Annotated in this window: 100 protein-coding genes, 1 tRNA gene and 3 pseudogenes; 56 read left to right on the top strand and 48 right to left on the bottom strand. The window is 70.8% G+C overall.

Annotation, left to right across the window (positions count from 1 at the left end):
* Positions 1–48: 48 nt before the first annotated feature.
* From IFY26_RS14840 to IFY26_RS14850, 4 genes and pseudogenes are all read left to right on the top strand, one after another.
* Positions 49–1,175: pseudogene (locus IFY26_RS14840) on the top strand (IS256 family transposase); the annotation flags it as partial.
* Between the two features lie 98 nt (positions 1,176–1,273).
* Positions 1,274–1,552: an NAD(P)-binding protein gene (locus tag IFY26_RS18405; RefSeq protein ID WP_416046583.1), complete on the top strand. Its 279-nt coding sequence runs from the start codon at positions 1,274–1,276 to the stop codon at positions 1,550–1,552.
* 407 nt (positions 1,553–1,959) lie between these two features.
* On the top strand, positions 1,960–2,676 hold the full coding sequence (locus IFY26_RS14845) for a hypothetical protein (RefSeq protein ID WP_232549787.1): 717 nt from the start codon (positions 1,960–1,962) through the stop codon (positions 2,674–2,676).
* Between the two features lie 29 nt (positions 2,677–2,705).
* Entirely contained in the window at positions 2,706–3,788 is a 1,083-nt protein-coding gene (locus IFY26_RS14850) for a nucleoside 2-deoxyribosyltransferase (protein WP_232549788.1), read from the top strand.
* A gap of 412 nt (positions 3,789–4,200) precedes the next feature.
* Here the strand turns inward: IFY26_RS14850 and IFY26_RS17990 are convergent, their stop codons facing one another.
* Positions 4,201–4,422: a transposase gene (locus IFY26_RS17990; protein WP_332836205.1), complete on the bottom strand. Its 222-nt coding sequence runs from the start codon at positions 4,420–4,422 to the stop codon at positions 4,201–4,203.
* Between the two features lie 82 nt (positions 4,423–4,504).
* Positions 4,505–4,798: pseudogene (locus IFY26_RS18410) on the bottom strand (transposase); the annotation flags it as partial.
* Positions 4,799–4,994: 196 nt separating this feature from the next.
* On the opposite strand from IFY26_RS18410, the pseudogene IFY26_RS14865 reads away from it, so the two are divergent.
* Positions 4,995–6,303: pseudogene (locus IFY26_RS14865) on the top strand (ISL3 family transposase).
* 258 nt (positions 6,304–6,561) lie between these two features.
* On the opposite strand, the gene IFY26_RS14870 reads toward IFY26_RS14865, so the two are convergent.
* The 3 genes from IFY26_RS14870 to IFY26_RS14880 form a co-directional block, all read right to left on the bottom strand.
* Positions 6,562–7,833 carry an ATP-binding protein gene (locus tag IFY26_RS14870; RefSeq protein WP_232549790.1) on the bottom strand — a complete coding sequence of 424 codons (1,272 nt, stop codon included), beginning with the start codon at positions 7,831–7,833 and terminating at the stop codon, positions 6,562–6,564.
* Positions 7,834–8,838: 1,005 nt separating this feature from the next.
* The gene (locus tag IFY26_RS14875) at positions 8,839–9,549 is read right to left on the bottom strand and encodes a hypothetical protein (protein ID WP_232549791.1); all 711 of its coding nucleotides are present in this window, start codon (positions 9,547–9,549) and stop codon (positions 8,839–8,841) included.
* On the bottom strand, positions 9,528–10,085 hold the full coding sequence (locus tag IFY26_RS14880; protein ID WP_232549792.1) for a hypothetical protein: 558 nt from the start codon (positions 10,083–10,085) through the stop codon (positions 9,528–9,530). The genes IFY26_RS14875 and IFY26_RS14880 overlap by 22 nt, the downstream gene beginning before the upstream one ends.
* Before the next feature lie 309 nt (positions 10,086–10,394).
* Between IFY26_RS14880 and IFY26_RS14885 the strand changes: the two genes are divergently transcribed.
* Positions 10,395–11,468 carry an S-layer homology domain-containing protein gene (locus tag IFY26_RS14885; protein WP_232549793.1) on the top strand — a complete coding sequence of 358 codons (1,074 nt, stop codon included), beginning with the start codon at positions 10,395–10,397 and terminating at the stop codon, positions 11,466–11,468.
* 352 nt (positions 11,469–11,820) lie between these two features.
* Here the strand turns inward: IFY26_RS14885 and IFY26_RS14890 are convergent, their stop codons facing one another.
* Together IFY26_RS14890 and IFY26_RS14895 are read right to left on the bottom strand one after the other, a co-directional pair.
* Positions 11,821–12,222: a type II toxin-antitoxin system VapC family toxin gene (locus IFY26_RS14890; RefSeq protein ID WP_232549794.1), complete on the bottom strand. Its 402-nt coding sequence runs from the start codon at positions 12,220–12,222 to the stop codon at positions 11,821–11,823.
* Positions 12,219–12,467 (bottom strand): type II toxin-antitoxin system Phd/YefM family antitoxin, encoded by a 249-nt coding sequence (locus IFY26_RS14895; RefSeq protein ID WP_232549795.1) that lies wholly within the window; start codon positions 12,465–12,467, stop codon positions 12,219–12,221. Before IFY26_RS14895 ends, IFY26_RS14890 begins: the two co-directional genes overlap by 4 nt.
* 90 nt (positions 12,468–12,557) lie before the next feature.
* On the opposite strand from IFY26_RS14895, the gene IFY26_RS14900 reads away from it, so the two are divergent.
* Positions 12,558–13,064, top strand: coding sequence for a P-loop nucleotide/nucleoside kinase family protein (locus IFY26_RS14900; RefSeq protein ID WP_232549796.1), 507 nt, complete (start codon positions 12,558–12,560; stop codon positions 13,062–13,064).
* Between the two features lie 236 nt (positions 13,065–13,300).
* Here the strand turns inward: IFY26_RS14900 and IFY26_RS14905 are convergent, their stop codons facing one another.
* Entirely contained in the window at positions 13,301–14,005 is a 705-nt protein-coding gene (locus tag IFY26_RS14905) for a hypothetical protein (protein WP_232549797.1), read from the bottom strand.
* Between the two features lie 214 nt (positions 14,006–14,219).
* Here IFY26_RS14905 and IFY26_RS14910 point away from each other — a divergent pair, with 214 nt between their 5' ends.
* The 5 genes from IFY26_RS14910 to IFY26_RS14930 all read left to right on the top strand — a co-directional run bounded on the left by IFY26_RS14910 (position 14,220) and on the right by IFY26_RS14930 (position 19,928).
* Positions 14,220–15,473 (top strand): branched-chain amino acid ABC transporter substrate-binding protein, encoded by a 1,254-nt coding sequence (locus tag IFY26_RS14910; protein WP_232549798.1) that lies wholly within the window; start codon positions 14,220–14,222, stop codon positions 15,471–15,473.
* 76 nt (positions 15,474–15,549) lie between these two features.
* On the top strand, positions 15,550–16,509 hold the full coding sequence (locus tag IFY26_RS14915) for a branched-chain amino acid ABC transporter permease (RefSeq protein WP_232549799.1): 960 nt from the start codon (positions 15,550–15,552) through the stop codon (positions 16,507–16,509).
* Positions 16,506–18,269 (top strand): branched-chain amino acid ABC transporter permease, encoded by a 1,764-nt coding sequence (locus tag IFY26_RS14920; RefSeq protein ID WP_232549800.1) that lies wholly within the window; start codon positions 16,506–16,508, stop codon positions 18,267–18,269. The genes IFY26_RS14915 and IFY26_RS14920 overlap by 4 nt, the downstream gene beginning before the upstream one ends.
* Entirely contained in the window at positions 18,266–19,225 is a 960-nt protein-coding gene (locus IFY26_RS14925) for an ABC transporter ATP-binding protein (RefSeq protein ID WP_232549801.1), read from the top strand. The genes IFY26_RS14920 and IFY26_RS14925 overlap by 4 nt, the downstream gene beginning before the upstream one ends.
* Positions 19,218–19,928, top strand: a complete 711-nt coding sequence (locus tag IFY26_RS14930; protein WP_232549802.1) for an ABC transporter ATP-binding protein — start codon at positions 19,218–19,220, stop codon at positions 19,926–19,928. The genes IFY26_RS14925 and IFY26_RS14930 overlap by 8 nt, the downstream gene beginning before the upstream one ends.
* A 149-nt stretch (positions 19,929–20,077) precedes the next feature.
* Here the strand turns inward: IFY26_RS14930 and codA are convergent, their stop codons facing one another.
* The 4 genes from codA to IFY26_RS14950 all read right to left on the bottom strand — a co-directional run bounded on the left by codA (position 20,078) and on the right by IFY26_RS14950 (position 23,611).
* Positions 20,078–21,313, bottom strand: coding sequence for a cytosine deaminase (gene codA, locus IFY26_RS14935; RefSeq protein ID WP_232549803.1), 1,236 nt, complete (start codon positions 21,311–21,313; stop codon positions 20,078–20,080).
* A 4-nt stretch (positions 21,314–21,317) separates the two neighbouring features.
* Positions 21,318–22,613: a cytosine permease gene (codB, locus tag IFY26_RS14940; protein ID WP_232549804.1), complete on the bottom strand. Its 1,296-nt coding sequence runs from the start codon at positions 22,611–22,613 to the stop codon at positions 21,318–21,320.
* A gap of 93 nt (positions 22,614–22,706) precedes the next feature.
* Positions 22,707–22,844: a hypothetical protein gene (locus IFY26_RS14945; RefSeq protein ID WP_232549805.1), complete on the bottom strand. Its 138-nt coding sequence runs from the start codon at positions 22,842–22,844 to the stop codon at positions 22,707–22,709.
* Positions 22,845–22,969: 125 nt separating this feature from the next.
* Positions 22,970–23,611, bottom strand: coding sequence for a TetR/AcrR family transcriptional regulator (locus tag IFY26_RS14950; RefSeq protein ID WP_232549806.1), 642 nt, complete (start codon positions 23,609–23,611; stop codon positions 22,970–22,972).
* Between the two features lie 91 nt (positions 23,612–23,702).
* Between IFY26_RS14950 and IFY26_RS14955 the strand changes: the two genes are divergently transcribed.
* Complete coding sequence (locus tag IFY26_RS14955) at positions 23,703–24,560, top strand: SDR family NAD(P)-dependent oxidoreductase (protein WP_232549807.1); 858 nt, start codon at positions 23,703–23,705, stop codon at positions 24,558–24,560.
* Positions 24,561–24,642: 82 nt separating this feature from the next.
* Positions 24,643–25,677 carry an aldo/keto reductase gene (locus IFY26_RS14960; RefSeq protein ID WP_232549808.1) on the top strand — a complete coding sequence of 345 codons (1,035 nt, stop codon included), beginning with the start codon at positions 24,643–24,645 and terminating at the stop codon, positions 25,675–25,677.
* A 112-nt stretch (positions 25,678–25,789) separates the two neighbouring features.
* Here the strand turns inward: IFY26_RS14960 and IFY26_RS14965 are convergent, their stop codons facing one another.
* The gene (locus IFY26_RS14965; protein WP_232549809.1) at positions 25,790–26,683 is read right to left on the bottom strand and encodes an SDR family oxidoreductase; all 894 of its coding nucleotides are present in this window, start codon (positions 26,681–26,683) and stop codon (positions 25,790–25,792) included.
* A 185-nt stretch (positions 26,684–26,868) separates the two neighbouring features.
* Between IFY26_RS14965 and IFY26_RS14970 the strand changes: the two genes are divergently transcribed.
* Complete coding sequence (locus IFY26_RS14970) at positions 26,869–28,146, top strand: mechanosensitive ion channel family protein (protein ID WP_232549810.1); 1,278 nt, start codon at positions 26,869–26,871, stop codon at positions 28,144–28,146.
* Between the two features lie 31 nt (positions 28,147–28,177).
* On the opposite strand, the gene IFY26_RS14975 is transcribed toward IFY26_RS14970, so the two are convergent.
* From IFY26_RS14975 to IFY26_RS14985, 3 genes are read right to left on the bottom strand one after another with little or no spacing between them, the layout of a single operon-like run.
* Positions 28,178–30,553 carry a heavy metal translocating P-type ATPase gene (locus IFY26_RS14975; protein WP_269779606.1) on the bottom strand — a complete coding sequence of 792 codons (2,376 nt, stop codon included), beginning with the start codon at positions 30,551–30,553 and terminating at the stop codon, positions 28,178–28,180.
* A gap of 48 nt (positions 30,554–30,601) precedes the next feature.
* Positions 30,602–31,432, bottom strand: a complete 831-nt coding sequence (locus IFY26_RS14980) for a Cof-type HAD-IIB family hydrolase (RefSeq protein WP_332836202.1) — start codon at positions 31,430–31,432, stop codon at positions 30,602–30,604.
* Between the two features lie 11 nt (positions 31,433–31,443).
* On the bottom strand, positions 31,444–32,325 hold the full coding sequence (locus IFY26_RS14985; RefSeq protein WP_232549811.1) for an OmpA family protein: 882 nt from the start codon (positions 32,323–32,325) through the stop codon (positions 31,444–31,446).
* 205 nt (positions 32,326–32,530) lie between these two features.
* Here IFY26_RS14985 and IFY26_RS14990 point away from each other — a divergent pair, with 205 nt between their 5' ends.
* Genes IFY26_RS14990 through IFY26_RS15010 form a run of 5 tightly spaced genes read left to right on the top strand, consistent with a single transcriptional unit; the run spans position 32,531 to position 38,484 of the window.
* Positions 32,531–33,487, top strand: a complete 957-nt coding sequence (locus tag IFY26_RS14990) for a pyridoxal-phosphate dependent enzyme (RefSeq protein ID WP_232549812.1) — start codon at positions 32,531–32,533, stop codon at positions 33,485–33,487.
* On the top strand, positions 33,484–34,950 hold the full coding sequence (locus IFY26_RS14995; RefSeq protein WP_232549813.1) for an FAD/NAD(P)-binding protein: 1,467 nt from the start codon (positions 33,484–33,486) through the stop codon (positions 34,948–34,950). Before IFY26_RS14990 ends, IFY26_RS14995 begins: the two co-directional genes overlap by 4 nt.
* The gene (locus IFY26_RS15000) at positions 34,943–36,319 is read left to right on the top strand and encodes a type III PLP-dependent enzyme domain-containing protein (protein ID WP_232549814.1); all 1,377 of its coding nucleotides are present in this window, start codon (positions 34,943–34,945) and stop codon (positions 36,317–36,319) included. The genes IFY26_RS14995 and IFY26_RS15000 overlap by 8 nt, the downstream gene beginning before the upstream one ends.
* Positions 36,312–37,067, top strand: coding sequence for a CPBP family intramembrane glutamic endopeptidase (locus tag IFY26_RS15005; protein ID WP_232549815.1), 756 nt, complete (start codon positions 36,312–36,314; stop codon positions 37,065–37,067). Before IFY26_RS15000 ends, IFY26_RS15005 begins: the two co-directional genes overlap by 8 nt.
* Positions 37,068–37,071: 4 nt before the next feature.
* Positions 37,072–38,484, top strand: coding sequence for a tryptophan-rich sensory protein (locus tag IFY26_RS15010; protein ID WP_232549816.1), 1,413 nt, complete (start codon positions 37,072–37,074; stop codon positions 38,482–38,484).
* Between the two features lie 18 nt (positions 38,485–38,502).
* Here the strand turns inward: IFY26_RS15010 and IFY26_RS15015 are convergent, their stop codons facing one another.
* Positions 38,503–41,427 carry a glycoside hydrolase family 2 TIM barrel-domain containing protein gene (locus IFY26_RS15015; RefSeq protein ID WP_232549817.1) on the bottom strand — a complete coding sequence of 975 codons (2,925 nt, stop codon included), beginning with the start codon at positions 41,425–41,427 and terminating at the stop codon, positions 38,503–38,505.
* A gap of 71 nt (positions 41,428–41,498) precedes the next feature.
* Here IFY26_RS15015 and IFY26_RS15020 point away from each other — a divergent pair, with 71 nt between their 5' ends.
* Complete coding sequence (locus IFY26_RS15020; protein ID WP_232549818.1) at positions 41,499–42,503, top strand: glycosyltransferase; 1,005 nt, start codon at positions 41,499–41,501, stop codon at positions 42,501–42,503.
* Between the two features lie 40 nt (positions 42,504–42,543).
* Here the strand turns inward: IFY26_RS15020 and IFY26_RS15025 are convergent, their stop codons facing one another.
* The 3 genes from IFY26_RS15025 to IFY26_RS15035 form a co-directional block, all read right to left on the bottom strand.
* On the bottom strand, positions 42,544–43,188 hold the full coding sequence (locus IFY26_RS15025; RefSeq protein ID WP_232549819.1) for a hypothetical protein: 645 nt from the start codon (positions 43,186–43,188) through the stop codon (positions 42,544–42,546).
* A complete protein-coding gene (locus tag IFY26_RS15030; RefSeq protein ID WP_232549820.1) occupies positions 43,185–44,942 on the bottom strand; it encodes a PHP domain-containing protein in 1,758 nt (585 codons plus the stop codon). The genes IFY26_RS15025 and IFY26_RS15030 overlap by 4 nt, the downstream gene beginning before the upstream one ends.
* A gap of 411 nt (positions 44,943–45,353) precedes the next feature.
* Complete coding sequence (locus IFY26_RS15035; RefSeq protein WP_232549821.1) at positions 45,354–45,941, bottom strand: DUF1349 domain-containing protein; 588 nt, start codon at positions 45,939–45,941, stop codon at positions 45,354–45,356.
* Between the two features lie 47 nt (positions 45,942–45,988).
* On the opposite strand from IFY26_RS15035, the gene IFY26_RS15040 reads away from it, so the two are divergent.
* Positions 45,989–46,837, top strand: a complete 849-nt coding sequence (locus IFY26_RS15040) for a DNA-formamidopyrimidine glycosylase family protein (RefSeq protein ID WP_232549822.1) — start codon at positions 45,989–45,991, stop codon at positions 46,835–46,837.
* On the opposite strand, the gene IFY26_RS15045 is transcribed toward IFY26_RS15040, so the two are convergent.
* The 5 genes from IFY26_RS15045 to IFY26_RS15065 are packed head-to-tail and all read right to left on the bottom strand — an operon-like array spanning position 46,819 to position 52,368.
* Entirely contained in the window at positions 46,819–48,186 is a 1,368-nt protein-coding gene (locus tag IFY26_RS15045) for an FAD-dependent oxidoreductase (protein WP_232549823.1), read from the bottom strand. The genes IFY26_RS15040 and IFY26_RS15045 overlap by 19 nt on opposite strands.
* Positions 48,187–48,244: 58 nt before the next feature.
* Complete coding sequence (locus IFY26_RS15050; protein WP_232549824.1) at positions 48,245–48,958, bottom strand: maleylpyruvate isomerase family mycothiol-dependent enzyme; 714 nt, start codon at positions 48,956–48,958, stop codon at positions 48,245–48,247.
* Positions 48,955–49,782: a fumarylacetoacetate hydrolase family protein gene (locus IFY26_RS15055; protein WP_232549825.1), complete on the bottom strand. Its 828-nt coding sequence runs from the start codon at positions 49,780–49,782 to the stop codon at positions 48,955–48,957. The genes IFY26_RS15050 and IFY26_RS15055 overlap by 4 nt, the downstream gene beginning before the upstream one ends.
* Entirely contained in the window at positions 49,782–50,918 is a 1,137-nt protein-coding gene (locus IFY26_RS15060) for a cupin domain-containing protein (RefSeq protein ID WP_232549826.1), read from the bottom strand. Before IFY26_RS15060 ends, IFY26_RS15055 begins: the two co-directional genes overlap by 1 nt.
* A 58-nt stretch (positions 50,919–50,976) precedes the next feature.
* Positions 50,977–52,368: an MFS transporter gene (locus IFY26_RS15065; RefSeq protein WP_232549827.1), complete on the bottom strand. Its 1,392-nt coding sequence runs from the start codon at positions 52,366–52,368 to the stop codon at positions 50,977–50,979.
* A gap of 87 nt (positions 52,369–52,455) precedes the next feature.
* On the opposite strand from IFY26_RS15065, the gene IFY26_RS15070 reads away from it, so the two are divergent.
* The gene (locus tag IFY26_RS15070) at positions 52,456–53,232 is read left to right on the top strand and encodes an IclR family transcriptional regulator (protein WP_232549828.1); all 777 of its coding nucleotides are present in this window, start codon (positions 52,456–52,458) and stop codon (positions 53,230–53,232) included.
* Between the two features lie 51 nt (positions 53,233–53,283).
* On the opposite strand, the gene IFY26_RS15075 is transcribed toward IFY26_RS15070, so the two are convergent.
* Genes IFY26_RS15075 through IFY26_RS15085 form a run of 3 tightly spaced genes read right to left on the bottom strand, consistent with a single transcriptional unit; the run spans position 53,284 to position 55,763 of the window.
* Positions 53,284–54,207 (bottom strand): sucrase ferredoxin, encoded by a 924-nt coding sequence (locus tag IFY26_RS15075; protein ID WP_332836203.1) that lies wholly within the window; start codon positions 54,205–54,207, stop codon positions 53,284–53,286.
* Positions 54,204–55,334: a JmjC domain-containing protein gene (locus IFY26_RS15080; protein ID WP_232549829.1), complete on the bottom strand. Its 1,131-nt coding sequence runs from the start codon at positions 55,332–55,334 to the stop codon at positions 54,204–54,206. The genes IFY26_RS15075 and IFY26_RS15080 overlap by 4 nt, the downstream gene beginning before the upstream one ends.
* Before the next feature lie 3 nt (positions 55,335–55,337).
* Positions 55,338–55,763 carry a hypothetical protein gene (locus tag IFY26_RS15085; RefSeq protein WP_232549830.1) on the bottom strand — a complete coding sequence of 142 codons (426 nt, stop codon included), beginning with the start codon at positions 55,761–55,763 and terminating at the stop codon, positions 55,338–55,340.
* Positions 55,764–55,896: 133 nt separating this feature from the next.
* Here IFY26_RS15085 and IFY26_RS15090 point away from each other — a divergent pair, with 133 nt between their 5' ends.
* The gene (locus tag IFY26_RS15090; protein WP_232549831.1) at positions 55,897–56,571 is read left to right on the top strand and encodes a cupin domain-containing protein; all 675 of its coding nucleotides are present in this window, start codon (positions 55,897–55,899) and stop codon (positions 56,569–56,571) included.
* A 44-nt stretch (positions 56,572–56,615) separates the two neighbouring features.
* Complete coding sequence (locus tag IFY26_RS15095; RefSeq protein ID WP_232549832.1) at positions 56,616–56,978, top strand: DUF6547 family protein; 363 nt, start codon at positions 56,616–56,618, stop codon at positions 56,976–56,978.
* A 19-nt stretch (positions 56,979–56,997) separates the two neighbouring features.
* Here the strand turns inward: IFY26_RS15095 and rarD are convergent, their stop codons facing one another.
* Positions 56,998–57,945 (bottom strand): EamA family transporter RarD, encoded by a 948-nt coding sequence (rarD, locus tag IFY26_RS15100; protein ID WP_232549833.1) that lies wholly within the window; start codon positions 57,943–57,945, stop codon positions 56,998–57,000.
* 72 nt (positions 57,946–58,017) lie between these two features.
* Between rarD and dcd the strand changes: the two genes are divergently transcribed.
* The gene (gene dcd, locus IFY26_RS15105; protein WP_232549834.1) at positions 58,018–58,596 is read left to right on the top strand and encodes a dCTP deaminase; all 579 of its coding nucleotides are present in this window, start codon (positions 58,018–58,020) and stop codon (positions 58,594–58,596) included.
* Positions 58,597–58,614: 18 nt separating this feature from the next.
* On the opposite strand, the gene IFY26_RS15110 is transcribed toward dcd, so the two are convergent.
* Positions 58,615–59,508, bottom strand: coding sequence for an aminoglycoside phosphotransferase family protein (locus IFY26_RS15110; RefSeq protein WP_232549835.1), 894 nt, complete (start codon positions 59,506–59,508; stop codon positions 58,615–58,617).
* Between the two features lie 135 nt (positions 59,509–59,643).
* Between IFY26_RS15110 and IFY26_RS15115 the strand changes: the two genes are divergently transcribed.
* From IFY26_RS15115 to IFY26_RS15155, 9 genes are all read left to right on the top strand, one after another.
* Positions 59,644–60,273 (top strand): beta/alpha barrel domain-containing protein, encoded by a 630-nt coding sequence (locus IFY26_RS15115; RefSeq protein ID WP_232549836.1) that lies wholly within the window; start codon positions 59,644–59,646, stop codon positions 60,271–60,273.
* An 81-nt stretch (positions 60,274–60,354) separates the two neighbouring features.
* Complete coding sequence (locus IFY26_RS15120; RefSeq protein ID WP_232549837.1) at positions 60,355–61,500, top strand: SH3 domain-containing protein; 1,146 nt, start codon at positions 60,355–60,357, stop codon at positions 61,498–61,500.
* A gap of 93 nt (positions 61,501–61,593) precedes the next feature.
* Complete coding sequence (gene pgi, locus IFY26_RS15125) at positions 61,594–63,246, top strand: glucose-6-phosphate isomerase (RefSeq protein ID WP_232549883.1); 1,653 nt, start codon at positions 61,594–61,596, stop codon at positions 63,244–63,246.
* The gene (locus IFY26_RS15130) at positions 63,243–64,139 is read left to right on the top strand and encodes a class I SAM-dependent methyltransferase (protein ID WP_232549838.1); all 897 of its coding nucleotides are present in this window, start codon (positions 63,243–63,245) and stop codon (positions 64,137–64,139) included. The genes pgi and IFY26_RS15130 overlap by 4 nt, the downstream gene beginning before the upstream one ends.
* Entirely contained in the window at positions 64,136–64,804 is a 669-nt protein-coding gene (locus IFY26_RS15135) for a SanA/YdcF family protein (RefSeq protein WP_232549839.1), read from the top strand. The genes IFY26_RS15130 and IFY26_RS15135 overlap by 4 nt, the downstream gene beginning before the upstream one ends.
* 213 nt (positions 64,805–65,017) lie before the next feature.
* The gene (argS, locus tag IFY26_RS15140) at positions 65,018–66,652 is read left to right on the top strand and encodes an arginine--tRNA ligase (protein ID WP_232549840.1); all 1,635 of its coding nucleotides are present in this window, start codon (positions 65,018–65,020) and stop codon (positions 66,650–66,652) included.
* Positions 66,653–66,894: 242 nt separating this feature from the next.
* The gene (locus tag IFY26_RS15145; RefSeq protein WP_232549841.1) at positions 66,895–68,052 is read left to right on the top strand and encodes a Gfo/Idh/MocA family protein; all 1,158 of its coding nucleotides are present in this window, start codon (positions 66,895–66,897) and stop codon (positions 68,050–68,052) included.
* Positions 68,052–68,879, top strand: coding sequence for a sugar phosphate isomerase/epimerase family protein (locus IFY26_RS15150; protein ID WP_232549842.1), 828 nt, complete (start codon positions 68,052–68,054; stop codon positions 68,877–68,879). Before IFY26_RS15145 ends, IFY26_RS15150 begins: the two co-directional genes overlap by 1 nt.
* Positions 68,880–68,908: 29 nt before the next feature.
* Positions 68,909–69,916: a hydroxyacid dehydrogenase gene (locus IFY26_RS15155; RefSeq protein WP_232549843.1), complete on the top strand. Its 1,008-nt coding sequence runs from the start codon at positions 68,909–68,911 to the stop codon at positions 69,914–69,916.
* 18 nt (positions 69,917–69,934) lie between these two features.
* Here IFY26_RS15155 and ppgK read toward each other — a convergent pair whose 3' ends face one another.
* The 4 genes from ppgK to IFY26_RS15175 all read right to left on the bottom strand — a co-directional run bounded on the left by ppgK (position 69,935) and on the right by IFY26_RS15175 (position 73,680).
* Entirely contained in the window at positions 69,935–70,714 is a 780-nt protein-coding gene (gene ppgK, locus IFY26_RS15160) for a polyphosphate--glucose phosphotransferase (RefSeq protein WP_232549884.1), read from the bottom strand.
* Between the two features lie 16 nt (positions 70,715–70,730).
* Positions 70,731–72,359 (bottom strand): PH domain-containing protein, encoded by a 1,629-nt coding sequence (locus IFY26_RS15165; RefSeq protein ID WP_232549844.1) that lies wholly within the window; start codon positions 72,357–72,359, stop codon positions 70,731–70,733.
* Positions 72,356–72,970, bottom strand: a complete 615-nt coding sequence (locus IFY26_RS15170) for a PH domain-containing protein (protein WP_232549845.1) — start codon at positions 72,968–72,970, stop codon at positions 72,356–72,358. Before IFY26_RS15170 ends, IFY26_RS15165 begins: the two co-directional genes overlap by 4 nt.
* Positions 72,971–73,053: 83 nt before the next feature.
* A complete protein-coding gene (locus IFY26_RS15175) occupies positions 73,054–73,680 on the bottom strand; it encodes a DUF1707 SHOCT-like domain-containing protein (protein ID WP_232549846.1) in 627 nt (208 codons plus the stop codon).
* Positions 73,681–73,890: 210 nt separating this feature from the next.
* Here IFY26_RS15175 and IFY26_RS15180 point away from each other — a divergent pair.
* From IFY26_RS15180 to IFY26_RS15210, 7 genes are all read left to right on the top strand, one after another.
* A tRNA-Gly gene (locus IFY26_RS15180) sits at positions 73,891–73,961 on the top strand.
* Positions 73,962–74,301: 340 nt separating this feature from the next.
* Positions 74,302–75,327: a LacI family DNA-binding transcriptional regulator gene (locus IFY26_RS15185; protein ID WP_232549847.1), complete on the top strand. Its 1,026-nt coding sequence runs from the start codon at positions 74,302–74,304 to the stop codon at positions 75,325–75,327.
* Positions 75,328–75,437: 110 nt separating this feature from the next.
* A complete protein-coding gene (locus tag IFY26_RS15190) occupies positions 75,438–76,766 on the top strand; it encodes an ABC transporter substrate-binding protein (RefSeq protein ID WP_232549848.1) in 1,329 nt (442 codons plus the stop codon).
* Between the two features lie 152 nt (positions 76,767–76,918).
* Positions 76,919–77,797, top strand: a complete 879-nt coding sequence (locus tag IFY26_RS15195) for a carbohydrate ABC transporter permease (protein ID WP_232549849.1) — start codon at positions 76,919–76,921, stop codon at positions 77,795–77,797.
* Positions 77,794–78,681: a carbohydrate ABC transporter permease gene (locus IFY26_RS18280; protein ID WP_232549850.1), complete on the top strand. Its 888-nt coding sequence runs from the start codon at positions 77,794–77,796 to the stop codon at positions 78,679–78,681. Before IFY26_RS15195 ends, IFY26_RS18280 begins: the two co-directional genes overlap by 4 nt.
* A gap of 60 nt (positions 78,682–78,741) precedes the next feature.
* Entirely contained in the window at positions 78,742–79,800 is a 1,059-nt protein-coding gene (locus tag IFY26_RS15205; RefSeq protein ID WP_232549851.1) for a glycoside hydrolase family 130 protein, read from the top strand.
* A gap of 58 nt (positions 79,801–79,858) precedes the next feature.
* The gene (locus IFY26_RS15210) at positions 79,859–81,913 is read left to right on the top strand and encodes a hypothetical protein (protein ID WP_232549852.1); all 2,055 of its coding nucleotides are present in this window, start codon (positions 79,859–79,861) and stop codon (positions 81,911–81,913) included.
* Positions 81,914–82,147: 234 nt separating this feature from the next.
* Here IFY26_RS15210 and IFY26_RS15215 read toward each other — a convergent pair whose 3' ends face one another.
* The 4 genes from IFY26_RS15215 to IFY26_RS15230 all read right to left on the bottom strand — a co-directional run bounded on the left by IFY26_RS15215 (position 82,148) and on the right by IFY26_RS15230 (position 85,781).
* On the bottom strand, positions 82,148–82,681 hold the full coding sequence (locus IFY26_RS15215) for a type II toxin-antitoxin system PemK/MazF family toxin (RefSeq protein WP_232549853.1): 534 nt from the start codon (positions 82,679–82,681) through the stop codon (positions 82,148–82,150).
* Entirely contained in the window at positions 82,678–83,280 is a 603-nt protein-coding gene (locus IFY26_RS15220) for a hypothetical protein (RefSeq protein ID WP_232549854.1), read from the bottom strand. Before IFY26_RS15220 ends, IFY26_RS15215 begins: the two co-directional genes overlap by 4 nt.
* A 55-nt stretch (positions 83,281–83,335) precedes the next feature.
* Entirely contained in the window at positions 83,336–83,935 is a 600-nt protein-coding gene (locus IFY26_RS15225; RefSeq protein ID WP_232549855.1) for a TetR/AcrR family transcriptional regulator, read from the bottom strand.
* A 337-nt stretch (positions 83,936–84,272) separates the two neighbouring features.
* Positions 84,273–85,781, bottom strand: a complete 1,509-nt coding sequence (locus tag IFY26_RS15230) for an acetyl-CoA hydrolase/transferase family protein (protein ID WP_232549856.1) — start codon at positions 85,779–85,781, stop codon at positions 84,273–84,275.
* A gap of 194 nt (positions 85,782–85,975) precedes the next feature.
* On the opposite strand from IFY26_RS15230, the gene lepB reads away from it, so the two are divergent.
* Positions 85,976–86,641, top strand: a complete 666-nt coding sequence (gene lepB, locus IFY26_RS15235; RefSeq protein ID WP_232549857.1) for a signal peptidase I — start codon at positions 85,976–85,978, stop codon at positions 86,639–86,641.
* Between the two features lie 40 nt (positions 86,642–86,681).
* Here lepB and IFY26_RS15240 read toward each other — a convergent pair whose 3' ends face one another.
* From IFY26_RS15240 to rfbB, 4 genes are all read right to left on the bottom strand, one after another.
* Entirely contained in the window at positions 86,682–87,533 is an 852-nt protein-coding gene (locus IFY26_RS15240; protein ID WP_232549858.1) for a D-hexose-6-phosphate mutarotase, read from the bottom strand.
* Between the two features lie 110 nt (positions 87,534–87,643).
* Positions 87,644–88,831 (bottom strand): DUF1015 family protein, encoded by a 1,188-nt coding sequence (locus IFY26_RS15245; protein WP_232549859.1) that lies wholly within the window; start codon positions 88,829–88,831, stop codon positions 87,644–87,646.
* Positions 88,832–88,875: 44 nt separating this feature from the next.
* Positions 88,876–90,261, bottom strand: a complete 1,386-nt coding sequence (locus tag IFY26_RS15250) for a sugar nucleotide-binding protein (protein ID WP_232549860.1) — start codon at positions 90,259–90,261, stop codon at positions 88,876–88,878.
* A gap of 38 nt (positions 90,262–90,299) precedes the next feature.
* Entirely contained in the window at positions 90,300–91,298 is a 999-nt protein-coding gene (gene rfbB, locus IFY26_RS15255) for a dTDP-glucose 4,6-dehydratase (protein ID WP_232549861.1), read from the bottom strand.
* A gap of 123 nt (positions 91,299–91,421) precedes the next feature.
* On the opposite strand from rfbB, the gene rfbA reads away from it, so the two are divergent.
* Genes rfbA through IFY26_RS15270 form a run of 3 tightly spaced genes read left to right on the top strand, consistent with a single transcriptional unit; the run spans position 91,422 to position 93,108 of the window.
* Positions 91,422–92,294 (top strand): glucose-1-phosphate thymidylyltransferase RfbA, encoded by an 873-nt coding sequence (gene rfbA, locus IFY26_RS15260; protein WP_232549862.1) that lies wholly within the window; start codon positions 91,422–91,424, stop codon positions 92,292–92,294.
* Between the two features lie 8 nt (positions 92,295–92,302).
* Entirely contained in the window at positions 92,303–92,734 is a 432-nt protein-coding gene (locus IFY26_RS15265; protein ID WP_232549863.1) for a guanyl-specific ribonuclease, read from the top strand.
* A complete protein-coding gene (locus IFY26_RS15270) occupies positions 92,731–93,108 on the top strand; it encodes a barstar family protein (protein ID WP_232549864.1) in 378 nt (125 codons plus the stop codon). Before IFY26_RS15265 ends, IFY26_RS15270 begins: the two co-directional genes overlap by 4 nt.
* Before the next feature lie 43 nt (positions 93,109–93,151).
* On the opposite strand, the gene msrA is transcribed toward IFY26_RS15270, so the two are convergent.
* Entirely contained in the window at positions 93,152–93,817 is a 666-nt protein-coding gene (msrA, locus tag IFY26_RS15275) for a peptide-methionine (S)-S-oxide reductase MsrA (protein WP_232549865.1), read from the bottom strand.
* 159 nt (positions 93,818–93,976) lie between these two features.
* Between msrA and IFY26_RS15280 the strand changes: the two genes are divergently transcribed.
* Together IFY26_RS15280 and IFY26_RS15285 are read left to right on the top strand one after the other, a co-directional pair.
* On the top strand, positions 93,977–94,393 hold the full coding sequence (locus IFY26_RS15280) for a helix-turn-helix domain-containing protein (RefSeq protein WP_232549866.1): 417 nt from the start codon (positions 93,977–93,979) through the stop codon (positions 94,391–94,393).
* Between the two features lie 2 nt (positions 94,394–94,395).
* The gene (locus tag IFY26_RS15285) at positions 94,396–94,983 is read left to right on the top strand and encodes a hypothetical protein (protein WP_232549867.1); all 588 of its coding nucleotides are present in this window, start codon (positions 94,396–94,398) and stop codon (positions 94,981–94,983) included.
* 160 nt (positions 94,984–95,143) lie between these two features.
* On the opposite strand, the gene IFY26_RS15290 is transcribed toward IFY26_RS15285, so the two are convergent.
* Positions 95,144–95,503: a hypothetical protein gene (locus IFY26_RS15290; RefSeq protein WP_232549868.1), complete on the bottom strand. Its 360-nt coding sequence runs from the start codon at positions 95,501–95,503 to the stop codon at positions 95,144–95,146.
* 137 nt (positions 95,504–95,640) lie between these two features.
* On the opposite strand from IFY26_RS15290, the gene IFY26_RS15295 reads away from it, so the two are divergent.
* Positions 95,641–96,765 carry a DUF3048 domain-containing protein gene (locus tag IFY26_RS15295; RefSeq protein ID WP_232549869.1) on the top strand — a complete coding sequence of 375 codons (1,125 nt, stop codon included), beginning with the start codon at positions 95,641–95,643 and terminating at the stop codon, positions 96,763–96,765.
* A 34-nt stretch (positions 96,766–96,799) separates the two neighbouring features.
* On the opposite strand, the gene IFY26_RS15300 is transcribed toward IFY26_RS15295, so the two are convergent.
* Positions 96,800–98,575, bottom strand: a complete 1,776-nt coding sequence (locus IFY26_RS15300) for an alpha-amylase family glycosyl hydrolase (protein ID WP_232549870.1) — start codon at positions 98,573–98,575, stop codon at positions 96,800–96,802.
* Between the two features lie 283 nt (positions 98,576–98,858).
* Between IFY26_RS15300 and IFY26_RS15305 the strand changes: the two genes are divergently transcribed.
* The 5 genes from IFY26_RS15305 (at position 98,859) to IFY26_RS15325 (ending at position 104,143) form a co-directional block, all read left to right on the top strand.
* Positions 98,859–99,875 (top strand): L-idonate 5-dehydrogenase, encoded by a 1,017-nt coding sequence (locus tag IFY26_RS15305; RefSeq protein WP_232549871.1) that lies wholly within the window; start codon positions 98,859–98,861, stop codon positions 99,873–99,875.
* 2 nt (positions 99,876–99,877) lie between these two features.
* Positions 99,878–101,089, top strand: coding sequence for a D-mannonate dehydratase ManD (gene manD, locus IFY26_RS15310; protein WP_332836204.1), 1,212 nt, complete (start codon positions 99,878–99,880; stop codon positions 101,087–101,089).
* Positions 101,090–101,203: 114 nt separating this feature from the next.
* Entirely contained in the window at positions 101,204–101,674 is a 471-nt protein-coding gene (locus IFY26_RS15315) for a hypothetical protein (RefSeq protein ID WP_232549872.1), read from the top strand.
* Complete coding sequence (locus IFY26_RS15320) at positions 101,671–101,985, top strand: transcriptional regulator (RefSeq protein ID WP_232549873.1); 315 nt, start codon at positions 101,671–101,673, stop codon at positions 101,983–101,985. Before IFY26_RS15315 ends, IFY26_RS15320 begins: the two co-directional genes overlap by 4 nt.
* A 91-nt stretch (positions 101,986–102,076) precedes the next feature.
* Positions 102,077–104,143, top strand: a complete 2,067-nt coding sequence (locus IFY26_RS15325; protein WP_232549874.1) for an ArnT family glycosyltransferase — start codon at positions 102,077–102,079, stop codon at positions 104,141–104,143.
* An 18-nt stretch (positions 104,144–104,161) separates the two neighbouring features.
* Here the strand turns inward: IFY26_RS15325 and IFY26_RS15330 are convergent, their stop codons facing one another.
* Both IFY26_RS15330 and IFY26_RS15335 read right to left on the bottom strand, forming a co-directional pair.
* Entirely contained in the window at positions 104,162–105,361 is a 1,200-nt protein-coding gene (locus tag IFY26_RS15330; protein WP_232549875.1) for a cytochrome P450, read from the bottom strand.
* A gap of 101 nt (positions 105,362–105,462) precedes the next feature.
* Entirely contained in the window at positions 105,463–106,716 is a 1,254-nt protein-coding gene (locus IFY26_RS15335; RefSeq protein WP_232549876.1) for a YihY/virulence factor BrkB family protein, read from the bottom strand.
* A gap of 193 nt (positions 106,717–106,909) precedes the next feature.
* Between IFY26_RS15335 and IFY26_RS15340 the strand changes: the two genes are divergently transcribed.
* Positions 106,910–108,079 carry a hypothetical protein gene (locus IFY26_RS15340; RefSeq protein WP_232549877.1) on the top strand — a complete coding sequence of 390 codons (1,170 nt, stop codon included), beginning with the start codon at positions 106,910–106,912 and terminating at the stop codon, positions 108,077–108,079.
* Between the two features lie 132 nt (positions 108,080–108,211).
* Positions 108,212–109,525: an AI-2E family transporter gene (locus IFY26_RS15345; RefSeq protein WP_232549878.1), complete on the top strand. Its 1,314-nt coding sequence runs from the start codon at positions 108,212–108,214 to the stop codon at positions 109,523–109,525.
* A 3-nt stretch (positions 109,526–109,528) separates the two neighbouring features.
* On the opposite strand, the gene IFY26_RS15350 is transcribed toward IFY26_RS15345, so the two are convergent.
* The gene (locus IFY26_RS15350) at positions 109,529–110,020 is read right to left on the bottom strand and encodes a metallophosphoesterase family protein (RefSeq protein WP_232549879.1); all 492 of its coding nucleotides are present in this window, start codon (positions 110,018–110,020) and stop codon (positions 109,529–109,531) included.
* Positions 110,021–110,065: the final 45 nt, after the last annotated feature.

Here is a 110,065-nt window from a genome sequence, read left to right on the forward strand (position 1 = left end):
GTGGGCACGCGGACAGATTGTTCAGCAGGCTCCTAGGTCGAGGCGCACGCTGGCGAGGTTGATGAGAATGGTCACCGGCTGGTGGTACGCAACGGCTTCCACGACCCGCGGGAGGTCGCGACCTCGGCGAGGGCGGTGCCCCGCGGGTCAACGACAATCGCATCGACGAGGCGACCGGGGAGCGGAGGCGGTTCTCCTCGGCGATCCTGCCCGCGTGGGCGAGAAAGTCGCCGGGGGTGGCGCAGGTGCTGCCGCGTCTCCACCTGCACGGCCTGTCCAGCGGGGACTTCGTGCCCGCGTTGGAGCAGTTCCTCGGCTCGACCGCGGGCCTGTCCGCGGCGACGGTCACCCGGCTCACGACCCAGTGGCGCGACGACGCGACGGCGTTCGGCCAGCGGTCTGTGGCCGATTCGGACTACGTGTACCTGTGGGTCGACGGGATCCACCTGAAGGTCCGGCTCGAGCAGGACAAGGTGTGCCTACTGGCGATGATCGGGGTCCGCGTCGATGGGACCAAGGAGCTCGTGGCCCTGGCCGACGGGTTCCGCGAGAGCAGCGAGTCCTGGGCCGATCTGCTGCGCGACTGCAAGCGTCGTGGCATGCGCGCGCCAGTCCTCGCGGTCGGCGACGGCGCGCTGGGGTTCTGGAAGCCGCTGCGCGAGGTGTTCCCCGACACTCGGGAGCAGCGCTGTTGGTGGCACAAGCTCGGAAACGTGCTCGCGGCGCTGCCGAAGTCGGCGCATCCGGGCGCGAAGGCCGCGCTGGCCGAGATCTTCAACGCCGAGGACAAGGACCACGCCCTCGTCGCCGCGAAGGCGTTCGCCGACGACTACGGTGCGAAGTGGCCCAAGGCCGTCGCGAAGGTCGTCGACGACCTCGACGTGCTCCTCGCGTTCTACGACTACCCCGCCGAGCACTGGATCCATTTGCGCACGACGAACCCCATCGAAAGCACGTTCGCCACCGTGCGGCTTCGGCAGCGCGTCACCAAGGGCCCCGGCTCGCGCGCCGCGGGAATCGCGATGGCGTTCAAGTTGATCGAGTCCGCCCAAGCACGCTGGCGCGCGGTGAACGCACCCCACCTCGTCGCCCCGGTCCGCGCCGGAGCCGAGTTCAAGAACGGCAAGCTCCTCGAACGACCGGACGAATCAGGAGATGACGTTCACGCCGCCTGACCGGCCGATCCGCAGGCTTGACTATTACTCCACACGGCGGCGCCGGAGCTTGTACAGTCCTGTCAGGACGGCCGGCTCAATCGACAAGGGTGCCCTCTATGTCTGTTCGTGCGGTGATCGTGGGCTCTGGTCCCGCGGGGCTGTTCTGCGCTCACACCCTCTCGCGTGCTGGATTTGAAGGAGAGATTGTTGTGCTTGAGGCGGGGCACGCCCTTGAGCAACGGTTCATCCCGGGATCCGACTGGTCGTTCGACCCGCGCAGTGTCTTGGAGGGCGAGGCGGCGCCGGCTTCTTGGCAGACTGCAAGCTGTGCCTCTCTCCGACGGCCGGCACCCAGTTCTCGAGTGAGGTCCTGGATGATTACGGCCGAGCACTGACAGATGTGGATATCAGCATTTGGCAACGTCTTCTTGACATCGGTCATGAGATTCGCAGGGCAAGCCCTAACCCCCTCCAAATCCGCGCCGCCCATTCAGCCCTTGAACGCTCGGGTCTTACGTGCGAGACGTATCCGGTGCGCCCACTCGGCAGTGACATGGCGTCGCGATTTCTACGATCTTTGACGCAGGATCTGAGTCGGAATGGGGTCGATTTTCGGTACGATCATCAAGCTCTGCGGGTGCACCAATTCCCGGATGGATTTCGGATTAGTGCTATGCACAACGGCACTCCCGCAGAGGAGTTTGCCACGCACCTGTTCTTGGCAGTTGGCTGGGCGGGCAGCTCTCGCCTCCAGAGCTTGATGCCAGGCATAGCGACACAACCCAACGACCTTGATATAGGAATGCGAATCGAGTTCCCGCATTTCGGTGGCTCGCAGATGCGCGAAGCTGGGGATAATCCGAAGATCAAGTTTTCGGACGGCACGTCGTACGCAAAGACTCACTGTCTAGTCCACAAAGGCCGTGTCTTCTACTACTACCTGGATGAGCACTGCCTTGTTGATGCGCATGCCGTGCGCGACTTTCCTACACGGGCTAGTTCGGTAAATATGCTATATCGGATTCCTGCAGGGCATGTGCGGGACCCTTTGGTCGTGTTTGGGGCGATTTCTACGATTGCGCGCGAGTTTGGTGAGGGTTTGCCGTTGAGTCAGCCTCTGGAAGCGCTCATGGGGAGACGCTTGAAGGCTGTGGACGGATCCTACGCGCCGACCCTCCCTCCACCTGAGTCGCGCGAGGTCGACCTCACCTACGTGTTCCCCGAGCGTATCGTCAGCGCGATCCGCGAGCTGGTAACGAGGCTGGCGGACTTCGCGCCCTCGATCCTCAGCCGGGAGGCGATGGTTTACGCGCCGGCTGTGCAGTGGGTGATGCCACGCCTGAAGCTGGATCGTCACTTCGCGGTCCCTCGCGCGCAGAGAGCCTGGTGCATCGGGGATGCCACGGGTACGACGGCAGGGGTGCTTCCGGCGGCGGTTTCGGGCATCGTTGCTGCGAGGGACGCGCTGACACAAATGAAGGGCGGAGAGATCCAAGACCGGATTTGGGGAGAGTTATGAGTGCCTTTTCTGTCACTGGTGAGCGGCCGATGCTATACATCGCAGGCGGATTAACCAAGGCTTCTGATGAGAATCTGGAGATCTATGGAGATATCCGTGAGGGCTGCAATGCCGCGGGCTACGACAGTTACCTCCCCCATGAAGAAACTGGTTCACGCAAAGATAATCTGGATCCACGCAGAGTCTACGGCGCAAACATTGGCGCGATAGATCGAAGCGTTGGGGTGGTTGCCGATGTGAATGTTGCCTCCCACGGTGTCGGGATGGAGATCCAGCACGCGTTCGACCGAGGGATTCCTGTCATAGCGTTGGCGCATGCACAGAGCGATGTATCTAGAATGCTACTGGGCCATCCTGGTCTTGTAGACGGGGTAGTGCGGTACGCGCGCAGGTCCCAGGTATCTTCACTGGTGAGCACTGCACTTAACTCCCGTCTGCGTGCAATAGGAACTCCCAGAGGGCGCCTTATCTCCGTTGAAGGCCCTGATTTTGTGGGGAAGTCGACTTTACTGAATGCGCTTGTTGGCGGTTTGGAAGAGGACTTCCCGAACCGGGTCTCGGTTGTCACAGATCCGCCTTGGAAGCTACCTCCGTGGGGAGAACTGAATACACTCCTCCGTTCGGCTAACGAACTGAGTCCGGAGGCGGAAGCGCTTCTCTTTGGTACCGCGCGAGTCGACAGTTACCTACGTTCTATCCGGCCTGCGCTCGAGATGGGGCACGTGGTAATTTGCGACAGGTTCATCGATTCTTGGTTCGCTTATCAGTCAGTGCGCTTTTCAGAGCAAGGCCGGGAGAATGCTCTTGAATTCCTCATGTCACAGCAGAGACATCTTGAGCACGAGGGAGTGATAGCGCCGCCGGGCCTAACGCTTGTGCTTATGGCGTCGACCGATGAACTCCTTAGACGAGGCGAGTCGCGCGCCACAAAGGACAAGTATGAGGCGGGCTCCTTCCAAACGCGTGTCATCGATGCGTACGAGACGTTGGTCGAGCGGCAACCGTTCCGGATGGTGCGAATCGAGACAACGGGCAGGAGCCCCGGAGAGGTGCATCACCTGGCGCTGCAGATGGCGAGAGCCTACCTTGCCGAAGCGATCGGGGAGGCCTGAGCCGGCGCGCTTGATCCACTAGAGCTAGATCCGGCAGCTGCCGCCTTCAGCGCAGCGCCCGGAGATGGGCAACTTGGTTGTTTGACCTCAGGCTCGGCCTGGCCAAGGCTCGGGCTCAGGTGTCCTGGGTGGTCGCTCATCTCGGCTGCCGCCTGGTCGGGTTGGCTCTGATTGGCCCTGCACAGCCTCGGACGCGCCTAGGCCGTGAGAGACTCAAGGGGGGCTCCGGCGCTCGGAGTAGAGTTGCCCTCCCTGCTCGAACCGGTTGTAGAGCTTGAGGAGGAAGCGTGGATGCCAGCGTCATCGGGATGGACCCACACAAGCGGTCAATGGCCATCGAGGTCCTCAATCCAGCGGAACGGGTTGTGGCCAACACCGTTTCGCGACCGACGCGGCGTGGATTACCGGCTCTTCATACCTGCGGTGGGGGCACGGTGAGTCCGCCGCCGATGAGGAGCATGCGTAGCCGGTAGTTCGCTCGGTTCCGGAACCCTCTGGCGATGCGGCGGTGGAGCTCGATGAGCCCGTTGATGCTCTCGGTGCCGCCGTTGGAGGCGCGGCCGGTGTCGAAGTAGGCCAAGTACGCGTCCTTCCACTGCTTCAGCGTCCGGCCGAGGCGGGCGATTTCGGGGATGGGGCAGGACGGGAAAACCGTTGACTACCTGTTCGGCAAGCTCACGTCCTCGGGTGGTGTCGGGGTCGGCGTAGGCGGCCCGAACGCGTTGGGCACATTGCCAGGCGACGTGGACGGCGTCGTGACGCTCGTCGGCGGCGATCGCCGCGGCGAGGCAGGCCTGCTGCTTGTCGGTGAGTCGCTCAGCCACACAGCGCAGTACGTCCCGGATCCCGTACAAGGGATCACCGAAACGGCCACGATGGCCGAGGGGCTCCTGCTGCACGCGACGGCGCACCTCATCGACCGCATGCCCAGCCAAGGCAACCACATGGAACGCGTCGAGGACAGCAGTGGCGTCGACGAGCAAGTCAGCCGATCGCGTTCTTGTAGCCACGGAACGGATCCAGGGTGGCGACCTCGACCCTCTGCCTGAAGGTCTTGCCGCCCTGGTCCAGCCACGTCTTAAACAGGCTCATCACAGTTGAGGGTGTAGAGCTGGGGTGAGCTGACGGGCGCGTCGGTCCGTGGATGAGGGGTCGAGGCCTCCCGATGATGGAAGTTCTCACACCACCCATCCGGAAGACCCCGACGTGCCCCACGCTACCTTCGTCCGCCCTGACCTGACTACGTTTGCTCGCCTCGACGAGCTCCGCTTGGAGGTGGTCGGTCAGTACGTCGAGTCGAAGCGGGCGGTCCTGTCGTGTCGGGTCATCGATGATGACCAGTGGTGCCGTCGGTGTGGCTGTCAGGGTGTTCCCCGGGGGACGGTGGTCCGACGGCTGGCGCACGAGCCGTTCGGCTGGCGGCCCACCGTGTTGCTGGTCACCGTGCGCCGCTACCGCTGCGCCGAGTGCGGGCACGTGTGGCGCCAAGACCTGACCAAAGCCGCCGAACCGCGGGCCAAGCTGTCCCGACGTGGTCTGCGGTGGGCGCTGGAGGGGATCGTGGTGCAGCACCTCACGATCGCCCGGGTCGCCGAGGGCCTGGGTGTGTCGTGGAACACCGCCAACGACGCCGTGTTGGCCGAAGGCAAGCGCGCCCTGATCGATGATCCCCACAGGTTCGATGGCGTCGCCGTGCTCGGTGTCGATGAGCATGTGTGGCGGCACACCCGCAAAGGCGACAAGTACGTGACCGTCATCATCGACCTCACCCCGGTCAGGGACAACACCGGCCCCGCACGGCTGTTGGACATGGTCGAGGGCCGCTCCAAACAGGCGTTCAAGACGTGGCTCGCCGCCCGCCCCAAGAACTGGCGTGACAAGGTGGAGGGTCGTCGCGATGGACGGCTTCACCGGCTTCAAAACCGCCACCACCGAAGAACTCCCCGACGCCACCCCCGTACTGGACCCGTTCCACGTCGTCCGGTTGGCCGGTGAGACCCTCGACCAATGCCGAAGACGGGTCCAGCAGACCCTGCACGGCCACCGTGGCCGCGCTGGTGATCCGCTCTACCGCGCCCGGCGGATGTTGCACAACGGCGCCGGGCTACTCACCGCCAGGCAGAAGACGCGGCTGGAGGCGTTGTTCACCGGCGACGACCACGTCGAGGTCGAAGCCGCCTGGGCCGTCTACCAACAGATGATCGCCGCCTACCGAGAACCCGACAAGCCCAAGGGCAAGGCGCTCATGAAGGCCGTCATCACCGCCATCGGCAGCGGCGTCCCCGCCGCCCTCCACGAGGTCATCACCCTCGGCCGAACGATGACCAAGCGGGCCGCCGACATCCTCCCCTACTTCGACCGTCCCGGCACCTCGAACGGCCCCACCGAGGCCCTGAATGGCCGCCTCGAACACCTCCGCGGCAGCGCCCTCGGCTTCCGCAACCTCACCAACTACATCGCCAGATCACTCCTGGAGACCGGCGGCTTCAGACCCCAACTACACCCTCGATTGTGAAGAGCCGGATTGGTCGTTCACTCTTCGCAACGAACTGGGCATCGTCTTCCTGGTCACCAAGCACGCGTGGAAGCACCTGATCGAGCGTGCGGCGGGCGCCCTCCTGGAGGGCTTGGGATCGGTGGGCCTCACCCGAGCCGAGATCTCTCAGTGGTGTAGTGGCATTCCGGCGCGCGAGGTATCTCGGCTCCGGCTGGCCGCTCGGAACGCTCCGACCGGGGAGTTCAGTGGCGCGCCATAGCAGCGCCGTCGGGTGGTTCAGGGGCCAAGGAGTGCGAGGGGGACGACGGCGATGCCGTCCGGGCGGCGGTAGGCGTGGGTGCCGGTGTAGATGATCATGCGGTCGACGAGGCGGTCGCCGAGTTGTTCGCTGAGCCAGTTCAGGTGTTCGACGTCGGCGGGTCTGATGGTGTCGGTGAGTTTGACCTCGATCGCGAGGGTGGAGCGGTCGGCCGTCTCGACGATGAGGTCGACTTCGTGGTCGGTGTTCTTGGTGCGCAGGTGCCCGACGCGGGCGTCAGCCGCTTCGGCGTAGACCCGTACCGATTGGGCGGCCAGCGACTCGAACAGTGCTCCCAGCCAGGTGCCGGTGGCAGCGTGGACGCGGTTACCCTGTCCGCGCAGAAGTCCGGCCTTGCCGACGCCGACAAGGCGGGCGGCCAGGGCCGGGTCGACCAAGTGGTGCTTGGGAGAATGGGTGAGCCGCTTGAGAGGGGAGAACGCCGGCGTCCAGGCCTCGATGGGGTCGAGCAGGTAGATCCGTTGGAGGTGTTGGCGGTAGATGTCGGCAGTCTGCCGAGCCGGCTTGTCGCCCTCGCCTGGTGTTGCGGCCGCCAAGATCGTGGCGAAGGTGGCGTCAGTTGCGGTCGCGGCGGCATAGGCGGCCAACCACGCCCGCAGGGCTGCCGGACGCCGCACGCTCACCCCGCTGTCGGGCAACTCGCGGTCCACGATGCGGGTGAGGTAGCTGTCGAGTTGGACCTGGCGGGCCCGTTCGGGCAGGTCGCGGATCCCGGGGAACCCGGACCGGAGGATCTCGTCGGTGTAGGTGGGCAGGTCGATGGGGGAGATGCCGGTGATGGCAGGCTGGGTCCCGTCGAGCATGCCTCGCAGGGACACGGACGGTTCGGCCAGGGCTCGTTCGCTGAACGCCAGCGGCCTCATGGTCAGGCTCACGATGCGCCCTGCCCCCGAGTGGATCCGCACCCCTGGTGCCACGTCGGCCGAACCGGCCAGCAGAAAGCGGCCTCCGGTGGGGTCGTCGTCGACCGCGCGTCGTACCCGGTCCCACACGTCGGGTTCGAGTTGCCACTCATCGATGAGGACCGGGCCGGGGACGTCCGTGACCAGGTCCAGGTGGCTGGACAGCGCTGTTCGCTCGTTGGGGTTGTTCAGCGACATCACGGTGGCGACCCGTTGCGTGGCGGTGGCGGTCTTGCCCACCCCCTTGGCTCCTTCGAGGGCGATGGCGGCGAGGTGCGGGAAGAGATCGTCAAGGGTCTCGTCCACGATCCTGCGCCGATAGTCCACCCGATGGACTCTAACAGTTGGACGTACTGCTACCTAACAACTGGACGCTTACGTAACTAACATTTGGACGCAGCTCGCAAGCTTCCCGTGCCCCCTTCCATGACCGTCAGTACCGTCGTCGTGTTGGCCAGTCGATACGCCGCTGCTCGTCGAAGGCTGGGACGCTTGGCAGCCGTCGGCTTACGCTGGAGCGCAGCCCTGGACGCGGATTCACCCGGATCCAAAGCTCAGGCCATCCCCACGCCCTCCCCACAACAATGGTGCCGCCATGCCGATCGACGATCAAAAGTCCTTGTCAGGAGAGTGCGTGCGGGCGCGAGGGAGCTTCAACTCCTCTCTCGCGCACCGAGAGACATGTCTCCCCGAGTGCGGTCCTTAACCTTGACGTCTCCGTCGTCCAGTAGACCGCAATGTGGCCGGTGGCCGATGGCGGTCGGACTCGTCGTCCTGGGTGGGGCGTGTTTCGCAGGCCCGACCCGGGAGCGCCGGTGGCAGACAGTGCCTCCAGCGGATTGGCGCCGAGCGGGCCCCCTCGGACGTGTTGGGACATGCCGCTGTGAGGTGCTCCCGGCGCGAACCAGTCGTCCTCGGGATGGGCGTATGGTCCGTGCGCGTAGTCGCTTTGACGATGACCCCAGCGGCTCCCGAGCGGGCTATCAGGACGATCGGTATCGCTACCGCGCTGGATGGCGACACGCTGGTCACTGCGGACCCCGTTCGCCTGCGCCTGCTCGGCATCTACGCCCCCGAACTGGGTCACGACGGCAGCCCGGACGTTTGCGGTGCTGCGAGCGCCCACGAGCGGCTCAGCGAACTCGTCGGTACACACCGCATGGTCGTGAACTCCTCGGGACAAGGCCGGTTCGGGCGAACCTCGGAAACAGTCGAGGTCGCTGGATCGGATACGGCGTTGGCCCAGCTGCAGCTCTTCGCCGAGGAGTCCCCGTTCCTCGTGGTCGTGCTCGCGAAGGCCTGGTCCCGCCGGCAACGCCCCCGCGCTCACTCTCAGCCCTCGGGCCCCCGCAGGAACACCTGCGCGCTGCCACCCAGCTCGACGTCGACCCGGGTGCAGGACGCCGCGGAGTCAACGCGCGTGAAGGTCGGCCAGTGGTGGTCGTCCCCCAAGATCTGTGTGACGGCCCGTTCGGCCTCGGGCAGCGTGAGACATTGCTCGGCCACCTGCGTCCGCAGAGCAGCACTCAGGACCGTCGGCGCCACGTCGGATTCGGGCATGAAGTTCTCTGCGACGATCACTTCCTGATCCGCAGCAACCATGGCCACTGAGCACGGGCTGGCGGGGCGTGCGTCATCGCGCTCCGTGATCGTCCAGCGGTGGAGGCCCAATCGGGACAACTCCTCCTGGACGAACCCCGTCATCTCGTCCGCAGAGAAGCAACGGCTGAGGCCGCCGTCGACGTAGTCGTCGAGCGACTGCCCCAGCTCCGCAACCCTGTCCTCGCCCTCCGTGATCGCTGGCACGAGCGTGGCGTCGGCGGGTCTCCCGACGGAGGGGCCAACGACAAGCCGGCCATCGATGAGCCGCACGGCCACCGGGTCCGCAATCGGCCCCTTGCCCGTGAGCTCGGCGTAGCTCCTGCAGTCGGCGACTGGGTCGTCGCTCATCGACGCGCCGCCGTACCGGCGCTCATCGTTCCAGAGCGTCCCGGTCGTGGCCTCCCAACTCGTCACGCAGTTCAGCCCGTCATGGGCGCCCACATACCACTCGTTGTACAGGTGGTAGCCCGCGTACGCGGTGCCGCCGCCCAACGCGAGCGCATCTCACCCAGGCTCAAGGCGAAGATCGCAGTGAGCTCGAACTGCAGGCGCTCGTCAGCGTTCGGGATCATCCGCGTCGCCTGCCTGGCGCCTGTCTTGGCCAACTCCAGGGCGGCCTTCTTGGCGGCGGTCTTGGCGGCGGAAACGGCGACCGCCTTCGCACCGGCTTTGGCAGCCCCTCCTCCGGGGATGAACGAGATGCCCAACTCGGCGGCGATGCCACCGACCATCACCGCCGTCCCAGCGGCGCTGATCGCCGTTACGTAATGACGCTCGAGCATCGCGAAAATGTCGGCTGGGGACGCATCCGGGTGGCGCCGGCGCATCCGGCGGACATACTCGCGTGCCACCCCTCGGCGGCCCCTAACCGCCTCGACGATATCCCGCTCAGCCTCGTCGGCCGCCAACTCGGCGGCGACCGTCACCTGCTCGAGAGAGTCGCCCACCTCAGCGAGCTCAGGGTCAACGTGCGTCATTGTTCCTGCCCTTCCATGTCCGGCGTGGGCCTACTCTATGGCGACGATCATGTTGAAATCGAGTTCCTTCGTCTCGGGGACGACACGGGCCGACCATGGATCGTCGACGTTGTGGCCTAAGCGCTGTGCTCTACGGTCGACCTTGTCCCTTTCGGCACAGGAGGGACCGGGGCGTCCTGATCGGAAGTGTCTCTGACGCGAACGCCTGCGACCCCATGCTGTCGAGACTGATGAAATCCCTTGACAGCGCGGATTCGCGGGTGTTTTCTGTGCGTCGGGACGCTCGTCCCCGTCACAGAAAGCATGCCCATGAAGCGCTTCCGCGCCTATGGCGTGGCGTTGGCCACCGTCGGCCTCCTCGCCTCAGCCTCGGCTGTCCCCGCCGCCCACGCGGCACCGTCCTCGGCGCTCCACCCCACCTCTGCCGCCCAACCGTCCGTCACCCATGCGGCCGAGTTGGCCCAACCGACGGAGGTCGCCACCGCCACACCTTTGGAACTCTCGATTGTTCGAGGGTGTTTCGAGCGTGACGCCTCCCTGACGGGGCTCTGGGTCACGTACACCAACCCCACCGCGCAATCGCAGGTCGCGCTGTTTGCCGTGTCCGATGCGAACGCCTCCCTGACCGCCACTGACACGATGAGTGTCGCCGTCGAGCCCTTCGGGGAACAGACGGTGAGCTACGAAGCCGAGGGCGGGGCGTCCTACCGCTTCTGGGAACTCTCCACCCCGGGTGAGGAATGGAATGCGCTGGGCAGCCTGCCCGACTGCGGCAACGGCGACCCGTTCACCGATTCGGACTACTTCGCCCATCAGTTCGGCGAGGAGATCAACTGGATGTATTTCAGCGGTACCTCCACCGGGTGGGCCGAGCCGGACGGCTCGCGCACCTATCGGGGCCTGAACTCGATGAACCGCGACGCGATGGCGGCGTTCCTCTACCGGCTCGCCGGGAGGCCCGCGTTCACGCCGCGGGGGCAGACCTTCACCGACGTGTCGCCGCAGACCGCTTTCTACACCGAGATCGAGTGGTTGGCGTCCACCGGCATCACGACCGGCTGGCGCGAGGCCAACGGCACGGCCACCTACCGCCCGCTGTCCCCGGTGAATCGCGATGCGATGGCGGCGTTCTTGTACCGGTTCTCGCTCCTGCAGGGTTTCCCGTCCTTCTCCGCCGATCCCAACAGCTACTGGTTCGTCGATGTTCCCCCGGGTACGGAGCACTACGACGCGATCGAGTGGATGTATGAGTTCGGCCTTTCGACCGGCTACCAGATCGGCGGCGACCTTCAGTACCGGCCCACGCAGCCGGTCAAGCGTGACGCTTTGGCCGCGTTCCTGTTCCGCTACACCGATCAGATGGGCCTTGGCCCCAACGCCTGAGGTGACGCGCCAGACGCGCTGGGTCGGACGGGCATCCGTCCGGCCCAGCCGTCGTCAAGGCCGAGCCAGGGCAACCCAGGGGCGCGAAAGGGCGCGGCTGGGCTGATGCCGGCGTAGATGATCGGGAGGGCGTCGGCGTGGCTCGTGGGATTCGCGGTCGCCGCCGGCTGGGGCTGGATGTTGGCTGCCGGGGTGGGTGAAGGGTCTGCGCCGTGATCCCCGACCGGACTATCCTTCGGACCATTCACTCAACCGCTGGGTCACGAGGGTGAGGTGGGCGTCGAGATCTTTGGAGGGGCGGTGCGATCACTGGTGCCGGGCGCAGCGAGCGCTCGTCGACGTCCCTCTTAAGTCACACGGCCACGATCTCGATGAGCTCGTCCAGGCCGGCAAGGTCGCCCGCGTTGCGGGTGTAGAGGCGCGCCCCGTGCGCATGTGCCGTGGCGGCAATGAGCAAGTCCATGACGCGTCCCCGCGGTTGGCGGCCCACGTCGACCACGGCCGCCGCAAGGCGGCCGTAGCTCACGGCGACTGCGGCGTCAACGGGGAGTGGGTCGAAGTGCGTCTGGAGTCCGCTGAGCCGGCGCAGCCTCTCAGCCCGAACTGCCGCGGTCTTGGCCACGAGAACGCCGAACTGGAGTTCGGCCACGGTGATGGCACTGATCGCGATTTCACCCGGAAGGGGAGTGAGGCCACCCCCGATGACGACGCTGGTGTCGAGGATCGCCCTGACCGGCGGGCTGGTGGGGCTCACGAGCCTGCCCAGGGGTCACGCACCTCGCTGTCGAGCAGCTGTCGGTCCTGCTCCCAGTCGGGGTCCGCAGGGCCGCTGAAGAGCTCGGCCACATCGCGCCAGGACCGCCAGGGCGTCGCGCGGGTCGGGACGAGGCGCGCGCTTGGTCGCCCGGAGACGGTGATGGTGATCTCCTCGCCAGCCTCCACCTGGCGCACCAGTTCAGATGCCTCCTGGCGCAACTCTCGCAGCCCGACGCTCTTCATGCCGCGAGGGTAGCACTTGTGCTACTCCGCGACGTGCCGAGTCCAGGGAGTCCCCGCGCCAGCCGTGCCCCGATGGGGGAGTCTGGACGCATGCGCGGTTTCGTACTGGTGGGTGGTTGGCCGGCCTCGGGCAAGACGACGTTGGGCCGTGATCTGGCGGACGCCCTGGAGTTCGACTTCCTCTCCAAGGACGAGGTCAAGGAGGCGCTCATGGATGAGCTCGGGGCGTCCGCCACGGTCGAGGAGTCTCGGCGCCTCGGGCGGGCGGCGGTGGCCGCCGTGCTTCGTGCGGCTCGCGGCTGTCGGGCGGCGGTCATCGACAGCACGTGGTTCCCCTACACCGCGCCCATGGTCGACGCGCTGCCGGGCCCGTTCGTCGAGATCCGCTGCGAGGTGCCCGTGTCCGTGGCGCGGGCCCGCTACCGGCAGCGGGTGCGCGATCTGCGTCACCTGGACGCCCAGCGCACCGAGGCCGAGCTGTGGGGGGAGCCCGTGGCTCCGCTGGCCGTCGGCCCGCTCGTCAGCGTCGACACGTCGGTGCCCGTGGACATGCCAGGTCTGGCCGAACAGGTCCGGGGGCACCTCACCCGCGGGTGAGATTCCGGTGGGCGCGGGACGCCAGGTTCGGCGCGGCTCCGCGGTCAACAACCCGTCGCACCTACGCTCATCGACCTCGAGGTAGTCGCGGCCCCAGTCGGCTCGTTGCTCGTTGATGCGTTGCTCCTCGGCCTCCTCGCGCGACAGCGGCTCGCGGCGTCCGCGGAGGGCGTCTCACCAGTGCGAGAGCCGACTCTGCTCGCCCATCGTTTCCCCTTCGTCACAACGAACGGCACTCAGGCCGCGCGCTCTTCCCTCCGCAGACGCCACCAGAACCAGACCGCGACCACGGCCGCCAGCAGGGAGAACCCGACGCCCAGATACCCCGCTCCCGGGGGGACGTCCCAGTTGGCCTGGCTCACCATCGCCGCCAGCGCCATCACGACGATCGCGTGCACCATTCCGATCTGGGTGGTCGCCGCGAGCAGGACGACGATGCCCGCGCCCGTCTCATCGGGCAGGCCGGTGGGAGCCATGCACAGCGCGATCACGCCGGCCAGCACGGACGCCTCCAGGGCGAGCCCGAGGATGATCGTGGCGGCCGATCCCGCGGGGAGCAGGCCGGTCGCGTCCGCGACCACGAACGCGATGGCCACCACGCCGGGCAGCGCGGCGACGATCCGTCCCACCCCCTCGACCGGTAGCGCCGGCACGAGCACCAGCCACGCGAGGGCCAACACGATGGCCGCGGGCGCCCCGAAGGCGATCACCTCGTCCAGGCCACGGCCGGGGGAGGGCAGCGGAAAGATCATGGGGACGTCCATGGCCTCCAGGCAGCCGTCGGAGAAGGAGCGCCCGAAGCGGTAGCCCTGCAGCACGCTGCCGCTCAGCATGCTCCCGGCGCACGGACGCCAGAAGATCGCCAACGCGGCCGTCTGCAGGGCAGCACCGACCATCAGGAGGGCCGCGGAGACCAGCCACAGTGCCGAGCGCGTACGCATGGCGGCATGGTAGTCCCCCCATGACCAAGCCCCGCGCTGACCCGGACGCGCGGCGTCCCCACCGGACGGGCTTGATAACGAGCGGGTCACGGATCGGTCACCGCGCCATTTCTGTGGCGGAATGCGCTGGACATTCGGTGCGCCGGCCCTAGATTGTGGCCAACCCTTTCTCCGGGCAGGGGACTGGCCTTTGACCACAGCAGGAGGACCCACCGTGACCATCCACCGTCGCGCGGTACTGGCCGGCTTCGCCGGCGTTGCCGCGACCATCACGCTCAGCGGCTGCGGTTCGCGCACCGCCACCACCACCACGACCGGCGAGAGCACCGCCGGCAGCGGCAGCACCGGAGCCGCGTCCGGCAACGTCGCCAAGATCGGCTTCATCGCACCCCTCTCGGGCGGCCTGTCCGCCATGGGCACGGGCATGCGCAACTCGGTCGACCTCGCGATCAAGCAGGCCAACGAGTCCGGCGCCATCCCCGGCTGGACCCTCGAGCTCGTCGCCGAGGACGACCAGGGCCAGCCCGACCCGGGCCGCAACGCCGCCACGAAGCTCGCTGGCGACAGCGACATCGTCGGCGTCGTCGGCCCGCTCAACAGCTCCGTGGGCCAGGCGATCCAGCCGGTGCTGGACGCCGCCACCATCGCCCTGGTCTCCCCGGCCAACACCAACCCGACGCTCACCAAGGGCGCCGACCTGGCCAACCCGCAGCGGGCCTACGCGAGCTACTTCCGCACCTGCACCACGGACGCCGTCCAGGGGCCCTTCGCCGCGCAGTACCTGCTCGACAACGGCTTCACGCAGGTCGCCACCGTCCACGACAAGAAGGCCTACGGCCAGGGCCTCGTGGAGGCGTTCACCACGGCCTTCACCGAGGGCGGCGGCACCGTCGTCGCGGCCGAGACCATCAACCCCGACGACAAGGACTACTCGGCCGTCATCACCAAGGTCGCGGCGTCCTCGCCGGCGGCGCTGTACTACGGCGGTGAGTACCCGAACGCCGGCCCGCTGAGCCAGCAGATGAAGGCGTCCGGCCTCAACGTGCCCCTCATGGGCGGCGACGGACTCTACGACGCGGCCTACATCGAGCTCGCCGGATCCACCTCGGACGGCGACCTCGCCACCTCGGTCGGCGCACCCACCGACTCGCTGCCGTCGGCACAGGCGTTCGTGGACGCCTACGACGCGGGCGGGTACGCCGAGGGCTACTCTGCCTACGGCATGTACGCCTACGACGCCGCCAACGCGATCATCGAGGCCCTCAAGGTCAGCCTCGCGGACGCCGACGCCGCCGAGGGTGCCCGCGAGGCCACCGTCGAGGCCCTCAACGACGTCGACTTCGAGGGGGCGTCGGGCCGGGTCGCGTTCGACGAGTTCGGCGACTCGGTCTCCCGCGTGCTCACCGTCTACAAGGTCACCGGCGGGGAGTGGGTCGCCGACACGACCCAGGACTTCCAGGGCAGCTGACCGGATCGCAGACCACAGCGCGGTGGGGAGTTCCGGCGGGCGTGCCGGAACTCCTCACCTCGTGCGAAGGAGACCGATGGACCTTTTCCTCCAGCAGTTGGTGAACGGGCTGAGCCTGGGAGCGCTGTACGCGCTCATCGCCGTCGGCTACACCGTCGTGTACGGCATCGTCCAACTCATCAACTTCGCCCACGGGGAGATCTTCATGGTGGGCGCGTTCGGGGCGTACACCACGTGGATGCTCATGGGTGCCCCCGCCAGCCTGAGCGTCGGGATCGCCCTGGGCGTCGTGCTGCCGGCCATGCTGCTGGGCGGCATCGTGACGTCGGTGACCGTGGCGCTGCTCATGGAGCGGCTGGCGTACCGTCCGCTGCGCAGCGCGCCGCGCCTCGCGCCGCTGATCTCGGCGATTGGCATCTCGATCGCGCTGCAGGAGGCCGTCCGCCTCTTCTACGGCCGCATCCCGGGTTTTCCGGACAGCCGTCGGGCCATCCCGTTCCCGGTCATCGAGGGCATCACCGGCCGCACGGTGCAGTTCGGCGGCCTCACGATCCAGTACTCCGCACTGTTCACCCTGGGCGCGCTGGCGGTCTGCACGGTGCTGCTGTGGTGGTTCGTCAACAAGACCCGCATGGGCCGGGCGATGCAGGCCACGAGCCAGGACGCCGACACCAGCCGCCTCATGGGCATCAACGTCGACCGGGCCATCGCGACGGCCTTCGCGGTGGGCGCGGCGCTGGCGGCAGTCGCCGGGCTGGCGCACGGGCTGCGCTACAACAACATCGACCCGCTGATGGGCTTCCTCTCCGGGTTGAAGGCGTTCACCGCCGCCGTGCTCGGCGGCATCGGCAACATCAACGGCGCCGTGGTCGGCGGCCTGACGCTCGGGGTCGTCGAGGCCATGGCCACGACCTTCATCCCCGGCCAGTTCGGCAGCTCGGCCTGGAAGGACGTGTGGGCGTTCGTCCTGCTCATCCTCGTGCTCGTGTTCCGGCCACAAGGCCTCCTCGGTGCGAAGGTGGTGGATCGCGCATGAACCGGCCCGCGTTTCTCGCCTCCTTCGAGCGGTTTGCCGCTCCTGGACGCCTCGTCGCGCTGGTCGGCACGGCGCTGCTGCTCGCGGCCCCGATGCTGCCCTGGGCCTACCGCCCCGCGCTCGACGACATGACCTTCTGGTTCGCCCCCTCGCCCCTGCAGTGGTGCGGCCTGGCGCTCACCGTCGTGCTGCTGGCCTGCCTGGTGCTCGGGTGGGTCGTCCGCCCCCAGGGACGCCGCAGCCTCGGCCGCCGGCTCAACTTCAACCGCGGCGCCCGCGCCGCCGCGATCGCGCTGCTGGCGTTCGTCGCGGTCGTGTTGGTGGCCAGCGCGCTGGAGCTGGCCGGGCTGGTCGCGCTCGAACCGGGCGGTTGGCTCGCCCTGGCCGGCGCCATGCTGGCGGCCAGCGGCGTCCTGACCCTGCCGCGCGGGGAAGAGCCCACGCTGCGCACCCTGCGCTCGCCCGCCTGGTTGCAGATCCTCGGCATCGTGCTCGCGCTGGCCTTCGTGCTGTTCGTCGCCGCCTACGGCCTCGACCTGGACGACCCCGGCGCCTTCTTCAGCTTCGGCGTCTGGGCCGGCGTGGTCGTCTGGGTGGCAGCCCAGGTGGGTCTGCTGGGCTGGCTCTCCACCGCGGCCGGGCAGAACCGGTCGGTGCTCGTGCTGAGCGCGTTCGTCGTGGCCTTCGTCTTCCCGTTCACCCAGAACGGCTCGGACGCCAACATGTCGATCGCGGCCGGCGTCCTGATCTTCGCCGCCACCGCCATGGGCCTCAACATCGTGGTGGGGCTCGCCGGCCTGCTCGACTTGGGCTACATCGCGTTCCTGGGAGCGGGCGCCTTCACCGCGGCGGTGCTCAGCGAGTCGGCGTTCGCCACCATCGGCTGGAGCCCGCCGTTCCCCATCGTCGTGCTGATCTCGGGGTGCGTCTCGGCGCTGCTGGGCCTGCTCATCGGCTCGCCCACGCTGCGCGTCTCCGGCGACTACCTGGCCATCGTGACCCTCGCGTTCGGTGAGATCTTCCGCATCTCGATGAACAACCTCGACGGCACGGACGGCCCCAACCTGACGCGCGGCTCCAACGGCATCCCGGCGATCCCGAACCTCGACTTCTTCGGCTTCGACTTCGGCTCCCCGCACGACATCTTCGGCATCACCATCGGCCGCTTCGCCAACTACTACTGGCTGCTGCTGCTCGTGATGGGCCTGATCATCCTGGTGTTCACCAACCTCAACCGGAGCCGCATCGGACGCGGCTGGGTCGCCATCCGCGAGGACGAGCGGGCCGCCGAGGCGATGGGCGTCAACACGTTCGGCCTGAAGCTGCTGGCCTTCGCCGGCGGCGCGTTCCTGGCCGGCGTCGCGGGCTCCGTGAAGGCCCACGTCGACGTCTCCGTCACGCCCGACCAGTACATCTTCCTTGAGTCGGCGTTCCTCGTCGCCGGCATCGTGCTCGGCGGCATGGGCACGGTGGGCGGCGTCCTCGTCGGCGCCACCGTGCTGAAACTGCTGCCGGAGAAGCTGCGCTTCTTCGAGGACTACCGCCTGCTGACCTTCGGGCTGCTGCTCGTGGTCATGATGCGATTCCGGCCCGAGGGGCTCATGCCGGACGAGCGGCGTCAGCTCGAGTTCCACGATGACGACGAGGAGCTCGCCGACGAGGTGGCCGACGACGTGGCTGCGCACCGTGTGGGTTCGGTCGTCGAGGGCACGTCGGCCGAGCCTGGATCCGGCGCCACCGCGAAGGGAGACCACCGATGACGGCCCACGCCCACGGAGCCTCTGCCCACCCCGCCGCCGGACGCGAGACCGGGGCGCCGGCGTCCGGCTTGCTGCAGGCGCGGGACGTGACCATGCAATTCGGCGGGCTGACCGCCGTGAACCAGGTGTCGCTCGACATCCACCGCGGCGAGATCCTCGGCCTGATCGGGCCCAACGGCGCGGGCAAGACCACGTTCTTCAACTGCCTTACCGGCATGTACCCGCCCACCTCGGGCAGCGTGCTGCTCGACGGGCAGGTGCTGCCGCCCAAGCCGCGCAAGGTGGCGGCGGCGGGGGTGTCGCGGACGTTCCAGAACATCCGGCTGTTCCACAACATGACGGCCCTGGAGAACGTGATGGTGGCGCGGTACTGCCGCACCCGGACGAACGCGCTCGACGCGATCTTCCGGCTGCCCCGTCACCGGCGGGAGGAGGTGGAGACCCGCGAGGTGTCCCAGCGGTGGCTGGAGTTCGTGGGGCTCGGCCACACCACCGACCTGCTGAGCCGCAACCTGCCCTACGGCGACCAGCGGCGCCTCGAGATCGCTCGGGCGCTCGCCCTCGAACCCAAGCTGCTGCTGCTCGACGAACCCACGGCGGGCATGAACCCGCAGGAGACGCGCGAGGCGGAGGAGCTGATCCAGCGCATCCGGGGGCTCGACATCGCCGTGCTCGTCATCGAGCACGACATGCGGTTCATCTTCAGCCTCTGCGACCGGGTCGTCTGCCTCGTGCGCGGTGAGGTGCTGGTGGAGGGGACGCCCGCGGAGGTGCAGCACGACCCCCGCGTGATCGAGGCCTACATCGGCGGCTCCGTCGACCTCCCGAACGCGGCGCCGGCGCCCGAGGCGTCCCTGGCGCACCTGCAGCCGAGCAACCCCGTGCTCGAGATGCCGCCGAACGCGGCCAACCCGATCCTCGGCGCCCGGCGCCGGCGAGGAGACCACGATGCTTGAGGTGAAGGACCTGGTGGTGGCCTACGGCCGCGTCCAGGCGGTGAAGGGCATCTCCTTCACGGTCGAGCAGGGGCAGATCGTCTCCCTGCTGGGCACGAACGGGGCGGGCAAGACGACGACGCTGCGCACCATCTCGGGGCTGTTGAAGCCGGTCTCCGGCGAGATCTGGTTCGAGGGCGAGCGGCTGGACGGCGTACCGGCCCACCAGATCGTCACGCGCGGCATCGCGCACTCGCCCGAGGGGCGCCGGCTGTTCCCGCGCATGAGCGTGGAGGACAACCTGCTGCTCGGGGCCTTCACGCGCCGGGACGCCGCGGGGGTCCGCCAGGATCTCGACCGGGTGTACGGGCTGTTCACGGTGCTGGGTGAGCGGCGCAACCAGGCGGCGGGCCTGTTCTCCGGGGGCGAGCAGCAGATGCTGGCCATCGGACGGGCCATGATGAGCCGGCCGCGGTTGCTGATGCTCGACGAACCGTCGATGGGCCTCTCGCCGATCATGACGCAGACGATCATGCGGACCATCGCCGACCTGCAGGCCGAGGGCACCACGATCCTGCTGGTGGAGCAGAACGCGCAGGCCGCGCTGCAGCTCTCCGACCGCGGCTACGTGCTGGAGGTGGGGGCGATCACGTTCTCCGACACCGGCGCCGCGCTCCTCGAGGACGACCGCGTCAAGCGGACCTATCTCGGAGTCGACCTCTGAGGTCGTGACCACCGGTCCGCAGCGGGCGTGGCGGGTTCCGACGAAAAGCTGACAGTGAGTGCGTGCTCATTCGCGCGCTGAGCGTGCCGAGGCGTGCGTCACAGAATCGAGTGTCGCCTTTATCGTCGCACCGGCCCGGCCAGGGAGCTCTAGAAGAGCGCCTCGCGCACCGCGGGCTCGGAGCGGGCGATGAGGCGTCCGTCGCGGTAGGACCGCAGCACGGGGGCGTTCCAGTTGAGCGCGTCGAACCAGCTCGGGGCGTCCAGCACGACGAAGCGGGCGGGGCGCCCCACCTCGATGCCGTAGTCATCGCCCAGGTTCAGCGTCCGTGCCGCGTTGTGGGTGACGAAGCGGTGGGAGTCGCACAGCTCGCCGTAGCCCATCTGCTGGGTGACGTACATGCCGTGGAACACCACGTCGCGCAGGTTGCCGGTGCCGAGCGGATTCCAGGGGTCCTGGATGTCGTCGGTGCCGAAGCTGACGTTGATGCCTGCCGCGGTGAGCTCCTTCACCCGCGTCACGCCGCGCCGCTTCGGGTAGGTGTCGATGCGCCCCTGCAGGTGGGTGTTGACCAGGGGGTTCGCCACGAAGTTGATGCCACTCAGCCGCAGCAGGCGCAGCAACCGCGTGAAGTAGGCGTTGTTGTAGCTGTGCATCGCCGTGGTGTGGGACGCCGTGACGCGGCTCCCCAGGCCCAGCTCGTAGGCGCGGGTCGCGAGGGTCTCCAGGCCGCGCGACGCCTCGTCGTCGATCTCGTCGCAGTGCACGTCCATGAGCAGGCCGCGCTCGTGGGCGAGATCGCAGGCGAAGTTGAGCGACTCCACCGCGTACTCCCGGGTGAACTCGAAATGGGGGATAGCACCGATGGCGTCCGCACCGAGATCGGCAGCCTTCTCCATGAGGGCCCGGCCGTCCGGGAACGAACAGATCCCCTCCTGCGGGAACGCCACGATCTGCAGCGTCACGAAGTCGGCCAGCTCCTCGCGCAGTTCGAGCAGGGCGCGCAGGGCGGTGAGGTCGGGGTCGGTGACGTCCACGTGCGTCCGGATGTACTGGACGCCGAACGTCGCCTGCTGCCGCACCACCCGGTTCACCCGGGCCTTGACGTCCGCGACGGTCAGCAGCTCCTTGCGCTCGGCCCACCGCTCGATGCCCTCGAACAGCGTCCCGGACTGGTTCCAGGCCGGCTCGCCCGCGGTGAGCACGCTGTCGAGGTGGATGTGGCTCTCCACGAACGGGGGCAGCGCGAGGCGCCCCTCGGCGTCCCAGGACTCCTCACCCTCGGACGCCGCCAGCCCGGGATCGATGGCCGCGAAGACGCCGTCGGTGACGCGGAGGTCGACGCGGCCCTCGCGCCCGGGCAGGGTGACGTTGCGGATCAGCATGGGCTCAGTTGATCACGTCGGCGTCCGCGCCGTGGCCGGAGGTGAGGGGCGCCACCTCGCGCGCGCCGCGTCCGAGCACCAGCTCGCCGATGAGGTAGCAGGCGATGGCGACGGCCATCGCGTTGATCGACGCGATGCCAACGGGCACGAACCAGCCGACCAGCCCGCCCGCGACCACGCCGACGACCGCGCCGAGGTTGACCGGGCGGGTCGGACGCACCTCGGAGAGGTACTCGGCCTTGTGGCGGAAGTAGTCAACGATGAGGATGGCGCCGATGGGCGGCAGGGCGGCGTTCAGGAACGACAGCCAGCCGACGAAGTTGTCGTAGAGCCACAGCGCGCCGAGCGTGCCAAGAATGCCGGCGACCAGCACCAGCGGGCGCTTGCGGACCTTCGTGATGTTCGCGAAGCCGAGGCCGGAGGTGTAGAGGGCGTTGTTGTTGGTGGTCCAGATGTTGGCACCGAGCACGAGCAGGGCGGGAATCGCGAGGCCCTGGGCGATCATCACGTAGAAGATGTCCTGCTGCCCGGTGAAGGCGCCGCCCACGGCGCCGAACGCGAACATCAGGGTGTTGCCGAGCAGGAACGCGATCACCGTCGTGACCACCGCGCTGCGGGCGCTGCCGGCGAAGCGGGTGAAGTTCGGCGTGGCCGTGCCGCCGGAGATGAACGAGCCGATCACCATGCCCACCGCCGTCAGCAGCGGCAGGCCGGTGGACGCGGCGAAGATGGCCTCGAGCCCGCCGCCTTCGGCGGTGGCGGTCACCATGGAGTAGGTGCCCAGGATCGCGATGAGCGGCACGGAGACGAAGCTCACGATCTCGATGGCCTTGATGCCGAAGTAGGCCGAAGCCGTCATGAGCGCGCCGGCGACCACCACGATGATCCAGGGGTTGACACCGAGCAGCTCGGCGGCGGGCAGCGCGAACATGGCCACGCCGACGCCGAACCACCCCATCTGGGTGAGCGCGATCAGCGCCGACGGCAGGAACGACCCGTGCGTGCCGAACGCGTGGTGGGCCATGAGGTCCATGCCCAGGCCGGTGCGGGCGCCGATGTGGGCGAGGAAGCCGGTGTAGACGGCCAGGATTGCCCCGCCGATCAGCACGGCCGCGACGAACCCGGCGAGGTCGAGCCCGTTGCCCAGCGTCGCGCCGACGCTCATGGACGCGGAGAAGAACGTGAACCCCAACATCACGAATCCCACCGCCCAGAAGCTGCGGCGGGCCCGCACCGGGACGGGTTCGAGGGAGTAGTCGCTGTCGGTCTCGCGGATCTCGGTGGTGGTTTCGGACGCCATGGGCTCGCCTCTCAGGGTGGTGCGGTCGGCGAGCAGGTTATCCCGTGGGCTGTTGCGGCGGTGTTTCGCGTCCACCCGAGCGGTGCGGACGGGTCAGCTGCGCAGGTACTTGATCGCCGCCGCCGCGACCAGCACGAGCACCGCGAGGTGCAGCACTCCGAAGACCAGGGCGATCAGAGGAAACGCGACTTCCATTCCGTTGGGCGTGAGCGGGCCGAGGGGGTCACCCATCAGAGGGACGTTTCGCTGGTGCGCGGCAGCCAAGCAGCCGACGGACAAATCGCGATGGGGGTGGGCGACATGGGTGGCACCTCTCTGGAGGGCGTTCGGTTTGAAGGCGTTCGGGTGGCGTCAGTCTAGGACTGCTGGCCCGCGCCGTCGAGGGGTTCGTCCCCGCGCCAAGCGGCGATGGTGCGCGTGACGAACGTGCGGGTCGCGGTGACCACGTCGGTGCTCGGATCGAGCAACCACTGCAGCCCGATGCCGTCCAGCACGGCCGTCACGAGACGGACCTCCGTCGTGATCTCAGCCGGGGTGAGGGGCCGAATGTCCCCGGCGTCGACCGCCTGGGTGAGGTGGGACGCCAGGGTGGCGAGATTGCCGGTGTAGCGGGCCTGGACGAACGCGTGCGCGGGGTGGTCGGCGCTGGACGCCTCGGCGGCGATCGTGGTGAACAGCTCCAGCAGGCCGCGGTGGTGCACGTGCCCGGCCATCACGTCGGGGAGGCGGCGGAAGTAGTCGAGCCCCACCACGTCGGCCAGATTCCCCGCAACGGTCTGGCGATCCCATTCGGCCAGGACGGCCGTGAGCAGGCCCTCCTTGCTGCCGAAGTGCTGCAGCAGCGTGGCGTGGGACACGCCCACGCGCTCGGCGATCGTGCGCACCGACCCGCCCGCAAAGCCCGCCTCCCCGAACACGTCGATCGCGGCGGCCACGATCTGCTCACGGCGGCGGATGCCGGCGCGGTAGGGGCCTCGGGGCTTGCGGGTGCCAGTCACGCCGCTCATTGTCCCCCCTCCGGTTCTGGACGAAAACCTACCATCTGGTTATAGTATTGCTGTAGACGCAGCCGAGACAGGGGAGATCATCGTGAGCACCGATTCGCAGGTGTGGTTCATCACCGGCGCAGGGCGGGGGATGGGGTTGCACTTCGTCCGGGCGGCGCTGGCAGCCGGGCATCGCGTCGTCGCCACCGGACGCGAGCCCGACGCCGTCCGCCGTGCCCTGGCCGAACAGGAGCAGGCCGAGGACGATCTGCTGGTGACCCGGCTCGATGTCACCGAGCCGGCTGAGGCGAGCGCGGCCGTCGAGGAGGCGGTGGCGCGGTTCGGCCGCATCGACGTGCTGGTCAACAACGCCGCGACCTTCCACGGTGGATACTTCGAGGAGCTGACGCCCGAGGAGATCGCCGACCAGCTCGCCACCACCCTGGTAGGCCCGATGAACGTCACCCGCGCCGTGCTGCCGGTGATGCGCCGGCAGCGGTCCGGGCACGTCTTGTCCATCTCCTCGGGGGCAGGGCTGGCCGGCTTCGAGTTCAACTCGGCCTACTCCGCCGCCAAGTTCGGGCTCGAGGGGTGGATGGAGGCGCTGCAGCCGGAGGTGGAACCGTTCGGCATCCACACCACCATCGTGAATCCCGGCTTCTTCCGCACTGAGCTCCTCACCCCCGACTCGGCCACCTTCGCCGCCCCCTCCATCGCGGACTACGCGGAGCGCCACGCCCAGCAGGTGCAGCAGTACCAGGACATGAACGGCCACCAGGAAGGCGACCCCGCCAAGCTGGCCCAGGCGCTGCTCACCCTCGCCGCCCTGCCGGAGCCGCCGCGTAGGTTCATCGCGCTCGCGGCGATCCTCGCGGTGGCCGAGCAGAAGGCCGCCACGCTCCGCGCCCAGGCCGAGGCCCACCGGGAGCTCTCCAGCTCCCTCGCGTTCGAGGACGCCTGACGCGCCGACCGCGTCCCCCTTCGGCCTCCGACCACCGACCAAGCCCCCCGTACCAAGCCCTCCCCGCAACCAAGGAGTCCTGATGCAGTACCGAATCCTCGGCACCACCGGCGTGCGGGTGTCGACCATCTGCCTCGGCACCGCGACCTTCGGCGTCGCTCCCACGGCCCAGGACGCCGACCGGGTCGTCGGCGCCGCGTCCGATCTGGGCATCAACTTTGTCGACACCGCCGATGTGTACGGCCACATGCCGGTGTTCGACCGCCCCGGCGCCCCGGCCGCGGCCGACCGCGAGCCGGCCGAGACCATCCTGGGACGCGCCCTGCGCGGCCGCCGCGACGACTGGGTGGTGGCCACCAAGTCGAACGGGATCGTCGGCCACGGCGTCAACGACCGCGGCCTGTCGCGCCGCCACATCATCCGCCAGGTCGAGGAGAGCCTCCGCCGGCTCGGCACCGACTACATCGACCTGTACTACGCCCACGACCCCGACCCGGACACACCCCTCGAGCAGACGCTCGCCGCCTACGACGACCTCATCCGGCAGGGCAAGATCCGCAGCGTCGGCTTGTCCAACCATCCGGCGTGGCAGGTCGTCCAGGCCCTGTGGATTGCCGATGACCGCCGGCTGAACGCCCCCGTCGCGGCCCAGGTGAAGTACAGCCTGGTCGATCGGACCGCCGAGCAGGAACTGGGCCCGGCGTGCGACCGCTTCGGCATCTCGATCGTCCCTTATGCCCCCCTGCACGGCGGGCTGCTCGCCGACCTGGCGGTGCTCGACCGGCCCGTCTCGGGCGACCAGCGCTTCCAGGGCGCCGGCTTCCCCGAGGCGGAGGTCGCGCTGGCCCGCGAGGTCGACCGGCTGAGCCGGGAGTGGGGCTTGGAGCCGTTCCAGACCTCGTTGGCCTGGCTGCTCTCCCGCCCCGCGGTGACGTCCGCGATCGTCGGCGCCGAGTCCGTCGACGAGCTCCGCGCCAACGCGTCCGCCGCCGACATCCGGCTCGAACCCGAACAGCTCGACGCCCTGACCGATCTCGCGCTGCAGCGCCCGCCCTTCGAGCACCGGGCCGGGGACGGCCCCGCGCGTCCGGCCGGCGAGGCGGACGCCGGCGCCTGAGCTGCCCCGGGCACGCGCACGGGCCGGACGCGAAGGCGTCCGGCCCGTGGTGGGGTGTGCGGGGGTGGGTGGGTCGCACCCTCTGGGTGGGTGGGTCTTGGCGGGGTGAGCCTTACGGCGTGGGGGAGCCGCCGTTGACGTTCAGGGTCTCGCCGAGGACGTAGCTCGACTCCTGCGACGCGAGGAACACGTACGCCGGCGCGAGCTCGGCGGGCTGGCCACCGCGTCCGATCGGGGTCGACTGGCCGAACTCGACCAGCTTCTCCATCGGCTGCCCGTAGGTGGGCTGCAGCGGCGTCCAGATCGGGCCCGGGGCGACCGCGTTGACGCGGATGCCCTTGGCGGCGAGCTGCTGGGCGAGGCCCTTGGTGAAGTTGTTGATCGCGCTCTTCGTGGTGGCGTAGTCGAGCAGGTTCGGCGACGGGTTGTACGCCTGGATCGACGTGGTGTTGATGATCGCCGACCCGGCCGGCAGGTGCTCCACCGCGGCCTTCGTGATCCAGAACATCGCGTAGATGTTCGTCTTCATCGTGTGGTCGAACTGCTCGTCGGTGATGTCGGCGATGTCGTCGACCGACACCTGCTTGCCGCCGTTGTTGACGAGGATGTCGAGCCCGCCGAACTCCTTGACGGTCTTCTCGACGATGTCCACGCAGTACTCGCGGTCCTTGAGGTCGCCGGGCAGGGCGAGCGCCTTGCGGCCGGCCTTCTCGATGAGCGCGATGATCTTCTCGGCGTCCGGCTCCTCCTCGGGGAGGTAGCTGATGGCCACGTCGGCGCCCTCACGGGCGAACGCGATCGCGGTGGCCGCGCCGATGCCGGAGTCGCCACCGGTGATGAGGGCCTTGCGGCCCTCGAGGCGTCCGGTGCCGCGGTAGCTGTCCGCGCCCAGGTCGGCGAGGGGCTTGAGGTCGCGGTCGAGGCCCGGCTCGGGCTGCGTCTGCTCCGGCGGGGAGATCTTCTCGTACTGCGTCACGGGATTCTGGAAGCTGTACTGGTCTGCCATACCCCCCACGCTACTCGTCGGGGCGCCGCCGGAACTCCCCCCAAAGGGCACATCTGCGACGCCCTCGACCGGCACCGTGCGGAGGCTGCGTGGGGGCCGTCCCGGCTGGTGCGCGGGGAGCGAGGTGCAGCCGCGGGGTGGTCGGCGGGGCGACTCCACCGCGGGGCCGGGTTAGTCTCGATCGGGTGGAGAACGAAACCGGCGAGGTGGTCATCGATGTGCTCAGCGTGCTGCTGTACGCGACGGCCGGGTTGGCGCTCGGGCTGCTGCTGTCCTTCCTCCTCACCCTCGCGGTGGCGCTGCTGCGCCGGCGGCGTCCGGGCCTGACCCACGTCTCGCTGCGGCTGCGCGTGCCGCAGCGGGTGTTCTTCGCGGTGCTCGGCGTGGGCGTGGGGCTGCTGGTCGGCACCAGCGCGCAGGTGCTGGGCGAGCAGTGGGACGACTACGCGACCCTGCAGCACGGGGTGTTGATCGCGGTGATCCTGGCGGGGGCGCAGCTCGCCGCCGGCCTGCTCCGCGCCGTGGAGGACTCGGTGAACGCCCGTCGGGCCCGCACGGGCGCCCACGGCGACGCCCTGCGCGTCCGCACCCAGCTGCAGATGGTGCGCCGGGTCGGTGTCGCCCTGGTGTGGCTGGTTGCGATCGCATCGGTGCTGCTGACGTTCGACGCCTTCCGCGCCATCGGGGCGTCGGTGTTCGCGTCCGCCGGCATCCTCTCGATCGTGGCCGGCCTGGCCGCCCAGTCGTCGCTGAGCAACATCTTCGCGGGCCTGCAGATCGCCTTCTCGGACGCCCTCCGCGTGGGCGACACCGTGGTGATGGAGGGGGAGACCTCGCGGGTGGAGGAGATCACGCTCACCTACGTGGTGCTCCGCGTGTGGGACGGGCGCCGCCTCGTCGTGCCGTCCACCCTGTTCACCGCGCAGTCGTTCGAGAACTGGACGAAGACCGACCCGGCGCAGCTCGGCGCCGTGATGTTCGATCTCGACTGGCTCGTGCCCGTGGAGGCATTCCGCTCCGAGGCGCTGCGACTCGTGGAGGGCAACCCGCTGTGGGACGGTCAGACCGCCGGCGTGCAGGTGACCGACAGCCAGAACGGGCACGTCGAGCTGCGGTTGCTCGTGTCGGCCCGCAACTCCGACGACCTGTGGAACCTGCGCTGCCAGCTGCGCGAGGATCTCGTACTCTGGCTGCAGACCGATGCCTCCTACGCCCTGCCGCGCACCCGCCTGGAGCCCGAGCCCACCTCGGCACCGCCCAAGCCCGTCCGCGACCAACTGGTCGAGGAGACCCGCGAAGCCCTGCGCGCCGAGCGGGCCGCGCTGATCGCGGCCGCACCGCCCGCCGAGCCGGAGCCCACGCCCGAGCCGGAGCACGCCCACGGCCTGGGGTGGCCGTCCCTGCGCTGGTTCCGCCGCCGCGACCGTCGCGCGGAGGCCGACCCGGCGGAGCCGGACGCCTGAGCCTCGCCACTGAGCCCGGTCGGCGCAGGCGTCAGGTCAGCGACTGCGCCCGCAGCCGCAGGGCGTTGCCGATCACGGAGACCGACGACAGCGCCATCGCCGCGGCCGCCAGGATCGGTGAGAGCAGCAGCCCGGTGAACGGGTAGAGCACGCCCGCGGCGATGGGGATGCCGGCCGCGTTGTAGACGAACGCGAACACCAGGTTCTGCCGGATGTTGCGCATCGTCATGGCGGAGAGGGCGCGGGCCGTCACGATGCCGGTCAGGTCGCCGCGCAGCAGCGTCACGCCGGCCGACTCGATCGCCACGTCGGTGCCGGACGACATCGCCAGGCCGACGTCGGCCGCGGCCAGGGCCGGGGCGTCGTTGACGCCGTCGCCCGCCATCGCCACCACGCGACCCTCCCCGCGCAGCCGCTCGACGACCGCGGCCTTCTGGTCGGGCATCACCTCGGCCTCGACCTCGTCGATCCCCAGGCCGGATGCCACGGCCCGCGCGGTCGTCGCGTTGTCGCCGGTCAGCATGACGACACGGATGCCGTCCTCCCGCAGCGCGGCGAGCGCGGCGGGGGTGGATTCCTTGACCCGGTCGGCGATCACGAGCAGGCCCGCGAGGGAGCCGTCCACGGCGGCGTACACCACCGTGGCGCCCTCGCCGCGGAGCCGGTCGGCGTCCGCGTCCAGGGCCGCGGTGTCGACGCCGTCGGAGCGCAGGTGGGTGCTGGTGCCCAGCCGGACGCCGCGGCCGTCGACCGTGCCGGTGACGCCGCGGCCGGCGGGGGCGTCGAAGTCCGCCACACCGGGCAGCTCCAGGCCTCGCTCGGAGGCCGCCTCGACGACCGCGCGGGCCAGCGGGTGCTCCGAGGCGTTCTCGACGGCGGCGGCCAGCCGCAGCAGCTCATCCTCGGTGAGGCCCGCACCGGGCGCCACGACGACCTGCGTCAGCGCGGGGCGTCCCTCGGTGAGGGTGCCGGTCTTGTCGACCACGAGGGTGTCGACCTTCTCCATGCGCTCGAGCGCCTCGGCGTTCTTGATGAGGACGCCCTCGCGCGCGCCGCGTCCGACGCCGACCATGATCGACATGGGGGTCGCCAGCCCGAGCGCGCAGGGGCACGCGATGATGAGGACGCTGACCGCGACCACGAGGGCGTGGGCCAGCCGGGGGTCGGGCCCGACGAGCGCCCAGACGACGAACGCCAGCACCGCGACCCCGAGGACGACGGGGACGAACACGCCGGAGACCTTGTCGGCCATCCGCTGGATCGGGGCGCGGGAGCGCTGCGCGTCGGCGACCATGGCGACGATGCGGGCGAGCATGGTGTCGCGGCCGATCTTCTCGGCGGTCACGAGCAGCGAGCCGGTCTGGTTGAGCGTGCCGCCGATGACGGTGTCGCCCACCTCCTTTGTGACCGGCATCGACTCGCCCGTCACCATCGACTCGTCCAGCGTCGAGCGGCCCTCGACCACCGAGCCGTCCACCGGCACCTGCTCGCCCGGGCGGACGCGGAGCCGGTCGCCGAGACGCACCTCGTCCAGCGGCACCTCGGCCTCGCCGTCGTCGGTGACGCGGCGGGCCGTCTGCGGGGTCAGGTCGAGCAGCGCCCGGATCGCACCGGAGGTCGCCTCACGGGCGCGCAGCTCCAGCACCTGGCCGAGCAGCACGAGGGTGGTGATGACCGCGGCGGCCTCGAAGTAGACCGCCACCGTGCCGTGCTGGTCGCGGAAGGCGTCCGGGAAGATGCCGGGCGCCAGCGTCGCCACCGTGCTGTACAGCCAGGCCACGCCGGTGCCCATGGCGACCAGCGTGAACATGTTGAGGCTGCGGGCGCGCACCGACGCGACGCCGCGCACGAAGAAGGGCCAGCCGGCCCACAGCACCACCGGGGTGGCGAGCGCGAACTGCACCCACACCGAGACGCGCGCATCCACCGCCGCCGCGATGGCCGGCACCAGGTGCGAGCCCATCTCCAGGGCGAAGACGGGCAAGGAGAGCGCCAGGGCGATCCAGAACCGGCGGGTCATGTCGGCCAGCTCGGGGCTCGGGCCGGAATCCGCCGTCACCGTGACCGGCTCCAGCGCCATGCCGCACAGCGGGCAGGAGCCCGGGTGGTCCTGGCGGACCTCCGGGTGCATGGGGCACGTCCACTCATCGGCGTCGACGGCGGACGCCTCGGCCTGCACGGCAGGGTCGGCGTGGCTGGCATGGCCGGCGGGACCGCCGGCGTGGGCGTCCGGATCGGCCAGGAACGTCTCCTTGCACCCGGCCGAGCAGAAGTGGTGGGTGACGCCGTCGTGGACGGCGTGGTGGTCGGTGGCGCGGGGGTCCACCGTCATGCCGCACACCGGGTCGAGGACGGCCTCGGGGTCGCGCTGGTCGGCGCCGGAGTGGGTGTGCTGGTGTTCGGACATGCATCCATGGTACCCCAGGGGGGTATCACGACAAGCGCTGGCCGCCCGTCAGAGGCCGAGCAGGTGCTCCAGCACGCGGAGGACGCCGTGGTCGGCGTTCGAGGACGCCCCGTACCGCGCGCGCTCGCGGATGGCCGGGTGGGCGTTGGCGGTCGCGAACGACCAGTCGGCCTCGTCCAGCATCTCGGCGTCGTTGAAGAAGTCGCCGAACGCGACGGTCTGCGCGCGGGTCACGCCGAGGTCGGCCTGCAGGGCGCGCACGGCCGCACCCTTGTTGATGCCTGCGGCCATGATGTCGATCCAGTTGCGGCCCGACACGACCACCTGGTGGTCGGCGGCGAACTCGGCGAAGCGCGCCACGGAGACCTCGGCGTCGTCGAAGTCGTAGACGGCCATCTTGATGATCTCGTCGTCGACGGCCAGCTGGTCGGCCACGAGCTGCATGGTCACGTAGTAGGGGGAGCACGCGGTGAGGAAGGCGTCGTCGGTGCGTTCGAGGTAGGCCGCGCGCTTGCCGCAGACCACGACCCCGAGGTCGAGCCCGTCGGCCCGGGCCGCGCGAGTGGCCGCCACGACGGACTGCCACAGGCTGGGCGGCAGGACGGCCGACGACACCTCGGCGCCGTCGCGCACCACGTACGTGCCGTTCTCGGCGATCAGCGACATGCCGTCGAGCGCGCGCTCGAACAGTGTCTCCAGGGTCGCGCGCTGGCGTCCGGACGCCGGCGCGAACACGATGCCGCGCTCACGCATCACGTCCAGCAGCGGCCAGAACTCGTCGGGCAGGTGGCCGGCGTCGTCCAGCAACGTCCCGTCCATGTCGCTGACGACGAGCCGCAGATCGGCGTCCCGAGGCAGGTGGTGGTGCGGCACGGCCACGTCAGGCCCCGTCACTGCACGGCCACGTCGACGCGCCGGTTGAGGGCATCGTCGTCGCTGACCGGGGCGTTGGCTGCGTTGCCCTGCACGAGCAGGGACTGGCTCGGCACCCCGGCCGCCTCGAGGGCGGCGGCGACCACGTTGGCCCGCTCCAGGGCGAGCGCCTCGTTGCCGGATTCCGAGCCGCGGGCGTCCGTCTGGCCGACGACGGTGAGGGTCGTGTCGGGGCACTGCGCCACGAGCTCGGCGATCTCGGCGACGGCGGTCTGCGACGCGTCGGTGAGGTCGGTCGAGCCTGTCTCGAACACCAGGGCGGGTGGCTGGGACGCCTCCCGCACCTTGGCGCCGACCACGGTGCACAGCTCGACGATGGCGATGGTGTCGGTGACCTCGGCGTCGGGGAAGGCGGTGGTCACGGCGTCCACCGCGGCCTGTCGCTCGGCCTCGTCGGTGACGGTGCCGGCCACGACGGCGTCCCCCGCGTTCACGTTGAGGCTCACGGCCTCCACGCCGACGAGCTCGGACGCCAGCGCCGTGAGCGCGTCGGCGTCCGGCAGCCACGCGCCGTCGACCACGGTGAGCTGGTCGTCCACCGGCACCCCGGCGCCCAGGCCCGCCGAGACGGCGGCGACGGCGGCCGCGCGGGCGGCGTCGTCGGTGGCGGCGCCGGCCAGGGTGAACGTGCCGTCGGCGACCGTCAGGGAGAACTGGGCGACCGGCGCCGCTGCGGGGGTCGGGGCAACGGTCGCGGTGGCCGTGGCGGAGGGCGTCGGGGCCGGCGCGGTGCAGGCCGCCAGCGGCGCCAGGGTGAGCAGGCAGGCCAGCGCGGCGGCGGCCCGGCGGCGGTGCGCGACGGCGTCCGGGCGGCGGGGAAGGGTGTGCGGAATGGTCACCCCCCGACGATAACGCCGCGGGGTGGGGCGGCGGCGTCCCCGCCCGGCGTCCGGGCCGGGCGGGCGCGGGCTCGTGGGCCGCTGACTAGGGGTGGCGCGGCCCGGGGCCAACAACGAGCAACCGGGGCCACCGGCCACCCTTCCGGGGGTGGGTTGCGGTGGGCCGGCGGGCTAGGATGTGCCCCATGAGCGGCCGAGGCGGACGATGACGACCGTGCCCACCGGCACGCGCGCGAGAATCGGCAACACCCCGTTGGCCCGTCTCGACCGCCTGCCCACTCCGCGCGGCGTGCGCGCCTGGGGAAAGCTCGAGTGGTTCAACCCCGGCGGCAGCGCGAAGGACCGCTCCGCCCAGGCCATGGTGGACGCCGCGCTGGCGTCCGGCCGGATCGGCCCGGGCTCGGTGCTCGTGGAATCCAGCTCCGGCAACTTCGGTGTCGCCCTGGCCCGGCTCTGCGTGCGGCACGGCATGACCCTGCACGTCGTGGTCGACCCGCGCTCCAACCGCACGACGGTCGCCACGATGCGCGCCCTGGGGGCGACCGTCCACGAGCTGACCGAGCCCGACCCCGACACCGGCGACTGGCTCACTGCGCGCATCGCGAAGGTCGCCGAGCTGCGCGAGCGGTGGCCCGACGCGTACTCCCTCGACCAGTACTCCAACCGGGCCGCCCTCCGCGCCCACGCCGACGGCACGATGGCCGAAATCGTGCGCGACCTCGGCCGCGCCCCCGACGTGGTGGTCGTCGCCACGTCCACCACCGGCACGATCGGCGGCTGCCTGACCCACGTGCGCGAGCAGGGGCTCGACACCGCGGTGGTGGCGGTCGACGCCGAGGGCAGCGTGCTGTTCGGCGGACGCCGCGGGCAGCGGCTGCTCTCGGGGTTCGGCGCGGGGATCGTGCCCGGCCTGGCCGAGGGCGTGGTGCCCGACGACGTCGTCCGCGTCTCGGACGCCGCGGCGGTCGCCGGCTGCCGCCTGCTGGCGCGCACCGAGGGCATGCTCGTGGGCGCCTCGGCCGGCGCGGTCGTCCACGCGATGACGACGCTGGCGGTGGGGGACGCCGACGTGGTCGGCATCTTCCACGACGCCGGTCTCGCCTACCTCGACACGGTCTACGACGACGCCTGGGTGGCCGAGCACGTGGGCGCGTTGCCGTGAGCGGTGCCGGCGGCGGAGGGCGTGGCAGCGGCGTCCGGCGGGTCGCCGTGCTCGGTGCCGGCCCGCGCGCGTTGTGGGCGGCCGAGTGCCTGGCGGACGCCGCCGCCGACATCACCCTCGACGTCTTCGACCCCCGCCCGCCGGGGGTCGGCTCGGCCTATGCGGTGGACCAGCCGCGGCACCTGCGGCTCAACGTCACCTCCGCGATCGTCCGGACGGGCCTGGGTGCGTTCGACGACTGGCGGCGAGCCCGCGGCGAGGGTGCCGAGCTCGACCCCTTTCCGCCGCGCGCCCTGGTGGGTGCCTTCCTGGCCCACGCCTGGGCCGCGGTCGCCGAGCGCCTCGACGTCCGCCACCACGCGGTCGCGGCCACCGCGCCGCGTCCCGAGGAGGGCCGTTGGCGCGTCGGCGGGCCGGACGCCGCCGGTGAGCTGTACGACGAGGTGTTGCTCGCGACCGGCCACGAGTCCGCCTGGCCCGGCGCCTGGCACCACGCCCGCCCCGACGCGGTGCCCGCGTTCCCCGTCAACGGGCTCACGCCCGAGCGCGTCCCGGCCGGACGCCCCGTGGCCGTGCGCGGCACCGCGCTGACCTTCATCGACGCCGCGCTCAGCCTCACCGAGGGTCGCGGCGGGCGGTTCACCGACGCCGGCTACGAGACCGGCGGTGCCGAGCCCACCATCGTGCCGTTCAGCCGGCACGGCCGCTTCATGGAGCCCAAGCCGGAACCGGACGGACCCCTGGCTGCCCTGGACCTCGCGGAGCCCCGCGCGGCGGGCGCCGGCGCGATCGCCAGCACCCCCGGCAGCGCCCGGTGTGTCGCCGAGGCGGTGCGCGTCACGGCCCAGGCGTACCTGCGGCAGGCCGGCGGCAGCGGTGACGTGGCCGCCGTGCTGGCCGGCACCGACGGCAGCGCCGATCCGGTCGCCGACCTGCGCCGCTCGCTGGCCGTGGTGCGCGGCGAGGAGCGTCCGCACGCGCCGTGGGCGGTGGGGCAGGCGTTCCGGGACCTGTACCCGGCGATCATCGCCTCGCTGTCCTTCGAGCGCTGCCCGGCGGGGGAGTGGGCCACCTTCGCCGCGCTCGCCGCCACCCTCGAGCGCGTCGCGTTCGGGCCACCGCCGGTGAACGCCGCCAAGGTGCTGGCGCTGGTGGACGCCGGCGTCCTCGCCCCGCCGTCGCGCACCGAGCCCGCCGCCGAGGCCCGGGTGGACGCCGTGATCGCGCCCCCCGGCGTGGTGCCCGGCAGCCTGACCGCCGCCCTCGTCGGCCGCGGCATCGGACGCCTCGCCTCCGGCCGCCGGGGGTTGCGCGTCGGGCCAGACGGCGGCGTCCCCGGTTGGCCGGGGTTGGCCGCGGTGGGCCGCAGCACCGAAGACGTGGTGATCGGCAACGACACCCTGTCCCGTACCCTTCATGACGTGGTGCCCCGTTGGGCCGAGAAGGTGAGCCGCGATGCCTGAGACCGTGACGTTGCAGGGGCAGCCCCCGCTGACCCCCCGTTGGGAACCGTGGATGCGTGCCCTGCTCGCCGACCCCGAGCGCGTGGCCGCGATCGTCGCCGAGCACGGCTCGCCGGTCAACGTGCTGAACCCCGAGCCGCTGACCCGCAACGCTGCGGAGCTGACGTCGCTGGGCCCGGTGCGCGACCTGGAGATCCAGCTGTTCTTCGCCCGCAAGGCCAACAAGGCGCTCTGCTTCGTCGACGCCGCAGCCCGCGCCGGGTTGGGCGTCGACGTGGCCAGCGAGGCCGAACTGGCCCAGGTGCTGGACGCCGGCGTCCGGCCCGAGCGGATCATCGTGTCGGCGGCCATCAAGAACCGTGCCCTGCTCTCCCTTGCCCTGACCCACGGCGTGACGGTGTCGCTCGACCACCTCGGCGAACTCGCCGAGCTCACCGCGCTGGCCGCAGCCACCTCGGCCGGGGGGCGCGGCGTCCGCCCGCCCGTCGCGTTGCGGCTCGCGCTGCCGCCCAGCTCCGGCGTCGCCCCCACCCGATTCGGAGAACTGGCCGACCGGTGGCTGGGCGCCGATCTCGACGGCGTGGACGTGACCGGCGTCCACTTCCACCTCAACGGCTACAGCGCGGCCGAGCGCGTCACCGGCATCGTCGCGGCGTGCGACCTCGTGGACGCCCTGCGCGACCGCGGCCACCGCCCGTGGTTCGTGGACGCGGGCGGCGGCGTCCCCATGAGTTACCTGGATGACGCGCAGGAGTGGGAGACGTTCTGGGAGGCCCAGCGCGCGGCCGTCGCCGGCGAGGCGGAGCCGCTGACCTGGAACGGTCACCCGCTCACCACCGTCTACCCCTACCACCAGCAGCCCACGCGGCGGGCCTGGTTGACCGCGGTGCTCGACGCGCCCGCCCGGCGTGGTGAGGGATCGGTGGCCCAGGCGCTCGCGGGCCGGCGGCTGAGCCTGCACCTCGAGCCGGGCCGCGCGCTGCTGGACGGCTGCGGTCTGACCCTGGCGCGGGTGGCGTTCACCAAACAGCGCAGCGACGGCGTCGGCCTCATCGGCGTCGAGATGAACCGGACGCAGTGCCGCACCACCTCCGACGACTTCCTCGTGGATCCCGAGCTGGTCACCTGGTCGGGCGCCGACGCGCCCTTCACCGGCTTCCTCGTCGGGGCCTATTGCATCGAGAACGAGCTGATCCTGCAGCGGCGGCTCACCGCGCCGGGCATCGCGCCGGGCGACATCGTCGCGCTGCCGAACACCGCCGGGTACTTCATGCACATCCTCGAATCCGGCTCCCACCAGTGGCCGCTGGCGCGCAACGTGGTCTGGCAGGACGCCGGGCCCCTCCGGCAGGACCGCATCAATGGCTGACCCCCAACGCGACGGCCTGCTGGGCCCGGGCGGACTCGTCGGTGAGGTGCGCGCGTTCGTGGACGCCGCACTGCTGCACCCGGTCGAGCGCGACCACACCGAAACCACCGCGCAGCTCCGACGCCGCCGCATCGTCGTCACCGTCACGGCCATCGCCGGGGCGCTCGCGCTCGGCGCGGCGCTGGCGATCCGCCCCGGTGATCCGCTGTTCTACCCGGCGACGCTGGGCATCGCGGCGATCTGGGCGGTCGGGGCGTTCGCGTCCGGACGCCTCCACCTCGGCCGGGCGCACACCCGCTCCGGGGGGCAGAGCCGTGCGGTGCTGCAGGGCTTTCTCCTCGGCGCGGCCCTGCTCGGCATCTTCGTGCTGGGGGCGTTCGTCGTCAGCCGCATCCCGGTGCTCCGCGGGCCGGTGGAGGGGCTGCTCGACCACGCGCGCTTCGGCTCGCTGTGGATCGTCGCGCTCGTGACGGCGATCAACGGCATCGCCGAGGAACTCTTCTTCCGCGGCGCGACCTATGCCGCCCTGGACCGGCGGTGGAACCTCGCCGGATCGACGGTGCTCTACGCGGCGTCCACCCTGTTCTCCGGGGTGCCGCTGCTCACGTTCGCGGCCGCCTGCCTCGGCCTGCTCACCGGCGCGCAGCGCCGCGTGACAGGCGGGGTGTTGGGGCCGATCGTCAGCCACCTCACCTGGTCGCTGGGCATGCTGTTCGCCCTGCCCCTGGTGTTCTCGACAGGAGTCTGAACCCATGACCGAACCCACCACGACCGAATCCCGCCTCGCGCTCGTCACGGGCGCCTCCGGCTCGATCGGCGCCCTCCTCGTGCCGAAGCTGTTGGACGCCGGCTTCCGCGTCCGCGTGCTGGCCCGTACGCCCGGCAAGCTGAACGACGACTGGCGTGACCGCGTCGAGGTCGTCCAGGGCGACGCCTCCGAGGCCGAGGACGTCCGCCGCGCCGTCGAGGGGGTCGACGTCGCCTACTACCTGCTGCACTCGATGGACTCCGACGGCAACTTCGCCGAGCGCGATCGCTTGCTGGCCCACACCTTCGCCGACGCCGCGGCGGCGGCCGAGGTGGGACGCCTCGTGTACCTCAGCGGGCTGCACCCGGACGGGGTGGAGCTGTCCGATCACCTCGCCTCCCGGGTGGAGGTCGGCGAGATCCTGCTCGCCTCGGGGGTGCCGACCGCGGTGTTGCAGGCCGGCGTCGTGCTCGGTGACGGTTCGGCGTCCTTCGACATGCTGCGCCACCTCACCGAGCGGCTGCCCGCGGCGTTCGGGCCGCGCTGGCTGAACAACCACATCCGCCCGATCGCCGTCGACGACGCGCTGTTCTACCTGCTGCGCGCCGCGGACCTGCCGGCCGAGGAGTCCCGCCCCATCGACATCGGCATGGACGAGGTGTTGACGTACTCCGACATGATGCGTCGCTACGCCCGGGTCGTGCGGCTGCACCGGCGCCGGATCGGCACCGTGCCGGTGCTGACGCCGGAACTCGCGTCGTACTGGGTCGGTTTCATCTCACCCGTGGACGCCGCCATCGCGCGTCCGCTGGTGGGCAGCCTCACCCACGACGCGGTGGGCGACATCGCGGACGCCCGCCGCCTGCTCGGCGAGCCGGAGGGTGGGCTGACCGGCTACGACGCCGCGATCCGCCGCGCAACCCGCGATCTCGACCCCCACCGCTGGGGCCGGACGGCGGGCCGGGTCGTGCTGGGCGTGGCCGCCACCGCGGTGGTCGGCTCGGTGCTGAGCAATCCGGACAGCCGGTGGTTCCGCCGGCTCGACAAGCCGGACTGGCAGCCGCCGAACGTGGCGTTCCCGCTGGTGTGGAGCGCGCTGTACGGGCTGATCGCCGTGGCGGGCACGGCCACCGTGGCCGACCTGGCCGAGGACGACGAGCACGAGGCATCCGAGGCGTTCGGGTGGGCGCTCGCGGGGAACCTGGTGCTGAACGCCGCCTGGAGCGGGCTGTTCTTCCGCGCCCACAACCTGCCGCTGGCCACTGCGGGCGCGGCGGCGCTCGCCGCGTCGTCGGCCGACCTCACGCGCCGGGCCGCCCCCGCGGGTTGGGGCAAGGCGGCCGCGCTGGGTGCCTACACCGCCTGGTGCGGGTTCGCCACGGCGCTGTCGGCGTCGCTGGCGCGCCGCAACCGCTGAGCGGGGGCCGGGCGCCGCTCAGCCGACGCGCAACGCGAACGACGCGGACGCCGGCCGCGGCCAGAGCGCGAACCGGGGCCGGACGTCGGGCCCGCACGAGCGGGACCCCAGGCCGTGCTGGGCGAGATCCAGCACCAGGTGCGTGGCCTGCGGCGGCGGCAGCTCGTGCGGGTGCGCCGCGGCGGCCAGCTCGGCCGCGCTGTGGAGGCCGACGGTGAACCCGACGCGGTGACCCGCAACCGGCGTGGTCGTGACCGTGAGCGGGGGCACGCCCTCGCCCGTCAGCGTCAGCTCGCGCAGGCCGGCCCGGTGCCCGGATTCCTGCGGCACCGCGTAGGGCACCGTCAGCTCGGCGACGTCCGCCTCGAACCGACCCACGCGCGCCGCGGCGTCGCTGTCGGGGTAGTTCTCGTGCGGTCCGGTGCCGAACCAGGCGGCACGGCCGTGGCCCAGCGGCAGCTCGAAGGCCAGGCCGATGCGGGGCCACGTGCGATCCCACCCCGTGGAGGGCGTGACGTCCACCGCGCAGGTCAGTGCGCCGTCGGTCCAGGCCCAGCGCTGCTCCACCACGACGTGCTGGGCGATGCCGGCCGGAGCCACGAGCGTGCGCACGAGGAGGCCGTCAGCGTCGGCGTCGGCGGCCAGGACGCGGTGCTGCAGCCGGTCGAGCCCCGCCTCGCGCCAGCGCGCGGCCGAAGAGGGGCCGGGGGCGCCGAGCCCGCCGGTCTCCTCCGGTGCGCCCAGCTCGTAGGAGCCGAAGCCGCTGAGCAGATCGTTCTCGGTGGGTGCCCGCCACAGCGTCAGCTGGCCGCCGGTCAGGGCGAGCCCGCCGAGGGAGGTCAGGCGTCCGGATTCATCGAACGTCGCCTCGCCCAGGGTGTAGCCCGACGCCGTCGCCACCCCCGGCTCGGCGGAGGTGGCGCCGGGCGCGGGTGCTGTGGCCTCGCGGAGCTGGCGCTGCGCGGAGGTCACCACGTGGCCGGCGTCGGCCCACGGGGCGGCGGCGGCCAGCTCGGCGCGCACGGTGAGCCAGTGCTCGCCGGGGGCGTCCAGGGAGAGGTCGGGCAGCGCGGCGGACGCCTCCGCCCCCGCAAGCACCGGCGGCACGTTGAGGGTGCCGGACGCGACGACGTGACCGTCCACCTCGTGGTCCCAAGCGAACGTGAGGTCCGCGGTGTCGCCGTCGTGGCGACGGTTCTCGACGGTCACGGCGCCGGTGCCGACGTTCACCTTGATGGGCGTGACAACGGCGGCGAACTCCGCGAGCGCGGGGGAGGGCGTCCCGTCGGCGAGCAGCAGGCCGTCGCACACGAAGCTGCCGTCGTGGAACTCCTCGCCAAAGTCGCCACCGTAACCGTGGAACGGCGTCCCGTCCGCGGTGTGGGTGAGCAGGCCGTGATCGCGCCACTCCCACACGAAACCGCCGTGGATCGCCGGGTGGGCGTCGAACACCTCCTCGTACTCGGCCACGCCGCCGGCACCGTTGCCCATGGCGTGCACGTACTCGCACAGCATGATCGGACGCCCCGCGCGCGCCACCGTCAGGCGGCGCAGCTCCTCCAGGGGCGCGTACATGCGGGAGACCACGTCGGGCACGAGGTCGTCGTGGTCGCCCTCGTAGTGGATCGGACGCGACGGGTCGCGGCGCCGCAGCCAGGCCGCCATCGCCGCCAAGTTGCCGCCCACGCCGGCCTCGTTGCCGAGCGACCACGCGATGATGCAGGCGTGGTTCTTGTCGCGCTCGAGCATGCGCTCGGCGCGGTCGAGGTACACGTCGCGCCAGGCGGGGTCGTCCGACGGGTTGCCCTGCCAGCCGGCGGCGACGAAGCCGTGGGTCTCGATGTCGCACTCGTCGATCACCCAGAACCCCAGCTCGTCGGCCAGGGCGAGCAGCGTGGGGTGCGGCGGGTAGTGGCTGGTGCGGATCGCGTTGACGTTGTACCGCTTCATCAGCTCGAGTTGGCGGCGCAGCTCGGCGGGGTCGACGACGCGGCCGTTCACGGGGTCGAAGTCGTGCCGGTTCACCCCGCGCAGCCGGACGCGGCGGCCGTTGACCAGCCAGGCATCGCCGTCGATCTGGACGCGACGGAACCCGACGCGCAGCTCGATCGACTCCACCTCGTTGGCGACGGTGACCGTGTACAGCCGCGGCACGTCGGCGCTCCAAGGCTCGACCTCGCCCACGGCGATCGTGCCTGGCGCGTCGGCGTCCACCGTGGCGTCCAGGCCGAGCTCGGGGCAGGTGATCCGCACCGGGCCGGTGGCGCGCAGTTCGGGGGTCAGCGTGCCGCGTCCGGTGGCGGGGTCGACATCGGCGCGGAGCCACACGTCGTCGATGCCGCCGGCGGGCCGGTGCAGCAGCGTCACCTCGCGGAAGATGCCGGGCAGCCACCACTGGTCCTGGTCCTCCACGTAGGTCATCGCCGACCACTGGTGCACGCGCACGTGGAGGGTGTTCTCACCGGGGCGGACGGCGTCGGTCACGTCGAGCTCCTGCCGCAGCCGGCTGCCGCGCACGACGCCGACCTCGACGTCGTTCAGCGTTACGACCCCGATCGACTCGATGCCGTCGAACCGCAGCACCACGCGGCCGTCGTCCAACCAGGCCGCGGGCAGGTCGAAGGTGCGCCAGTGGTCGCCGGTGGGGTTGGCGTCCGGCACGTGTGGCGGGTCGAGCGGGAAGGGGTAGAGCACGTTGTTGTACGCCGGACGCCCGTAGCTCCCCTCTCCGCGCAGCACCCAGTGGGAGGGGACGTCGATGGTGTCCCAGCCTGCGTCGTACACCCCGGGGTTGGACGCCAGCGCCGCCGCCTGGGCGGGCGTGGCCGAGTGGCGGAACCGCCAGGCCCCGCCCAGGTCGATGCGCTCAGCCGTGCTGCTCAGCTCCGAGCGGGGGGCGACGCGCATCCCCGAGCCGGGGGAGATCTCTTCGATGTGCTTCATGGCACCTCCTGGGTTCGACCCTACCGAGCCGGGGCGGTGCCCGTGGCGGCCGACCCCCTAGTCTGGAGGCCATGGCTGATCGTCCCCGTGACCGCAAACCGATCGCGAGCACCATGGTCAGCGAGGCACCCCGGTGGAACCAGGTGGTGCACTCCGACGGCCTCGTCGAGGGCAAGGGTGGGCTGGCGGATCTGGCGTCCCTGTGGCGCGGAACCCGCGGGTACGACACCGTCATCCTGTTGGGGTCCGTGCCCCTGGCCAAGCGCTACCGCGATCTCGTGCTGGCCGCGTTGCTGCGCTGGCGGCGTCCCCGGCCGCGCGTAATCCTCACCGACTGCACCTGGGCCGAGGGCAGCGCGACGCTCGCGCGCCGGTGGCCGTTGCTCGCGCCGCTGCTGCCCGCGCTGCACCGGTCGCTCGTGCGCGCGCTGGACGGCCCGCACGTGACCTACGCGGTGCTGAGCCGTGCCGAGGCGCAGGAGTTTCCCCGCCGCTGGCGCGTCGACCCGGAGCGGGTGGTGTTCACCCCCTTCCCCAGCACCGTGGATCCGGACACCCCACGGCGGTACGGCGATCACGCGTTCGCCGGCGGCAACTCCCAGCGCCGCCACGACCTGCTGGAGGAGGCGTTGGGCGATGCCCCCTTCACCACCGTGGTCGCCTCCCGGTGGGAGCCGCGTCGGCCCAGCCCGAGCCTGCGCTGCGGGCCCGTCCCCCACGAGGAGTTCGTCCGCCTCCTGGCGGAGGCGCGCGTCGTCGTGGTGCCCCTCGACGATGCGGACGGACGCTCCGCCGGCCAGCAGACCTACCTCAACGCGATGCTGCTCGAGAAGCCCGTGGTGGTCACCGACAGCATCGGGGTGCGCGACTACATCGAGGACGGAGTGACCGGCGTGGTCGTCGACGCCGACCCCGACGCGCTGCGGGCCGCCGTGGCCGACGCGATGGATCCGGCCCGCGCCGAGCACTACCGGGCCCTCGGCCAGCGGGCCCGCGAGGCCGTGCTTGCCCGCTTCACCCGCGAGCACTACTTCGACGAGCACCTCTTGGGTCTGGCCGGGTTCCCGACGGAGTAGTGGCCCGGGCCGGGGAGTGACGCCCGCGGCGTCCTGGGGTTCACTTGTCCTGGCAGCAGCGCTTCGGAGCCGGATCCTCGAACGGCACCAGCGTGCCCCCGATCGCGGGCTGGACGGCCAGCACCCAGCGGCCACCCTGCAGATACGGCCGGACATGGTTGCGCGTCTGCAACGGCGTCTCGGGGGTGAACGCCCCGCCGAGCGAACTGACCGCGTCGATGGCGGAGGCGTCGGTGACCTGCGCGACCGGAACGACACCCCTCAGGGCGTCCACCCCGGGGTAGACCACCGCGCGCCCCGCGGTGCCGGACGCCCGCGCCTCGAGCGCCAGCGCGGCCCCGTGGAAGCCGGCGGACGCCCCCGCGCTCGCCCCGCCCACGACGACCGCGGCGGGGCCGGGGAGTGCGTGGTCGTGCGCGTGGGCCGGGCCCGAGGCGTCCGGAGCGAACGCCGCCGCGACGAGGGCGGCCAGGTCGGCGTCCGAGGGGGCCGCGTCCGAGGAGGCGACGTCCGGAAGATCGAGGGTGTAGGCGATGTGGGCGCCGTCACCGTCGGTGACGACGTGGGTGACCACCCAGACGGGCGCGAGCCCGCGCTCGGCGAGCCGCCCGCAGGCGGCCCGGAGCGCGGGCTCGGCGTCGAGGGCGTCGCTGACGCCCTGGTCGACTCCGACGCGACGTGTCACCGGCGAGGCAGCACGAAGATCGCGTTGGTGTAGAACCACAGGTCCTGCCACGGGTTGGCGTCACCGACGACGTCGATGGCCGGGCCGGTGGCGTCCACCGAGCTGCCGTAGAAGCCGGCCTGGGTGCGCTTGCCGTCCGAACCGCGCAGGCGCACGTAGAAGCCCGTGTCGCCGACCTCGCCGAGGTCGTAGGTGAGCTCGATGACGTCGGTGCGGCCCGTCACGTCCCAGGTCTGGACGACCTTGGTCTCGGGGGTGTGGAGCGTGTCGGCGTCCGACACCGGCCCGGTGACCCGGCCCTGGATGACGTCGACCTTGGCCAGCTTCGGCACGAACGTGGCCCAGTTGGGGAACTGCGCCGGCACGATGCGGACGACGAGCTGCGCGCGCTGGCCACGCCTGGCCGTGAGCACACCGCCGAGGTGGGCCTCCTGGTTGTTGAGGCGCACCCGCACGTCGAGCGACTCCAGCAGCCGGCCGTGGTCGACCCACACGCAGTGGTTGCGCAGCCCGGTCATGACGTTGGCGTAGCTGGCCTTGTTCGCGCCCACCACGGTGCGGCTGTAGAAGCCCGGCCAGTAGTCGCCCGCGCTGGTGTTCGGCGAGCCGGAGTACTCCGGCGCGTTGTAGAAGCCCTTGGCGTTGAAATCGCTCCCGGCGCCGCGCTGGGCGGTGTCGAGGTAGTTGCTGTGGCTGTCGGAATTCGCCGAGATGCCCCAGTGCTTGCCCTCGGCGAGCATCGAATCCCACAACCCACCGACGGTGGCGGTGTAGAAGTCGAAGCCACCCCACGTGCGGTAGGACTCCAGCGGGTAGCCGGCGAACGAGTTCGCGCCCGGCGCGTTGCCGTAGTAACCGCGGGCCGAGCCCGGGCCCAGCTGCGTGGTGGAGATGCCGGCCGCCTGGTGACCCGGCGCACCCTCCCAGCCGACCGCGATGCTCGGGTCGGTGTCCCGCCAGCCGCGCACCTCGTGGGGGGAGTCGATGCCGTTGCGGGCGGGGTGGTTGGCCAGGAAGAGGGCGTCGTCGATCTGCTTGCGCTTGACCGAGTCGGACAGGAACATGATGCCGTCGCGCGCCAGCGCCTCGTTCGCGGGCGTGTTGCCCGTGGCGGAGCGGACGCGGCCGTCGAAACCCTCCTCGAACCGCCGCATCACCGAGACCTCGTGCTGGCCCGGGTGGACGATCACGGTGCCGTGCTCGGCGGCGGGAATGTTCCACTCGAGGCCCTGGAAGATGAAGGCATTCGGGTGGCGCTTGCGGGAGGCCTGGATCTCGGGGTTGACGTTCTCGACGCCGATGCGGACGTGCTGCTCGCTGCCGTGGTCGGTGATGACCATCCAGTCCAGGCCGTAGGCGACGCCGTGCTGCACCTGGTCCTCCACCAGGTACATGCCGTCGGAGGAGTAGCGGGTGTGGATGTGGTGGTCGCCGGCGAGCCAGACCTTGGGGGCCTTGTTGTTGGTGCCGCGCCCGCTGCTGTCCGCCTCCTCGGCGGCGGCCGTGGCGACCCCGCTCGCGGTGACCAGGGACGCCGTCGCAGCACCCGCGCCCAGGACGCCGGCCGCGCGCAGGAATCCGCGGCGACCGAGCTGGTGGGGGCTCAGCTCCTTGTCGGGAATCCCGAGGTCGACGACGACCGCCTCCGACTCGCTGATCTCCTCGTGGTGATGGTGGTGGCCGTGACCGCTGTGGTCGTGGTCGTGGTGGTGCCCGTGCTCGTGCGTGTGACCGTGGTCGTGATCGTGGCCCATGACTCCTCGTTTCGCTCGGTGCGTGATCGGATCACCCGTGACGCTAGAAGTCGTCCACGAACTCCAGCGACGCGGTGGCCTACGAAACAGTGAAGGGTGAGTGAACGGACGGGGGTGGGCAACCTCCGGCGCGTCCGGCGTCCCGAGGGCTGGGCGCACGGAGTCCGTGTTCGTCAGAATCTCTGATGAATTGTCACGTGGCGCGCTCGGGCATCACGTGGCGCACCCCGGAGTCACGTGGCGCACCCCGGAGTCACGTGGCGCACCCCGGAGTCACGTGGCGCAGTGGAGCTCACCTCGAGGCCCTTGCACGGGCCGCCAGGTGAGCTGCGCTGCGCCACGTGGAGTTCACCTGCGCCAGGTGAAGCCGAACTGCGCCACGTGGGTACGTTGGAGCCGGTTGAGCGGGGTCTAGTGCAGGGACGCGTCCGCGGCACCGCGTGACCAGCCGGTGAACCGCACGGTGAGGCCCGCCCGGGTCGGGGCGGCGCAGAACGGCCCGGCCCGCCAGGCCAGCGCCGGGTCGATGGGGGCGACGCGCACCAGGCGCCAGTCCTCGTCGGTGCAGCGTGCGCGCACGGTCACGGCGTCCCCCGACCGGCTCACCCGCACAGTGATCTCCCGACCCTGCCAGCCGTCGACCCGGCCGACCGACCAGTCCGAGACGCCGGCCGTCACCACGGCGCCCACACCCAGGTGGCCGTCGGCGAACTCGACGCCGGCCTTCACCCAGTGCTCCGCGTCGGCCCGCAGCAGGACGCCGGCCTGGTCGAACTGCTCGCTGGCACCCCACGCGAACGACACCTCCATCGCCGCCCCGTCGGGGAGGTCGGCGAGCAGCCCCGGCGCGTCGTCATGGATGAAGCCGTAGGACGTGACGCGCCACAGGTCGCTGCCCTCGGCCGGCTCGACGACCAGGGCGTCGCCGTCGGCGTCCGCCCGGACGGGCGCAGTGGTCCAGGTACCGGCGCTCCAGGGCAGCTTCTCCACGTGCTCCATGGGCCCAGCCTGCCACGGGCGGCTAGCCTGTGCGCCGAGGAGGCCCGATGCCCGAGGGTGATGCGGTGTGGCGCACGGCCCGGCGGCTGCACGACGCGCTGGCCGGGGATGCCCTGGTGCTCAGCGACGTGCGCTGGCCCAGCCTGGCGACCGCCGACCTGGGCGGCTGGACGACCGTCGAGGTCATCCCGCGCGGCAAGCACATCCTGCATCGCCTCCGCTCCCCGCAGGGGGCGACGTGGACGCTGCACTCCCACCTCCGCATGGACGGAACGTGGCGCGTCGCCCCCGCCCGCGCCAAGCGCCCCACCGGCCACCGCGTCCGGGTGCTGCTCGGCACCACCAGGGTCACCGCCGCCGGCTCCAGCCTCGGCATGCTCGACCTCGTGCCCACGGGAGAGGAACGCCGCCTCGTCGGCCATCTCGGGCCCGACCTGCTCGGCCCCGACTGGGACGCCGCGCGCGCCGTCGCCAACCTCCGCGCCGACGGTGGGCCGCTCGGCCCCGCGCTGCTCGACCAGCGCCACCTGGCCGGCATCGGCACCCTGTGGGCCGCGGAGTCGCTCTTCGCCGAGCGCCGCCACCCGCTCACCCCGGTGGCCGAGCTCACCGACGCCGACCTGCTCGCGCTCGTCGAGCGCGCCCGCGTGCTGATGGAGCGCAGCCTCGTCACCGGCCGGGGCTCGGAGCAGAACGGTCCGCGCGCCCCCGTCGGCGGGGAGCGCTACCGGCCCAGCCCCGACCGGCAGGGGGCCGGAGAGACGTTCCACGCCTTCGCCCGCGTCGGGCGTCCCTGCCACCGGTGCGGCACGCCGATCGCCCAGCTGGACGCCGGCCCGCGCGCCCAGGAGCGCGGGTTCTCGTTCTGCCCGGTCTGTCAGCCGGCGACCGGTTGAGCCGTGCGGCCGGAGGCGAGGGGGATCGGGACGAACATCTCCGGTTCCTCCTCCGGCACCAGCGCGGTCGGCCCCCACACCCAGTCGGTGAAGGCCCAGTCGTGCGGATCGATCGTGTCGAGCACCGCGTTGCGCTGCAGGCGCTCCTCATTGTGCAGGTGCCAGAGCTCTCCCCAGACCCGGCCGGTCTGCAGGATCCGGCGGCAGTGCTCCGGCCGCACCGCGTCGTAGGCGGTCAGCACGGCGTCCCAGTCCACGGCACCGGACGCGTCCCGCTGGCGCCGCACGTGCTGGCCGAGCACCCAGCCGTCCTCGATCGCCATGATCGCACCCTGGGCCATGTACTGCAGCGGCGGGTGGGCGGCGTCGCCGAGCAGCGCGATGCGGCCGGTGACCCACGTCATGATGGGGTTGCGGTCGAACATGCGCCACCACCGGTCGCGCCACATGAGCGGCAACCCCTTCTGCACCGCCGCGCAGGTGCCCGTGAAGGCGGCGTCCAGCTCGTCGGGCGTGCCCCAGTCCTCCTCACCGGCCAGCGCCTTGGGCGACTCGAAGACGGCCACCTGGTTGAACATCTCCCCGGCACGCAGGCCGTACTGCACGAAGTGGCAGCCGGGCCCGATGTAGACCTGCACGGCCTGCTCGTCGATCCCGTTGTCGCGCGCCTGATCGATGGGCACCGCGCCGCGATAGGCGACGTAGGCGGAGTTCACCGGCTCATCGTCGACCAGCAGCTTGCGTGCGATCGAGTGCAACCCGTCCGCGGCGATCACCACGTCGGCCTCGTCACTCGAGCCGTCGTCGAACGTGACGCGCGCGCCGACCGCCGTCGTGGCGTAGTCGACGCAGCGGACGCCGCCGTGCAGCTCCACGCCGAGCGCCTGGGCCGCGCGCAGGAAGACGCCGTGCAGGTCGGAGCGGTGGATCACCATGTAGGGGTACCCGTAGCGTTCCTCGACTTTCCGCAGGTCGAGTGTCAGCAGCGCCCGGGCGTCGAGGGCGTCGCGCATCACCATCCGCTCGGGCAGGACGCCGAGGCGCTTGGCCTCCTCCAACAACCCCATCTGGTCGAGGATGCGGGTGCAGTTCGACGCGATCTGCATGCCCGCACCGACCTCTCCGAAGGCGCGCTGGCGCTCGTACACCTTGACGCGCAGCCCGGCCTGGGTGAGGTTCACCGCGGTGGAGAGCCCGCCGATGCCGCCGCCGATGATGATGACGTCGGCGCGCTGGCCGGAGGTGAACTCGGCGACCTCGGTGCCCTCCCGCCGGGCGGTCTCGTCCCCGGCGGGCGGCGCACCGGCCGGAGGGGTGGCGGCCGTGCGGGAGTTGGCTTCGTTGCTCATGGACTCCTCCTGTGTTCGTTCGTGGATGACGCGTGCGTGTCGGGTGGTTCGGGTCGGCTCACAGCCAGGGCCCCAGCTCGGGGACGCCGCCGCCGTCGGTGGTGAGGCCGGCGTGGTCACGGCCGGCGAGGTACGCCGCGATCTGCGCCAGCGGCCCGCGCACGGTGACCGGATCGCCGTCCCCGGCCAGTTCCCACCGCTGGTCGGCATCGGTAGGCGCCACGTGCAGCGCAGGGCCCGAGCCGCCGCGCTTGGCGACGATGTCGTCCACGAGCGCGCCCAGGAAGTCGGCCGGCAGGTCGGCGAACGTCACGTCGCCGCCCAGGTCGACGGCGTGCACCATGACCTCCCGCGCGCGCAGCCACGGCGTCTCGGACGCCGGCAGCGTCCGCCCCCGCGCGGTGCGCACCTCGGCGCTCCACGTGGCGTCGTCGAAGGCGTCCCAGTCGGACGCCAGCGCCGCGGCGGAGGCGTCCAGCCACGCCACCAGGTCGGCGGCGGAGCGCTGCGCACCCGCCTCGATGTCGGCGTTGCGCTGCTCCGGTGAGGTGTACATCGGCGTCTCGACGCCGGTGCGGGCCCACGTGGCGAGGTTGCGCAGCGCCTCGGCATTGGCGGCCACGTGGGCCACGAGGTGTTTGCGGCTCCACCCCTGCAGCGCACTGGGCTCGGCGAGGGTGGCGTCGTCGGGGGCGAGTGAGCGCAGGGCACGCCGGACGAGGTCCGTGCCCTGCGCCGCCCAGCGGCGGCCGTCGGCCGGGGTGCGGTTCATCCCGCCACCACCTCGTTGGAGACCGAGCCGATGCCCTCGATCGTGCAGGTCACCGTCTGCCCGGCAGCGAGGTAGACGGGCGGTTTGCGGGCGTGGCCGACCCCGCCGGGGGTGCCCGAGGCGATGAGATCGCCCGGGTTGAGCCGGATCATCGTCGACACGTACTCCACCAGCGCCACCGGGTCGAACACCAGGTCGCCCGTGGTGTCGGACTGCATGGTCTGGCCGTCCACCTCCGTGGAGATCGCGAGGGCCGGGCGGACGCCGCCCACCTCGTCCGGCGTCACCAGCACGGGGCCGACCGGGGTGGTGGAGTCGAAGTTCTTGCCCTGGGTCCACTCACGGGTGCGGAACTGCCAGTCGCGGCACGTGATGTCGTTCATCACGGTGAACCCCGCGATCGCCGCCTCCGCCTCCGCGCCGGACGCCCGACGCACCGGCTTGCCGATGACGACGACCAGCTCGGCCTCCCAGTCGAACTCCTGCGTCTCCTCGGGCCGCACGATCGGGTCGTGGGCGCCGATGAGGGTGTCGGCGAATTTCGGGAACAGCGTCGGGTGCTCCGGCAGGGGGCGTCCCATCTCGGTGATGTGGGTGGCGTAGTTCAGCCCCACGCACACCACCTTGGAGGGGTGGCCGATGAGGGTGGCGTACTCGGCGTCGGACGCCGAGCCGATCACCGCGGACGCCGCTGCGGCGGCGTCCGCCCAGTCGTCTCGGGCGAGGAAGTCGCCCAGGTCGGCTGCGCCGAGGTCGATCAGGTGGTCGGCGTCCACGCGGACCGCGCGGGTGCCGTCGGGCGTGCGTATCGTGGCGAGCTTCATCAGTTCTTCTCCACCTCGACGCGGGCCAGGTCCAACTTCTCGAAGATGGGGCAATCGGAGAATCGGAACAGGTCGAGGTGGCCCGAGTCGGAGCCGTCCTGGCCGGCGTCCGCCTGCGCGGAGAACGGCACCCAGCTCGGCACGACGAACATGTCACCGCGCTCGACGTTCCAGTGGGAGTCGCCGATGGTGACCGAGCCGGCCCCGTCGAACACCTGGAACACCGATGAGCCGGTCTCCTTCAGCGGTGCCGTCTCGCTCCCGGCCGCGATCCGGTGGAACTCGGTGCGGATCGTCGGCAGCACGTCCAGCCCCGTGTTCGGGTTGGTGTAGCGGACGGCGGCGTGGCCCGGCTCGACCGTCACCGCGTGGCCGGCTTTCTCGAGCTGGAGTTGGTCACGCAAGGCGGCGTCGGTGAATTCCCACCGGTAGGCCAGCAGCGGCGACTTGGGGGTCGGGCCGACGAAGCTGAGCGGGGTGAGGCCGGGGCGTCCCCACAGCATCTCGGCGCGGGAGACGTCCGGGGTCTCGAGGGCGTCCAGCTCCTCGGGGCCGAACTCGAAGAAGGTCGACTCGATCTCGTACTGGAACGGGATGTCGAGGCCGTCGATCCACGCCATCGAGTGCTGAGAGGGGTTCTGGTGGGCGTGCCACGCCCAGCCGCCCTGGGGCAGGAAGTCGCCGCGGCGCATCGGCACCGGGTCGGAGTTGACGACCGTCCAGACGCCCTCACCCTCCACGACGAACCGGAAGGCGTTCTGGGTGTGGCGGTGGTAGGGGGCGATCTCCTCGGGGCACAGGTACTGGATGGCGGCCCACAGCGTCGGGGTGGCGTACGGGCGTCCGCCGAGGGTCGGGTTGGCCAGGGCGATCGCCCGGCGCTCGCCGCCGCGGCCGACCGCGACGATCTCGCCGGCCTTCTCGGCCAGCTTGATGAGGTTCTGCCACCGCCACAGGTGGGGCGCGGCCTTGCTCATCGGGTGGAACGGCATGAGGTCGCCGATCTCGTACCACAGCGGAATCAGCATCTCCTCGGAGAAGCCGCGGTAGAGCTCGACCAGCTCCGGGGTCACCGGGGGCTGGTTGGGCGCGTCCTTCGCCTCGAGCCGGACGGGGGTCGGGTGCGTGTTGGGCATGTCTGGAAACTCCCTTGACTTCGGTGGTGTGCGGTGGGGTGCCGTGGGTTGAGGTGTGTCAGTGGCCGATGACCGGGCCGGAGGGCTTCTCCGAGGTCGGGCGCGAGACGGCCAGGGTGATGAGCAGGGTGAGGGCCGCGAGGGCGGCGGCGACGGCGAACATGATGAAGTTGCTGCTCGTGCCCTGGCTGACGTTGGCGCCGGCCAGCGTGACGAGGGCGCCGCCGAGAATCGGGGCGGTGATGGCGCCGATGCGTCCCATGCCGGTGCCGAAGCCGAGCGCGGAGCCGCGCAGGCTGGCCGGGTAGTGGCTCGCGATCGCGGCCAGCACGAGGCACTGGGTGCCGTGGGTGCCGATGCCGGCGAACACGAGGGCGAGGTTGGCCACGAGCGGGTCGCTCGGGTAGGTGAGGAGGAAGGCCAGGCCCAGGGCGGCCAGCGCCGCGGCGGCGATGCCGGACTTCAGGGGCCCGAAGCGGACGCCGGCCCACGCGGTGGCCACCGAGCCGATGACGGCACCGATGTTGAGGCTGAGCAGGAACAACAGCGGGTTGAACATCAGCGTGCGGTAGTGCGGGTCGGCACCCATCAGCTTGGGCAGCCAGGTGCCGAGGCCGTACCAGGTGAACAGCGTGAAGATGGACGCGAGCGCGAACATCACGCTCGCGAGGGCCCACCGCTGGGAGAACAGGGCGCGCAGGCCGCGGGGGCGCGGCGAGGTGGATCCAGCCTCCGCCTCGGTCGGCGTCTCGGCGTGGGCGGCGACGACCTCCTCGAGGGTGTGGTCGACGCCCCAGGCGGAGGCGATGCGCCGGGCCTCGTCCTCGCGGCCGCGGGCGCGTAGCCAGGACGGCGACTCGGGCATGATCCAGGCGGCGACGGCGAGGATGACGAATCCGACACCGGCCAGGGCGTACATGGTGCGCCAGCCCGGCTCGGGCAGCATGACCAGGCCGAGCAGAGCGGCGATCGAGCCGCCGATGGGGATGCCGGACATCATGACCGTCGAGACGAAGGAGCGCTTGCGGGCCGAGACGAACTCGGCCGTGATCGCGTTGGCCGACGGCACGAGGCCGCCGAGACCGATGCCGGCGAGGAACCGGAACACCCCGAACATCTCCTTGTTCACGGCGAAGAAGATCGCCACGGTGAACACCGTGAAGACCAGCCCGCAGGCCAGCACGGTCTTCTTGCGGCCCAGCCGGTCGGCGATGTCGCCGGCGCCCAGGGCGCCGAACAGGGCGCCCACGAACACGAGCGATCCCATGAAGCCGGCCTCGGTGGGGTTGAGGTTCCAACCCGGCTCCGTGATGGCCATGATGGTCGGCAGCGTGGTGCCGTACACGATGAGGTCGTAGCCGTCGAGGACCACGATGAGCCAGCACAGGGCGATGACCAGCCAGGCGGGCTTGGTACGCGTACCGCGACGCGTAGACAGCGTTGTCGTCATGGCGGAAACAGTGCGGCAGGGCGCCGCGGCGGCGGAACAGTTTTCTGCAAGACAGAATTGTGTGGTCGGATCGTGAGAAGATGCGCCATGCCGCAGCCCGCCCGCACCGTGAAGGAGCGGCCCCCGTACGCGATCGCGAGCGTTGACCACGCGCTGCGTCTGGCGGCCCTGCTGCAGCTCGAGGGACTCGTCACGGTGACGGACGCCGCCGCGCACCTGGGCGTCGCGCCGAGCACCGCCCACCGCCTCCTGGCCATGCTCGTCTACCGCGACTTCGCGACCCGCGAGGGCCGCGGCTACCGCGTCGGGCCGGTGCTCGCGTCCGTCGGCCGGGCCCAGGGGGGCACCGGACGCCTCCGCACGGCCGCCCTGCCACGCATGGTGCGGCTCATGGAAACCTTTGAGGAGACCGCGACGCTCACGGTTCGTACGGGTCGGCTCGTCCGGTTCGTCGCCGAGGTGGAGTGCGAGCGGACGCTGCGGGTCGGCCACCGCACGGGGATGGTGTTCCCCGCGCACCGCACCTCGGGCGGCCTGGCGCTGCTGGCGGAACTCTCCGACGACGCGGTGGAGGAGCTGTACGACCAGGCCGCCGACGACGAGGAGAAGCCGGATCTGGCTTTGCTGCTCACGCGGCTGGCCTCCGTGCGCGAGCAGGGGTTCGCCCTGAACAAGGGTCTGTCCGAGCGGGGTGTACTCGCCATTGGCCACGCCGTGCACGGGGCGGACGGCGTCGCGGTCGCGTCCCTGGGGTTGGCGATGCCGGCCAGCCGCTTCGAGCCGCGGCTCGTGCGACCCATGGTGGCCGCCCTGCGCGCGGGAGCCCGGGAGATCCAGGCCCGGTTGGCCGAGGAACAGCACTGACCCGCGGCACCCGGCTGGCCGAGGCGGCCCGGGCCCACGGGCTGAATCCGATCACGCTGGGGTGACGGCGCCTCCATCCCGCAGCCGAGCCGTGTGGACCGGCGCCGGCTGGGGGAGCGACGCCGAGCAGGTGAGCTGGGCGGGCGGAGCGGACGCCACGTCGACCCGCACCCGGTGGGTGTGGCCCGCGGCGACCACCGCGACCTCCGCGCCGCCGGGGTCGCGCTGCAGCACGCGTGAGGTCACGGCGCCCAACCGCCTCTCGGCGAGCTGGCGCCGCACCGCCGCCTCGGCTGCCTGCGCCACCCACGGCACGGTCGTGCGGCCGCGATGGTGCTCCAGCGACAGCCGCCCGGCGAGGTGCTCGGCCACGACGACCGGACCAGACTCCGGGGTCAGCCGGCCGTAGGCGTGGGCGTCCGGGAGGCAAAGGAGGTTGGCGGCGAAACGGTCGCCGCCGAGGTGGGACGACTCCCACACCTGCGCCGGCCACCGGTGCGCCAGCGCCGCGGCCAGCGGACGCCCGCGCTCGGCGCAGCAGGCGTCGTGGCGCCCGTGGGTGCACACGAGCAGGAGCGGTTCGTCCCAGCGCGGCAGGCCGACGCCGTCGGGCGTCCGCACCCCGGCGAGGTCCCAGTCCAGCAGCTCGGCCGGGTCGGCCACGCGCGTCGTCTCCACCCACCCGTGCGCCGCGTTCACCACGAACACCCGCCGGGGGCCCGGCTCACCGCGCCCGGGCCGGCGGATCAGCACCGGCCGGACGCCGAGCTCCCGCTCCCACGCCCTCAGCCGGCCGCGCACCTCGGGCGCCAACCGTCGGTTGCGGAGCACCGCGGGGCCCCACGGGCCCGGGTCCTCCAGCAGCACGAACCGCCCGACCGTGGACGCCGTTGCCGTCAGCGGCTCGGAGCGCGCCTCGCTCGCCGCCGCGCAACGAAAGGGCTCCGGGGGTGCCGCGACGGCGTCCGGCGTCACCGCACCACTTCCAGCAACCCCTCACGCACGAGCCGGCGGACCAGCACGACCGCGCTGTCGGTGTCGAGGTGGTCGGCCACGTCGGCCGCGGTGAACGCGCCGGACTGGCCGGCGATGTCGTCCACCGCCCCCGCGATCCGGGCCGGCACGGTCAGGACGCGGTCGCCCAGCAGCAGGCGCAGGCGCTCGCCGTCGGGCCGGATCACGCAGGTGCTGCCCGGACGTCGCCGCACTGGGGTGTCGGCGGTGAGATCGGTGACATCCAACCGGTCGAGCAGGCCGCCGCCCAGCACAGGTTGGCGTCCGGAGCCGAACGTGCGCTCGAAGGACGCCAGCATGGGCTCGACCTCGCTGGTGCGCACCGCGTCGGCCACCTCGGCCAGCTTGGCCCGCAGGGCGGCGGCGAGGGCGTCCGGATCGGCGAACAGATCCGCCGGCAGCGGGCCCGCCAAGGCGTCGGCGGCGAGGATCGGGTCGACGACCCGACGCACCAAGTCGCGCCACACGTAGCGGTTGATGCCGATCGTGACGTGCAGGGACGCGGTCGCCTGCGTGCGCGCCATGTGCGGCGTGCCGGTGGGCAGGTACATGCTCGTGCCCGGCACCATGCGCACCTGGTGGGCGCCCGCGTCGTCGTGGACCTCCCACTCCTTGGCGCCGAACGTCTGGAACACGAACACGTCGTGGCTGTCGGAGTGCAGCGCGAAGCCCTGCGAACCGGGCGGGGTCAGGTAGGCGTTGGCCTGGCAGGGGTGGCCGAGCGCGGTCTCGAGGCCGCGGACGAGCTGGCGCAGCGGCTCCCAGTAGCGCTGCAACCCCTGGAAGACGATGGTGGCGCCGTCGGAGAACAGGTCGAGCACCTTGCGGGGGTCGATCAGCCCCGTCATCGGCTTGCCGGCGATGGACGCCTGCCGCGTGAAGCGGCTCTCGGCGAGCACCGAGCCGGATTGGGCGAGGCGCAGCTGCGGCGTCCGCAGTGCGGTCTGGGTGATCAGGTGGTCGGCCTGCTCGATGTCGAACAGCCCGGCCAGGTCGGCCTCGGGGATGGTGTGGACGTGGATCCGGCGACCCCACACCTCCTCGATGAAGGTGTGGGCGTCGCCGGAGAGCAGATCGAGTGGGTCCATCGCTCAGGCGTCGACGCCGTCGGCGTCGGAGGAGTCGCCGTCCACCCCGTCGGTGCTGTCGCCGTCGGTGCCGTCGGCATCCCCGCCGTCGACGCCGTCGGCGTCGGAGGAGTCGCCGTCCACCCCGTCGGTGCTGTCGCCGTCGGTGCCGTCGGCATCCCCGCCGTCGACGCCGTCGGCGTCGGAGGAGTCGCCGTCCACCCCGTCGGTGCTGTCGCCGTCGGTGCCGTCGGCATCCCCGCCGTCGACGCCGTCGGCGTCGGAGGAGTCGCCGTCCACCCCGTCGGTGCTGTCGCCGTCGGTGCCATCGGCATCCCCGCCGTCGACGCCGTCCGCGTCACCGCCGGAGGCCTGCGGGCCGGGCGTCTCCACGCCGGAACCGGACGTGATGAGCTCGTCGTCGCTGAGGGGTTCGGTGTTCTCGGTCACGGGATGCTCCTTCGTGAGTGGGTCCGCGCCGCGGCGACGCGATGCTCCCGACCCTAGTGGGACGCCGCCGGTGCCGCCAGCCCCCGGATCAGCCGCAGCGCACTAGGATCGGAGGCCAACCGAGGAGGTGCCCATGGGCAAGAAGGCCGAGAAGAAGGCTGAGAAGAAGGCGGCGCGCAAGGCCGAGGCCAAGGCGCTGCGCAAGGCGGAGGAGAAGAAGGCCCGCAAGGCCGAGAAGAAGGCCGAGGCGGTGAAGGCGGAGGCGGCTGCGGCGCAGGCGGCCGAGGTCGAGGCCGATGCGGCCGCCGCGATCGAGGCCGAGCAGGCCGAGGCTGCCCAGCTGGTCGAGGCCGAGGCGCCGGTGAGCCCGCCCGCCCGCAAGCCGGTGCTCTTCCAGAAGGACTACGGTCGCCAGCCCTACGTCGTGAACGTCGAGAAGGCGACGCTGGCCAACAAGCACTTCCGCAAGACCATCTGGACCGGCGAGCACCTCCAGTTGACCTACATGACCATCCCGCCGGGCGGCGACATCGGCCTGGAGGTGCACCCCGACACCGACCAGTTCCTGCGCGTCGAGCAGGGCACCGGGCGCGTCCAGATGGGGCCGGCCGAGGACGAGCTGACCTACACCCGCCGCGTCACCGGCGACTTCGTCGTGCTCGTGCCCGCCGGCACCTGGCACAACATCACCAACACCGGCCGAGACGATCTCAAGCTGTACACCCTGTACGGCCCGCCGGACCACGTCGCCGGCACGGTGCACCGCACCCAGGCCGATGCCGAGACCGACCCGAACGAGGAGCACTGAGCTCGGGGGGAGCACGGTGCCCTGACGCAGGGCATGATGGAGCCATGTCCGAAGATCCCCGCTGGCTGTACCGGCAGATGATCGACGCCATGGTGGTGTCGTGCGCGCAGGGTCAGGGCCAGATCAGCGCCCAGCGCGTCCGCGTGGGCGTCTGGAACGACAACGCGGACGAGATCGCCGACGTCGATCCGTCGCCGCAGGCCATGAACACGGTGCTGGCGTCCTTGTCGGAGGCGCAGCGCGAGGCGTTGGCCGTCCTGTTCGCCGAGGAGTTCGCCTCGGGGGTGTTCAACGCCCTCGAGGTGCTGCACGCCGCGCGTTGCACCCACTTCGAGGAGGGCTACGACGGCGACCCGAGCGATGACTTCCTCGGCCGCATGGACGGGTGGACCTGGCCGGACGCCTGAGCGCGGCGCCGCGTCCGGATCAGACTGGCGGGGTGACCCGCTGTTTGCGCGCGCGGGCGAACACCGAGCTCAGGTACACCGCCGAGCCCGCCCACACGAGCACCAGCCCCGCCCAGTACGACAGCCCGACCACCTGGCCGAACACGGTGATGCCGAGGCCGAACTGAATCGTGGGGCCGAGGTACTGCAGCACGCCGACGACGCCGAACGGCAGCCTCGGCGCCGCGAGCGCGAACAACCACAGCGGCAGAGCGGTGAGGACGCCGGCGAGCACGAGCAGGGCGGACGCGCGGGCGTCCGACCCGAAATGGCTGGCACCCGTGGCGGCCAGCCACGCCCAGTAGGCCAGCGCGAGCGGAACCAGCAGGCCCGACTCGACGAACAGCCCCTCCAGCGCGCCGAGCTTCGCGCGCTTCTTGACCACCCCGTACAGACCGAAGGACGCCGCCAGGAGCAGCGAGACCCACAGGCCGCGCCAGTTCTCCCAGGCGATGACGCTGACGCCGACCAGCGCGAGCAGGGTGCCGGTCAGGCCGCCGCGGGTCATGCGCTCGCCGAACAGCCAGACGCCGAGGACGATGTTGACCAGGGGATTGATGAAATAGCCCAAGCTGGCCTCGACCACGTGGGCGGAGTTCACGGCCCAGATGAACGTCAGCCAGTTCAACCCGATCAGCAGGGATGCCGCGGCCAGCCAGGGCAGCTTGTCGCGGCGGGCGGCGTCGCGCAGCCACCCCCACGGGCGCCGGAGCGCCAGCAGGACGAGACCGACCGCGGCCAGCGACCACACCACGCGGTGGGCGAGGATCTCCATCGGGCCGGACGGCTTGAGCAGGGGGAACAGCAGCGGGAAGAAGCCCCAGATCACGTAGGCCGCGACACCCGACGCCAGGCCGATCGAGCGCTCGCGCGAGCCGTCGTCGGGCGCGGGCACGGTACCGCCGGGGGCGGCTGCTGGGTGGGTCACCGGCTCACCCTACGCCCGCGGCCGCCGGACGGTCGTCCGGGTCCACCCGTGGCCTCCGTTAGGCTGCGGAGCGTGCTGTTGTCAGACCGCGACATCTCCGCCCAGATCGATGCCGGACGCGTCCGGCTCGACCCGTTCGACGCCGCGCTGATCCAGCCCTCGAGTGTCGACGTGCGCCTCGACCGCCACTTCCGGCTGTTCGACAACCACAAGTACCCGTTCATCGACCCGGGCGAGGAGCAGCCCGAGCTGACCCGGCTCGTGCAGGTCGACCCGGACGAGGCCTTCGTGCTGCACCCCGGCGAGTTCGTGCTCGCCTCGACCCTGGAAGAGGTGACGCTGCCGGACGACCTCGCCGCCCGCGTCGAGGGCAAGAGCTCGCTGGGTCGGCTCGGGTTGTTGACGCACGCGACCGCGGGGTTCGTCGACCCGGGGTTCACCGGCCACGTGACCCTGGAGCTGAGCAACGTCGCCACGCTGCCCATCAAGCTCTGGCCGGGCATGAAGATCGGGCAGTTGTGTTTCTTCCAACTCAGCTCGGCCGCCGAGCACCCTTACGGCACGCGGGAGCGGGGCAGCCACTACCAGGGGCAGCGGGGCCCGACGGCGTCGCGGAGCTGGAGCAACTTCATCCGCGGTGGGGTGAGCTGAGCCTCGCGGGCGGGTGGGTCAGACGGGCTCGGCCAATACCTGGGCCAGCGTGTGCTGACCGACGGCGAAGAGCTCGGGGGAGTCGTCGCTCATCGTCGCGAAGATGAGGCCGAGATGCAGGGCCCACGCCTTGGCGCGCTGCCAGGTCGCCGCGTCCACGAGGCCGCCGTCGTCGAGGCGCTCGGTGAAGATGCGGCGTCCGTCGGCGTCGAAGGTCAGCCACGCGGTGGCCAGGTCGGTGGCCGGGTCGCCGGCGGTGAGGTCACCCCAGTCGATGATGCCGGTGAGGGTGCCGTGGCCGTCGGTGATCAGGTTGTGGGGGTGGAGGTCGCCGTGCACCCAGACGTCGACGCCGTCGAACTCCGGCGCGTGCGACCAGGCGTCCCAGCGGGCGAGCAGGGCGTCCGCCTCGGCGAACCCGGCGGCGCGCTCGCGGACGCGGGCGTCGAAGCGTTCCTGCGCCAAGGAGACCCCGCGGACGGGGTTGAGCGGCGCGTCGGGGGAGGCCGGCAGGTGGAGGCACCAGAGGGCGTCGGCGAGCTGCTCGGCGAAACCGGTGCGCTCGGCCGGGGTGACGCGCGAGGCGCCGACCCCGGGAATGAGGTTGACCACCGACCACACCCAGGGGTAGCGCTCGCTGGGCCGGCCGACGAACACGGGCTGCGGCACGTCGACGTCGAGCCCGACGGCCAGCCTCGGCAGCCAGCGCACCTCGTTCTCAACGAGGGAGGAGGACGCCTCGCGGCGTGGGAAGCGGGCGATCAGACCGTCGCCGATCTGGTAGAGCTCGTTGTCCCACCCCGAGTCGAACGCGCTGCGCGGCAGATCGGCGAGGTCGGGTGCCTGCTCGGCGAGCAGATCGGCCACGAGGGCGTCGTCGATCACGACATCGGCGGCTGGAGCGGTGGGCACACATCCATTCCACAGCCGATGCCGCCAAATCGGCTGGTCGGGTGGCGTGGTTGCCGCCTATTGCCCGGTTGCCCCGCTCGGCCGCCGCTGCCGTGGCCCGCAGGGGCGGTGGCTGGCCTGCGGCATGATGGGGCCATGAGCGTGCTCGAGGCGGCCTTCCGCGGCCAGCGTGTGGTCGTCTGCTTTCCCCCGGACGGCTTCGCCGACTGGGTGCCGGCGGCCGAGGTGTTGCTCATGGAGGGGTTCCGCACGTGGCAGCTGCCCCACAGCCAGCTCGCGCTGCTGCCCGACGTGCTCTCCCTCTACGCGCGGCGCGCGCGCGTGGGCGTGGGGCACGTGGTGGACGCCGCCGGCGTCCGCGCGGCGGTCGAGGCCGGGGCGCACTTCGTCAGCGCGCCCGTGCACCTGCCCGAGATGGTCGAGGCGGCCGGGGATGTGCCGCTGCTGACCGGCGGGCTGACCCCGCAGGAGATTGCCGCCGCGCTCAGCGCGGGCGCCGAGGCGGTGCAGGTGACGCCGGCCGACGTGATGGGCTCCGGGTATGCCCGCTCGCTGCCGCCGCTGTTCCCCGGGGTGCCGCTCGTCGCCGCAGGGCGGCTCGAGCGCTACCAGGCTGAGATGTGGCTCCAGGCGGGCGCTGCGGCGGTGAGCGTCGAGGGCGTGATCCTGCAGCCCGAGACGGGGGGGAAGACGCCAAACGAGCCGTCCGAGGTGCGGCGGCGGTGCCAGGGATTCGTGCAACTGCTGGCAACTCCCGAGTCCTGAGGGACGCCCCAGTTTGCGGCTGAGACTTTCTCAGCTAACTTTGTGGAGTCACTTACCTGTAACACGTTCGGAGACCGCCTCATGTCGAATCCTCGTCGCCTCTCGGAGACCGCTGTCGAGTGCCCGGAGCAGGCGCAGGCCGAGGCGTTCAACGCCTCCCCGCGTCGGCAGGCCCGCACCCAGGGTCAGCTCCTCCGTGCGCGCATCGCCCCCACGGCCGTCTCGCTGGCCCTGCTGGGTGGTGTGACCGGCCTGTCGTTCGGGCTGAAGGGCACCGAGACCGCCGTGGCCGTCCCGGCCCCCGTCCGCGCGGACGACGCCACCTCGCGCACCGATGCGCGCGCCGCGCTGGAGAGCGCCGAGACCCTCGCCGCTGACGACGCCACCGCCGAGGTGCCTGCTGAGGGTGCCGCCGAGGTGCCGGCCGATGCTGCTGCCGAGGTACCGGCCGATGCTGCTGCCGAGGCCCCCGCCGAGCCGGTGGCGGAGCCCGTCACGTTCGCCGTCGGCTCCTGGACCACGTCCATCGGTGCCGCCGCCGGCGACAAGTACGCGCAGAAGACCGCGAGCCTGCGGGCCCGCGCGACGCAGGACTCCGACAAGCTCGGCAGCCTGAAGGTGGGCGACAAGATCGCCGTCACCGACAAGGTGGAGAACGGCTACCGCCAGGTCAACCACGACGGCAAGGTCGCCTGGGTCTACGACGAGCTGCTGGCCGACACCCCGCCCGTCGTCGAGACCCCCAAGCCCGTGGCGACCGCCGCCGCGTCGAGCAGCAAGGCGTCCTCCGGCACCGCGTCCGCGAGCAAGGCGTCCTCGGGCACGGCATCCGCGGCGGCCGCGTCCTCGTCCGGCAGCGCCGAGACCTACACGGGGTCGACCTCCTACTCCGGCGGCTCGGTGCTCGGCCTCAAGCCGAAGGCGATGGTCGTCTACAACGCGGTCACCGCGAAGTGGTCGTTCCAGTCGATCGGCGGCTACCGCGCGAGCAGCCTGTCGAACCACCAGTACGGCGGTGCGATCGACTTCATGACGTTCAAGGACTCGGCGAAGGGCTGGGCCGTGGCCAACTACGTGGCCGCCAACGCCGACGCGTTCGGCATCGACCACATCATCTTCGAGCAGAAGATCTGGACGCCCTACCGCCCCTACTGGCGCCCGATGGCCGACCGGGGCAGCATCACCGCGAACCACTACGACCACGTGCACGTGTCGGTGAAGCTCTGATTGCACCCCCATCCGCGACGCCCGCTCCTCCCCCAACTGGGAGCGGGCGTCGTTTTGTTTGCGGGGCCCGGGGTGTCGGAGGGACGCCGTAGGCTGAGATCCATGACGAACGTGACCGCCACGGACGCGTGGCACAAGCTCGCTGACCTCAAGGACGGCTTCCGTCCCGACCTGCGCGGCTGGTTCGCCGCGGACCCCGACCGGGCAAAGGATCTGACCCTGACCGCGGGTGACCTGCACGTCGACCTGTCCAAGAACCTGCTGAACGAGGCGGTGCTGGGTGCGCTGGTGGAACTGGCCGATGAGGTCGGTCTGGCCGCCAAGCGCGACGCCATGCTGGCCGGGGAGCACATCAACACGACGGAGGACCGCGCGGTGCTCCACACGGCGCTGCGGCGTCCGAAGGGCGACTCGTTGGTGGTGGACGGCGTCGACGTGGTGGCCGACGTCCATGCCACGCTCGAGCAGGTGTACGCCTTCGCGCGCAAGGTGCGCTCGGGGGAGTGGACCGGCGTGACCGGCGAGACGATCACCACGGTCGTCAACATCGGCATCGGCGGTTCCGACCTCGGCCCGGTGATGGTGTACGAGGCGCTGAAGCCCTATGCGGACGGCCCCGAGGTGCGGTTCGTCTCCAACATCGACCCGACCGACGTCCACGAGAAGACGCGGGATCTCGACCCGACCCGCACACTCTTCATCGTGGCGTCCAAGACGTTCACGACCCTGGAGACCATGACGAACGCGCGCATGGCGCGCGACTGGTTCCTCGCCGGGCTGGCCGACGCGGGCGTGGCCGCCGACGGGGCGATCGCGAAGCACTTCGCGGCCGTCTCGACGGCGCTGGACCTGGTGGAGGAGTTCGGCATCGACCCGGCGAACGCCTTCGGGTTCTGGAACTGGGTGGGCGGCCGGTACTCGGTGGATTCGGCGGTCGGCACCGCCGTCGTCGTGGCGATCGGGCCCGAGAACTTCGCCGATTTCCTGGACGGCTTCCACCAGATCGACGAGCACTTCGCGTCCGCGCCGTGGCGGGAGAACGTGCCCGCGCTGATGGGGCTGCTCAACGTCTGGTACGTGAACTTCTTCAAGGCGTCCACCCACGCCGTGCTGCCGTACGCCCAGTACCTCCACCGCTTCGCGGCCTACCTGCAGCAGCTCACGATGGAGTCCAACGGCAAGGGGGTCAAGGCCGACGGGTCGCCGGTCGACACCGAGACCGGCGAGGTGTTCTGGGGTGAGCCGGGCACGAACGGGCAGCACGCCTTCTACCAGCTCATCCACCAGGGCACGCAGCTGATCCCCGCCGACTTCATCGCGGTCGCCACCCCGGCACACCCGATCAAGGACGGCGACGTCGACGTGCACGAGTTGTTCCTGGCGAACTTCTTCGCCCAGACCAAGGCGCTGGCGTTCGGCAAGACGGCGGCCGAGGTGCGCGAGGACGGCGTCGCGGAGGATCTGGTGAGCGCCAAGGTGTTTCCGGGCAACCGGCCGACGACCTCCATCATGGCGCCCGCGCTGACCCCGTCCGTGGTGGGCCAGCTCATCGCGCTGTACGAGCACATCACCTTCACCCAGGGCGTCGTGTGGGGCATCAACAGCTTCGACCAGTGGGGCGTCGAGCTGGGCAAGGTGCTGGCGAAGCAGATCGTGCCGGCGATCACCGGGGACGCCTCCGCCCTGGCCGACCAGGATCCGTCCACCCGAGGGCTCATCGAGTACTACCGGGCCCACCGGGCGTGAGCCCGGCCGACCACCGGGAGGTCAACCGCGCCAACTGGGACGCCCGGGCCGACGTGCACGCTGGCCCGGGCGGCTACCCGCTCGACGCGGTGGACGACCCCTCCTGGCTGTCGTCGGTCGTCCGGTTCGATCTGCCCCGGCTGGGGGACGTGGCCGGGAGGGACGGGGTGCACCTGCAGTGCCACCTCGGCCTCGAAACGATCAGCCTGGCACGCCTGGGGGCCCGCATGACGGGCCTGGACCTGTCGGGCCGATCGCTCGAGCACGCCCGGGCGCTCGCCGAGCGGGCCGGGGCCGACATCGACTACGTGAGGGCCGACGTGTACGACGCGGTCGAGGCCCTGGGCGGCCGGCGCTTCGACCTGGTGTACACGGGCATCGGAGCCCTGTGCTGGCTGCCGGACATCAAACGGTGGGCGCAGGTCGTGGCCGCGCTGCTGCGCCCGGGTGGCCGGCTGTTCGTCCGCGACGGGCACCCCGTGTTGCTGAGTGCCCTGGGCGTCGTCGTGCGCGACGACCACCCCGATCGCGCCCAACAGCCGTGGCTCTCCGGCCCGGGGCAGGCGACCCCGGCGTTGGAGCTGCCGTACTTCGAGACCGCCGAGGGCATCACGTGGCGCGACGAGCGGAGCTACGCGGGAGAGGGGGAGGTGGCGGCGCCGGAGTCCCACGAGTGGAACCACGGGCTGGCCGAGATCGTCACGGCGGTGATGGACGCGGGTCTGGTGCTGGAGCTGCTGGTCGAACACGATTCGGCCCCATGGGACGCCCTGCCGGGGCTGATGACGCCCGACGACGCCGGGGAGTACCGCCTCACCGATCGACCCGAGCGTCTGCCGTGCACGTTCACCCTGGCCGCGCGCCGACCGGGACGCGGGGAGGGGCGGGCATGACGCGAGGCCGACGCCCCGTGCTGCGCGCGGTGGTCTGGCTGGCGTGTCTCGGCGGGGTGGCCGCGCTCGGCGTCGCGGCGCCCGCCGTGTGGGCCCGGGCCATGGCGTCCGATCGGGTCTTCGCCGCCGACGAGGCGCCGGCGCAGGACGTGGCGATCGTGTTCGGCGCCGAGATGTACGCCTCGGGGGAGCCGTCGCCCTACCTGCGGGCCCGCCTCGACCTGGGGGTGGAGCTGTACGAGGGCGGCAGGGCCCGCGTGCTCGTCGTGAGCGGCGACAACGACGATGCCCACCACAACGAGACCACGAACATGAAGGCGTATCTCGTGGCCGCCGGCGTCCCCGCCGAGCGCGTCGTGGAGGACGAACACGGCCTCGACACCTACGACACCTGCGTGCGGGCGCGCGAGGTGTTCGGCGTGACGAACGCGCTGCTCGTGAGCCAGCGCTACCACCTGCCCCGCGCGGTCGCGACGTGCCGGGCGGTGGGGGTGGACGCCGTCGGCGTCGGCGACGTCTCCGTCCGCGCCACCTCGCGCCGGTGGAACGAGTTCGCCGCCCGCGAGCTGGGCGCGAACCTCAAGATGGTGTGGGATCTCGTGTCCCGGCGGACGCCCTCCCTCGACGGCGACCCGGACGCCGTCGCCGCGGCCCTGGCATCCTGAGCGCCGGACGCCGCCTCCTGGTCACGGGATCGCCTCCCTGCCGTTGGCTGCGCCTCCCTGTCCGGAACCCACCCCCCTGGCGTTGCAACGGCAGGGAGGTGCGCGTCGGGCGGGGTGGCGGCGTGTAGGGCAGGGTGGCGGCCTGTGCCCGGCGGCGTCGCGCGGGGCGGGCGTCCGCCGGGGGACGCGACGGCCTGTGGGATCATGGGGATCATGTCGTCTCTGCTCTCCCAGCTCACCGAGCGGGTGCAGGCCGCTACCGGGATCGACCCCGAGATGCGGCCCGCCACGAAGCCCCAGTTCGGGCACTTCCAGTCCAACGTCGCGCTGCGCCTCGCCAAGGGCGAGGGACGCCCACCGCGCGAGCTGGCGGCCGAGCTGGCGGAGCGGATCGACGTCGCCGACCTGTGCGAGCCGCTCGAGGTGGCCGGCCCGGGGTTCCTCAACTTCCGGCTGAAGTCGGGCGTGCTCGCGGCGGCGGCGTCCGAGTTGCTGGCCGATCCGCACACCGGCATCACCCAGACCGAGCACCCGCAGACCGTCGTCATCGACTACTCCGCCCCCAACGTCGCGAAGCCCATGCACGTGGGCAACCTGCGTTCCACGATCATCGGTGACTGCTTCCACCGGGTGCTGGCCGCCCGGGGCGACACCGTCATCGCGCAGAACCACATCGGCGACTGGGGCACCCAGTTCGGCATGTTGGTCGAGTACATCCTCGACGAGGGGGTGGATGCGGCCGGCCTCGATCTTGACGGGTCCGTCGCGCTCTACAAGCAGGCCCAGGAACGGTTCAAGGCCGACGAGGCGTTCGCCGACGCCGCCCGCCGCCGCGTGGTGGCCCTGCAGGGCGGCGATCCGCGGACGATGGAGATCTGGCAGACGCTGATCGAGGTGTCCAAGGCGGGTTTCAACGAGGCATACGCGCGCCTCGGCGTCCTGCTGACCGATGACGACCTGGCGGGGGAGTCGCTCTACAACGCCATGCTGGCCGACGTGGCCGACGATCTGGCCCGCCGGGGCATCGCCGTCGTCGACGACGGGGCGCTCTGCGTCTTCCTCGAGGGGCAGGACGCGCCGCTCATCGTCCGCAAGAGCGACGGCGGCTTCGGCTACGCGGCCACCGATCTGGCCGCGATTCGCTACCGCACCACGCAGCTCGGCGCCCAGCGGATCATCTACGTGGTCGGCATGCCCCAGACCCACCACTTCGCCCAGGTCTTCGCCGTGTCGCGCCTCGCCGGGTACCTTCCCGAGACCGTGAGCGCCGAGCACGTCGCGTTCGGCTCGGTGCTCGGCACCGACGGCAAGATGCTGCGGACGCGCGCCGGGAAGACGGTCACGCTGCAGTCCCTGCTGGACGAGGCGGAGGAGGTGGCCGCCCGCCCCATCGCGATGGCGGCCGTGAAGTACGCCGACCTGTCGAACCAACTGCAGAAGGACTACGTCTTCGACGCCGAGCGCATGACGGCCACGACGGGGGACACCGGCCCCTACCTGCAGTACGCCCATGCCCGCGCCACCCAGATCCTGCGCCGGGCCGAGGCCGAGGGGTATGCGTGGGAGCGGATCACCGTGCTCGACGAGCCGGCCGAGCAGGCGCTCGCCCTGCAACTGAGCCGGTTCGGCGAGGTGGTGGAGACGGTGGCCGCCGACCTGCAGCCCCACAAGCTGTGCACCTACCTCTTCGAGCTGGCCACGGCGATGAGCACGTTCTACGAGCAGTGCCCGGTGCTCAAGGCCGACGGTGCGGTGCGCTCCTCGCGGCTCGCGCTGTGCGCCACGGTGAAGAAGGTGCTGGCCACCGGGCTCGACCTGCTCGGCATCCAGGCTCCCGACCAGATGTGACGCCCCGCGGGCTGGTCGTTGCCGGTCCGCGACGAAAAGGCGACGGTGAGTGCGCACTCATTCGCGTGCGCACGCTCAGAACGCGCACCACGGTGCGATCGAGTGGCGCCTTTTCGTCGCCTCGAGGACAAGCCCGGCACCTCAGTGGCCCTTGACTCCACGGCGAGGCGCTCCCTAAACTGTGGTAAGCGCTTACCAATCGTCCGCAGCGCGGCGGAGCAGTTCAGGAGGCTTGAACACCCATGACCGAATCCCTTGGCATCATCGTCAACGGCGCCTCGGGGCGTATGGGTTATCGGCAGCACCTCGTCCGGTCGCTGCTCCCGATCCGTGACGAGGGTGGCATTCTGCTGCCGGACGGCACGCGCGTGCCGATCCGCCTCAAGCTCGTGGGCCGCAACGCCGCCAAGATCTCCGAGGTGGCAGAGCGCCACGGCATCGACGACTGGACCACCGACCTCGACGAGGCACTGGCCGACGACGACTTCCAGATCTACTTCGACGGGCTCATCACCCAGCTCCGCGCCGAGAACCTCCGCAAGGCCATGAAGGCCGGCAAGGCGATCTACACCGAGAAGCCCACCGCCGAGTCCTTCGAGGACGCCCTCGCCCTGGCCCGCGAGGCCAAGGAGGCGGGCGTCAAGGCCGGCGTGGTGCACGACAAGCTCTACCTGCCCGGCCTGCGCAAGCTGAAGGACCTCATCGACTCCGGCTTCTTCGGCGACATCCTGAGCGTGCGCGGCGAGTTCGGCTACTGGGTGTTCGAGGGTGATTGGGTGCCCAGCCAGCGTCCGTCGTGGAACTACCGCACCGAGGACGGCGGCGGCATCGTCACCGACATGTACCCGCACTGGAACTACGTGATCGAGGAGCTGTTCGGCCGCATCGCGTCGGTGCAGACCACGATCGCCACCCACATCCCGAAGCGCTGGGACGAGCAGGGTGAGGAGTACACCGCCACCGCCGAGGACGCCGCCTACGGGCTGTTCGTGCTGGAGAACGGCGTCATCGTGAGCCTCAACTCGAGCTGGGACGTCCGCGTGCACCGCGACGAGCTCGTCGAGTTCCAGATCGATGGGACGAAGGGCTCGGCGGTCGTCGGCCTGCACAAGGCGCGCATCCAGCCGCGCGAGCTGACGCCGAAGCCGGTCTGGAACCCCGACATCCCCGACCCGATCAACCACCGCGACTTCTGGCTCGAGGTGCCCGAGCGCGAGGTGTACGACAACGGCTTCAAGGTGCAGTGGGAGGAGTTCCTCCGCGCCGTCGTCCTCGACGAGCCGTACCCCTACGACCTGCTGAGCGGCGCTCGCGGCGTCCGGCTGGCCGAGGTGGGGTTGCAGGCCGCCGCGGACGGACGCCGCATCGACCTCGAGCCGCTGACCGAGGCCGACCTCTGATGAGCCTGTCCATCAACCAGTGGACCATCAAGCCGGCGTCGATGCCGGACGCCGTCGCGGCGGTCAAGGCCAACGGGCTGGAGGCCATCGGCCTGTGGCGGCAGAACGTCGCCGCTCACGGCCTGGCCGAGACCGCCGCGCTCGCGCGGCGCGAGGGCCTGCGGGTCTCGACGCTGTGCCGCGGTGGCTTCCTCACCGCGGCCGATCCGGACGCCCGCGCCGCGGCGATCCGCGACAACGAGGACGCCATCCGCGAGGCGGTGGCGCTCGGCACGCAGACGGTCGTCCTCGTGGTGGGGGGGTTGTTGGACGGTGAGAAGGATCTCGTCGCCACGCGGCGGCGCGTCACGGAGAACATCGCGGCCATCGCGCCGTTCGCCGAGGCCGAGGGCGTCAAGCTCGCCATCGAACCCCTGCACCCCATGTTCGCGGCCGACCGGGCGGTGGTTTCGACGCTCGACCAGGCCCTCGACATCGCCGAGGAGGTCGGCTCCGATCACGTCGGCGCGGTGGTCGACACCTACCACGTGTGGTGGGATCCGAACCTTTCCGCCGCGATCGCCCGTGCCGGACGCCTCGGCAAGCTGTTCAGCTACCAGGTGTGCGACTGGAACCTGCCGTTGGCCGCCGAGCCGCTGCACTCGCGGGGGTACATGGGCGACGGGTTCATCGACTTCCCGACGATCACGCGGCTCGTCGCGGCCACCGGGTACGACGACGACATCGAGTCCGAGATCTTCAACGAGGACATCTGGGCCGAGCCGCCCGCCGAGGCCGTCGCGACCGTCAAGCGACGCTACGACGCACTCGTCGCACCCCATCTCTGACCCGCGCCCCGACTCGGTAGCGTGAGGCCATGACCGAACGTCCCCGAGCCGTCCTCGCCATGCCTGCCGGCCTGCCGGAGAGGATGTTCGCGCCGGGCGACCTCGCTGCGATGCACCGTGCGCTCGACCTGACGGCGCACCCGGGGGTGGAACCGCCGCAGGGTGACGACATCGCGTTCCTGATCACCGGGTGGGGTTCGCCCCGTCTGGACGCCGCCGCCCTCGACCGGCTGCCGGGCCTCACCCACGTGTTCCACACCGCCGGCAGCGTCAAGGCGTTGCTCGCGCCGGAGGTCTGGGATCGGGACATCGTGGTGACGTCGGCGGCCGAGGCCAACGCGATGCCCGTCGCCGAGTTCGCGCTCGGGTGGATCCTGCTGGCCGGCAAGGCCGTGCCCGACGCGGCCGCCGTCTACCGGTCGAGCCGGGGCACCGTCTGGGCGGATCCGGACGCCTACGCCGGCCCGACGTTCGCCCGGGTGGGCAACTACCGGCGGGTGGTCGGCATCATCTCGGCCTCCTCCATCGGGCGCCGGGTGCTGGCGCTGCTCGCGCCGTTCGACCTGGACGTGTTGCTGTCCGACCCCTACGTGTCGGACGCCGACGCCGCTGCCCTGGGCGCCACCAAGGTGGAGTTGGCCGAGCTGTTCGCCCGCTCCGACGTCGTCAGCCTGCACGCCCCCGACCTGCCGGCCACGCGCGGCATGGTCACCCGTGAGCTGCTCGCATCCCTGCCCGACGGCGCGACGTTCATCAACACCGCCCGGCCGGCGATCGTCGACCAGGACGGTCTCGTCGCCGTGCTGAAGGAGGGACGCCACCGCGCGATCCTGGACGTCACCACCCCGGAGCCGCTGCCCGCCGACCACCCGCTCTGGGAGCTGCCGAACGTCACGCTGACCCCGCACTGGGCCGGGTCGCAGGGGCTCGAGTTGCACCGCATGGGCCGCATGGCGGTGGACGCGGTCACCGACGTCCTCGCCGGACGCCGGCCCCGCGGCGAGGTCACCTCCGCCATGCTGGCGACCATGGCGTGAGGTGCCCCGCGCGGCGGGTCACTTCTTGATCAGGACGTCCGGGTTCTTCAGTCGATCGGCGGCGAGCCACGCCGCACCCACGATGCCGGCCGCGTTGCGCAGCTCGGCGGGCACGATCTCGGTGCGGAGCTTGAGCAGCGGGAGGAACTTGTCCGCCTTCTTGCTGACGCCCCCGCCCACCACGAGCAGGTCGGGCGAGAACAGGAACTCGACGGTCTCGTAGTACCGCTGCAGGCGCTCGGTCGCCCACACGTCGAAGTCCAGGCCCTCCCGCTCCCGGGCGGACGCCGCCGCGCGCGACTCCGCGTCGTGGCCGTCGATCTCCAGGTGGCCGAGCTCGGAGTTCGGGATCAGCTCGCCCTTGTGGATCAGCGCCGACCCGATGCCGGTGCCGAGCGTCGTCACGATGACGAGGCCCGGGTGCCCCTTGGCCGCGCCCCACCGGACCTCCGCGACGCCGGCGGCGTCCGCGTCGTTGACCAGCGTGATGTCGCGGCCCAGGCGCTCCTCGAAGATCTTCTCGGCCTCCGCGTCGATCCAGGTCGGGTCGATGTTGGCGGCCGACCGGGTGATGCCGTGCTGCACGATGGCCGGGATCGTGATGCCGATGGGGCCGTCGCCCAGCTCCTCGGAGAAGTGCTTGGCGATCTGGCCGACGACGTCGGCGACGGCCTCGGGCGTGGCCGGCTGCGGCGTCGGGATGCGAAGGCGGTCGGTCGAGAACTCGCCCTTCTTGAGGTCGACAATGGCTCCCTTGATGCCGGAGCCCCCGATGTCGATGCCCAGGGCGTGACGGATCTTCATGCCGCAGAGCCTAGCGAGCCTCGGGGCTCGCGTCCGCCAGACCGGCACCCCCGGTATCGAACGACCGGTCGTAACCGGCGACCGGGGCCGGCTGCTGCTCCGCGGCGGCGTCGGTGTGGGTGCGCAGCAACCAGACGTTGGCATCGGCGGGGGCGTCCGCACGATGCACCAGCGTCTCGCGGAGCCCGGGGGGATCCAGCAACTCGTCGGTGCGGGAGGAGCGCGCGCGGTCCATCTGTCTGAACACCAGGCCCCGTGCCTCGTCGGCGTCGATGTGGACGATCCGCTCCCCGAGCGGGTTGGTGGTGTGCAGCTGCACGGTGGCGACGCCCACGCGCCGCTCCAGCGGGCCCTGGGTCAGCCGCACCGACTGCATGCGGGCGTGCGGCACGATCTGCTGGGTGCGGTTGAGCCAGCCGAGGCGGCTGACGACCACCTGGTCGTCCAGCGCGTAACCCAGCCAGGGGAACGCGAACGGGTCCAGCCACCGGGCACGCCGCGGCGGGCCGTTGAAGGTCAGGCGATCCAGCTCCAGCCCGGGCCAGAGCGCAGCCAGCGCCGCCTGCACCTGGTGGGGTCGCCCGATGGGCAGCAGCATCGTCGTCGCGGGGCCCTCGCCGTCGCCGCCGAGCCCCAGGCCGAGCACGGTCACATCCAGCCGCGCACGGTTGAGCCAGCGCCAGGGCAGCGGCTGGCTGATCCGGATGGCCTGCACGCGGTGCGCTGGCACCGTCTGGCTCTTCAGGGTGAACAGCCCGCGGGTGATGCGGACGCCGGCGGACGTCTGCGCCAGCGTGTAGTTGAACTGGCCGAACAGTCTGTTGCTCAGGAAACCCGCGAGCGCGATGGCCAGCGGAATGATCCCGGTGCCCACGGCCAGTGCCGGCACGTCCAACGCAGCGGCGATGGCCATCGGGATGCCGAAGGCGATCAGCAGACCGATGACCTCGAGCGAGGCCACGGCACCGAGGATGACCTCGCCGGGGCTGAGCCGGATGAGGATCTCGTCGCGGGCCGACAGGTCGTCCCAGGCGGAGGCGGCGGCGTCCGGGGTGGCGGCGTCCTTCGTGGAGGCCGAGCGGCCGTGGGCGCGCACCATCAGGTAGTCGCGGATCTCGGCGGCGCGTCCGCGCTTGAGGTAGGCGAGCTTGGTGGACGTGTCCGCCCCCACGTCGATCGTGAGTTCGGCCAGGCCGAGCAGGCGCGCGGCGAACGGCTGGGTGATGTCGATGGACTGGATGCGCGAGAAGGCGATGCGCTTGGACTCCTGGAACGCACCGGTGTTCTCGATGCGCAGCTCGGCATCGTCGATGATGAACTTGGTCGTCCACCACGACCAGTAGCCCCACGCCAGCCCCAGCAGCAGGGCGCCCATCAGGAAGAGCAGCCACCACGGGATGCGGCCCACGAGGTCCGACATGTCGGCGAACGTGCGGTCGCCCTGCAGTATCGACGTGAGGGCGAACCAGCCGAACGCGACCACGCCGATCCACAGGCTCACCAACGGGCTGAGGGGGTGCATCCGCTCCTCGACGACGACGCGACCGGGGGCGTCGGCGGGCGGCGGGCCGAGCGAGCCAAGCGGGGCTGCTTCGTCGTCTCCGGGCGCGCCCTGGGCGGTGTCGGGCCGGTCGGTCACAGCCCCGACCCCTTCGCGTCGCTGAGCTCGATGAGCCGGTCCCGCAGGATGCGGGCCTCCTCCAGCGGCAGGCCCGGAATGGTGGCGTCCGTCGTGGCGGACGCCGTGACCAGCTCGACGGTCGCCAAACCGTGGGCGCGCAGGAGCGGGCCGGACGACACCTTCACCACCTGCATGCGACCGAACGGAACCACGAGGAGGTGCTTGAACCAGAGTCCCTCGGTCACGCACAGGTCCGCCTCACGCTCGGCGTAGCCGATGGCGCGCACGACCCGGCCGGCCCGGATCCACGCCCACAACCACCACAGGAAGAACACCACCAGCGGGATGGCGGCGGCCCAGGCCTGCTCCCAGATGAACCAGACGGGCACGGCCGTGATGAGGGCGAGCACCGCAAAGGTGATCGACGAACTGATCCGGCGGACCGTGATGAGCTTGGGTGAGACGCGGCGCCACGTGTCAGCGGGCGGCGCGAAGACGGCGGGCACGTCGGGCGGGCCGAGACGATCCTCCGATGCCGGCGGGAGCGGCGGCAGGGCACCACCCGGGGACAAGGCGGTCGGAACCGATTCAGGGTCGGCGGGGTGCTGATCGGGTCGGAGAGCCTGCATGTCGCCCACCCTAGGTGCGGGGTCTGACAGTGGGGCAGCGCCCTCGGTCGAGTCCGAGGACGAGTCGGACGTCGGGCCCCGCATCACCGGTCGCGCTTCTTCGTGCGGGGGCCCTTGGCGTCCACCCCGCCGAAGAGGACGAGGCCCTTCAGCACGACCGTCGGGGCGCCAGGCACGGGGTGGACGCGGGAGACGCTCGTCCCGCCGAAGATGGCGACCGTCTCGTTGCGGACGTTGACCCCCTCGGGCACCGTGATGTCGACTCCTCCGAAGGCGCAGAACAGGTTCATCTCGACCACGTCGGATTCGAAGGTCGCGTCCCTGAGGTCGAACTCCGCGCCGCCGAACAGGGTGATGTTTGAGACGTGGCGGCGGACGTGCCAGGGACCTTTCCGCTCGACGCCGCCGAAGATGGCGAAGGAGGTGTCGGCCTCGGAGGAGCCCGCCGTGCGGTCGATCTGCGCCGATCCCGATGAACTGAACGCGCCGATGGTGCGGCCGGTGTTGGTGGCCGGCACGAGATCGGCCGTGAGGCCGCGCAGGTCGTCGAACGTTCGGGCCGCCATGGCCTGTTCGAGGCGGGTGCCGTGTTCGTCGCGCGTGAGACGTCCCTCGGCGTAGGCGGCGGACAGCAGGTCGGCGACGATGCCGCGGTCGGCGTCCCCGACGCGCATGTGTCCGGGCTGGCGTGGATCGGGGGAGACGGTCATGGCTCCACCGTAAGCGGGGGTGGACGCCGTGGCGAGACCTCGCGTCGGTGACCCGGGGTCGCTCGGGGGCCACCCTGAAGGGTGAGTTGACGCCGCCGCCGCGCATCCGCCGCGCATCCGCCGGGCGGGCCGCCGGCCTGGCCGGGACCGGTGCGACATGCGGGCGGCGGGGGGACGTGGTTAGAATGGCCGGGTTGCGCGAGCAACACTGCGGGCGTAGCTCAATGGTAGAGCGCCAGCTTCCCAAGCTGGACACGCGGGTTCGATTCCCGTCGCCCGCTCCCATCGAACGGGGCTTGCCAGGCGGCACGTCACAGGTGTTTCTCCCTCGGCTTGAGCCCCATCCCCGAAGTACAGTGCTTAATAGATGGCCACGCTGCCCTCCACAAGGCGTCCACGCCCCTCAGCCATCGCGCGGTCACTGTGTCCCCGTCCGGTGCTGCTATCCAGCGCCACGTTGACGCTCGCATGCCAGATCAGGAACATCAATCCCGCGTGCTCACCCCGCTGGGCGAACGCGCGGCCCTGGCCGCTCAACGTCCAGCTCACCAGCCGCGCTCGACGCTTGGGCACGTCCGTCGCGGCGCTACGCTGAGCAGAACCCGAGCGACAGGAGAGGGTGTGGCCCGACGCGTCACCATCGTCGATGTCGCCCGTGAGGCGGGCGTCGCCATCAGCACGGTCTCGGCAGCACTGAACGGTCGCGACGGTGTGGCGCCGACTACACGTGAACGAGTGCTGGAGGCGGCGCAGCGGATGGGGTGGGTTCCGTCCATGCAGGGACGGAGCCTCGTCTCCCGCCGCGCATGGGCGGTGGGCCTGCTCCTGCAGCGGCCGGCGTCCGTCCTAGAGGCCGACCCGTTCTTCGCCGGCTTCCTCGGGGGCGTCGAAACCGTGCTCGACCCGGCCGGGCACGCGCTGGTGCTCATGCTGGCCGCGACCCCCGAGAAGGTGCTGGAGCGCATGCCGCGTTGGGCGCTCGGCGGCGTGGTCGACGGCGTCTTCCTCACTGACGTGCAGGCCGACGACCCGCGCTTCGCCATGGTCGAGGAGCTGGCGTTGCCCGCGGTGGCGATCAACGTCACCCCACCGGGAGGCGCTGCGTCGTCAGTCACTCAGGATCACCACTCGGGCCTTCGCGATCTGATGGCCCACGTGCTCAGCCTTGGGCATGAGCGCGTCGCGCACCTGGCCGGACCGGCAGCGTTTGTGCATTCAGGGGAGCGCGAGCAGGTGTGGCGCGATGCCCTCGCCGAGGCCGGTCTGCCCCCCGGGCCGCTGGTCCGCGGTGACTTCAGCACCGAGAGCGGGGCGAAGGCCGCCGACGCACTGCTGGACCTGCCCGAACCCCCGACAGCCGTCGTATGCGCCAACGATCTGATGGCTATCGGCCTGGTGTCGCGTGCGGGCGCCCGCCGCGTCCGCGTCCCGCAAGAGCTGTCGGTCACCGGCTTCGACGGTATCCGACTGGCGTCCTACATCTCGCCACCGCTCACGACGGTACGCACCTCGCCCCACCACCTCGGAAGCCGCGCCGCTGAACTGCTGCTCGACCGCATCGCCGGTGGTGCCGTGGAACACGCCCACATCGAGCCGGCCGGCCTCGTCCTGGCGGGCTCGACCGCCCCACCGCCCCCCGGCCACTAAGTGCGTACTCGCACAAAGCGATCTGAGGGGCCGCCTCGACCTCTGTTGCATGGGTGGCCACGACTGCTACTATCTGCCCACCGAAACGTTTCGGATACGGGAGGACCCCCATGGCAACGATGAAGTTGCGCGCCGGACGCGCACGATATTTCCGGCTGATCGCCCTTGCGGGCGCGACCGCTCTGGCGCTCAGCGCATGCTCGGGCGCGGAGGCACCGGCTCCCGCATCAGTTCCGACGGACACTGCGGCTGTCAACGGTGAGCTCAACATCCTGGTGTCGAGTGCCGCTGGCTCAGACGCCGGATTCAAGGCCGTCAACGACGCCTTCGCCGAGGAGTTCCCCAACGTCACGGTCAACTTCACGGCAGTGCCCAACGAGAACTACAACCAGGCTCGCACCTCGCGGCTGACCGCAGGCAGCATCGACGTGGGACTGGCCAACCCCAGGGAACTACCGAGCTACGTGCCTGAGTCCAACATGGGCGACGATGCCCGACTCGCCGATGCCGGGGGGTTCGTGGACCTCACCGACCAAGCCTTCATGGAGAAGTTCACCCCGTCCGTGCTGGAGCAAACTCGGTACAAGGGCAAGAACTACACGGTGCCGACGGGCCTCTCTTACTACACGGGCCTCACCTACAACAAGGAGATCTTCGCGGAGAACGGCCTGACTCCGCCCACGACGTGGGACGAGTTCATCACCCTGTGTGAGACCCTCAAGACAAATGGCATCACGCCCATCTCGATCGGCGGCAAGGACACCGCCGGCATCATCATGCTCAGCGTCGTGCAGAGTACCTACCCCACGGCCCAGGCCAAGCAGGATCTGGCCCAGGGTTTGTACGAGCACACGATCGCGCTCAACGACGACGAGCAGCTCGAGGTGCTGCAGAAGGTGGAAAAGGTCTACTCGTACGGCCAGCCCAACTTCGCGGGCTCCAACTACTCCCAGATGACCTCCGAGTTCCTCAATGGCCAGGCAGCGATGATCTCCGACGGGACGTGGAACGTCGGCTCGCTGCGCGAGGCCGGGGGAGTTGATTTCGGCTACTTCCCGCTGCCCGCCAGCGACACCGCGGCCGACAACGCGTCCCTGGGCGGAAAGGCGGAGCTGAGCCTCGCAGTGCCGAGCAACGCCAAGAACAAGCCGGCCGCCATGGCGTGGATGGCGTTCTTCGCCGACAACTACGAGTTGTTCAACGACGAGGCAGGGTTCGCGCCCTCGCAGCCGGGCGTCGCGAGTGACGAGTTCTACACCGGCATCGAGCAATACACCGAGACCTTCGAACCGGCGTGGGACACCATCTGGATCGCCAACACCAGTGCCGGCCAGGCAGCCGCCCTTCCGTTCAACTGGCAGGGCATCCAGCCAATGGGAGCCGGTGACGCGCAGGCGGCTGCCGACGCCGCGCAGCGGGACTGGGACGCCGCCAAGTAGATAGAGCCGTCCGCTGAGACGCAAGGCTGGGCCCTGCCGAGCCGCGCGTCAACCACGTCCCTCGGTGGGGGCCCTCGGACCGGGCCCCCACCCCCACCCACCCGAGAGGGGAAGGCGTGAACAGTAGCAACTACATCGTCTTCGGCCGGCGCTTGACCGCCCAGATCAGTTTCGCCATCGGAATGAGCCTGATTGTCCTGTTCTCGCTCGTCCCGGCGGTTCTGATCCTAGTCATCTCGTTCACGGACATCCGGTCGCTGCCCTATCTGCCGACACGCTTCGTCGGCGTGGAGAACTACCTGACGTTCTTCTCTTCGGCCCAGATTGGCTACAACCTGTCGGCGCTGAAGAACACCTTCGTTTTCGCCTTTGCAGTCACTTTCTTCCAGAACGTGATCGCTCTGTTCATCGCGGTCCTGCTCAACCAGCGCCTCGTGGGGCGCAACTTCGCCCGCGCCGTCGTGTTCCTGCCCACCATCCTGGGTGTCACCGTCATCGGCCTGATCTTCTCGCTGATCTTCAACCCGTCGGCCGGGCCGGCCGCCGAGCTGTGGGCAGCGTTTGGGCAGTCCAGCGCATTTTTTGGGGACCCGAACCTCGCGATGGCGCTCGTGATCTTCGTGCAGGTGTGGAGTGGAATCGGCGTCGCCGTCGTCATCTATCTCGCCGGCCTGCAGGCCATCCCGCAGGAGTTGTACGAGGTGGCCGACATTGACGGAGCGACCAACTGGCAGAAGCTTCGCAATGTGACCATCCCCTTGCTGGCCCCGTCCGTGACGGCCAACACTCTGCTGTGCATCATTGGTGCGCTCCAGAGCTACCAGCTCATCTACGTGCTGACCGGGCCGATCAACCCGGCAACCCAGGTGCTCAGCCTCGCCATCTTCACCCAAGGCTTCGGGGGAGCCCAAGGCGGTACCGTTCAGTCGCAGGGCTACGCGGCCGCCATCTCGATCGTCCAGTTCGTCATCGTGGCGATCATCTCGCTGGCCACGCTGGCGTACCTGCGCTCCAAGGAGACGGCGCTGTGACCACACCCCTCCCCGTCGCGGCCCCGCCACGACCCATCGCCGCTCGCGAAGACACCCCCGTCGGGCGCCATCGACTGACGCCGCTCACCCTCGTCGGCTACGCGCTGATGCTCATCGTGATCATCGTGTACGCCTACCCGCTGTTGTTCCTGATCAACACGGCCCTCAAGAGCAACGCCGAGTTCTTGGTGAACCCCACCGGCCTGGTACGAGCCCCAGAGTTCGGCAACTTCGTCGCCGCATGGGAGCAGGGCAACTTCGCCAACTACGTGCTGAACTCGGTGTTGTACACCTTCGTTGCCGCATCCTTGGGCACCGTCATGTCCCTCATGATCGGGTTCCCTGTCGCTCGCGGATACGTCAAGCATCCCCGGCTGTGGCAGGGCGTCTTCGCCGCCATGCTCTTCCTGCCCAACACCCTGGTCACGGTCTTCCAGATGGCGCTGCGCCTGAACTTGTACGACACGGCGCTCGGCTACATCTTGATCATGGCCTCGGGTGTCGGCGTCGGACCCCTCCTTGTCACGGGCTACCTCAGCTCAATCCCCCGGGAGATCGACGAGGCCGCCGCGATGGACGGCGCGGGGTATCTGCGCTACCTCTTCACGTTCCTGCCCAAGCTGATGGCGCCCGTGCTGTCAACCATCTTCATCCTGCAGGCGATCGGCGTGTGGAACGACATCATCTTGGCCACCATCCTCTTCACCGACCAGGAGAAGTGGCCCGTGACGCTCGGTCTATTCGCTTTCAAGGGCACCTACACGAGCCAATGGAGCCTGCTCTCGGCGGCGACGCTCATCGTCGCGGCGCCCTTGCTCATCGTCTACCTGTTCCTGCAGCGCTACCTCGTGGCCAGTGTCGTTGGCGGCGCCGTCAAGGGCTGATCGATCGACCCACTTCTTACGCCCCTTCAAACCCCCAGCCAGACCACGAAAGAGGACCGCATGAGCCATACAGACTTCCCCTACACGATGACGCGGCGGGGGGTCGTGATGACGCCCGACCGCAGCGACCCGCACGAGCTGGAGGGCGTCCTCAACCCGGCGGCGGCGCGGGCGCCAGATGGGCGCCTCGTGCTCTTCCCGCGCGTGGTCGCGGCTGGCAACCGGTCGCGCATCGCCGTCGCCGATGTGGTGGTGACCGACGGTGTCCCCACCGGGGTGGAGCGGCGCGGCATCGTGCTGAGCCCCGACCGCGGGTGGGAGCGCGGCTCCGACCACGGGGGCGTCGAGGATCCGCGCATCACGTGGATCGAGGCGTTGGGGCTGTACGTGATGACCTACGTCGCATACGGTCCGTTGGGCCCCCGCGCGGCCCTCGCCACCTCAAGTGACCTGGCAACGTGGACGCGCCTGGGGCCGGTCCAGTTCCGGTATGAGGACCACCTCGACACCGACCTCAACCTGTTCCCGAACAAGGATCTGGTCTGGTTCCCCGAGCCCATCCCTGGCCCCGAAGGTGAGCTCTGTTTCGGGTTCATACACCGCCCGATGTGGCGCATCCGTGGCCAAGAGGTGTCGCTGCCGGCCGGCGTCACCGATGATCGGGCAGCCATTTGGCTCTCCTACGTCCGGGTTTCGGACGCGCTGGCTGACCCGGCCGCGCTGCTGCGTCCCTTCGGTCATCGGGAGATCGCTCGCTCTGAGACGGCCTGGGAGGCGCTCAAGATAGGCGGTGGGCCGCCTCCGGTGCGCGTTCCCGAAGGCTGGCTCCTGATTTACCACGGTGTCTCCGGCACCATCATCGAGGACGATTTCGCGCCGCAGAAGGACGTCCACTACGCCGCCGGGGCGATGATCCTGGACGCGGCCGACCCCAGCCGGGTCGTGGCCCGCACCGCCCATCCGCTGCTCACCCCCGAGACAGAGCGTGAACGTGTCGGCATCGTTGGCAACGTCGTGTTTCCCACCGCGATCGTCGAGGTCGACGGACGCCTGTTCACCTTCTACGGCATGGCTGACGAGGCGATCGGCGTCGCCTCGCTCGACCGAGCCACCCCCTGACGCGGTCACCCTCCCCTGCGGTCTTCGCGCGCCGATCCCCGACCTCGAAAGGCACGTCATGCTCATCGATCACCCCGTCCGGCGTCGCACCCTGCTCGCCGGCGTCGTCACCGCACCGCTGGCGCTCTCCGCTGCCACCGCCGTCGCCGCACCTGCTCCGGCCCCGGCCTCCACCCCGGGCGCCGCGCCGGCGCCCCCCCTCACCAACCTGGGGCACCTGGACGAGTTGACCACCGCCGTCCGCCTGACGCCTTCGGCGGCCCACACGACCTACCGGCTGTCCGAGGAACCGGAGGTGGGCCAGTTGTGGGTCTATGCGGACGTTCGCCCCGACGGCAGCTACCAGCCAGTGGGCGGTGGCGCCTACGACGCAGCCACGGACACGTGGGGACAGGGGGCGTACGACGTCGATGACATCGCCCGGGCGGCGGTGGTGTACCTGCGGGCCTGGCAGCAGACCGGCTCGGCGCACGCCCGCGAGCAGGCCTACCGACAGCTACGTGGCATGGCGTACTACCAGACCCTCACCGGCCCGTACGCCGGTGAGTTCGTGCTGTGGATGCAGCCGGACGGCACGCTGAACCCGACACCGACCCCGCCGGACAACCCCAATCCGGCCGATCAGGGGGAGTCGTACTGGACCGCGCGCGCCGTGTGGGCCTACGGCGAAGGGTACGCCGCCTTCGCCCAGCACGACCAGGCGTTCGCTGCGTTCCTGCGGGATCGGATGGAACTCACCATCGCAGCCCTCGAGCGCGACGTGCTCGTACGTTACGGCACCTACCACGACCTGCACGGTGTCCAGGTGCCCGCGTGGCTGATCACGCAGGGCGCCGACGCCACGAGCGAGGCCCTGCTCGGACTGGCCGCTTATGTGCAGGCGACCGGGTCGCCCGCGGCCGTGAAGGCAACCCGGCAGTTTGCCCAAGGCCTGGCGGAGTTCCATCGTGGCACCACGACCCAATGGCCGTTCCGCGCCCTCATGCCGTGGGCAGAGTCGCTGGACCTGTGGCACGCCTGGGGTTCGGAGATGGCCCAAGGGCTGGCGGCGGCGTCCATCGCCCTTGGCGACTCCGACCTCATGGGGCCGGCGATCGGCGACACCGCCGGGTTCACCGCTCAACTCCTCACCTCCACGGGGCCCGACAACGGTTGGCTGCCGGTTCCACTGGAGAAGGTGCAGATCGCGTACGGAGCGGACGCCCGCGTGCGGGCTTGCTATGACGTGGGAGTGGCTGCCCGGCGTGACGGCATCCGCCGTCTGGCGGGAATCGCCGCGGGCTGGTTCTTCGGTGCGAACCTGGCTGGCGTGCCTGTTTACGACCCGGCCACCGGGGTCACGTTCGACGGCGTCGAGGCGGACGGACGCATCAACCGCAACTCGGGTGCCGAGTCGACGATCCACGGGCTGCTGACCATGCTCGTGCTGGACGACAACCCTGAATTGGTGGCGCTCGCGAAGGCGTCCGCCCAGATCCAGGTGCGCAACGGTCTGGTGGTCGTCGAGGCTGAAACAGCTGCGCTGCAAGGCCCGGCGACCGTGGAGACGCCGGCGTCCGCGTGGACGGGCGAATCGTCGTGGAGCGGTCAGCAGGTCGTGGCACAGGCCGGTGCCGTGCTGAGGTGGACGCTGCCCGCCTCGCGTGAGCCACGGTTGCTGCAGCCGGTGGTCGAGTTGGTGCCCGGCTCGCATGCGGTGACGAAGTTTGTGAGCAGACGCCGTCCGCTTGGGTGGATCCATCACGGCGCCGTGGGGGCACCCGGTGACGCCGCGGCCCCGACGAGGCTCACCCCTGTCGAGCTCGACGGACGCGTTGCGGGAGGCGAGAGGTCGGTCGAAGCGCTCGTGCGCGGGGGAACAGCTCGGCTGGACGCGCTCCTTGTCATGCCTGAGATCGCGATGCTGGCCTCGCAGAGCGACGGCGTGGGCATGGTGCTGCTCACCTCCAAGAGCCGCCGGGTCGAGGAGAGGCGTCCAGACTTGGCCGGCTCGGGAAAGCTGGTGGCCACCTCATATGACGCGGATGGTCGGTCGCAGGGCTCCGCCCTGATGCGTGGCCGCCGCGTGCGCATCGAACCTGGGGGATTCACCATCGTGACGCGTGGCCTTTGACGGCGGACCTGCGTCAGCCGGTTCAGCGCTGGTGGCGAGGGCGGTGCCCAGCGCGATCCTTGGGGCTACGCGAGGCCGGACCCTGTTGATTTGAGTCCCTGGACCACAGGGGGTTGTCGCATTCGCTCTTGGAAGACGGGCGCATCCTTGCCGACCGGAAATGCGGCGGGGGCGAGCAGTCGGAGGGTTTCGGCGCACCAATCTGGTCAAGTCCTGCGGTAGGCCGAGCTGGCGTCAGTGCCCCCGGTGCACGCGGACTTCGGCGATCACCCGGTCAAACACGTCGCGGGGCAGGGCCGCCGACGTGCGGCGCACGGCGTCCGGATCGAGCCGGACGATCCGGTTGACGCGCGCCTCGCTGGCCCGGCCGCGGGAATCCCACGGGCCGCGCCCGATGTCCATCCAGTACCGGCCGGCACGGGCCTCTTGGGCGGCGTCGCGGTCGTGGTCGAGGCTCGTCAGCGGCAGCCCGAGCAGCCAGGAGCGGTCGCGTCCGATGAGCAGCACGGGACGGTCCTTGCCGCGGGTGGCGTCCTCCTCGTAGGGCACCCAGCCCCACACGACCTCACCCGGGTCGGGCCGATTGCCGGCCACGGGGGTGTAGGCCACGGTCGGCATACCCTCGAAGTCACCGGGGTAGCCGCCGCGCGGCTCGGTGGTTCGCGGGCGGCGGGCCGACCGGGTGGGCGACACCAGCGCAGCGGACGCCCGCGCGCGGCCCACGACGCGCCGCAGCGCACCGACGGCCCGGGCGAGGCGGCCGCTCACCGGTACCTCGGCAGCGGGCCGTAGTACACGTCGTCGGTGATCGTGGCCACCGGCGGGCCGGGGTGGCGGCGCAGGTGCCAGCGAGCGAAGAATGCCCGCGACGGCGGCAGCCACAGCAGAATCGCGCCCAGCACGGCGAACGCGATGCCCGCGCTGGCCAGCGGATTGATGATGAGCGCGGCGCAGCTGAGCGCCACGGCGATGAGGCCGGCGATCCGAGCCCACCGGTACCCCCACCACGCATGGTGCGCGGCGATGATTCCGGCGGCCCCGATCACCAGGGCCACCACGAATTCACCGCTGACCATGGCCACGCGGATCAGTGAGCCCGGCTCGGTGGGCGTCACCCGGTGCAGCCACGCCGCCTCGGCGAACGTGTCGATGCTCTGCCAGAACGCCCACAGCAAGCCGGCGAACACCACGGCGACGCCCAGGTACAGCAACGCCGCCGCCCCGTAGATCGACCACGGCCGACGCGGCTCGCCCGTCCGCGGGTCGGTGGTGGCGTCCTTCGAGGCGGCGACGGTGCCGATGGCCGGCTCGGCCACGGACGCCGCAGGTGCGGCGTCCGTGCGTTCGGTCGGCACAGGATGCGTCATGGCTCCGTCCTGGTTCGGGGACGCCCAGTCTAGGCCCGTCCCCGAACCAACGGGATCACCAGGTGTCCACCAAGTACTGCTGGAGCGCATGGCCGGTGGTGCGCACCAAAGTGCGCACCGCCGTGGTCGACAGCGGCCGCATCTGCAGCAGGTTGCGGCTCGCGAAGAGCCCCAGCGTGGCAGCCGCCGCGAGCTGACCCCGCAGCACGGCGTCCTCGTGTCCGAAGTGCTCGGCGATGGGGGCGTACAGCTCCCGTGCCGTGAACTCCTGGACCGCCCGGAAGCGGGTGACCTGTTGCTCTCCCTGGGAGATGAGCCAGAGATAGCCGTCGTTGACCTCCGGGGCGTCACACGCCGAGATGAACGACCTGGCGGCCCGCTGGCCGACCTCGGCCACCTCCCCGCCGAGGATGTGGCGGTGCACCTCGGCGAGGTCCACCTCCGTCGGCAGGAGCGCCTCGACGAACAAGGCGGCCTTGGAGTCGTAGTAGTGATGGACAAGAGCCGGGTCGACGTCCGCAGCGCGGGCGATCGCCCGAAGGCTCACGCGGTCATAGCCCTCGGCACTGAAGAGTGCCTTGGCGGCGTCCCGGATGGTGCCCCGTGTGTCGTCGTTGCCCGGACGACGGCCCCGAGGGCGCGCAGCCGTGTTCATGTAGATCCTCCCCCCAGTTCGACCGTGCGAGGGGGGGGTGGACCCCCCGGGTCCGCTCGAACTGCAATCATTTACAAGGAATCGTTGAGTGACGATTCCGATTCAGTCTTGTGATGATAAGCGTCGGCGTCAACTCCAAAGCGCCTGTTTCGCGCCCCGACAAGGCCTGACGTCCCCCGGTAGGTGACCAGGAACACGCCTTCTGCACACCTTCTCGGGGCGGTCTGGTGAAGTCATCGCGGGCGTCACGCCTAGACCCGCCGCAGTTGCGCGTCGAATCGGCGACCGGAAGGCGTTGTGAAGAGTTACCAACGCGCTGGGGGGCTTTCGCCCGCGATCAGGACTTCATCGTTCCGTCGGCCAGGAACCGGACGTGCCAGCTCAGCGCCTCCCCCAGGTTGTGGGGTGTGTGCTGCCCGTTCGCCGTCTTCTGGGCCCGCTCGAAGTAGTCCAGCAGCGCCGGACGGTAGTCGGGGTGGGCGCAGTTCTCGATGATGAGCTTCGCGCGCTTGCGTGGCGCCAGCGTGCGCAGGTCCGCCAGCCCCTGCTCGGTGATCAGCACCTGCACGTCATGCTCGGTGTGGTCGTGGTGGCTGACCATGGGCACGATCGCGGAGATGGCCCCGCCCTTGGCCACCGACGGCGTCACGAACGCGGAGATGTAGGCGTTGCGGGTGAAGTCGGCCGAACCGCCGATACCGTTCTGCAGCCGGCTGCCCATGATGTGGGTGGAGTTCACGTTGCCGTAGATGTCGGCCTCGATCATGCCGTTGCAGGCGAGCACGCCGAGGCGCCGGATCATCTCGGGGTGGTTCGAGAGCTCCTGGGGCCGCAGGATGATGTTCTTGCGATATTTCTTCGCCTCGTCGTTCATCCGCTCGGCGTACTCCGGCGACAGGGAGAACGCGGTGGCGGACGCCACGGTGAGCTTGCCCGAATCGATGAGATCGACCATGCCGTCCTGGATGACCTCGGTGTACGAGGTGAGGTCGCTGAACGGCCCGGCCTGGAGACCCGCGAGCACCGCGTTGGCGACGTTGCCGACGCCGGACTGCAGTGGCAGCAGGTTCTTCGGCAGCCGGTCGTGCTTCACCTCGTTGGCCAGGAAGTCGAGGTAGTGCTGGGCGATCGCCTCGGAGATGGCGTCGGCCGGCTTGAAGGGGGAGTTGCGGTCCGGCAGATCGGTCTCGACGACGGCGACGACCTTCGAGGCGTCGATGCGGTACGTGGTCTGACCCACCCGGTCGCCGGGGGCGAGGATGTCGACCTCGCGGCGATCCGGGGGCAGCGCGAAGCCGTAGTAGAGGTCGTGCATGCCGAGCAGGTCGAGGCTCTGCCAGCTGTTCACCTCGAGGATGATCTTGCTGGCCTTCTCCAGGTAGATGACGTTGTTGCCCACCGACGAGCTGGGAATGCCCTCACCGTCGGCGTTGATGCCCGCCACCTCGATCACCGCGACATCCAGCGGCGCGAGCACCTCGGCGCGGACGAGCGGCCCGGAGTGGGACAGGTGGATGTCGTTGTAGTCGGAGAGACCGGCGTTGATCTTACTGCGCATCACCGGGTCGGACTGGTAGGGCATCCGATAGCTGATGCCGTCGACCTCGGCCAGGGTGGCGTCCAGCTCGGGAGCGGTCGACGCGCCCGTCCAGCACCCGATCTGGAAGTCCTTGCCCTCCTCGTGGGCGGCGCGGATCCGCGTGGCGAGCGCACCCGGGATCAGCTTGGGGTAGCCAGCTCCGGTGAAGCCGGAGAACCCGACGTTGTCCCCGTGTTCGATGAAGGTTGCCGCCTCGTCGGCCGACATCACCTTGGAACGGAACTTTTCGTGCTGGATCCGGGACATGCAACCACTTCCTCTTGTCGATCACGACCACCCTAGCCCGAACGACCCGGCCCCACGGCCGCCCGGAGCAACGTGGCCCAAGTCATTGGAAGCCGCCCGGTGCAGGGCCGGCAGGCTGGTGTCGGAGGGGCTGTTTACCATGGAGAGTGGCGTCCGCGGAGGCAGGGGCGCGTGACGGAAACGGGGTGGGTGAGGTGAGCGGTGCGGCAACCGAGCGGCGGGCCGGACGCCGGCGCGCGGGCGGGGGCCGGACGTCTTGGTTGGCCGTCGGAGGCGTCCTGGCCGGCGTGGTGCTGGTGGCGTTGCTGCTGCAGGCGTTCGTGCGCGTGCACGTCGTGGCCTCCGACGCGATGGCGTCCACCTTGACGCGCGACGAGCGCGTGCTGTCCTCGTCCTGGGCGTTGGGGCCGGACGGCCCGTCGCGCGGCGACGTCGTCGTACTGGGCCACGGCACCACGTGGGAGGACGCGGAGCTGCCCCCGGCGGCGGGGGGTGGGCAGCTCTGGACGATCACGCGGGTCGTCGGGCTGCCCGGGGACGCCGTGGTGTGTTGCGACGCCGAGGGGCGGATCACCGTCGACGGAGAGCCGCGGGTCGAGCCGGCCACGGTGGACGACGCGCCGTTCACCCCCGGCGTCCTCGACTGCGCCACCTGGCCGCGATCGGAGCGCTGCTTCCCGCCCGTGACCGTGCCCGCGGGGCGGCTGCTCGTGCTGGGGGACCACCGCGGCGTGGCTCCCGACTCGATGGTGCTGTGCCGGGGCACCGCGCCGGCGTCCGACTGTGCCCGCTTCGTCCCCGCCGAGCGCGTGGCCGGACGCGTGGTGGCGAAACTCTGGCCGCCCGGCCCGGTGGGCTGACCCACGGCGAGGCGCCGGGGCCAGCCGCGTCACGCGGACGTCAGGCGAGCGCGATCCGCTGCCGGAGTTGGTGCATCTCACCGGGCCGCAGAGTGATCGCACCGTCGCGGCAGTTGGCGGCCTCGATGCAGAGCATGCCGGTCCATTCGTCATCGCCGAAGTCGGGCAGCGCCTTGGCCTTGTCGACCCAGGGGTTCCACACCACGGTGTTCGCCGAACCGCTCTTCGCGATGACGAGCGTGCGGCCGAGCACCGGGTCATGTACGACGACCTCACCCTCGCTCGTGTACACCCGGTCGGTCTCACCGGTGATGGTGATGTCACCGGACTGGGTCTGCGTCTCACCGGTGACCTTGTCGAAGTACGTCGCACCGTCGAGGCCGGAGACGGTGACCTCGCGCACGTCCCCGACGGCCAGGTAGGTGTGGAGAGCGTTCTCGAAGGTGATGACGTTCTCGCCGGTGTTGTTGATCTCGAGCGTGATGCCGAGGTATTCGGGGGTGAACTTGGCGCGCAGGTAGGCGCGGTAGCGGTGCGGCAGGCCGTCCTGGCGTCCGGTCATCGCCTGGTCGAGCTCGTACTCGACGAGGAGGCGTCCGTCACGCTCGAGGGTGTCCTTCGTGTCCTGCAGGTGCCATGTGGCGGTGCGGACGAACCCGTGCGCCGGGTCGCCCTCCTCACCGGGCCCGAACCACGGGAAGATCACGGGAACGCCGCCGCGGATCGGCTGGTCGTCGGAGAAGGCGGAGTGCGCGCTGAGCCACAGCACGGGCGCCTGCCCGTCGGGTTGGTACGACCAGATGTGCGCCCCGTGCTCGAACACGCCGTAGTGCCCCGAACCGTGCTTGGCCTCGACGCCGCGCATCGGGTTCGTGGTGGTCTCGAACGCCATGGTGAAGGATCCTCCTCGGGAGAGTCGTCAGGTGCCCTGAGCCTAGTTCGCGGCCCCCGGCCGTGCAGCCACGGCGCGAAATCGGCGGCCCTCTCGCCCGGTGAAGCCGATCAGTCCGTGACGCCCAGCGGGCGCAACACGAAACCGGTGCGCAATTTGGGGGTGAAGAACGTCGACTTGGGAGGCATCAGCAGCCCCTCGCGGGCGGTGCGCTCGATCTCGACCAGGGAGGTGGGACGGATGAGGACCGCCCCCGCAACCGCGCCCGAGGAGACCAACTCGGTGACCTCCGCCAAGCCGTGTTGATAGCCGACCTCGGCGCCGGTGCCCTCCACCGCGTGCTCCAGCCAGGCGCCGTCGAGGGCGCGGACGCCGTCGAACGCCCCAGGCCGGGGCGTGAGCCAGCTGGCGCCCTGGGCCGTGAGCAGGACGAGGCGTCCGGTGCGGACCATCTCGGAGAGCGTGGCCGGTGTGGGATCGGGGGCGGGGGTCAGGTCGAAGCGGCCCGCGAGGGCGTCGCGCAGCGCGTCGGCGCTGAGGCCCCTGTAGACGCGGTGGATCGCCTCGATGCTGAGCTGCTCCTCCACGAGCTCGTTGACGAAGGTGAGGGTCCGTTCGGCCGTGGTGTCGGTGCGGCCGGACGCCGCCCGGACCTCGTCGCGGTGCGTGCGGGCGATGGCATAGCGGTGGTGGCCGTCGGCGATCAGCACGTCGTCGGCGCCGACGATGGAGGCGATCGCGGCAATGCGCTCGGGGTCGGTGACCCGCTCGACGCGATGGGTGACGCCGTCCACGACGAGCGTGCCGACCGGCTCGCCGGGCTCGGCCAGCGCCGCCGTCAGCCCGCGGGCCAGCGACAGGCCCCACACCGGTGAGAGGTTGGCATCGGTGGCCCGGGTGAGGTCGAGGCGGTCGGTCTTGGCCTTGGGGGTGGTGCGCTCGTGGGGTAGGACGCCGCCGGCGCCGGCGTCCACCACCTCCAACGCCCCGAGGACGCCGACGATCTCTCGCGATGCGCCGGTCGCGTCGGTGAACCCCATCCGGTACATCGTGAAGCTCGGCTCGTCGTCGGTGACCAGGACGCCGGCGTCCAGCCACCCCTGCAACGTCGCCGCGGCACGCTCGTAGCGGTCGTCACCGCCGCGGGGCACGTCGACGTGGACGATGTTGTGCTCGCTGCGGGCGGCGAGAGCGTCGGTGTCGGCGTCGCTCAGCACGTCGTACGGCGGGGCGATCACCCGGGTGAGGTCGGTGCCGGGGGCGTACCGGTGGGCGCGGAACGGCTCGAACGCAGGCATGACGCCGATCGTATCGGCGCCCCGAAGGGTGGGCAGGTGCGGGCTCAGCGGTGGAGATACTCCCGGAGCGCCTCGTCGGCGTCGCGGGGGACGAACCCGGTGGCCTTGATCTTGCCCAGCGCCAGCGCGCTGTGGCGCGGCCGTGGCGAGACGACCTTGCCCTCGGCGAACGCCTCGGTGGTCTGCGGCGACACGTCGGATGCCGCGTGCCCCGTCAGCTCGAACACCTGCTGGGCGATCTCGAACCAGCTGCGGACGGCGCCGTCGTTGGTGAGGTTGTAGGTGCCGTACGGCGCCCCGGACGCCAGCAGGTGCGCGATGCCGTCGGCCAGGTCGGTGGTGAACGTGAGCCGCCCGAACTGGTCGTCGACCACCGCCGGCGCGACACCCCGCTCGGCCAGCGACGCCATGGTGCGCACGAAGTTCTTGCCCTCGCCGATCACCCAGGAGGTGCGGACGACGTAGTGGGCCGGCAGGGTCGCCACCAGCGCGTCGCCGGCGGCCTTTGTGACGCCGTACACGCCGAGCGGGCTGAACGGCTCGTCCTCGTCGTGCTCCTCCGCCTCACCGTCGAACACGTAGTCGCTCGACACGTGCACCAGCGTGATGCGGAGCTCGCGGGCCACGGCGACCAGGTTCGTCAGGGCGCCCACGTTGAGCGCCCACGCCGCACTGCGTCCCTCCGGGTTCTCGGCCTGGTCGACCGCGGTGTAGGCGGCCGCGTTGATGACGGTGCCGACGCCCCCCCACGGGTATGCGGCGACCGCGTCGGCGTCGGTGAGGTCGAGCTCATCACGGTCCAGGGCCGCGGCGTCCGGGAAGGCCTGCTGCAGCGCGCGCCCGAGCTGGCCCTGCGCGCCGACGATCACGGTCGTGCGCGGTGGCATCGGCACCACGTCGGCCAACCGCGGGTGCTGGGCGTCGGCGTCCGAGATCGTGGCCTCGGCCAGCGGGATCGGCCACGCGATGGCGGCGGTCTCGTCGGCCAGGTTGAGGTAGGTGTAGGACGCCCGCGCCTCCGGTGACCAGTGGTCGTTGACGAGGTAGCTGTACGCCGTGTCCGCCTCGAGGGCCTGGTAGCCGTTGGCGACGCCGCGCGGCACGAACACCGCCCGCTCGGGCCCCATCTCGAGGGTGAAGCTGGTGCCGAACGTCGGCCCCTCCCGCAGGTCGACCCACGCGCCGAAGATCCGGCCGTGGGCCAAGCCCACCAGCTTGTCCCACGGCTCGGCGTGCAGGCCGCGGGTCGATCCGGCGTCGGCGTTGTAGGACATGTTGTTCTGCACCGGCGCGAAGTCGGGCAACCCGAGGGCCACCATCTTCGCCCGCTGCCAGTTCTCCTTGAACCAGCCGCGGGCGTCCCCGTGCACGGGCAGGTCGACGACCAGCAGCCCCGGGATGGCGGTGGTGTGGACGGCGAGGTCGGTCATGGAAGTCTCCGTGGGTCGAGCGGCGGGGAAGGGGGGCACTACTGGCCGGTGCGGGCGTACTTGGCCTCGGTGGCCTCCTTCATCGGACGCCACCACCCCTCGTTCGCGCGGTACCAGTCGATGGTGGCGGCCAACCCGGCCTCGAACGCGGTGTACGTCGGCGTCCAGCCCAGCTCGGTACGCAGCTTGGTGGAGTCGATCGCGTAGCGCAGGTCGTGGCCCGGCCGGTCGTTCACGTGGTCGTAGGCGTCGGCGGGGTGGCCCATGAGGCGCAGGATCATCTCGACGACGTCCTTGTTGTTCATCTCGCCGTCGGCGCCGATCAGGTACGTCTCGCCGATGCGGCCCGCCTCGATGATGCGCAGCACGGCGGCGTTGTGGTCGTCGACGTGGATCCAGTCGCGCACATTGAGCCCCGCGCCGTACAGCTTGGGGTGGACGCCGTCGATCAGGTTCGTGATCTGGCGGGGGATGAACTTCTCCACGTGCTGGCGCGGCCCGTAGTTGTTGGAGCAGTTGCTGATCGTGGCCTCGACGCCGAAGCTCCGCACCCACGCCCGCACCAGCAGGTCGGAGCCGGCCTTCGTGGAGGAGTAGGGACTGGACGGGTTGTACGGGGTCGTCTCGTGGAAACGCTCGGGGTCGTCGAGCTCCAGGTCGCCGTACACCTCGTCGGTGGAGATGTGGTGGTAGCGGACGCCGTGGCGCCGGCACGCCTCCAGCAGGGTGAACGTGCCGACGAGGTTCGTGTCGATGAACGGCGACGGGTCGTTCAGGGAATTGTCGTTGTGCGACTCGGCGGCGAAGTGGACGACCACGTCGGCGTCGGCCACGAGGGAGCCGACCAACTCGGCGTCGGTGATGTCGCCGACGACCAGGCGGACCCGGTTCTCGGGTAGATCGTCCAGGGAGGCGCGGCGTCCGGCGTACGTGAGCTTGTCGAGCACCGTCACCTTGTGGTCGGTGCCGTCGACGACCGAGCGGACGAAGTTGCTGCCGATGAAGCCGGCGCCGCCGGTCACGAGGTAGTGGGACACGGCAGCCGAGTTTATCGGCTCACTCGCGGGGGCGCCGCCGTTCGCCGACTGTGCGCGCGCCGCAGGCCGGAATCGGCGTCGCGTCGCCTCGCGCCCGGCGGTGAAAAGCACCATGATGGAGCCATGCGCGGCATCATTCTCGCCGGGGGGTCCGGCACTCGGCTCCACCCGATCACCCAGGCGACCAGCAAGCAGCTCGTCCCGGTGTACGACAAGCCGATGGTGTATTACCCGCTCTCCACACTGATGTTCGCCGGCATCGCCGACGTGCTGGTGATCACCACCCCGCACGACGCGGACGCCTTCGCACGCCTCCTCGGGGACGGCTCGCAGTTCGGCATCTCCATCACGTACGCCACCCAGCCGGAGCCCAAGGGCCTGGCCCAGGCCTTCACGATCGGTGCCGACTTCGCCCGCGGCGAGAAGTGCGCGCTGGTGCTCGGCGACAACATCTTCTACGGCCCCGGTCTCGGCCGGCAGCTGCGCAAGTACGGCGACATCGACGGTGCCGCGGTGTTCGCCTACTGGGTGGCGAACCCCAGCGACTACGGCGTCGTGGAGTTCGACGAGGACTTCCGGGCCGTCTCGCTGGAGGAGAAGCCCGTCGCTCCGAAGTCGAACTACGCCGTGCCGGGCCTGTACTTCTACGACGCCGACGTCGTCGACATCGCCGCCAACCTGCAGCCCTCCGCGCGCGGTGAGTACGAGATCACCGACGTCAACCGGGTCTACCTCGAGCGGGGCGACCTGCAGGTCGAGGTGTTGACCCGCGGCACCGCCTGGCTCGACACGGGCACGTTCGAGTCCCTCAACGATGCCAACAACTTCGTGCGGACGGTGCAGGCGCGTCAGGGGCTCCAGGTGGGCTGCCCCGAAGAGGTGGCGTGGCGTCAGGGCTTCCTCAGCGATGACGAACTTCGGGAGCGCGCGGAGCGGCTCGTGAAGTCCGGCTACGGGGACTATCTGCTCAATCTGCTCGCGCGCGACGTCCGGTGAAGCCGCGCGTGGCGGCCACGTGGGTCGTCATCGTGCTGCTCGTGGCGGGCCTGGCGTTCGGCCTCGCCGGCCTCGGCGGCGCGCTGAGCGCCGGGCCGCAGCAGGCCGCCACGCCGGCGGCCGCAACCGCGGACGCATCAGTGCGCGCCGACCCCGTCTCGGGCCTGGCCTGGGTGGAGCTCGCCGCGCTGCCGCCCGAGGCGTCCGACACGGTGGACATCATCGCGGCCGGCCCGCCGTACCCCTACCGCGCCGACGGCGAGACGTTCTCCAACCGCGAGGGCCTGCTGCCCGCCCAGCCGGAGGGCTACTATCGCGAGTTCACGGTCGAGACCCCCGGTGCGGACGACCGCGGCGCCCGCCGCATCGTCGTCGGCGCGGGCGGGGAGTACTACTGGACCGCAGACCACTACGACAGCTTCGAGAGGATCCGCCGATGAACGCGACCTTCGCGCCCGGCATGTACGTCACGACCGCATCGGCCGAATCGGTCGCCGGCGACTGGCGGCTGGCGGGCTGGACGGCCCGGGTCGTCCACGTCGACACCGACGAGGAGGGCAAGCGGGCGCGCCGTGCCGCGCTGGTCGAGGTGGGCCGTTCGCTCCGGTTCGGCGACTCCTTCGGCGCCAACCTGGATGCGTTGGAGGACAGCCTGCGCGACCTGACCGAGCCCACCGTGCTCGTCTGGGCCCGCGGTGGGGCCTTCGCGGACGCCCATCCGGCCGCGTGGGAGACCATCAGCGAGGTGCTGGCCGCCCGGACGCGCCGCAAGCCCGGCTTCGCCTTCGTCCTGGCCGACACGAAGAGCCGCTGAACCGTTCGCACCACCGCGGGGGAAACGCGGGGCTCGTGGGCGCTCAGGCCCGGCAGGCCACCCCGGTCGCGTGGATCGGGCAGTAGCCGCCCGGGTTCTTGACCAAGTACTGCTGGTGGTACGCCTCAGCGGGGTAGAAGGTCACACCGTCCGCGTCGGCACCGCCACCGCCGGTGCCCCCGGCCGCCGGGGTGATCTCGGTGGTGATCGCGCCGTAGCCGGCAGACGCGTAGGCCTCCTGCGCCCGGTCGCGGGCCGCGGCGGCGGCGTCCGCCTGCTCGGAGCCGACCGTGAAGAGGGCCGAGCGGTACTGCGTGCCCACGTCGTTGCCCTGCCGCATGCCCTGGGTGGGGTCGTGGGCCTCGAAGAAGTGCGTGAGCAGGTCGTCGTAGCCGACCTGCGCCGGGTCGAAGCAGACGCGGACAGTCTCGGCGTGGCCGGTGCGGCCCGAACACACCTCTTGGTAGGTGGGGTTCGGCGTGAACCCGCCCATGTAACCCACCGCGGTGTTGGTCACCCCGGGGATCTGCCAGAACAGCTTCTCCTCGCCCCAGAAACAGCCCAGGGCGAAGTACGCGACCTGCGAGCCGCCGGGGGTGGCGAGCACGTCGGTGCCGAAGACGTCGTGGACGACGCCGGGCGGCAGGACGGGGGTGTCGCGACCGGGGAGGGCGAGGCGAGGATCCACGAGGCGAGGCTTTCCGAACATGCCCCGAGCCTACGTGCGGCCGGCAAGCAAGGCGCTTGCCGGGATGCGGGCCGGCAAGCGCCATCACCCGCCCCCGACCGGCTCATCGGGGCTGTCTCAGGGTCACGAACGGGGTGACAGGGGGTTGCCGGCGCTAACTCCAGCTAGCAGGATGGGGTCATGGCAGGCGAGGAGGTCCATCACCACGAGCGCACTGCGCTCGGGGACTTCATCGCAAGCCAGCGGCGCGCCGCCGAGATGTCGCTTCGTCAACTCGCCGATCGCGCCGGGATCTCCAATCCCTATGTCAGCCAGATCGAACGGGGGCTGCGCAAGCCGTCCGCGGAGGTACTGAACCAGATCGCCACCGCCTTGTCGGTGTCGGCCGAATCGCTGTACATCCGGGCCGGTCTGCTCGAGGGGGTCGACGACCGACCCACCGCGACAGAACGCGTCATCTCCACCGATCCGAAGCTGTCCCCGGCGCAACAGCAGGCGCTCATCGGGGTCTACCGGGCCTTCACCGGCCTGGCCGACCAGTCACCCGAGCCGAATCAACCCCACGAGCCGGCAAGCCCGGCCCAGCACGAGGAGTGAACATGTCCGACCAGCACAACGACCAGACCCGTGGCGAGTTCGTCGAGGACGTGACCGCCGACCGCACGCAGCCGACCACCGGTTTCGGTGACGGCGAGAAGCTGACGCCCGAGAAGGTGGGCGAGGCCGCGGTGAAGTTCGCGTCCGAGACGGCCTTCGCGGCCGCGGGCGTGGCCGACCTCATCGCCGCGAAGGCGCGCGAGTTCTTCGACACGCAGCGTCGCCAGCTCGCCGAGAAGACCCCGGAGGGCATCGACCCCAACTTCAAGCAGTTCGTGGACGGCATGCCGGACCAGTTCAAGGTCTTCCTCGACGAGGTGACCCGGCAGTACCACGACATGGCTGAGCGGGGTCGCAGCGCCGTCTCCGACTTCTCCCAGCAGGTGAAGGAGTCCCGCGCCGCCCGCCCCGACGGGGCCTTCGATGTCAACGAGGGTGTGGACGCCGACACCGTCGTGGCGCCCGAGTTCGTCGAGGAGACGACCACCGACACCACCTTCCTCGACACCGACGTGCCGCCCACCGCTCCGGAGGACGCCGCACCCGACCAGACCTGGCCGGGGGAGTCGAACACCGAGCACCGCGACTGACCAGTACCTGACCAGTACCTGACCAGTACCTGACCAGTACCTGACCAGTACCTGACCAGTACCTGAACAGCACCACCCCGCGGGGGTCCGGCCGACAGGCCGGGCCCCCGCGGCCCTGCCGGGCTCCGGGGGCCGGCCGGGGTGCCTGCCGGCCGGTGGGTCAGCCGTCGTCGTAGCGCACGTGGTCGCCCAGCGGGGAGGGGTGGTGGCAGCGGGCGGGCAACCAGGCACCCTTGCTGCGACGCAGCACCCACAACCGGCCGGGCACGGCGACGGCGTCCACGGCCTTGCGCGCGGTGTCGGCGGCGATGAACGCTTCCGCGTCCTCCTCGGCGTCGTTGCTGTCGGGCACGACGAACCGGACGTAGAGGCGCGGCGTCCCGGCCACGACGTCGAGGTCGTGCCCGTCGAGGTGGTGACCGGAGGCGCGCAGCTGCCCGAGCAGGGTGGCGAGCACCTCGGGCGGGGCGTGCCCCGGCCGCACGTCGAGGATCTCCAGTTCGAGCCGGAACGAGGGCATGGCTGCACCCTAGGGGGCGGCTCCGACAATCCGACGGGGGGCCGGCATCGACCCCCGGTCGAGAGTCCGGGCAGATTTCCCCATGGGTGGCACGGCGTGCCACCCCACCCAGGCGCGGCGACGCTACTGTGCCGGCCATGACCCCCTTCTCGCGTCGCGCGATCCTGGCGGCGTTCGTCGGCACGGCGGCGGTCGGGTGCTCCGCCCCGGCCGCCGCGCCGAGTCCGACGCCGACCGCCACGCCCACCGCACCCGCCCCGTCCGTCACACCCACCCCCGAACCCGACGCACGGCCGCGCTGGCCGCTGACCGGCCAGTTGGTGGACGACCCGGCGCTGGTTCAACACGCGGCGGTGGCGGTGAAGGTGCCCGACACCCGCGTCGAACACCCCCAGCTGGGCCTGAACGACGCCGACCTGGTGTTCGTCCAACTCGACGGCTACCCCGACGCCCACGGCGAGAGCGCCACCCGCCTCGTGCCGGTGTTCCACTCCCGCTTCCCGGACGCCGCCGGCCCCGTCCGCTCGCTGCGGCCCTCCGACCTTGCGCTGCTCGGGCCACTGCGCGCCGTCGTCGGCAGCACGGGTGCCGCGGGCTGGGTCGCGTCCTACCTGGCGCAGCGCAGCGACATTCTCGACACCGGCCACACCTACCTCGCCACGCGCGGCACGGGGGCCTATTCCATTGACCCGTCGCGCATCCGCACCCTCAGCGGCAAGAAGTACTACGACCGGGCGGTGCGGTGCCACCCGGCGCTGCTCGCCGAGGTCACGGGCTGGTTCGCCGACGGCCCGCCCGCCCCCTACCTGCCCTACGCCACGGGGGAGCAGACCCCGAGCACCGACGCCGGCTTCGCGGCGACCACGGTGATCGTGCCGTGGAAGTCGGGCAGCGAGTACGCGATGGGCTACGTGTTCGATGCGGCGTCCGGGAGGTACGAGCGAAGCATGCCGTGGGGGCCGCACGTGCTGGCCGACGGCTCCCGCGTCACGACCGACAACGTTCTCGTCATCCTGGCCGGGCAGGGCAGCGGCAAGCTCGCCGAGGGCGAGGGCGGGCCGGAGCCCATCCACGAGGTGACGGACGCCTCGGGTCGGTTCCACTACGCCCACGGTGGGCGTGCGGTCTCGGGGCAGTGGAGCAAGGCGGGGGTGGACGCCCCCTTCCAGTTCACGCTCGACAGCGGCGAGCCGCTGCGCGTCGCGCCGGGGCGCACCTTTGTCGAGCTGCCCCGCGCCGACGCCGCCGTCCAGATCTCCTGACGTCGCCTTGCGCGGGGCCGACGGCCGCGGCCGCTCAGGCGTCCTGGCTGTAGATCAGGACGCTGTAGGGCGCGACCGTCACCTCGGCGCTGCACGGCAGCCCGTCGGCCCCGTCGGTTCCGGCGTCCAGATCAAAGCTCGCCAGGGTGCCGAACAGCGCGCTGTAGGACGGGGCGTCGGAGTTGAAGCGCAGCGTCCACCTCCCCGCCGCCGGCAACCCGATGCGCCGGTGTTCCAGCGCCTGGGCGCTGAGGTTGGCGACGACGACCACGGAGTCGCCCGGGCCGCCGTCAGCCCACCGGTGGTAGGCCAGCAGGTTGGCTTCCTCGTCGGCGTGGAACACGTCGATGTTGCCCGCCGTCAGGCCTCGGGTGGACCCCCATCGGTTGAGCCGTAGCGTGATCAGGTCGGCGTAGAGGTTGGCGATGCCCGCGAAGTCCTCCCGCCGCCGCCAGTCGAGCGGCACGTCGTCGCGGAACCAGCCGCCCTCGAGGAATTCCTGGCCCTGGAACAGCATCGGGATGCCTGGTGCGGTCAGCATGAGCGCGGCCCCCAGCGTCGAGCGCTTCTGGGCGGCCCAGCCGGACTGGTCACCCTCGTCGACGGACGCGGGCACGCGCGAGCGGCCGTTGGCGACCTCGTCGTGACTCTCGGTGTAGATGACGCGGGCGAAGGGATCGCCGTAGCTGTGCGTGAGCGCGCTCGAGACCTCCGCCAGCGAGCGCCACGCGTCGTTCGTCTTCTCCAGGGCCTCGCGGACCGGGTGGACGAACTGGCTGTCCCACTGGGCGTGGAAGCCGGCGCCCCCCTCGGCCAGCGAGGTGACGGACGCGTCGCCGTGCAGGTCCTCGGCGATGATGATGCGGCCGGGGAACTCCTCGCGCATCGTCTCGGAGAGCCAGCGCATCAGGCTCCAGCCCTCGGGCAGGTTGAACTCGGTCCCGTCCACGCTGCGCATGTAGGGCGTCATGTCCAGGCGCAGGCCGTCCATGTGGTACTCGCGCAACCACATGAGCGCGTTGTCGCGGATGTAGCGGCGGACCTCCTCGCGGCCGTAGTCAGGGCGGGTGTCTCCCCAGGGCGTCGCGGAGCGCCAGTCGTTGTAGAAGTAGATCCCGCCCAGGCCGTTCTCCTGCCAGCCGTCGAACTGCCACAGATCGAGGTCGGAGGGGCCGAAGTGGTTGTAGACGACGTCGAGGATGACGGCGAGGCCGCGCTGGTGGGCCGCCCGGACGAGGGTCTTCAGGGCGTCCGGGCCGCCGTAGGAGCTCTCCACCGCGAACGGGTCGGCCGGGTTGTAACCCCACGACATGTCGCCGGCGAACTCGGCGACGGGCATGAGCTGGATGGCGTTGACGCCGAGGTCGCGAAGCTGGTCGAGCCGGTCGACCACATCGTGCAGCGTGCCATCGGCGTCCGGGCCCTGGTTGAACGTGCCGACGTGGAGCTCGTAGATCACCAGCTCGTGGTGCGGCGGGCAGTGGGCCTGCGTGCCCTCCCAGTCGAAGGCCGCCTGGTCGTAGATCACGGCATTGCCCACGGAATCCGTCACCTGCGGGGCGTACGGGTCGCGGCGCGCGAAGGAGTTCTCCCCGTTCGTGATCCAGAACTTGTACTCGTGGCCGGCCTTCGCCTTCGGCACGCGCACGTACCAGTACCCGTTGCCCTCGCTCTTCAGTGGATTGGCCTCGGCGTCCCAGTCATTGAATTCGCCGAAGACGCTGACGGCGTCGGCGTGGGGGGCCCAGACGCGGAAGGCGAAGCCCCGGGACGCCTTGATGGCGCCCATGCCGGGCAGGTGAGCGGCCACGGGGGCTCCTCTCGGTCGTCGTGCGTGGGCTCGCGCGACGCTGCGGGAGTGCGCTCACCCTAGTGGACGCCGCACGCGCGGCGTGCGACGTCCTGCCAGCGGTGCGCGCCTGGTGCCGGGTCGTGCGACTGTGACAGGAGGTGCCTGAACCGATCCGAGGGCGGCGCACCGTGTGGCACGCTGGGGCCGTGCCCCCTTGGGGGCGCGCGGCGTCCCGGCCCCCGATGGGAGGACGCCCCGGTGCGGGCGAGGGCGTCCGACCGTCGGTGGTGAGGAGGACCCCGTGAAGGTGCTGAAGATCCACGGCAAGGAGGACATCCGCGTCGAGGAAGCGCCGATGCCCGAACCGGCCGAGGGGGAGGTGCGCGTCCGCATGGCCTACGGCGGCATCTGCGGCTCCGACCTGCACTACTACTTCCACGGCGCCTCCGGGGTGTTCGTGCTGCGCGAACCCCTCACCCCCGGGCACGAGATGTCGGCCACCGTCGACCTCGACCCGTCGGGCGACTTCGCGCCCGGCACTCCGGTCACGATCGCACCCGCCACCCACGGCGAGCCCCAGCCCGGGCTGGAGGACCGGCCCCACCTGTGGCCGGGCGGGGCGTACTACGGCAGCGCCTCCACCACGCCGCACACCCAGGGTGGCATGGCGGAGTACAAGACGGTGCCCGCGTCGATGCTGCGGCTGCTGCCCGACGGCCTCGACCTGCGGACGGCCGCGCTGGCCGAGCCGCTGTCGGTGGCCCTGCACGCGGCTGGCGTGGCCGGTGACCTCAGCGGGGCGTCCGTGCTGGTCATCGGCTGTGGCCCCATCGGCCTGTGCGTCGTGGCGGCCGCGCTGGCCCGCGGGGCGGCGTCCGTGGATGCCTCCGACATGCTCGGCGGTCCGCTGGAGCGTGCTGCGGGGCTCGGCGCGGCGGCCACGTACCCCGCAGCGGCGGGCGGCGTGCCCCAGACGCACTACGACGTGGTGTTCGAGTGCTCCGGCGTGGCGCCGGCGATCAGCTCCGCGATCGGGGCCGCCCGTCGCGCGGGCGTGGTGGTGCAGGTGGGCAACCTGCCCAACGAGCCCATCGCGGTGAACCTGGGCCCGATGGTGAGCAAGGAGCTCGAGTACCGCGCGACGTTCCGGTTCAACGACGAGATGGACGAGGCCGTGGCGCTGCTCGCCTCGCGCCCGGAGCTGGGCCAGATCGTCACCCACGTCATCGACGCGGACGACGCCGAGCGGGCGTTCGCCGTGGCGCGCGACGCGCAGGCGTCCGGCAAGGTGCTCGTGTCGCTGTGGGGGGAGGAGTAGGCGTGGACACGATCGCGCGCTGCGACGTCATCGTCTGCTCGCCGGGGCGCAACTTCGTCACGGTGAAGATCACCACCAGCGACGGGATCGTCGGCTGGGGGGATGCGACCCTCAACGGCCGCGAGCTGGCGGTCGCGTCCTACCTCACCGAGCACGTCGTGCCGTGCCTCATCGGACGCGACGCCTCCCGCATCGGCGACACGTGGCAGTACCTCTACCGCGGTGCCTACTGGCGGCGGGGGCCGGTCACGATGACGGCGATCGCTGCGGTGGACGTGGCGTTGTGGGACATCAAGGGCAAGCGGGCCAACCTGCCGGTGTACGAGCTGCTCGGCGGCAAGGCGCGCGAGAACGTCCTGGTGTACGGCCACGCCGCCGGCGGCGACCTTGCCGAGATGGTGGATGACGTCGGCCGGTTCCTGGATCTCGGTTTCACCGCCGTGCGGGCGCAGACCGGGCTCGTCGGCGTCCCGCAGGCGTACGGGGCGCACGCGGCCGGTAGCACGTACGACCCGGCGGACGGCTCCCTGCCCACCGAGACGGGCTGGGACACCCGGGCCTACCTCGACCAGGCGCCGGCCTACCTGGCGGCCGTGCGCGAGCGCTTCGGGTTCGACTTCGACCTGTTGCACGACTGCCACCACCGCATGACGCCCAATGAGGCGGGTCGCTTCGGGCGCAGCGTGGAAGAGCTCAAGCTGTTCTGGATGGAGGACCCGACCCCGGCGGAGAACCAGGAGGGCTTCCGGCTGATTCGGCAGCGCACGTCGACGCCGATCGCCGTCGGTGAGGTGCTCAACTCGATCTGGGACGTGCAGACCCTCATCACCGAACAACTCATCGACTACGTGCGCACGTCGGTGTCGCACGCCGGCGGGATCACCCACCTGCGGCGGATCTTCGACCTCGCGGCGCTCTACCACGTCCGCTCCGGCTCCCACGGGGCGACCGACCTCTCCCCGGTGAGCCTCGCCGCGGCGCTGGCGCTGGACATCACGATCCCGAACTTCGGCATCCAGGAGTACATGGCTCACCTGCCGATGACGCACGAGGTGTTCCGGCCCGGTTACCGGCTCGAGGGCGGCCGCGTCTGGCTCTCCGACGCCCCGGGGCTCGGCGTGGAGGTGGACGAGGAGGCGGCCAGAAAGTTCCCCTACGAGCGCAAGTACCTGCCCGTCGCCCGCTTGGCCGACGGCACGCTGTGGGACTGGTGACGGGCCGGCGGCGGTGAGGGCGGGCCGGCGAGTTGGTTGACGTACGTTCAAGCGAGAGCCACACTTGAATGGTTGGCAACCAACTTCCCTTCGGGGAGCACCGGGAGGAGCTCCATGCCTGAACCCCCACCCAGCCGCTCACAGGCGTCCGAGCAGCTCGACCTGACCGAGGATGCCCGTCGCGCCGCGGTGCTGGCCTCGCGGCGTCCGGCGTGGCAGGACGCGCTGGCCGCCGCCCTCATTGGCATCGCGTGGACGGGGTTCTTCAGCTGGACCGTCCCCGGCGCGGTGGTGGCCGTGGTCGCGTCCGTCCTCTGCGGGGTGTTGGCGCTGCGCAGCCGACGCCGGACGGGTCGGCTCACGGACGACCGCGGCGTCCTGGCGCACGGTGGTTTCTTCACCATCGCCTACGTCACGATGGTCCTGGTCGGCCAAGTGCTCCGCGACCCGGGCCGATCGGCATGGTGGTACGTCGCGGTGTTCGCCCTCGTGACACCCGCTGTCTTCGCCTACCTGCGGCTGCAGGAGGCGTATGAGGTGCGTCGTCTCACTCGGGGCGACTACGGGCCCTACGACCGCACGTGAGCGACAGCGCCGAGTTCGACGAACTCATCCACGCCCCCACCAGGCTGCGCCTGTGCGCCGCGTTGGAGCCGGTGACCGCGCTGGAGTTCGGCGTGCTCGAGGAGGGGCTCGGCATCTCCACCTCGCTGCTCTCCAAACAGTTGCGGGTGCTCGCGGACGCCGGGTACGTCACGCTCGCCAAGCGGCGACAGGCGGTGGGGCGCCCGCGCACCTGGGTGTCGCTCACGGCGTCCGGACGCGGCGCCTACCGCCGGCACGTGGCCGCGCTGCGCGCCATCATCGCCTCGGGGTCGTCTGGCCCCGACCGGTAGAAAACACGGGTCCGCGCTGGCCGCCTGCGTCCGCAGCACCACGACAGCCCGGGCACAGCGTTGACACAGGGGAGGGCCGGAACCTGTCGGCGTGACCGCCTCACCCGCCGCGTCCGCGGCTCCTTCGCTCCGTGACACGTCCGTTGTGCGAACACCCCGGTGGATCTGGGTCGCTCTGGCCTCCCTGATGGTTCTCGCCGGCGTCGGGTACGCCGCAGGCATCCCGCTCGGTCTGGTGCACAACTACTACGGCCCGGCCGTCTACGCCATGGCCCACAGCTGGGAGGCTTGGTTCTGGGGCGCCCAGGACACGCAGGCCATGCTGACCCTCGACAAGCTGCCGGGCGCCTTCCAGCTCCAGGCCCTGTCGGCACGCGTCTTCGGCTACTCCACCTGGTCGGTGCTGCTGCCACAGGTGGTGGCCGCCGTGGCCGCCGTCGGCGTCCTGTTCGCCACCGTACGGCGGTGGCTCGGCCCGCGCGCCGCACTGGCGGCGGCCACCGTCCTGGCGACGACTCCGGTGGTGGCGGCCCTCGCACACAGCCAGATCGTCGACACCTGGCTCATGTTCCTGCTGATCTGCGCGGCGTGGGCGTGGACGCGCGCCGTGCAGTCCGGACGCCTCGGCTGGCTGGTGCTGTGTGGTGCGCTCGTGGTCGCGGCGTTCAACGTGAAGATGGTCCAGGCCTGGGGGGTGCTGCCGGCGCTGGCTGTGGCCTACTGGCTGTTCGCGCCCGGCACGAAGCGTCGCCGGACCGGTCACGTCCTCGTGGCGGGGGTCGTGACGGCCGTCGTGTCGCTGTGGTGGCTGGTGGTCGCCTCGGTGGTTCCGGCCGATCGACGCCCCTGGATCGACGGTTCAGCGTCCAACTCGGCGTGGGCGATGGTCTTCGGCTACAACCTGTTCTCCCGCTACACGGAGGGGGGCGGCACGCCCGGCGGCACGGGGGGTTGGAGCTACCTGTTCACCTCCGACGTGGCCACCCAGGTCGGGTGGCTGTATCCGCTGGCCCTCCTCGGATTCGCGGGCGGGCTCTGGTGGTTGCGTAGCCGACCGCGCACCGACCCCGTCCGGGCCGGCGTGGTGATGTGGGGGGTGTGGCTCGTGACGCACGCCCTCGCGTTCTCGCTCGGACGCGTCGCCCACTCCTTCTACGTCGAGGCACTCGCCCCCGCCGTGGCCGCGCTCGCCGTCGCGGGCGTCGTGTTGTCGTGGCGGGCGTGGCGGGCGGGCCACGCCAGTGGTTGGCTGCTCCCGGCGGGGGTGGCCGCCTCGCTCGCCTGGACGGTCTGGCTCCAGACCCGCTACCCGGATTTCCTGTCGTGGCTGGTGCCCACCGTGGTGGTGCTCGGGGTGGTGGGGTTGGCGGCGCTGTTGGCGCAGCGCTTCCTCCGGACGCCGCCACGGGCCGTGGCCCCTGCGGCCGCCGGTGCGCTCGCCGCATCGCTGCTGATCACCCCCGCCGCCTGGGCTGCCTCGACCACCCAGCTGGGGTACAGCGGCTCGAACATCGGGCCAGCCGCCGGCCCGGTGCAGTCCATGGGCGGCGGGGGCGGAATGCCCCGCGGTGGCGGCGCTGGGGGTGGCCGCCCGCCCGGTGGTGCTCAGGGTGGGACGACGGGCGCAGTTCCCCCCGGTGCGCCGGGTGCCACCGCGCCAGGTGCCGCCTCATCCGGCGACCCGGGCGCCGCCCCGACCGCTCCTGGCAACGGCAGGCCGGACGACCTGCCTGCCAGCGGACAACCGGGTGTCCCCGCCGGTCAGGGCTTCTCGGGTCCCGGTGGCGCAACCAGGGGAGCTGGTGGGCAACCCGGGGTCGGTGAGGGGCAGGCCGCGGAGACCTTGGCCTGGATCCGCGCCCACAACCCGGGCACGCGCTTCGAGCTGGCCGTGGTCGGGTCGCAGGGCGGCGGGGAGTACGTCCTGGCCGGGGGTGCGGTTCTGCCCATCGGTGGGTTCACCGGATCCATCCCCAATGTCACCGCCGAGCAGCTGGCCGCGATGGTGTCGGCCGGCGAACTCCACCATGTGCTGCTCGGGGGCGGTGGTGGTCAGGGGCGTGACCGGTCCGGCGACGCGGAGCTGACCACATGGGTGACCGAGCACTGCGAGGCCGCGACGGACGCCCCCGTCTCCGGCCTGTACGTGTGCGAGTGAACGCGGTGCCGGCCGGCCTCAGCGGGTGAGGCGGATCTGGAAGCCGCGCAGCGTGTAACCCTCGATGAGGTCGTCCCAGCCGAGGTCGGGCTCGCGGACGATCTCGGGGGAGCGGGCCAGCAGGCGGGTCAGCAGCACATCGGACTCCATGATCGCGAGCGGCTGGCCCGGGCAGCGGTGGGCGCCGTCGCCGAAGGTGAGGCCTGACGCGTCCACGCCGCGCGGCATGGTGCGACCCGGCCGCAGGTCGTAGGGGCACGCCCCGACGGCGTCCGGATCGGTGTTGGTGTCGCGGACGCACACGTCGATGAGGTCGCCGGGCTCAATGCGCGTGGTCTCGCCACGATCGCTGACCTCGATGGGCTCGGTGGCGCGCCGATAGAGGTGGCCCACCACCGGCTCCAGGCGGATGATCTCGTTGAGAATTGCGTGGCGTTCCGCCTCGTCGGCCACCAGGTAGCGGCGCCGCAACGGCTCGTGGGTGAGCAGGTGCCAGGCCGCCATGCAGATGAACTCGCGGGTGGTGACCATGCCGGCCGTGCCGTACGTGACGCACTCGACCAAGATGTCGGTGTCGGTGTAGCCCTCCTCGATCAAGTGGCTGATGACGTCAGCCCGCGGTTGCCGGCGACGTTCGGCGATGGCGGGGCGGACGTCGGCGAGGTGGAACCGGACGATGGGCACGAGGCCGTTGAACGCCGCCTGCATCCACTGCCGCTTCGTGCGGCCGAGGTCGGGTCGCGTGATGTCGAACGGGGGCTGACGGAAGAACGTGACGAGCCGACGGGCCATGGCCCGGACCGGGGAGTTCGTGAGGCCCACCACCTCGGCGGTGACCTCCACCGAGTAGTGCAGGGCGAGCTCGGCCAGATCGACGCTGTCGGACGCCGCCGCCTCGGCCACGCGGGCGTCCGCGCAGGACTCCATCGTCGGCCGGTGGCGCTCCTGCACCACCTTCGGGGCGAAGAACCGGCCCACCTTCGACCGCTGTTCGTCGTGGAGCGGTCCGTCGGACATCAGGATCGGGTGGTGTCGCAGGACGCCCTTCGGGATCGCCTCCGCGGTGAAGCCCGCCTGGGTGGTGGCATGGCGGGCGCGCAGCACCTGACGGGCGCCCTCCAGCGACCGGATGCGCCACACCTGGCCGATCCGCTCCCGGCGAGGCCCCCCCGCCTCTCCGGGTTTGGTCGCCCGGCGCAGGTTGGGTTCCGTGGTCACGATTCCATCCTGTCAGGTATGCCAGGTCCGCACGCCGCAGGTGCCGATTCGTCGATTCACCGGACGCCGACCCCGTCTGGGGCTCGCCCCCGCCCGGGCGATCAGAGGTCGGGGTAGTGGTTCACCGGCTTGGCCTCCTCGGCCTCCTGCTCCTGCTGGACCTTCTTGGAGTCCGCGACCTCCTCCGGGGACGCGGCGCTCGCTCCGCGTCCGCCACGGCCGGCGTTCTCGGAACCGGTCTGGGGGTCGGAACTGGAGTCGGAATCGGAATCGGTGCCGGAATCGGAGCCCGCATCGTCGGCGTCCGAATCCGGATCGGAGGACTCGCCGGCGGTCAACCGCACCTCGCGGGCCTCCTCGATGGCCTCGGCCTGCTTCTCCTTCTTCTTGATCACGCCCTTCTCGTCGCGCAGCGGCAGCTGGATCTCCTCCTCGGCCGCGATGCCGCCCTGGAGCTGGCGCCCGCGCTCGAGCTCGGCGTCCACCTCGGCGCCGAAGAGCAGCACCATGTTGATGATGTTGATCCAGAACAAGAAGATGATGACGCCGGCCAGCGCGCCGTAGGTCTCGTCGTAGGAGCCGAAGTTCGACACGTAGAACCCGAACGCGAGCGAGGCGATGCCGGCCACGACGATGGCGAAGATCGCACCGGGGCTGAACCAGTGGGGCTTCGGTTGCCGGACGTTGGGCGTCGCCCAGTAGAGCAGTGCGACGAGGACGACCACGATCGCGGCGATCACGGGCCAGCGGGCGATGTTGAACACGGTCAGGGCGATGTCGCCCAGGCCGATCATGTTGCCGAGGGACTGCGCGAGGGGGCCGGAGACGGCCACGCCCACGATCGCCAACGCCAGCAGCGTCAGCATGCCGGCGGTGAGGGCATACATGCTGAGGTTGAACTTGATCGGTCCGCGGCCCTCGCCCACCTCGTAGATGCGGTTCATCGCGCGGCTGAACGCCTTCACGTAGTTCGACGCCGTCCACAGGGCGATCGCCAGACCGAGGAAGAGGCCGAGACCGGGGGCCGGGGCGTCGAGCAGGTTGTCGATGACCGGCATGATCGTGTCCATCGCGCCGCTGGGCAGTGCGCCCTGGTCGCGCAGGTCCTGGATCAGGGTGCGGAGCGTGTCTCCGCTCTGGCCGAAGAGACCCAGGATCGACACGAGCGCGATCAGCGCGGGGAAGATCGACAAGACGGTGAAGTAGGTGAGCGCGGCGGCGGCGTCCGGCAACTGGTCGTCGGAGAACTCGCGCACGGCGTTCTTGAGCACGAACTTCCAGTTGGGTGCCTTGATGTCAGTCGGACTGTCCGGCTTGCGGGGGTCGTCCGGGTGGGGAGCGGTGTCGGGGGCCATGGCCTTCTTCCTTCTCTACGTGCGCAGTTCAGGCACCACCGTATCCTGCTGGCGGAGAGCCGCCTCTCGCCGCTCACGGACAAATTCCTCACAGTCAAGAGTGAAATTTCCCTGTCGGACGGACTCCGGAGCCGCTACTGTGACTTTCGCGACCCCGCCGACGGTGGTCCGCGCACCCCGGAACGAAGATCAGATGAGCACAGCCATTTCCCTGCCGCACCTCCGCCAACGCTGGGCGGCGCTGTGCCTCGCGCTGGCGCTGCTGGCGGCCCTGCTGGTCGCGGCGCCGCTGCGCGCGGTGGCCGCAGACTGCACGATCCCCGCTGACCGGGTGGCCGTCACCGTCACCAACGAGGCCCGCGACATCGACACGTCGCGCCCGTGGGACAAGTTCGAGATCGCCGCCACCCTGTCGAACCTCGACGGGCTCGCCGAGGGCTGCGAGGCGGTCATCACCCTGCCCGACCTGTTCGTCGACATCCTGACCACCACGTTGTACCTGAACGCGGACGGCACCTCGTCGGCGACGCCGCAGGCCGACACCGTCGCGGTGATGGCCGTGGACGGCCCGGCGCGGACCATGACGTTCACGCTCACCGACTACGCGGCCACCCACAGCGGCGTCTCGGCCCACGGTTGGACGGCCGCGCGCCTGACGAGCAGCCTCGAGCGTGACCAGACGGTGCCGGTCGTCGTGGACGTCAACGGCGAGACGCGGCCGGTCGTCGACATCGGCACCGAGCCGTGCCCGCCCGACTGCCCCGTCGTGCCCGTCGACGCGGCCAAGTACGGGATCGACAACGGGGACGGCACCGGCGTCGTCGTGATTCAGTCCCCGGTGATCCCCACCGCGGGCACCGAGGTCGCCTTCACCGACACGTTGACCTCGGCCGGGCAGTCCATCACCGGTGTCCTGTGGGCCCGCGGCTTCGATTGCGTCGACACCTGGGGGGCACCCGGCCTGTCGGCGGCGGACGGCAGCTGCGACACCACCCGCCACGCCGACCTGACCGCCGTGGGCACCGCAGGCACCTACACCGTGACGACGACGCAGGACGACCAGTTCATCCGGCTCCGCCTGGGGATGACGTTCACCGGAGAGGGTCCCTGGAGCGACCAGGCCACCGTCAGCTACGCCGGCGGGCCGGAGACCTGGACGGCCCGCACCGCGGTGGAGGGCTACGACGTCGGTGGGTTTGCGGCCGGTTCGGAGATCACGCCGACCCCGAGCCCGACGCCCAGCCCGAGCCCGACGCCCACGCCGTCGCCGACCGTCACGCCCCCCGTGGTCACACCGCCCGTGGTCACCGCCAGGCCGACCTCGACGCCCCCGGTATTGCGCAAGGTCGTCCAGAGCGGGTGAGCGCAGCGACGGCGCGCGCCGTGCCGGGGGATCGCCGCGCGCGCCCGAGAGCTCGAGGGGCCGGGGCGCCCGGCATTCGGGTCTACCCGTGTGGGTGTTGCGCCGGGACGACAGGGCGGGCAGCATGGCGCCGTGTCATCCACCGCGCGGCCCCAGCCCAACCGAACCTTCTTCGACGAGCATCCCGGGCTCCGGGCCGTCCTCGTGGTGTGCCTGCTCATCGTCCTCATCGGCTGGGCTGTCCGGATGGTCGCGGAGGCGGGCTCGCTGCTGAGTTCGATCCTCGTGCCGACGGCGCTGTCGATCCTGTTCGCCGGCCTGCTCATGCCCCTGCAGGTGCTGTTCAACCACCGCCTGCGCCTCCCGCGGTCGCTCGCCGCCGCGCTGACGGTGCTCGTGGCCATCGGGGCCGTGGCGGCCCTGCTCTGGGTGTCGGGGGCACAGTTGGCCGCCGGGATGGATGACATCGTGGGCGTGTTCCAGGGTCAGCTGGAGGACCTGCGCGGGTGGGTGGTGTCCACGCTGCCCATCGGCCGGGAGCAGCTCAACGAGGCCATCAACCAGGCGCAACAGTGGCTCACCGACAACCAGGCCAGCCTGGCCCAGGGCGCGCTCGGCTACGGCGTGACCGCTGCGCAGGTCGTCATCGCGGGCATCCTGGCCCTGGTCGCCACCTTCTTCTTCCTGGCCCAGGGTGACCGCATCGCGTCCGGCCTGCTCACCCTGCTCCCCAAGGACCATCGCCGCCGGCTGTGGGAGGCCGGTCGCCGGGGCTGGGTCACGCTGAGCACCTATTGCCGCACGCAGGTGATCGTGGCCGCCGTGGACGCCATCGGCATCGGCGCCGGTGCCTTCTTCATGGGGTTGCCGTTCGTCGTGCCCATCATGGTGATCACGTTCGTGCTGTGCTTCATCCCCTTCGTCGGTGCCATCGTGTCGGGTGCGATCGCCGTGCTCATCGCCCTCGCCTTCAAGGGGATCACCGCCGCCCTCGTCATCTTGGCCATCTGCGTGGCGGTGCAGCAGATCGAGAGCAACGTCCTGGCCCCCCTGCTCATGGGCAAGGCGGTCAACGTGCACCCGCTGCTCATCCTGCTCTCGGTGGCCGGGGCCACCTACATCTTCGGGCTCGTCGGCGCGCTGTTCATGGTGCCGGTGATCGCCACCATCAAGAGCATCGTGCTCTACCTCAACGACCTCGACCCCTTCCCGATGCTGGCCGAGGGTGGCAGCGCGCTGACGGACTCACCCAAGAAGCTGATGGGGGATCAGGCCGAGATCAAGAACCCCCCGCGGTTGGGCGACGCGTCGCCCACCTGGCTCGCCGAGGAGGCGGAGGCCGAGGCCGATGCTGCCGAACAGGCTGCCCAGGACCATGCCTCACCCGGAGGGGCCGGCACGCCCGACCGCCCCGGCGGCGAGCGGCTGCAGGCGCCCTCCTCCTAGACGTCAGCGCACGCGCACGATCTCGTGCCGCGTGACGGCACCGTTCGCGAGTTCCAGCCAGCCGTAGCTGCCGATGCGTTCGCGGCGGGGGTCGGTGACCGAGCCGGGGTTGAACAGGTGGACGCCGTCCTCGACGAGGTCCATCGGGATGTGGGAGTGGCCGAAGACCACCACGTCGGCGTCGGGGAACCACCGGCGCATCCTGCGGCCGCGGCCCGTCTTGGCGCCCGCGTCGTGCACCATGGCGAGCCGGACGCCCTCCCAGACCACCTCGAACCGCTCCGGTGCGCCCCAGGCGACCACGTCCGGGCCGTCGTTGTTGCCCGCCACGACGTGGACGGGCGCGTGGGCGGCCAGGGCGTCCAACACCGACGGCTCACACACGTCGCCGGCGTGCAGGATCACGTCGGTGGACGCCAGCGCCGGCAACAACGCCTCCGGGAGGCCCTTCCACCGACGCGGCGCGTGCGTGTCCGACACCACCAGCACCCTCATGGGTGCAGCCTAGGAGCCTGCTGAACAATCTGTCCGCGTGCCCAC

This window comes from Propioniciclava soli, from assembly GCF_014858005.1.
GTDB lineage: Bacteria > Actinomycetota > Actinomycetes > Propionibacteriales > Propionibacteriaceae > Propioniciclava > Propioniciclava soli.

What these genes read in the sequence shown, in the direction of transcription:
- IFY26_RS18405 (WP_416046583.1), top strand. Translation starts at nt 1,274, where the DNA reads ATGTCTGTTCGTGCGGTGATCGTGGGCTCTGGTCCCGCGGGGCTGTTC.
- IFY26_RS14845 (WP_232549787.1), top strand. Translation starts at nt 1,960, where the DNA reads ATGCGAATCGAGTTCCCGCATTTCGGTGGCTCGCAGATGCGCGAAGCT.
- IFY26_RS14850 (WP_232549788.1), top strand. Translation starts at nt 2,706, where the DNA reads ATGCTATACATCGCAGGCGGATTAACCAAGGCTTCTGATGAGAATCTG.
- IFY26_RS14880 (WP_232549792.1), bottom strand. Translation starts at nt 10,085, where the DNA reads ATGACGCACGTTGACCCTGAGCTCGCTGAGGTGGGCGACTCTCTCGAG.
- IFY26_RS14885 (WP_232549793.1), top strand. Translation starts at nt 10,395, where the DNA reads ATGAAGCGCTTCCGCGCCTATGGCGTGGCGTTGGCCACCGTCGGCCTC.
- IFY26_RS14895 (WP_232549795.1), bottom strand. Translation starts at nt 12,467, where the DNA reads ATGAAGAGCGTCGGGCTGCGAGAGTTGCGCCAGGAGGCATCTGAACTG.
- IFY26_RS14900 (WP_232549796.1), top strand. Translation starts at nt 12,558, where the DNA reads ATGCGCGGTTTCGTACTGGTGGGTGGTTGGCCGGCCTCGGGCAAGACG.
- IFY26_RS14905 (WP_232549797.1), bottom strand. Translation starts at nt 14,005, where the DNA reads ATGCGTACGCGCTCGGCACTGTGGCTGGTCTCCGCGGCCCTCCTGATG.
- IFY26_RS14915 (WP_232549799.1), top strand. Translation starts at nt 15,550, where the DNA reads ATGGACCTTTTCCTCCAGCAGTTGGTGAACGGGCTGAGCCTGGGAGCG.
- IFY26_RS14920 (WP_232549800.1), top strand. Translation starts at nt 16,506, where the DNA reads ATGAACCGGCCCGCGTTTCTCGCCTCCTTCGAGCGGTTTGCCGCTCCT.
- IFY26_RS14925 (WP_232549801.1), top strand. Translation starts at nt 18,266, where the DNA reads ATGACGGCCCACGCCCACGGAGCCTCTGCCCACCCCGCCGCCGGACGC.
- IFY26_RS14930 (WP_232549802.1), top strand. Translation starts at nt 19,218, where the DNA reads ATGCTTGAGGTGAAGGACCTGGTGGTGGCCTACGGCCGCGTCCAGGCG.
- codA (WP_232549803.1), bottom strand. Translation starts at nt 21,313, where the DNA reads ATGCTGATCCGCAACGTCACCCTGCCCGGGCGCGAGGGCCGCGTCGAC.
- codB (WP_232549804.1), bottom strand. Translation starts at nt 22,613, where the DNA reads ATGGCGTCCGAAACCACCACCGAGATCCGCGAGACCGACAGCGACTAC.
- IFY26_RS14945 (WP_232549805.1), bottom strand. Translation starts at nt 22,844, where the DNA reads ATGGGTGACCCCCTCGGCCCGCTCACGCCCAACGGAATGGAAGTCGCG.
- IFY26_RS14960 (WP_232549808.1), top strand. Translation starts at nt 24,643, where the DNA reads ATGCAGTACCGAATCCTCGGCACCACCGGCGTGCGGGTGTCGACCATC.
- IFY26_RS14965 (WP_232549809.1), bottom strand. Translation starts at nt 26,683, where the DNA reads ATGGCAGACCAGTACAGCTTCCAGAATCCCGTGACGCAGTACGAGAAG.
- IFY26_RS14975 (WP_269779606.1), bottom strand. Translation starts at nt 30,553, where the DNA reads ATGTCCGAACACCAGCACACCCACTCCGGCGCCGACCAGCGCGACCCC.
- IFY26_RS14990 (WP_232549812.1), top strand. Translation starts at nt 32,531, where the DNA reads ATGACGACCGTGCCCACCGGCACGCGCGCGAGAATCGGCAACACCCCG.
- IFY26_RS15000 (WP_232549814.1), top strand. Translation starts at nt 34,943, where the DNA reads ATGCCTGAGACCGTGACGTTGCAGGGGCAGCCCCCGCTGACCCCCCGT.
- IFY26_RS15005 (WP_232549815.1), top strand. Translation starts at nt 36,312, where the DNA reads ATGGCTGACCCCCAACGCGACGGCCTGCTGGGCCCGGGCGGACTCGTC.
- IFY26_RS15010 (WP_232549816.1), top strand. Translation starts at nt 37,072, where the DNA reads ATGACCGAACCCACCACGACCGAATCCCGCCTCGCGCTCGTCACGGGC.
- IFY26_RS15015 (WP_232549817.1), bottom strand. Translation starts at nt 41,427, where the DNA reads ATGAAGCACATCGAAGAGATCTCCCCCGGCTCGGGGATGCGCGTCGCC.
- IFY26_RS15020 (WP_232549818.1), top strand. Translation starts at nt 41,499, where the DNA reads ATGGCTGATCGTCCCCGTGACCGCAAACCGATCGCGAGCACCATGGTC.
- IFY26_RS15030 (WP_232549820.1), bottom strand. Translation starts at nt 44,942, where the DNA reads ATGGGCCACGATCACGACCACGGTCACACGCACGAGCACGGGCACCAC.
- IFY26_RS15035 (WP_232549821.1), bottom strand. Translation starts at nt 45,941, where the DNA reads ATGGAGCACGTGGAGAAGCTGCCCTGGAGCGCCGGTACCTGGACCACT.
- IFY26_RS15040 (WP_232549822.1), top strand. Translation starts at nt 45,989, where the DNA reads ATGCCCGAGGGTGATGCGGTGTGGCGCACGGCCCGGCGGCTGCACGAC.
- IFY26_RS15045 (WP_232549823.1), bottom strand. Translation starts at nt 48,186, where the DNA reads ATGAGCAACGAAGCCAACTCCCGCACGGCCGCCACCCCTCCGGCCGGT.
- IFY26_RS15050 (WP_232549824.1), bottom strand. Translation starts at nt 48,958, where the DNA reads ATGAACCGCACCCCGGCCGACGGCCGCCGCTGGGCGGCGCAGGGCACG.
- IFY26_RS15055 (WP_232549825.1), bottom strand. Translation starts at nt 49,782, where the DNA reads ATGAAGCTCGCCACGATACGCACGCCCGACGGCACCCGCGCGGTCCGC.
- IFY26_RS15060 (WP_232549826.1), bottom strand. Translation starts at nt 50,918, where the DNA reads ATGCCCAACACGCACCCGACCCCCGTCCGGCTCGAGGCGAAGGACGCG.
- IFY26_RS15065 (WP_232549827.1), bottom strand. Translation starts at nt 52,368, where the DNA reads ATGACGACAACGCTGTCTACGCGTCGCGGTACGCGTACCAAGCCCGCC.
- IFY26_RS15070 (WP_232549828.1), top strand. Translation starts at nt 52,456, where the DNA reads ATGCCGCAGCCCGCCCGCACCGTGAAGGAGCGGCCCCCGTACGCGATC.
- IFY26_RS15080 (WP_232549829.1), bottom strand. Translation starts at nt 55,334, where the DNA reads ATGGACCCACTCGATCTGCTCTCCGGCGACGCCCACACCTTCATCGAG.
- IFY26_RS15090 (WP_232549831.1), top strand. Translation starts at nt 55,897, where the DNA reads ATGGGCAAGAAGGCCGAGAAGAAGGCTGAGAAGAAGGCGGCGCGCAAG.
- IFY26_RS15095 (WP_232549832.1), top strand. Translation starts at nt 56,616, where the DNA reads ATGTCCGAAGATCCCCGCTGGCTGTACCGGCAGATGATCGACGCCATG.
- IFY26_RS15115 (WP_232549836.1), top strand. Translation starts at nt 59,644, where the DNA reads ATGAGCGTGCTCGAGGCGGCCTTCCGCGGCCAGCGTGTGGTCGTCTGC.
- IFY26_RS15120 (WP_232549837.1), top strand. Translation starts at nt 60,355, where the DNA reads ATGTCGAATCCTCGTCGCCTCTCGGAGACCGCTGTCGAGTGCCCGGAG.
- IFY26_RS15135 (WP_232549839.1), top strand. Translation starts at nt 64,136, where the DNA reads ATGACGCGAGGCCGACGCCCCGTGCTGCGCGCGGTGGTCTGGCTGGCG.
- argS (WP_232549840.1), top strand. Translation starts at nt 65,018, where the DNA reads ATGTCGTCTCTGCTCTCCCAGCTCACCGAGCGGGTGCAGGCCGCTACC.
- IFY26_RS15145 (WP_232549841.1), top strand. Translation starts at nt 66,895, where the DNA reads ATGACCGAATCCCTTGGCATCATCGTCAACGGCGCCTCGGGGCGTATG.
- IFY26_RS15150 (WP_232549842.1), top strand. Translation starts at nt 68,052, where the DNA reads ATGAGCCTGTCCATCAACCAGTGGACCATCAAGCCGGCGTCGATGCCG.
- IFY26_RS15155 (WP_232549843.1), top strand. Translation starts at nt 68,909, where the DNA reads ATGACCGAACGTCCCCGAGCCGTCCTCGCCATGCCTGCCGGCCTGCCG.
- IFY26_RS15170 (WP_232549845.1), bottom strand. Translation starts at nt 72,970, where the DNA reads ATGCAGGCTCTCCGACCCGATCAGCACCCCGCCGACCCTGAATCGGTT.
- IFY26_RS15175 (WP_232549846.1), bottom strand. Translation starts at nt 73,680, where the DNA reads ATGACCGTCTCCCCCGATCCACGCCAGCCCGGACACATGCGCGTCGGG.
- IFY26_RS15190 (WP_232549848.1), top strand. Translation starts at nt 75,438, where the DNA reads ATGGCAACGATGAAGTTGCGCGCCGGACGCGCACGATATTTCCGGCTG.
- IFY26_RS15205 (WP_232549851.1), top strand. Translation starts at nt 78,742, where the DNA reads ATGAGCCATACAGACTTCCCCTACACGATGACGCGGCGGGGGGTCGTG.
- IFY26_RS15210 (WP_232549852.1), top strand. Translation starts at nt 79,859, where the DNA reads ATGCTCATCGATCACCCCGTCCGGCGTCGCACCCTGCTCGCCGGCGTC.
- IFY26_RS15220 (WP_232549854.1), bottom strand. Translation starts at nt 83,280, where the DNA reads ATGACGCATCCTGTGCCGACCGAACGCACGGACGCCGCACCTGCGGCG.
- IFY26_RS15225 (WP_232549855.1), bottom strand. Translation starts at nt 83,935, where the DNA reads ATGAACACGGCTGCGCGCCCTCGGGGCCGTCGTCCGGGCAACGACGAC.
- IFY26_RS15230 (WP_232549856.1), bottom strand. Translation starts at nt 85,781, where the DNA reads ATGTCCCGGATCCAGCACGAAAAGTTCCGTTCCAAGGTGATGTCGGCC.
- IFY26_RS15240 (WP_232549858.1), bottom strand. Translation starts at nt 87,533, where the DNA reads ATGGCGTTCGAGACCACCACGAACCCGATGCGCGGCGTCGAGGCCAAG.
- IFY26_RS15245 (WP_232549859.1), bottom strand. Translation starts at nt 88,831, where the DNA reads ATGCCTGCGTTCGAGCCGTTCCGCGCCCACCGGTACGCCCCCGGCACC.
- IFY26_RS15250 (WP_232549860.1), bottom strand. Translation starts at nt 90,261, where the DNA reads ATGACCGACCTCGCCGTCCACACCACCGCCATCCCGGGGCTGCTGGTC.
- rfbA (WP_232549862.1), top strand. Translation starts at nt 91,422, where the DNA reads ATGCGCGGCATCATTCTCGCCGGGGGGTCCGGCACTCGGCTCCACCCG.
- IFY26_RS15270 (WP_232549864.1), top strand. Translation starts at nt 92,731, where the DNA reads ATGAACGCGACCTTCGCGCCCGGCATGTACGTCACGACCGCATCGGCC.
- msrA (WP_232549865.1), bottom strand. Translation starts at nt 93,817, where the DNA reads ATGTTCGGAAAGCCTCGCCTCGTGGATCCTCGCCTCGCCCTCCCCGGT.
- IFY26_RS15280 (WP_232549866.1), top strand. Translation starts at nt 93,977, where the DNA reads ATGGCAGGCGAGGAGGTCCATCACCACGAGCGCACTGCGCTCGGGGAC.
- IFY26_RS15285 (WP_232549867.1), top strand. Translation starts at nt 94,396, where the DNA reads ATGTCCGACCAGCACAACGACCAGACCCGTGGCGAGTTCGTCGAGGAC.
- IFY26_RS15290 (WP_232549868.1), bottom strand. Translation starts at nt 95,503, where the DNA reads ATGCCCTCGTTCCGGCTCGAACTGGAGATCCTCGACGTGCGGCCGGGG.
- IFY26_RS15295 (WP_232549869.1), top strand. Translation starts at nt 95,641, where the DNA reads ATGACCCCCTTCTCGCGTCGCGCGATCCTGGCGGCGTTCGTCGGCACG.
- IFY26_RS15315 (WP_232549872.1), top strand. Translation starts at nt 101,204, where the DNA reads ATGCCTGAACCCCCACCCAGCCGCTCACAGGCGTCCGAGCAGCTCGAC.
- IFY26_RS15335 (WP_232549876.1), bottom strand. Translation starts at nt 106,716, where the DNA reads ATGGCCCCCGACACCGCTCCCCACCCGGACGACCCCCGCAAGCCGGAC.
- IFY26_RS15340 (WP_232549877.1), top strand. Translation starts at nt 106,910, where the DNA reads ATGAGCACAGCCATTTCCCTGCCGCACCTCCGCCAACGCTGGGCGGCG.
- IFY26_RS15350 (WP_232549879.1), bottom strand. Translation starts at nt 110,020, where the DNA reads ATGAGGGTGCTGGTGGTGTCGGACACGCACGCGCCGCGTCGGTGGAAG.